This is a genomic window from Kitasatospora sp. NPDC001660 (assembly GCF_053596725.1).
In genome coordinates this window covers 1-112,881 of sequence record NZ_JBSFGU010000010.1, presented here as the reverse complement: position 1 = coordinate 112,881, position 112,881 = coordinate 1, and the positions used below count along the sequence as shown (strand labels likewise).

At 73.4% G+C, this 112,881-nt stretch carries 104 protein-coding genes and 1 riboswitch (1 of these 105 only partly in view); of the genes, 60 read left to right on the top strand and 44 right to left on the bottom strand.

The features are described 5' to 3' along the window. Nucleotides 1–273, top strand: partial view of a serine/threonine-protein kinase gene (locus ACWCXH_RS13955; RefSeq protein ID WP_449801660.1) — the end only. Its footprint begins 558 nt before the window's first position; the window shows 273 of its 831 coding nt (coding positions 559–831); its start codon lies off the left edge, out of view; the stop codon is at nt 271–273. A gap of 107 nt (nt 274–380) precedes the next feature. Here ACWCXH_RS13955 and ACWCXH_RS13950 read toward each other — a convergent pair whose 3' ends face one another. Genes ACWCXH_RS13950 through ACWCXH_RS13925 form a run of 6 tightly spaced genes read right to left on the bottom strand, consistent with a single transcriptional unit; the run spans nt 381 to nt 5,509 of the window. After that, the gene (locus ACWCXH_RS13950) at nt 381–701 is read right to left on the bottom strand and encodes a DMT family transporter (protein WP_449801659.1); all 321 of its coding nucleotides are present in this window, start codon (nt 699–701) and stop codon (nt 381–383) included. A 7-nt stretch (nt 702–708) separates the two neighbouring features. Beyond that, nucleotides 709–1,383, bottom strand: a complete 675-nt coding sequence (locus tag ACWCXH_RS13945; protein ID WP_449801658.1) for an HAD family hydrolase — start codon at nt 1,381–1,383, stop codon at nt 709–711. A gap of 49 nt (nt 1,384–1,432) precedes the next feature. Further along, nucleotides 1,433–2,521 carry an ABC transporter ATP-binding protein gene (locus ACWCXH_RS13940; protein WP_449801657.1) on the bottom strand — a complete coding sequence of 363 codons (1,089 nt, stop codon included), beginning with the start codon at nt 2,519–2,521 and terminating at the stop codon, nt 1,433–1,435. Nucleotides 2,522–2,551: 30 nt separating this feature from the next. Next, entirely contained in the window at nt 2,552–3,361 is an 810-nt protein-coding gene (locus tag ACWCXH_RS13935) for an ABC transporter permease (protein ID WP_449801762.1), read from the bottom strand. Continuing rightward, a complete protein-coding gene (locus ACWCXH_RS13930; protein WP_449801656.1) occupies nt 3,361–4,335 on the bottom strand; it encodes an ABC transporter permease in 975 nt (324 codons plus the stop codon). Before ACWCXH_RS13930 ends, ACWCXH_RS13935 begins: the two co-directional genes overlap by 1 nt. A gap of 7 nt (nt 4,336–4,342) precedes the next feature. After that, the gene (locus ACWCXH_RS13925; RefSeq protein ID WP_449801655.1) at nt 4,343–5,509 is read right to left on the bottom strand and encodes an ABC transporter substrate-binding protein; all 1,167 of its coding nucleotides are present in this window, start codon (nt 5,507–5,509) and stop codon (nt 4,343–4,345) included. Nucleotides 5,510–5,855: 346 nt separating this feature from the next. On the opposite strand from ACWCXH_RS13925, the gene ACWCXH_RS13920 reads away from it, so the two are divergent. After that, nucleotides 5,856–6,644: a GntR family transcriptional regulator gene (locus ACWCXH_RS13920; RefSeq protein WP_449801654.1), complete on the top strand. Its 789-nt coding sequence runs from the start codon at nt 5,856–5,858 to the stop codon at nt 6,642–6,644. A gap of 43 nt (nt 6,645–6,687) precedes the next feature. Here the strand turns inward: ACWCXH_RS13920 and tmpA are convergent, their stop codons facing one another. Then, nucleotides 6,688–8,283, bottom strand: a complete 1,596-nt coding sequence (gene tmpA, locus ACWCXH_RS13915; protein ID WP_449801653.1) for a 2-trimethylaminoethylphosphonate dioxygenase — start codon at nt 8,281–8,283, stop codon at nt 6,688–6,690. A 175-nt stretch (nt 8,284–8,458) separates the two neighbouring features. On the opposite strand from tmpA, the gene ACWCXH_RS13910 reads away from it, so the two are divergent. After that, a complete protein-coding gene (locus tag ACWCXH_RS13910) occupies nt 8,459–8,641 on the top strand; it encodes a hypothetical protein (RefSeq protein ID WP_449801652.1) in 183 nt (60 codons plus the stop codon). A gap of 10 nt (nt 8,642–8,651) precedes the next feature. On the opposite strand, the gene ACWCXH_RS13905 is transcribed toward ACWCXH_RS13910, so the two are convergent. Then, a complete protein-coding gene (locus tag ACWCXH_RS13905; protein ID WP_449801651.1) occupies nt 8,652–9,188 on the bottom strand; it encodes a GNAT family N-acetyltransferase in 537 nt (178 codons plus the stop codon). 312 nt (nt 9,189–9,500) lie between these two features. On the opposite strand from ACWCXH_RS13905, the gene ACWCXH_RS13900 reads away from it, so the two are divergent. Next, nucleotides 9,501–11,141 carry an APC family permease gene (locus ACWCXH_RS13900; protein WP_449801650.1) on the top strand — a complete coding sequence of 547 codons (1,641 nt, stop codon included), beginning with the start codon at nt 9,501–9,503 and terminating at the stop codon, nt 11,139–11,141. Between the two features lie 54 nt (nt 11,142–11,195). On the opposite strand, the gene ACWCXH_RS13895 is transcribed toward ACWCXH_RS13900, so the two are convergent. Beyond that, complete coding sequence (locus tag ACWCXH_RS13895; RefSeq protein ID WP_449801649.1) at nt 11,196–12,281, bottom strand: pyridoxal-phosphate-dependent aminotransferase family protein; 1,086 nt, start codon at nt 12,279–12,281, stop codon at nt 11,196–11,198. 97 nt (nt 12,282–12,378) lie between these two features. Between ACWCXH_RS13895 and ACWCXH_RS13890 the strand changes: the two genes are divergently transcribed. The 4 genes from ACWCXH_RS13890 (at nt 12,379) to glnII (ending at nt 16,538) form a co-directional block, all read left to right on the top strand. Further along, on the top strand, nt 12,379–13,470 hold the full coding sequence (locus ACWCXH_RS13890; RefSeq protein ID WP_449801648.1) for an amidohydrolase family protein: 1,092 nt from the start codon (nt 12,379–12,381) through the stop codon (nt 13,468–13,470). A 46-nt stretch (nt 13,471–13,516) separates the two neighbouring features. Beyond that, on the top strand, nt 13,517–14,194 hold the full coding sequence (locus ACWCXH_RS13885) for a uracil-DNA glycosylase (protein WP_449801647.1): 678 nt from the start codon (nt 13,517–13,519) through the stop codon (nt 14,192–14,194). 123 nt (nt 14,195–14,317) lie between these two features. Beyond that, entirely contained in the window at nt 14,318–15,346 is a 1,029-nt protein-coding gene (locus tag ACWCXH_RS13880; RefSeq protein WP_449801646.1) for an SCO1860 family LAETG-anchored protein, read from the top strand. A gap of 169 nt (nt 15,347–15,515) precedes the next feature. Further along, nucleotides 15,516–16,538, top strand: a complete 1,023-nt coding sequence (glnII, locus tag ACWCXH_RS13875; protein ID WP_449801645.1) for a glutamine synthetase GlnII — start codon at nt 15,516–15,518, stop codon at nt 16,536–16,538. An 88-nt stretch (nt 16,539–16,626) separates the two neighbouring features. Here glnII and ACWCXH_RS13870 read toward each other — a convergent pair whose 3' ends face one another. Continuing rightward, on the bottom strand, nt 16,627–19,512 hold the full coding sequence (locus ACWCXH_RS13870; protein ID WP_449801644.1) for a ricin-type beta-trefoil lectin domain protein: 2,886 nt from the start codon (nt 19,510–19,512) through the stop codon (nt 16,627–16,629). 130 nt (nt 19,513–19,642) lie between these two features. On the opposite strand from ACWCXH_RS13870, the gene ACWCXH_RS13865 reads away from it, so the two are divergent. Next, complete coding sequence (locus ACWCXH_RS13865; RefSeq protein WP_449801643.1) at nt 19,643–20,173, top strand: hypothetical protein; 531 nt, start codon at nt 19,643–19,645, stop codon at nt 20,171–20,173. Beyond that, nucleotides 20,170–21,000: an MOSC domain-containing protein gene (locus ACWCXH_RS13860; RefSeq protein WP_449801642.1), complete on the top strand. Its 831-nt coding sequence runs from the start codon at nt 20,170–20,172 to the stop codon at nt 20,998–21,000. Before ACWCXH_RS13865 ends, ACWCXH_RS13860 begins: the two co-directional genes overlap by 4 nt. Nucleotides 21,001–21,006: 6 nt before the next feature. On the opposite strand, the gene cobC is transcribed toward ACWCXH_RS13860, so the two are convergent. Together cobC and ACWCXH_RS13850 are read right to left on the bottom strand one after the other, a co-directional pair. After that, on the bottom strand, nt 21,007–22,059 hold the full coding sequence (gene cobC, locus ACWCXH_RS13855; RefSeq protein WP_449801641.1) for an Rv2231c family pyridoxal phosphate-dependent protein CobC: 1,053 nt from the start codon (nt 22,057–22,059) through the stop codon (nt 21,007–21,009). Continuing rightward, nucleotides 22,056–23,219 (bottom strand): cobalamin biosynthesis protein, encoded by a 1,164-nt coding sequence (locus ACWCXH_RS13850; RefSeq protein WP_449801640.1) that lies wholly within the window; start codon nt 23,217–23,219, stop codon nt 22,056–22,058. Before ACWCXH_RS13850 ends, cobC begins: the two co-directional genes overlap by 4 nt. A 230-nt stretch (nt 23,220–23,449) precedes the next feature. Between ACWCXH_RS13850 and ACWCXH_RS13845 the strand changes: the two genes are divergently transcribed. From ACWCXH_RS13845 to ACWCXH_RS13830, 4 genes are all read left to right on the top strand, one after another. Next, nucleotides 23,450–24,355: an alkaline phosphatase family protein gene (locus ACWCXH_RS13845; RefSeq protein ID WP_449801639.1), complete on the top strand. Its 906-nt coding sequence runs from the start codon at nt 23,450–23,452 to the stop codon at nt 24,353–24,355. 5 nt (nt 24,356–24,360) lie between these two features. After that, entirely contained in the window at nt 24,361–25,731 is a 1,371-nt protein-coding gene (locus ACWCXH_RS13840) for an MFS transporter (RefSeq protein WP_449801638.1), read from the top strand. Beyond that, a complete protein-coding gene (locus tag ACWCXH_RS13835; RefSeq protein WP_449801637.1) occupies nt 25,728–26,762 on the top strand; it encodes a TolB-like translocation protein in 1,035 nt (344 codons plus the stop codon). The genes ACWCXH_RS13840 and ACWCXH_RS13835 overlap by 4 nt, the downstream gene beginning before the upstream one ends. A 64-nt stretch (nt 26,763–26,826) precedes the next feature. After that, nucleotides 26,827–27,558: a hypothetical protein gene (locus ACWCXH_RS13830; RefSeq protein ID WP_449801636.1), complete on the top strand. Its 732-nt coding sequence runs from the start codon at nt 26,827–26,829 to the stop codon at nt 27,556–27,558. 142 nt (nt 27,559–27,700) lie between these two features. On the opposite strand, the gene ACWCXH_RS13825 is transcribed toward ACWCXH_RS13830, so the two are convergent. Beyond that, nucleotides 27,701–28,618, bottom strand: a complete 918-nt coding sequence (locus tag ACWCXH_RS13825) for an EamA family transporter (RefSeq protein WP_449801635.1) — start codon at nt 28,616–28,618, stop codon at nt 27,701–27,703. Between the two features lie 123 nt (nt 28,619–28,741). Here ACWCXH_RS13825 and ACWCXH_RS13820 point away from each other — a divergent pair, with 123 nt between their 5' ends. Further along, nucleotides 28,742–29,260, top strand: coding sequence for a MarR family winged helix-turn-helix transcriptional regulator (locus ACWCXH_RS13820; protein ID WP_449801634.1), 519 nt, complete (start codon nt 28,742–28,744; stop codon nt 29,258–29,260). A gap of 226 nt (nt 29,261–29,486) precedes the next feature. On the opposite strand, the gene ACWCXH_RS13815 is transcribed toward ACWCXH_RS13820, so the two are convergent. The 7 genes from ACWCXH_RS13815 to ACWCXH_RS13785 are packed head-to-tail and all read right to left on the bottom strand — an operon-like array spanning nt 29,487 to nt 37,168. Next, nucleotides 29,487–29,957, bottom strand: coding sequence for an OsmC family protein (locus ACWCXH_RS13815; protein WP_449801633.1), 471 nt, complete (start codon nt 29,955–29,957; stop codon nt 29,487–29,489). 33 nt (nt 29,958–29,990) lie between these two features. Beyond that, on the bottom strand, nt 29,991–30,539 hold the full coding sequence (gene cpt / locus ACWCXH_RS13810) for a chloramphenicol phosphotransferase CPT (RefSeq protein ID WP_449801632.1): 549 nt from the start codon (nt 30,537–30,539) through the stop codon (nt 29,991–29,993). Then, complete coding sequence (locus ACWCXH_RS13805; protein WP_449801631.1) at nt 30,536–31,903, bottom strand: cobyrinate a,c-diamide synthase; 1,368 nt, start codon at nt 31,901–31,903, stop codon at nt 30,536–30,538. Before ACWCXH_RS13805 ends, cpt begins: the two co-directional genes overlap by 4 nt. A 10-nt stretch (nt 31,904–31,913) precedes the next feature. Then, entirely contained in the window at nt 31,914–32,519 is a 606-nt protein-coding gene (gene cobO / locus ACWCXH_RS13800; RefSeq protein ID WP_449801630.1) for a cob(I)yrinic acid a,c-diamide adenosyltransferase, read from the bottom strand. 5 nt (nt 32,520–32,524) lie between these two features. Next, nucleotides 32,525–34,612: a putative cobaltochelatase gene (locus tag ACWCXH_RS13795; protein ID WP_449801629.1), complete on the bottom strand. Its 2,088-nt coding sequence runs from the start codon at nt 34,610–34,612 to the stop codon at nt 32,525–32,527. Next, nucleotides 34,609–36,153 carry a cobyric acid synthase gene (locus ACWCXH_RS13790; RefSeq protein ID WP_449801628.1) on the bottom strand — a complete coding sequence of 515 codons (1,545 nt, stop codon included), beginning with the start codon at nt 36,151–36,153 and terminating at the stop codon, nt 34,609–34,611. The genes ACWCXH_RS13795 and ACWCXH_RS13790 overlap by 4 nt, the downstream gene beginning before the upstream one ends. A 49-nt stretch (nt 36,154–36,202) precedes the next feature. After that, nucleotides 36,203–37,168: a cobalamin biosynthesis protein gene (locus tag ACWCXH_RS13785; protein ID WP_449801627.1), complete on the bottom strand. Its 966-nt coding sequence runs from the start codon at nt 37,166–37,168 to the stop codon at nt 36,203–36,205. Nucleotides 37,169–37,270: 102 nt separating this feature from the next. Continuing rightward, a riboswitch (cobalamin riboswitch) is annotated at nt 37,271–37,442 on the bottom strand. A gap of 388 nt (nt 37,443–37,830) precedes the next feature. On the opposite strand from ACWCXH_RS13785, the gene ACWCXH_RS13780 reads away from it, so the two are divergent. Together ACWCXH_RS13780 and ACWCXH_RS13775 are read left to right on the top strand one after the other, a co-directional pair. Beyond that, on the top strand, nt 37,831–38,919 hold the full coding sequence (locus ACWCXH_RS13780) for an alpha/beta hydrolase (protein ID WP_449801626.1): 1,089 nt from the start codon (nt 37,831–37,833) through the stop codon (nt 38,917–38,919). 637 nt (nt 38,920–39,556) lie between these two features. After that, complete coding sequence (locus tag ACWCXH_RS13775; protein ID WP_449801625.1) at nt 39,557–40,879, top strand: hypothetical protein; 1,323 nt, start codon at nt 39,557–39,559, stop codon at nt 40,877–40,879. A 66-nt stretch (nt 40,880–40,945) separates the two neighbouring features. On the opposite strand, the gene ACWCXH_RS13770 is transcribed toward ACWCXH_RS13775, so the two are convergent. From ACWCXH_RS13770 to ACWCXH_RS13730, 9 genes are all read right to left on the bottom strand, one after another. After that, nucleotides 40,946–41,824 carry a CDP-alcohol phosphatidyltransferase family protein gene (locus ACWCXH_RS13770; RefSeq protein WP_449801624.1) on the bottom strand — a complete coding sequence of 293 codons (879 nt, stop codon included), beginning with the start codon at nt 41,822–41,824 and terminating at the stop codon, nt 40,946–40,948. After that, nucleotides 41,811–42,503, bottom strand: coding sequence for a phosphatidylserine decarboxylase (locus ACWCXH_RS13765; protein WP_449801623.1), 693 nt, complete (start codon nt 42,501–42,503; stop codon nt 41,811–41,813). Before ACWCXH_RS13765 ends, ACWCXH_RS13770 begins: the two co-directional genes overlap by 14 nt. Nucleotides 42,504–42,984: 481 nt before the next feature. Continuing rightward, nucleotides 42,985–44,187: an acyl-CoA dehydrogenase family protein gene (locus tag ACWCXH_RS13760; RefSeq protein ID WP_449801622.1), complete on the bottom strand. Its 1,203-nt coding sequence runs from the start codon at nt 44,185–44,187 to the stop codon at nt 42,985–42,987. Nucleotides 44,188–44,328: 141 nt separating this feature from the next. Next, a complete protein-coding gene (locus tag ACWCXH_RS13755; RefSeq protein ID WP_449801621.1) occupies nt 44,329–44,832 on the bottom strand; it encodes a MaoC family dehydratase in 504 nt (167 codons plus the stop codon). An 11-nt stretch (nt 44,833–44,843) separates the two neighbouring features. Beyond that, nucleotides 44,844–45,821 (bottom strand): HpcH/HpaI aldolase/citrate lyase family protein, encoded by a 978-nt coding sequence (locus ACWCXH_RS13750; protein ID WP_449801620.1) that lies wholly within the window; start codon nt 45,819–45,821, stop codon nt 44,844–44,846. A 43-nt stretch (nt 45,822–45,864) separates the two neighbouring features. Then, nucleotides 45,865–47,895, bottom strand: a complete 2,031-nt coding sequence (locus ACWCXH_RS13745) for a protein meaA (protein ID WP_449801619.1) — start codon at nt 47,893–47,895, stop codon at nt 45,865–45,867. A gap of 10 nt (nt 47,896–47,905) precedes the next feature. Continuing rightward, nucleotides 47,906–49,243: a crotonyl-CoA carboxylase/reductase gene (ccrA, locus tag ACWCXH_RS13740; protein ID WP_449801618.1), complete on the bottom strand. Its 1,338-nt coding sequence runs from the start codon at nt 49,241–49,243 to the stop codon at nt 47,906–47,908. A gap of 386 nt (nt 49,244–49,629) precedes the next feature. Beyond that, nucleotides 49,630–50,550 (bottom strand): TetR family transcriptional regulator, encoded by a 921-nt coding sequence (locus ACWCXH_RS13735; protein ID WP_449801617.1) that lies wholly within the window; start codon nt 50,548–50,550, stop codon nt 49,630–49,632. 206 nt (nt 50,551–50,756) lie between these two features. Then, a complete protein-coding gene (locus tag ACWCXH_RS13730; RefSeq protein WP_449801616.1) occupies nt 50,757–52,532 on the bottom strand; it encodes a 3-hydroxyacyl-CoA dehydrogenase family protein in 1,776 nt (591 codons plus the stop codon). 470 nt (nt 52,533–53,002) lie between these two features. On the opposite strand from ACWCXH_RS13730, the gene ACWCXH_RS13725 reads away from it, so the two are divergent. The 4 genes from ACWCXH_RS13725 to ACWCXH_RS13710 all read left to right on the top strand — a co-directional run bounded on the left by ACWCXH_RS13725 (nt 53,003) and on the right by ACWCXH_RS13710 (nt 57,804). Beyond that, nucleotides 53,003–54,415, top strand: coding sequence for a glutamine synthetase (locus ACWCXH_RS13725; RefSeq protein ID WP_449801615.1), 1,413 nt, complete (start codon nt 53,003–53,005; stop codon nt 54,413–54,415). Nucleotides 54,416–54,418: 3 nt separating this feature from the next. After that, nucleotides 54,419–55,537 (top strand): amidohydrolase family protein, encoded by a 1,119-nt coding sequence (locus ACWCXH_RS13720; protein ID WP_449801614.1) that lies wholly within the window; start codon nt 54,419–54,421, stop codon nt 55,535–55,537. A gap of 220 nt (nt 55,538–55,757) precedes the next feature. Further along, complete coding sequence (locus tag ACWCXH_RS13715) at nt 55,758–57,245, top strand: S8 family peptidase (protein ID WP_449801613.1); 1,488 nt, start codon at nt 55,758–55,760, stop codon at nt 57,243–57,245. 181 nt (nt 57,246–57,426) lie between these two features. Beyond that, on the top strand, nt 57,427–57,804 hold the full coding sequence (locus tag ACWCXH_RS13710; protein ID WP_449801612.1) for a hypothetical protein: 378 nt from the start codon (nt 57,427–57,429) through the stop codon (nt 57,802–57,804). Here the strand turns inward: ACWCXH_RS13710 and ACWCXH_RS13705 are convergent. Next, entirely contained in the window at nt 57,801–58,697 is an 897-nt protein-coding gene (locus ACWCXH_RS13705) for a HipA family kinase (protein ID WP_449801761.1), read from the bottom strand. The genes ACWCXH_RS13710 and ACWCXH_RS13705 overlap by 4 nt on opposite strands. 113 nt (nt 58,698–58,810) lie before the next feature. On the opposite strand from ACWCXH_RS13705, the gene ACWCXH_RS13700 reads away from it, so the two are divergent. The 10 genes from ACWCXH_RS13700 (at nt 58,811) to ACWCXH_RS13655 (ending at nt 69,486) form a co-directional block, all read left to right on the top strand. Beyond that, nucleotides 58,811–59,251, top strand: a complete 441-nt coding sequence (locus tag ACWCXH_RS13700) for an SRPBCC family protein (protein WP_449801611.1) — start codon at nt 58,811–58,813, stop codon at nt 59,249–59,251. A 151-nt stretch (nt 59,252–59,402) separates the two neighbouring features. Continuing rightward, complete coding sequence (locus tag ACWCXH_RS13695) at nt 59,403–60,557, top strand: glycosyltransferase (protein WP_449801760.1); 1,155 nt, start codon at nt 59,403–59,405, stop codon at nt 60,555–60,557. Between the two features lie 18 nt (nt 60,558–60,575). Next, a complete protein-coding gene (locus ACWCXH_RS13690) occupies nt 60,576–60,719 on the top strand; it encodes a hypothetical protein (RefSeq protein WP_449801610.1) in 144 nt (47 codons plus the stop codon). Nucleotides 60,720–60,889: 170 nt separating this feature from the next. Beyond that, nucleotides 60,890–62,413 (top strand): sugar transferase, encoded by a 1,524-nt coding sequence (locus ACWCXH_RS13685; RefSeq protein ID WP_449801609.1) that lies wholly within the window; start codon nt 60,890–60,892, stop codon nt 62,411–62,413. A gap of 81 nt (nt 62,414–62,494) precedes the next feature. Beyond that, on the top strand, nt 62,495–63,787 hold the full coding sequence (locus ACWCXH_RS13680) for an O-antigen ligase family protein (protein ID WP_449801608.1): 1,293 nt from the start codon (nt 62,495–62,497) through the stop codon (nt 63,785–63,787). Between the two features lies 1 nt (nt 63,788). Continuing rightward, the gene (locus ACWCXH_RS13675) at nt 63,789–65,510 is read left to right on the top strand and encodes a lipid II flippase MurJ (protein WP_449801607.1); all 1,722 of its coding nucleotides are present in this window, start codon (nt 63,789–63,791) and stop codon (nt 65,508–65,510) included. Then, nucleotides 65,500–66,363, top strand: coding sequence for a polysaccharide deacetylase family protein (locus ACWCXH_RS13670; RefSeq protein WP_449801606.1), 864 nt, complete (start codon nt 65,500–65,502; stop codon nt 66,361–66,363). The genes ACWCXH_RS13675 and ACWCXH_RS13670 overlap by 11 nt, the downstream gene beginning before the upstream one ends. Continuing rightward, nucleotides 66,360–67,475 carry a glycosyltransferase gene (locus ACWCXH_RS13665; RefSeq protein WP_449801605.1) on the top strand — a complete coding sequence of 372 codons (1,116 nt, stop codon included), beginning with the start codon at nt 66,360–66,362 and terminating at the stop codon, nt 67,473–67,475. Before ACWCXH_RS13670 ends, ACWCXH_RS13665 begins: the two co-directional genes overlap by 4 nt. A 62-nt stretch (nt 67,476–67,537) precedes the next feature. Next, nucleotides 67,538–68,296 carry a Wzz/FepE/Etk N-terminal domain-containing protein gene (locus ACWCXH_RS13660; protein WP_449801604.1) on the top strand — a complete coding sequence of 253 codons (759 nt, stop codon included), beginning with the start codon at nt 67,538–67,540 and terminating at the stop codon, nt 68,294–68,296. Next, entirely contained in the window at nt 68,293–69,486 is a 1,194-nt protein-coding gene (locus ACWCXH_RS13655) for a GNAT family N-acetyltransferase (RefSeq protein ID WP_449801603.1), read from the top strand. Before ACWCXH_RS13660 ends, ACWCXH_RS13655 begins: the two co-directional genes overlap by 4 nt. A 7-nt stretch (nt 69,487–69,493) precedes the next feature. Here the strand turns inward: ACWCXH_RS13655 and ACWCXH_RS13650 are convergent, their stop codons facing one another. Continuing rightward, a complete protein-coding gene (locus ACWCXH_RS13650; RefSeq protein WP_449801602.1) occupies nt 69,494–70,723 on the bottom strand; it encodes a glycoside hydrolase family 26 protein in 1,230 nt (409 codons plus the stop codon). Nucleotides 70,724–71,100: 377 nt separating this feature from the next. On the opposite strand from ACWCXH_RS13650, the gene ACWCXH_RS13645 reads away from it, so the two are divergent. From ACWCXH_RS13645 to ACWCXH_RS13605, 9 genes are all read left to right on the top strand, one after another. Then, nucleotides 71,101–72,120, top strand: a complete 1,020-nt coding sequence (locus ACWCXH_RS13645) for a hypothetical protein (protein WP_449801601.1) — start codon at nt 71,101–71,103, stop codon at nt 72,118–72,120. Nucleotides 72,121–72,348: 228 nt separating this feature from the next. After that, nucleotides 72,349–73,947 carry a ribosomal protection-like ABC-F family protein gene (abc-f, locus tag ACWCXH_RS13640; RefSeq protein WP_449801600.1) on the top strand — a complete coding sequence of 533 codons (1,599 nt, stop codon included), beginning with the start codon at nt 72,349–72,351 and terminating at the stop codon, nt 73,945–73,947. Nucleotides 73,948–74,274: 327 nt separating this feature from the next. Then, complete coding sequence (locus ACWCXH_RS13635) at nt 74,275–74,508, top strand: helix-turn-helix domain-containing protein (protein ID WP_449801599.1); 234 nt, start codon at nt 74,275–74,277, stop codon at nt 74,506–74,508. 277 nt (nt 74,509–74,785) lie between these two features. Then, entirely contained in the window at nt 74,786–75,592 is an 807-nt protein-coding gene (locus ACWCXH_RS13630) for an enoyl-CoA hydratase/isomerase family protein (RefSeq protein ID WP_449801598.1), read from the top strand. A 170-nt stretch (nt 75,593–75,762) separates the two neighbouring features. Beyond that, nucleotides 75,763–76,305, top strand: coding sequence for an Asp23/Gls24 family envelope stress response protein (locus tag ACWCXH_RS13625; protein ID WP_449801597.1), 543 nt, complete (start codon nt 75,763–75,765; stop codon nt 76,303–76,305). 46 nt (nt 76,306–76,351) lie between these two features. Further along, nucleotides 76,352–76,543 carry a hypothetical protein gene (locus ACWCXH_RS13620; RefSeq protein WP_449801596.1) on the top strand — a complete coding sequence of 64 codons (192 nt, stop codon included), beginning with the start codon at nt 76,352–76,354 and terminating at the stop codon, nt 76,541–76,543. Next, nucleotides 76,543–76,878, top strand: coding sequence for a hypothetical protein (locus ACWCXH_RS13615; RefSeq protein ID WP_449801595.1), 336 nt, complete (start codon nt 76,543–76,545; stop codon nt 76,876–76,878). Before ACWCXH_RS13620 ends, ACWCXH_RS13615 begins: the two co-directional genes overlap by 1 nt. Next, complete coding sequence (locus ACWCXH_RS13610) at nt 76,875–77,480, top strand: DUF6286 domain-containing protein (RefSeq protein WP_449801594.1); 606 nt, start codon at nt 76,875–76,877, stop codon at nt 77,478–77,480. The genes ACWCXH_RS13615 and ACWCXH_RS13610 overlap by 4 nt, the downstream gene beginning before the upstream one ends. Then, on the top strand, nt 77,477–78,124 hold the full coding sequence (locus ACWCXH_RS13605) for an alkaline shock response membrane anchor protein AmaP (RefSeq protein WP_449801593.1): 648 nt from the start codon (nt 77,477–77,479) through the stop codon (nt 78,122–78,124). The genes ACWCXH_RS13610 and ACWCXH_RS13605 overlap by 4 nt, the downstream gene beginning before the upstream one ends. A gap of 16 nt (nt 78,125–78,140) precedes the next feature. Here the strand turns inward: ACWCXH_RS13605 and ACWCXH_RS13600 are convergent, their stop codons facing one another. The 3 genes from ACWCXH_RS13600 to ACWCXH_RS13590 form a co-directional block, all read right to left on the bottom strand. Further along, nucleotides 78,141–78,905: an SDR family oxidoreductase gene (locus ACWCXH_RS13600; RefSeq protein ID WP_449801592.1), complete on the bottom strand. Its 765-nt coding sequence runs from the start codon at nt 78,903–78,905 to the stop codon at nt 78,141–78,143. A gap of 65 nt (nt 78,906–78,970) precedes the next feature. After that, nucleotides 78,971–79,768 (bottom strand): SURF1 family cytochrome oxidase biogenesis protein, encoded by a 798-nt coding sequence (locus ACWCXH_RS13595; protein WP_449801591.1) that lies wholly within the window; start codon nt 79,766–79,768, stop codon nt 78,971–78,973. Nucleotides 79,769–79,799: 31 nt separating this feature from the next. Continuing rightward, complete coding sequence (locus ACWCXH_RS13590) at nt 79,800–80,783, bottom strand: DEDDh family exonuclease (protein WP_449801590.1); 984 nt, start codon at nt 80,781–80,783, stop codon at nt 79,800–79,802. Nucleotides 80,784–80,908: 125 nt separating this feature from the next. Here ACWCXH_RS13590 and ACWCXH_RS13585 point away from each other — a divergent pair, with 125 nt between their 5' ends. From ACWCXH_RS13585 to moaA, 4 genes are all read left to right on the top strand, one after another. Beyond that, on the top strand, nt 80,909–81,952 hold the full coding sequence (locus ACWCXH_RS13585; protein WP_449801589.1) for a zinc-dependent alcohol dehydrogenase family protein: 1,044 nt from the start codon (nt 80,909–80,911) through the stop codon (nt 81,950–81,952). A 289-nt stretch (nt 81,953–82,241) separates the two neighbouring features. Beyond that, a complete protein-coding gene (locus tag ACWCXH_RS13580) occupies nt 82,242–82,598 on the top strand; it encodes a DUF485 domain-containing protein (RefSeq protein ID WP_449801588.1) in 357 nt (118 codons plus the stop codon). Beyond that, nucleotides 82,595–84,205, top strand: a complete 1,611-nt coding sequence (locus tag ACWCXH_RS13575) for a solute symporter family protein (RefSeq protein ID WP_449801587.1) — start codon at nt 82,595–82,597, stop codon at nt 84,203–84,205. The genes ACWCXH_RS13580 and ACWCXH_RS13575 overlap by 4 nt, the downstream gene beginning before the upstream one ends. Nucleotides 84,206–84,285: 80 nt before the next feature. Further along, entirely contained in the window at nt 84,286–85,275 is a 990-nt protein-coding gene (moaA, locus tag ACWCXH_RS13570) for a GTP 3',8-cyclase MoaA (RefSeq protein WP_449801586.1), read from the top strand. Nucleotides 85,276–85,280: 5 nt separating this feature from the next. Here moaA and ACWCXH_RS13565 read toward each other — a convergent pair whose 3' ends face one another. The 6 genes from ACWCXH_RS13565 to ACWCXH_RS13540 form a co-directional block, all read right to left on the bottom strand. After that, on the bottom strand, nt 85,281–85,514 hold the full coding sequence (locus tag ACWCXH_RS13565) for a hypothetical protein (RefSeq protein WP_449801585.1): 234 nt from the start codon (nt 85,512–85,514) through the stop codon (nt 85,281–85,283). 262 nt (nt 85,515–85,776) lie between these two features. Further along, entirely contained in the window at nt 85,777–86,160 is a 384-nt protein-coding gene (locus ACWCXH_RS13560; RefSeq protein ID WP_449801584.1) for a DUF3099 domain-containing protein, read from the bottom strand. Nucleotides 86,161–86,273: 113 nt separating this feature from the next. Beyond that, on the bottom strand, nt 86,274–86,822 hold the full coding sequence (locus tag ACWCXH_RS13555) for an RNA 2'-phosphotransferase (protein WP_449801759.1): 549 nt from the start codon (nt 86,820–86,822) through the stop codon (nt 86,274–86,276). 32 nt (nt 86,823–86,854) lie between these two features. Further along, a complete protein-coding gene (locus tag ACWCXH_RS13550; RefSeq protein WP_449801583.1) occupies nt 86,855–88,252 on the bottom strand; it encodes a metallopeptidase TldD-related protein in 1,398 nt (465 codons plus the stop codon). After that, nucleotides 88,252–89,844 (bottom strand): TldD/PmbA family protein, encoded by a 1,593-nt coding sequence (locus ACWCXH_RS13545; RefSeq protein ID WP_449801758.1) that lies wholly within the window; start codon nt 89,842–89,844, stop codon nt 88,252–88,254. Before ACWCXH_RS13545 ends, ACWCXH_RS13550 begins: the two co-directional genes overlap by 1 nt. Nucleotides 89,845–89,970: 126 nt before the next feature. Beyond that, nucleotides 89,971–91,116, bottom strand: a complete 1,146-nt coding sequence (locus ACWCXH_RS13540) for an MBL fold metallo-hydrolase (RefSeq protein WP_449801582.1) — start codon at nt 91,114–91,116, stop codon at nt 89,971–89,973. A 322-nt stretch (nt 91,117–91,438) separates the two neighbouring features. Between ACWCXH_RS13540 and fabG the strand changes: the two genes are divergently transcribed. Both fabG and fabI read left to right on the top strand, forming a co-directional pair. Next, nucleotides 91,439–92,158, top strand: a complete 720-nt coding sequence (gene fabG, locus ACWCXH_RS13535) for a 3-oxoacyl-[acyl-carrier-protein] reductase (protein ID WP_449801581.1) — start codon at nt 91,439–91,441, stop codon at nt 92,156–92,158. A gap of 2 nt (nt 92,159–92,160) precedes the next feature. Then, on the top strand, nt 92,161–92,928 hold the full coding sequence (fabI, locus tag ACWCXH_RS13530; RefSeq protein ID WP_449801580.1) for an enoyl-ACP reductase FabI: 768 nt from the start codon (nt 92,161–92,163) through the stop codon (nt 92,926–92,928). Between the two features lie 72 nt (nt 92,929–93,000). Here fabI and ACWCXH_RS13525 read toward each other — a convergent pair whose 3' ends face one another. Beyond that, nucleotides 93,001–93,675: a FadR/GntR family transcriptional regulator gene (locus tag ACWCXH_RS13525; protein ID WP_449801579.1), complete on the bottom strand. Its 675-nt coding sequence runs from the start codon at nt 93,673–93,675 to the stop codon at nt 93,001–93,003. Nucleotides 93,676–93,805: 130 nt separating this feature from the next. Here ACWCXH_RS13525 and ACWCXH_RS13520 point away from each other — a divergent pair, with 130 nt between their 5' ends. From ACWCXH_RS13520 to ACWCXH_RS13510, 3 genes are all read left to right on the top strand, one after another. Next, nucleotides 93,806–95,095, top strand: a complete 1,290-nt coding sequence (locus tag ACWCXH_RS13520; protein WP_449801578.1) for an MFS transporter — start codon at nt 93,806–93,808, stop codon at nt 95,093–95,095. Between the two features lie 79 nt (nt 95,096–95,174). Beyond that, complete coding sequence (locus ACWCXH_RS13515) at nt 95,175–95,297, top strand: SGM_5486 family transporter-associated protein (RefSeq protein ID WP_449801577.1); 123 nt, start codon at nt 95,175–95,177, stop codon at nt 95,295–95,297. Between the two features lie 130 nt (nt 95,298–95,427). Further along, nucleotides 95,428–95,955, top strand: a complete 528-nt coding sequence (locus ACWCXH_RS13510) for a SixA phosphatase family protein (protein WP_449801576.1) — start codon at nt 95,428–95,430, stop codon at nt 95,953–95,955. Nucleotides 95,956–96,037: 82 nt separating this feature from the next. Here ACWCXH_RS13510 and serB read toward each other — a convergent pair whose 3' ends face one another. Then, nucleotides 96,038–97,294 carry a phosphoserine phosphatase SerB gene (serB, locus tag ACWCXH_RS13505; RefSeq protein ID WP_449801575.1) on the bottom strand — a complete coding sequence of 419 codons (1,257 nt, stop codon included), beginning with the start codon at nt 97,292–97,294 and terminating at the stop codon, nt 96,038–96,040. 311 nt (nt 97,295–97,605) lie between these two features. On the opposite strand from serB, the gene ACWCXH_RS13500 reads away from it, so the two are divergent. The 4 genes from ACWCXH_RS13500 (at nt 97,606) to ACWCXH_RS13485 (ending at nt 103,272) form a co-directional block, all read left to right on the top strand. Then, on the top strand, nt 97,606–100,161 hold the full coding sequence (locus ACWCXH_RS13500; protein ID WP_449801574.1) for an FHA domain-containing protein: 2,556 nt from the start codon (nt 97,606–97,608) through the stop codon (nt 100,159–100,161). Nucleotides 100,162–100,515: 354 nt separating this feature from the next. Beyond that, entirely contained in the window at nt 100,516–101,613 is a 1,098-nt protein-coding gene (locus ACWCXH_RS13495; protein WP_449801757.1) for a GAF domain-containing sensor histidine kinase, read from the top strand. Continuing rightward, a complete protein-coding gene (locus tag ACWCXH_RS13490; protein WP_449801573.1) occupies nt 101,606–102,262 on the top strand; it encodes a response regulator in 657 nt (218 codons plus the stop codon). The genes ACWCXH_RS13495 and ACWCXH_RS13490 overlap by 8 nt, the downstream gene beginning before the upstream one ends. Before the next feature lie 173 nt (nt 102,263–102,435). Next, nucleotides 102,436–103,272 carry a hypothetical protein gene (locus tag ACWCXH_RS13485; RefSeq protein WP_449801572.1) on the top strand — a complete coding sequence of 279 codons (837 nt, stop codon included), beginning with the start codon at nt 102,436–102,438 and terminating at the stop codon, nt 103,270–103,272. Between the two features lie 179 nt (nt 103,273–103,451). Here ACWCXH_RS13485 and ACWCXH_RS13480 read toward each other — a convergent pair whose 3' ends face one another. Then, nucleotides 103,452–104,255, bottom strand: coding sequence for a hypothetical protein (locus tag ACWCXH_RS13480; RefSeq protein ID WP_449801571.1), 804 nt, complete (start codon nt 104,253–104,255; stop codon nt 103,452–103,454). Nucleotides 104,256–104,403: 148 nt separating this feature from the next. On the opposite strand from ACWCXH_RS13480, the gene ACWCXH_RS13475 reads away from it, so the two are divergent. The 6 genes from ACWCXH_RS13475 (at nt 104,404) to ACWCXH_RS13450 (ending at nt 110,303) form a co-directional block, all read left to right on the top strand. Further along, nucleotides 104,404–105,195, top strand: a complete 792-nt coding sequence (locus tag ACWCXH_RS13475) for an ABC transporter ATP-binding protein (RefSeq protein WP_449801570.1) — start codon at nt 104,404–104,406, stop codon at nt 105,193–105,195. A 132-nt stretch (nt 105,196–105,327) separates the two neighbouring features. After that, nucleotides 105,328–105,738 (top strand): NfeD family protein, encoded by a 411-nt coding sequence (locus tag ACWCXH_RS13470; RefSeq protein WP_449801756.1) that lies wholly within the window; start codon nt 105,328–105,330, stop codon nt 105,736–105,738. Nucleotides 105,739–105,748: 10 nt separating this feature from the next. Further along, nucleotides 105,749–106,807, top strand: coding sequence for an SPFH domain-containing protein (locus ACWCXH_RS13465; RefSeq protein ID WP_449801569.1), 1,059 nt, complete (start codon nt 105,749–105,751; stop codon nt 106,805–106,807). A 243-nt stretch (nt 106,808–107,050) separates the two neighbouring features. After that, complete coding sequence (locus ACWCXH_RS13460) at nt 107,051–107,809, top strand: sulfite exporter TauE/SafE family protein (protein ID WP_449801568.1); 759 nt, start codon at nt 107,051–107,053, stop codon at nt 107,807–107,809. Nucleotides 107,810–107,914: 105 nt separating this feature from the next. Beyond that, nucleotides 107,915–108,220, top strand: a complete 306-nt coding sequence (locus ACWCXH_RS13455; protein ID WP_449801567.1) for a 4a-hydroxytetrahydrobiopterin dehydratase — start codon at nt 107,915–107,917, stop codon at nt 108,218–108,220. A gap of 79 nt (nt 108,221–108,299) precedes the next feature. Further along, nucleotides 108,300–110,303 carry an outer membrane protein assembly factor BamB family protein gene (locus ACWCXH_RS13450; RefSeq protein ID WP_449801566.1) on the top strand — a complete coding sequence of 668 codons (2,004 nt, stop codon included), beginning with the start codon at nt 108,300–108,302 and terminating at the stop codon, nt 110,301–110,303. Nucleotides 110,304–110,345: 42 nt separating this feature from the next. On the opposite strand, the gene ACWCXH_RS13445 is transcribed toward ACWCXH_RS13450, so the two are convergent. After that, nucleotides 110,346–110,861 carry an HNH endonuclease gene (locus ACWCXH_RS13445; RefSeq protein ID WP_449801565.1) on the bottom strand — a complete coding sequence of 172 codons (516 nt, stop codon included), beginning with the start codon at nt 110,859–110,861 and terminating at the stop codon, nt 110,346–110,348. A gap of 313 nt (nt 110,862–111,174) precedes the next feature. Here ACWCXH_RS13445 and tyrS point away from each other — a divergent pair, with 313 nt between their 5' ends. Further along, nucleotides 111,175–112,449 carry a tyrosine--tRNA ligase gene (tyrS, locus tag ACWCXH_RS13440; protein ID WP_449801755.1) on the top strand — a complete coding sequence of 425 codons (1,275 nt, stop codon included), beginning with the start codon at nt 111,175–111,177 and terminating at the stop codon, nt 112,447–112,449. Nucleotides 112,450–112,881: the final 432 nt, after the last annotated feature.

Sequence of the window (112,881 nt, the reverse complement as noted above, 5' to 3'; positions counted from 1 at the left end):
TTCGCCGACGCCAGGACGGACCTCTACTCGCTGGGTTGCGTGCTGTACGAGCTCTGCACCGGTGAACCCCCGTTCCCCGGCGACACCGTGGCCGTCATGCACCAGCACCTCACCAGGCCCGGCCCGCTTCCCGGTAGCCGGCGACCGGGCGTTCCCCGAGAGCTGGACCGCCTGGTCGCCGCCCTCCTGGCGAAGGATCCGCGGGACCGCCCCGCGAGCGCTTCCGACGTCCGGCGCTGGCTGGGTGAGATCGCGCGCACCCACACGGGCTGAGCGTCAGGGGCCGTGCATCGTCATCGCCTGGTCGGACCTTGAAGGGGCTGTCGGCGAAGTCGGCGCGGAAAGCCGGGCCCGTCGACCTTCCGCGCCGGCGGTGAACCTCAGTGACCGCCCTTGAGGTTGAGCACGACGACCCCGACGATGATCAGCGCGATGCCCAGCAGCTGCAGCTTCCCCAGCGACTCGCCGAAGGCGACCACGCCGATCCCGGCGACCGCCGCCGTGCCGGCGCCCGACCAGACGGCGTACGCGACCGAGACCGGGATGTGCTTGAGCGCGCGGCCGAGCAGCCAGAAGGAGAGCACGTAGCCGACGGCGACGCCGGCGCTGGGCCAGAACTTGGAGAAGCCCTCGGTGAGCTTGAGGCAGCTGGTGGCGCAGACCTCGCTGAGGATCGCGAAGGTGAGGAGGAGGTAGGGCATGCCGGTCTCAAACAGCCCGGTGCGCGCCCAGCTTCCCGAGCAGGGCTAGATCCGCGTTCTCCAGGCTGTCGAGCAGGGTGATCCGGGAGCCGTCGGGCATCGGCGTCGCCGTGGAGGGGACGGCGAGGACCGCGCAGCCGGCCGCGCTGGCGGAGGCGACGCCGGTCGGGGTGTCCTCGACGGCGACGCAGGCGGCCGGGTCCAGGCCGAGCCGCTCGGCGGCGGCCAGGTACGGGTCGGGTGCGGGCTTGGTGCGCTCGGTGTCCTCGGCGGCGAGGGTCACGGTGAACCAGTGCCGGCCGATGGTGCCGAGGACGAGGTCGACGACCCGGCGCGGGGAGGCGGAGACCAGCGCGGTGGGCACCTGCGCGTCCCGCAGCGAGGCGAGCAGCGCGAGTGCGCCGGGGCGGGGCACGGTCTCGGCGGCGACCTTGCCGGCGAAGGACTCGCCGAGCCGCTCGGCGAGTTCGGCTTCGGTGCGGTCGGTGCCGGTGACCCGGTGCAGGTGGGCGGCGGTGTGCTCGACGGCGCGGCCGAGCACCTCGGGGGCGTCCTGGTCGGTGAGCGAGTGGTGCAGCTCGTCGGCGAGCTCGGCGGCGGCCTCCCACCAGAGGTGCTCGGTGTCGACCAGGGTGCCGTCCATGTCGAAGAGGACGGCGGCGGGCAGTGCGGACTCAGGCATGGCGGTACCTTCGGTGGATCATTCAGATGCTGAAAGACAGGACAGACTCTCAGGCCGCCGCGCGGCGGTCCACCAGGACCGGGCGCTCGGGCAGGGTGAGCTCGGCGCGCGAACCGGCGGGCAGGGCGGCGGCGGCCTCGGTCGGCAGGTCGGCCTTGACCTCGGTGCCGTCCTGGAGGCGGACGGTCAGCCGGGTGACGGCGCCCAGGAAGGACGCGGTGACGACGAGGGCCGGGCCGTTCGCGGACGGCGTCAGCGTGACGTTCTCCGGGCGGACCAGCACCTGGAGCTCGCCGTCGGCCGGCACGGTGCCGTCCACGGCGTGCCGGCGGCCGAGCACCTCGACGCCCTCGGCGGTGCGGGTGCACGGGATCCGGCTCATGGTGCCGACGAACTCGGCGACGAACGCGGTGGCCGGGCGCGAGTACAGCTCGTTCGGGGTGGCGCACTGCTCCAGCCGGCCCGCGCGCAGGACGGCGACGCGGTCGGCCATCGACAGCGCCTCCTCCTGGTCGTGGGTGACGAACAGGGTGGTGATCCCGAGCTCCTGCTGGAGCCGGCGGATCTCCTCGCGCAGCTGGAGGCGGACCTTGGCGTCCAGCGCGGACAGCGGCTCGTCGAGCAGCAGGACGCGCGGCTGCAGGGCGAGCGCACGGGCGAGCGCGATGCGCTGCTGCTGGCCGCCGGACATCTGGTGCGGGTAGTGCCCGGCGCGGTGCGGCAGGCCGACCAGCTCCAGCAGCTCCTGGGCCCGCCCCCGGCGCTCGGCCTTGCCTGCGCCGCGCATCCGCAGCCCGAAGGCGACGTTGTCGAGCGCGGTCAGGTGCGGGAAGAGGCTGTAGGACTGGAACACCATGCCAGCGTCGCGCTTGTGCGCGGGGATCGCCGTGATGTCCCGGCCGTCGACGAGGACCTCGCCGGAGTCGTGCTGCTCGAAGCCGGCCAGGATGCGCAGCGCGGTGGTCTTGCCGCAGCCGGACGGGCCGAGCAGGGCGAGCAGTTCGCCGGGCTGGACGGTCAGGTCCAGGCCGTCGAGGGCGGTGGTGGCGCCGAACGAGCGCCGCAGGGAGCGGAACTCGACGGTCGCGCCGCCGGTGGCCGCGGACTTGCCGGTCGCGGAGGCGGTGGCGGTGGTCATGGGGGTAACTCCTGGAAGCGGAAGGGTGGTTCAGGACCGCGCGGTCTTGCGGCCGCGGCCGACGGCGGACATCAGCAGCAGCACGAGCCAGACGATCAGCAGGCTGAGCATCGACACGGCGACGGACATCTGGCCGTCGCTCTTGCCGTTGGAGTTGATCCACACCGAGAAGGGGGTGAAGCCGAGGATCGAGGCGGTGGTGAACTCGCCGAGCACCAGGGCGACGGTGAGCACGGCCGCGTTCAGCAGCCCGCTGCGCAGGTTCGGCAGGACGACGGTGAACACCGCGCGCAGCCAGCCGGCGCCGCAGTTGCGGGCGGCCTCGACGAGGGTGACGACGTCGACGCCGCGCAGCCCCGCGTCCAGCGCCCGGTAGGCGAACGGGAGCGCCATCAGCACGTACGCGATGACCAGGACGATCGGGAAGTTCGGGTCCTGGATGGCCACGATGGTCTGGAAGAACGGCGTGTCCTGCAGGTAGTCCGGGCCCCAGCGCAACACGCCGATGATGCCGGTGGTCAGCGCGACCACGGGGACGACCAGCGGCATCGAGCAGATGATCTCGATCACCGGGCGCAGCTTCGGCGCGCCGAGCCGGGCGGCGAGCATCGCGGGCACCAGCAGGAGCAGCAGCGCCGCCACGGTGACGCCGGCGAGTTCGAGGCTCAGCACGAGGCTGTCGGTGAAGCCGGGTGCGTTCAGCAGCTCGGTGTAGGCGCGGAAGGTGGTGCCGCCCTTGTTGTCGTCGATGCTGAACCACAGCGACGCGGCCATCGGGACGGCGAAGTAGATCCCGCAGATCAGCAGGACGAGGCCGCGGCCGAAACGGATGCGGTTGATCAGGCGAGCCACTTGGCACTCCGGCGCTGAAGGGGCAGGTACACGGCCATCACCAGGCAGGCGACCACGATCATGTCGAGGCCGAGGGCGAGGGCGAGGTTGCCCTGGCCGACCAGGACGTTGCCGGACAGCGCGTCGCCGATCTGCATCGAGATCAGCGGCACCGAACTGCCCACCATGGCCTCGGCGGTGGCGTACGCGGCGAAGGAGGCGCCGAAGAGCAGCACGAAACCGCCGAGCAGCGAGGGCGCGAGCACGGGCAGGGCCACGTGGCGCCAGTACTGCACGCTGGTGGCGCCGTTGTTGGCCGCGGCCTCGCGCCACTGTTTGCGCAGGCCCTCCAGGGCCGGGGTGATGGTGATGACCATCAGCGGCACCAGGAAGTACAGGTAGACGACGGAGAGGCCGGAGAAGGTGTAGAGGTTCCAGCCGTGCTTGGTGAGGCCGAACTGCTTGGTGACCTCGCCGGAGTTGCCGAGGGTGGCGACGAACATGAACGCGAGCGGCACGCCGCCGAAGTTGGCGAGCACGCCGGAGGCGGACATCACGGCCTCGCGGAACATCCGCAGCCGGGAGGTGGCCACCGCCTGCGCCAGCGGCAGGCCGACGACGGTGGCGATCAGCGCGGTCAGCAGGGAGAGCTTCACGCTGCCCCACAGGGCGGTGAAGTAGGCGCCCTGGAGCGAGCTCGTGAGGTTGTCGGTGGTGAAGGTGCCGCCGCCGTCGGGGGCGTCGGAGGAGGTCGTGAACGCGCCGACGGCGATCGCGACGGCGGGCAGCCCGAAGCCGATCACGAAGAACAGCAGCAGGGGGAGGGCGGCCAGCCAGGCCCGGCCGCGGGGGCCGCCGCGCCTGCCGGGGCGGGGGGCCTTGGCGGTCGTGGCGGTGGTGTCGGGGGAGACGGAGCCGGGGGCGCCCCCGCCGCGCTGGGCGGCGGAGGCGGAGGCCGGCACCGGGGTGGGAGCCGTGGTCATCGTCAGGTCAGCCCGCGATCGCCTTGGCCCAGTTCTCGGTCACGACCTTCTTGGCCGCGTCCGTCTGGTCCGGGGTCGGGAAGGTGGTGAACGGCTTCTCGACCGGCGGCAGCTTCGAGGCGGCGTCGGCGTCCAGGGTGCCGGCGGCCTTCATGGCGTCGAACAGGGCCGGGGTGGCGAAGCCGCCCATGAAGCCGTTCTGGCCGGCGGCGCTGTAGAGGTACTCCTCCCACAGGCGGGCGGCGGCCGGGTGCGGCGCGTCCTTGTTGACGGCCTGGTTGTAGTACTGCGCGTAGGAGCCGTCCGACGGGATGGCGACCTGCCAGTCGATGCCCTTGTCCTTGAACTTCACCGAGTAGCCGGCGTTCAGGTACGACCAGTCGATGCTGATCGGGGTCTCGCCCTTCTCGATGGTCGCCGGGGTGACCTCGACCGGGTTGAAGTTGCCGGCCTGCTTGACCTTGCCGAAGAAGTCGATGCCGGGCTGGATGTTGTCCAGCGAGCCGCCGTTGGCGAGGGCCGCGGCGTAGACGGCGCCGAAGGCGGCACCGGCCTTGGTCGGGTTGCCGTTCAGGGCGACCATGCCCTTGTAGTCGGGCTTGAGCAGGTCGGCGAAGGTCTTCGGGCAGACGGACACCTTCTTGGCGTCGCAGCCGATCGACATGTAGCCGCCGTAGTCGTTGTAGCTCAGGCCGCCCGCGTCCTTCATGGTGGCCGGGATCTTGTCGAAGTCGGTGACCTTGTAGGGGGCCAGCAGGCCCTGCTTGCCGGCGCTGATCGCGAAGGCGGAGCCGAGGTCGACGACGTCGGGGGCGCGGTCCTGGCCCTTGCGGGAGGTGATCGCGTTGATCTCGTCCTGGCTGGAGCCGTCCGGGTTCTCGTCCTCGATCTCGATGCCGTACTTGGCCTTGAAGTCGTCCATCAGCTTGCCGTAGTTCGCCCAGTCCCGGGGCAGCGTGATGACGTGCAGCTTGCCCTCCTTCTTGGCGGCGGCGACCAGGCCGTCCATGCCGCCGAAGTCGGCGAGGGAGGCGGCGGTCTTCGCGTCCTTGCCGCCCGCGGCGCTGTTGGACTTCGCGGCGGACGAGCCGGCGGAGCCGCAGGCGGTGAGGGAGAGTGCGGCGGCGGTCAGGACGGCCGCGAAGGCGGCGGAGCGGGCGCGGTGCACGGACACTGGTCAGTCTCCTGATCGGGGGTGTACTGCGAAGGTGAGTGCGGAGCAGGGTGTCTGATCGGGGGATCGTGCGAGTGGCGGCCGCTGCGCGGGTCTGTCCGATAGCCGGGCGAGACCGTCCGAGTTGACTAGCCAACTTCGCTGACGGGGGTAAGTAACCCGGAGTCCGGTGACGGGAAGGTGAACGGACGGCCCAGAACCGGGGTCGGCTGTGGGAACGGTGGAATCCGGCCACCGGTGCGTGATCCGTTCGGTGCGATGCTTCGAAGGCGCAGCGGGATAAGGTCGGGCTGTCCGCGCCGGTACGGCTGCGCAGGACACCGCCCCAGGAGGGACATTGACTGACGTGGCAACAGAGCCCGGGCTTGAGTCGGGGCGCCCCGCCGAGCGCGCCGGTGCCCTCTACCGCAAGGTGGCCGCCGACCTGCGCGAGGCGATCACCACGGGTGCCTACGGCGAGGCGGGCCGGTTGCCCGCAGAGGGCGCGCTGGCCGAGCAGTACGGGGTCTCCCGCGGGACCGTCCGGCAGGCGCTGGCCGTGCTCCGCTCGGACGGGCTGGTCACCTCCCGGCGCGGCACCCGGCGCGTGGTGCTCGGGGGCGCGCGGGTGCAGAGCTTCTCCGAGCTCCTCAGCTTCACGCACTGGGCGTACTCGATGGGCGAGGAGCCCGGCGGCATCCTCGACTCCCTGGTGCGCCGCCCGGCCGACGCCGCCGAGCGCGAGCAGCTGCGGCTGGAGCCGGGCGCCGAGGTGTACGTGACGGTCCGCCTGCGGACGCTGTCCGGCACGCCGGTGATGGTGGAGCGCACCATCTACCCGCCGCGGGTCGGCGAGATCGTCGCCGAGCTGCCGCCGGACGTCGTCTCGCACACCGAGGTGCTGCGCGAGCACGGCATCCTCTTCTGCGACGCCGACCACACCATCGACATCGTCGCGGCCAACGCGGAGGACGCCCGCCTGCTCGGCTGCCGCCGCGGCGGCCCGCTGCTGCGCGAGCGGCGGCGCACGACCGACCCGACCGGCACGCCGGTGGAGTGGTCCCAGGACCGCTACCTGCCGGGGACGGTGGCGTTCAGCGTGCACAACTCCCTCGCGACGTCGGCGCTTTCGCGGCACGCGCGGGAGATGGACTGAGTGCGGGGAGGCCCACGGGCTTGGGCCTCCCCTCGTGTCGTCCCTACTTCATCAGCGAGGCGAGCAGCGGGCGGTAGTGCTCGAAGTCCGGTGTCGGGGCGTCGGCCACCTTCGCCCGCTCGTCCCAGCGGCGGACGGCCACCGCGTCGGCGGCGCCCGGGAGTTCGGCGAACGCGGCGGCCCGGGCGTCGTCCATCGGGCCGCCCTGGACCTTGAGCGTGTACTCGGACGCCTCGGACAGCCGCTCCCGGTAGCCCGGCTCGACCGCGCACAGGTAGCGCTTCGCGGCCACGTGCAGCCGGACGGGCTCGGTGACCTCCGGGCCGAACCACTGCGCCAGCCAGTCGGCGCCGGTGTCGCTGTGGCGAGTGTCCTGGCCCTGCATCAGGTCCCGTCCGTGCAGGGAGCTGTGGCCGTGCTCGTCGAAGAAGTGTCCGATGTCGTGCAGCAGTGCGGCGGCGACGAGGTGGTCGGGGGCGTCGGACGCCTCGGCCGCCGCAGCGGCCTGGAGCATGTGCTCGGCCATCGTGACCTCCTCGCCCAGGTACTCCCCGGCGCCCTCGCCCGCGAACAGCTCGGCGATCGCGTCCAGGGCGGCGGCGCGGCGGTACAGCACGGCGAGGGTCGAGGCGAGCGAGTCGAGGTCGGCGTAGCAGCCCTGGAGGTGGCGGTGGCCGTCCTGCTGGAAGGCCGTCCGGGCGTGCAGGAGGCGGGTGTTGTCGAAGACCAGGCAGTCGCCGGGCGCCAGGCGGAAGGTGAGCTGGAGCTCGGGGCGCAGGGTGATCGCGGCGAAGCGGCGGTAGGCGGTGTAGAAGGCGGTGAGCTCCTCGGGGGTGCCGCGCAGGGTGCTGATCGAGCGGTTGTTGAACCGGACCTCGCGGATCCGGCCGAGGGCGTCCACGTCGATCAGTGGACGGTCGGCGCGCAGCTCGGTGCGGCGGTCGCGGAAGACGAACGGGACGAGGGTGCGGGTGAGGACGGCGAAGTCCGCCGGAGCCTCCTCGCGGAGGAGTGCGGCGGCCTTGAAGCCGTCGACGAGGCCGGAGTCCCCGCCCGTCGCGGAGTTCTCCAGGCAGTGCAGGAGCTGGAGGGTCGGCACCGGGTCCCGGTACGGGTTGTCGGTGTGGGGCGTGATGGCGGCGCTGGTGAACGCGAGGTTGTTCGGGTCCGGCTCGACGCGGACGTCGAACAGCTCCCCGTAGTTGGTGGTGCGCACGTACCCGAAGCTCCGGGCGACGTCGAGCACCCGCCCCGCCACGGCCGGCACCCCGCGCAGCACCGCGAACCCGCTGCGCCGTACCGCTGCGAGGACGGCCCCCTGCTCGGCGGGGTCGGCCAGGTACGCCTCCCATTCGGCCTCCGGCAGTCCGCGCGCGAAGTCCGCGGCGACCCAGAGCCGCTTGTCGTCCTCCGTCCGCCCGTCCCCATCGCCCTCCTCGCTCAGCCAGCCAAGCGGATACCGCGACCGGTGCCCGTCCGACCACAGCAATTCGAGGTTCCCGTCCAGCTCGCACTGCGCCGCGACCGCGAGGTCTTCCGGCAGGTCGGCGATCTGGAACAACTTCTGCCCGGTGCGCGGATCGCGGCACTCGGCACACGGGCAGTTGTCGCGCAGCCAGTACGTCGGCAGCTCGGGCATGGCGAAGTTCTCCTCTGTGGCGGCATTTCGGTGGAGTTGTATAGCCAACTTCACCCCGTTCGCCGGAGCCTGCCGCTCCCCGATGAGTTCCGGGTGCCCTGCGGATGAACGTCCCGGGAACTGTCCCGGGAGATCCCGGCCGAAATCTGTTGCAATCAGGGCCCACGGCGGCGTCATGAAGTGCGGTCACGCCGGGCGCCTACTCGCCGATGGTCAGCAGCCGATCGGCGTCTGCGTCTGGGTGGACGGCAGCATGTGGGGCGTCTACCTGGAGGACATTCACAGCATCGCCCTTTCCCCCGACACCTTGGCCGACCATGCCCGCGAATTCCGCCGGACCGCCGAAGTCCCGTCTTGACCAGCGCTCCTCACAGCTCCAGCACCAACGGGTCGTGTTTCGCTGCGCCGTCCCACGGGAGCGCCGTGCCGATCCGTCGATAGCCCCATGCCCGGTACGCCGCCTGCGCTGCGATGGCCTCCGGCCGGCTGTTCAGCATCACGCGCTCGTTGGCCAGCCCGCCCACCAGGGCGCGATGCATCTCGGTGGCGACGCCCCGCCTGCGCCAGGCGGGGCGTACCGCGAGCTCGAACAATCCGAATGTCCGCTTCCCGTCCTCGCGGCGCAGGTCCTCGGGTACGGCTCCGACGAGTGTGTCCCACCAGCCGGTGTTCGCGGACAGTGGGTAGCCGTAGGCCATCCCCACCACCGTCTCGCCGTCGAACGCGACCGCCGCACGGAACTCTCGCCGTCGCACCTGCGACCGGAACCGGCGGAACGCCCGTTCCACGTCGGGCGGGCCGTCTCCGTACGGTGACTCCGCGAAGGCTTCGGCGAACACGGCCTTCAACTGCTCTTCCAGGAGCGCCGTTCGATCTCCGTCCAGAACCCTGACCACCACCGTCACGCCGCCTTTCCTCTCTTCGCCGTCACTCCGAGTTCCCGCATTCGTTCTACGAAATCCCGTGTCGCTGTCGAAGCGCAGGACGATACGCCGGTGGCGCTGCTGCGGAAGGGGGCCGGGCGGCATCGTCGGCCCATTCCTCCGAACGGCTGATGGTCGTCGGCCCCGAGAAGCCTCTCGGGGCCGACCCGGATCACGTGCGGGCCGACCGTTTGGGTGAGGGGGGCAGGCGCGGCGCGTTTCGGCGCGGGGGAGGGGGTGGGGCTGCGGCACTGTCGGGGTGGTCTTCCCCCGACGGCGAGAGGCGACCGGCCCATGGCTAACCCCACGACTGAGGCTCCGGCAGGTTCGGGGAACACCGGACTCAAGCGTGAAGTCGGCGTGATCGGGCTGCTCTGGGCCTCGGTCGGGGCGATCATCGGGTCCGGCTGGCTGTTCGGGGCGCAGAAGGCGGCGGTGGCGGCGGGGCCGGCGGCGCTGCTGTCGTGGGGGATCGGGGCGGTCGCGATCATCCTGCTGGCGATGGTGCACGCCGAGCTGGGTGGGCTGTTCCCGGTCGCGGGTGGGACGGCGCGGTATCCGCACTACGCCTTCGGCGGGTTCGCGGGGATGTCGTTCGGCTGGTTCACCTGGCTGCAGGCGGCGACGATCGCGCCGATCGAGGTGCAGGCGATGATCAACTACGCGCGGCACTGGTCATGGGCGCGTGGTCTGTTGAACAACGACCTGACGCTGTCCGGGAGCGGGTTCGTCGTCGCCGCCGTGCTGCTCGGCGTGTTCGTCGCGATCAACTTCCTCGGCGTGCGGCTGCTCGCACACACCAACAGCGCGGCCACCGTGTGGAAGGTTGCCGTTCCGGTCCTGACGATCTTCGCCCTCGCGATCACCGAGTTCCACGGCTCCAACTTCACCGTGCACGGCTTCGCGCCGGAGGGGGCCAAGGGCGTGCTCGCGGCGATCAGCACCAGCGGGGTGATCTTCGCGCTGCTCGGCTTCGAGCAGGCCATCCAGTGGGCGGGCGAGAGCCGCAACCCGCGTCGGGACATCCCCCGGGCCGTCCTCGGGTCGGTCGTGATCGGCACGATCGTCTACGTCATGCTCCAGGTGGTGTTCATCGGGGCGCTGCCGCCGTCGGCCTTCGCCGAGGGCTGGGGCAAGCTCGACTACCCGGGCATCAGCGGGCCGTTCGCGGGGCTCGCGACGCTGATCGGCCTCGGCTGGCTGGCCACCGTCCTGTTCATCGACGCGGTGATCTCGCCCGCCGGCACCGGACTGGTCTACATCACGTCCAGCTCGCGGGTCACCTACGGGCTGAGCCGCAACGGCTACGCGCCGCAGACCCTGCAGCTCACCGACCGGCGCTCGGTGCCGTGGCTCGGCCTGGTCATCGCGTGGGTCGCGGGGGTGCTCTGCTTCCTGCCGTTCCCGAGCTGGCAGCGGCTGGTCGGCTTCATCACCTCGGCGGTCGTGCTGATGTACGCGGGCGCGCCGCTGGCCTTCGGGGTGCTGCGCAAGCGGCTGCCGGGGCTGGAGCGGCCGTACCACCTGCCCGGCGGCACGATCGTCTCGCCACTGGCCTTCGCGGTCTCGAGCCTGATCATCTACTGGTCCGGCTGGGACACCCTGTGGCGGCTGGGCATGGCGATCATCATCGGGTACGTCCTGCTCGGCTCCTACTCCGCGTACGCCGCGTCGAAGGGGGTGCCGAACGCGCCCCGGATGGACTTCAGGGCCGGGCAGTGGCTGCCGGTCTACCTGGTCGGGATGGGGATCATCTCCTGGCAGGGGACCTTCGGCGAGGGCGCCCGGGGGAACCTGCCGCTCTGGTGGGACATTCTCGTCGTGGTGGTGTTCTCTCTGGTGATCTACTACTGGGCCCTGGCGATCGCCCTGCCGGCGGAGGAGATCGAGCGGAACATCCGGGGCGTCGAGGTGGTGGACGCGGGCGGGCACTGAGCGGTGACGTCATGGAGCGGCCCCCGAGGATTTCTCGGGGGCCGCTTTGCGTGTTCAGCCCTTGACGGTCGCGGTCCAGGCGGCGTCGGCGGCCAGCAGGGCCGGCTCGGCGCCGGCGCCGGTCGCGGCGGCCAGCGCGGTCAGGCAGGACCGGACCGTGTCGAGCGAAGCCGCCGGGCCGTAGTGGTTGACCCGGAGCATCTCCGCGGCCAGGGCGCCTGCGCCGGGCTGGACGGGCAGGGCCGGGTCGAGGACGGCGGCCAGTTCGGCGGCGTTCAGGCCGTCGAGCGTGCGGAGGGTGGTCGCGACGGGCGCGGCGTGGGCGTCCTCCGTGACGAACGGGGTGAGCGTGCCGAGGGCGCGGACGCCGGCCCGGGTCGCGGCGGAGGCGGCGCGGTGGCGGGCGATGACCGCCGGCAGGCCGTCGGCGGTGATGCGGTCGAGGCACGCACCGAGGGCGAGCATCTCCAACTGGGCCGGGGCGTGCGGCAGTACGGTGCGCCCGGCGTCCGTCCAGCGCTCCTTCCAGTCGAGCAGGGACAGGTAGGAGCGGCGCGGGGCGGCCGGGTTGGCGGCGATGCGCTTCCACGCGCGCTCGGAGACCGAGACGGCGGAGACGCCGGCGGGGCCGCCCATCGCCTTCTGGCCGCCGATGACGCACAGGTCGACGCCCCACTCGTCGGTGAGCAGCGGCTCGGCGGCCACCGACGCGACCGCGTCGAGCATGAGCAGGGCGCCGTGCTCGCGGACCACGGCGGCGATCTCGGCGACCGGGTTGGTGTTGCCGGTGGCGGCCTCGGCGTGGACGAGGGAGACGAAGTCGATCGCGGGGTTCGCGGCCAGGGCGTCGGCCACCTGCCGCGCGCTCACCGCGCTGTGGAAGGGGACGGCCAGGTCGACGACCCCGGCGCCGCACGAGCGCAGCCAGTTGCCGAAGGTCTGACCGTACGGGCCGGTGACGATGTTGAGCGCGGTCGAGCCCGGGTGCGCGGCGCCTCGGATCGCGGCCTCCAGGGGCAGCAGCGCCTCACCCTGGGTGACGATCACGTCTGCGGAGGTGTGCAGCAGCGCGGCCACCTGGTCCTCGATCGCCGCGAACTCGGCGGCGCTGAGCGGGGGGAGGTCGAGGAAGGGGCTCACGTCTAGGGGCCTTTCGCGCACGGGTGGTTGGGACGGGAACGAGTCTGCCGCATTCTCGCTGCTTACACGGAACCCGCCCGTCGGTAGAGTGCGGGCCATGAGCGATGGCGCGGTGCTGCACGTCCGGGGTCGGGTGCTGGTCGGTCCGGAGGACGTCCGGGACGAACTCTGGGTGGTGGACGGCCGGGTGAGCTTCACCCGCCCGCCGGGCGCCGGGGACGTCCGGACGGTGACCGGCTGGGTGCTGCCCGGCCTGGTGGACGCGCACTGCCACGTCGGCCTGGACGCGCACGGCGCCGTGGACGCCGAGACCAGCGAGAAGCAGGCGCTCACCGACCGCGACGCCGGCACCCTGCTGATCCGGGACGCTGGCTCGGCCGCCGACACCCGCTGGGTCGACGAGCGCGAGGACCTGCCGCGGATCATCCGGGCCGGGCGGCACATCGCCCGCACCCGTCGCTACATCCGCAACTACGCGCACGAGATCGAGCCGGGCGACCTCGCCGCGTACGTCCGGGCCGAGGCGCGGCGCGGGGACGGCTGGGTGAAGCTGGTCGGCGACTGGATCGACCGCGAGCGCGGCGACCTCGCCGCGTGCTGGCCCGGCGACGCGCTGGCCGAGGCGATCGCGGCGGCGCACGAGGAGGGCGCGCGGGTGACGGCGCACTGCTTCGCCGCCGAGTCGCTCCCGGACCTCCTCGCGGCCGGCATCGACTGCGTCGAGCACGCCACCGGGCTGACCGAGGAGCTGATCCCGGTCTTCGCCGAGCGCGGGGTGGCGATCGTCCCGACGCTGGTCAACATCGCGACCTTCCCGGGGCTGGCGGCGGGCGGCGAGGGCAGGTTCCCGGCCTGGGCCGCGCACATGCGCCGCCTGCACGAGCGCCGCTACGACACCGTCGGCGCCGCGCACGACGCCGGGATCCCGATCTTCGTCGGGACGGACGCGGGCGGCTCGCTCGCGCACGGGCTGGTCGCGGACGAGGTGGCCGAGCTCGTCAAGGCCGGGCTGAGCCCCGACGAGGCCCTGTCGGCGGCGAGTTGGGGCGCACGCGAGTGGCTCGGGCGCCCCGGGCTGGAGGAGGGCGCGTCGGCGGACCTCGTGGTGTACGACGAGGACCCGCGGGCGGACGTCCGGGTGCTGGCCGCGCCCGAGCTGGTGGTGCTGCGCGGCCGTCCCGTCGGCTGATCATCCGCTGAACGCGCTGTCGGTGTAGGCCGATAGGGTGGCGACCATGGCACCGCGTCCACTTCACGAGATCGTCGAGCCCGGCTGGGCGACCGCCCTGGCACCCGTCGCCGACCGGGTCGCCGCCATGGGCGACTTCCTGCGCGCCGAACTGGCCGCAGGCCGCACCTACCTGCCCTCCGGGCCGAACGTGCTGCGCGCCTTCCAGCAGCCCTTCGCCGACGTGCGGGTGCTGATCGTCGGGCAGGACCCGTACCCGACCCCCGGGCACGCCGTCGGGCTGAGCTTCTCGGTGGGGCCCGAGGTGCGGCCGATCCCGGCCAGCCTGATCAACATCTTCCAGGAGTACGGGACGGACCTCGGCCTCCCGCAGCCGTCCAACGGCGACCTCACCCCGTGGACGCAGCAGGGCGTGCTGCTGCTCAACCGCGCGCTGACCACCGCGCCGCGCAAGCCCGCCGCGCACCGCGGCAAGGGCTGGGAGGAGGTCACCGAGCAGGCGATCCGGGCACTGGTGGCGCGCGGCGGCCCGCTGGTGGCGATCCTGTGGGGCCGGGACGCCCGGAACCTGCGGCCGCTGCTCGGGGACGTCCCGGCGATCGAGTCGGCGCACCCGAGCCCGTACTCGGCGAACGGCGGCTTCTTCGGCTCGCGGCCGTTCAGCCGGGCCAACGAGCTGCTGGTGCGGCAGGGGGCGCAGCCGGTGGACTGGCGGCTGCCGTAGCAGAGGCGTCATACCGCGGGGCGCCAAACTCACTCCAACGGGTGAAATGACGCTCCGTGTGGCGCATGTGACGGATTGTTTGAGAAGACTGGCGGCTCATCGTTTCATCTGTGGGGTGCCGCCATGTCTTCTCGTTCTTCTGTCAGTCGAATCGTTCCCGCAGCCGCCGTGGTGGCGGTGTGCACGCTGCTCACCGTCCCGCCGGCCCAGGCTGCCGAGCCGACGCCGACGCCATCGCCGGCGCCCGGCTCCCCGGGCAAGGCGCGGGCCGTCACGGCCGAACTCGCCCTGGACGTCAGCCTGTTGAACAAGGCGGTGGACGTCCCCGTGGACATCGCGCTGAACAAGGTCGAGACGCCCGCCCAGCGATGGGGGTCCCCCCAGCCGGAGGTTGGGGGAGGGTCGGTGCTCACCGCCAAGGTCGACGGCGTCGACCAGCAGGGCCCGGTCACGCTCGTCAAGGCCGACGTGGGCAAGTCCGTGACGCGCTCCGACGCCAAGGGCACCGCCGCCTCCGTCCAGCTGGTCAACGCCGACGTGCACGCCCCGGGCCTGCCGGCCACCGCGCTGCTCGGTCTGGAGGCGATGAGCGCCGAGGCGACGTGCCCGGTCGACGGGCAGCCGACCGCGAACGTCGTCGCGCCCGCGAGGCTCACCGTCCTCGGCAAGCCGGTCACCGTCGGCCTGTACGCGCCGACCAAGGTGGACGTGCCGATGGTCGGCAGCGTCTCGGTGGAGTTCTCCAAGCGCACCACGACCTCGACCACGGCCGCCGCCTCGGCACTGGAGGTGCAGGTCGAGGTGAACCCGCTGAACCTGAACGTCGCCAAGGTCACCGGGAAGATCACCGTCGCCTCGGTGAGCTGCGAGAAGCCGACCGCGCCGACCGGCCCGGCGACGGCCACGCCGACCCCGGCGCCCACCGCGGACGCGCCCACCAGCGGGCCTGCCGTCCAGCCGGCGGCCGACACCACCGCGCACGCCGCCACCGCGCACGCCGCCGCCGCGCGGCCGGCCGGGGGCCTGGCCGAGACCGGCGGCAGCAGCGCCACCGGCCCGATCGCCGCCGGCGCCGCCGCCCTCGTCACGGGCGGGGCCGCCGCCCTGTGGGCCACCCGGCGCCGCCGGGCCGCGCCCGCCCGCCGCCACTGACCCGAGGCACGGGAGGGAGTGGGAGTGCCATCCCCGGCACTCCCGCACCGTGACGGTGTCAGCGCGGACGGTTGGTTCACATGCGCGTTACATGAGAGGAACAACCGGGAAACGGCGGCTTGCGACGCTACGCGGGCACCCACCACCCAGCAATGCGAGGGACACCGCCGTGGCAATCAAGGCCGAGTACATCTGGATCGACGGCACGAAGCCGACCGCGAAGCTCCGTTCCAAGACTCGCGTCCTGCCCAACGCGGACAAGATCCCGACCTGGGGCTTCGACGGCTCCTCCACCAACCAGGCCGAGGGCCACGCGTCGGACCGCGTGCTGGAGCCGGTGAAGGTCGTCAAGGACCCGATCCGCGGCGGCGACAACATCCTGGTCCTGTGCGAGGTCCTGGAGACGAACGGCACCCCGCACGAGTCCAACACCCGCGCCCTGCTGCGCGAGGTCGCCGAGAAGTACGCCGCGCAGGAGTCGATCTTCGGCATCGAGCAGGAGTACACCTTCTTCAAGGGCTCCCGCCCGCTCGGCTTCCCGGAGGGCGGCTACCCGGCCCCGCAGGGCGGCTACTACTGCGGCGTCGGCGCCGAGGAGGTCTTCGGCCGCGAGATCGTCGAGCTGCACCTGGACCGCTGCATCGACGCCGGCCTGGCCATCTGCGGCATCAACGCCGAGGTCATGCCCGGCCAGTGGGAGTTCCAGATCGGCCCGGTCGACGCCATGACCGTCTCCGACGACCTGTGGATCGCCCGCTACCTGCTGTACCGCACCGCCGAGGAGTTCGGCATCGACGCCACCCTGGACGCCAAGCCGGCCCGTGGCGACTGGAACGGCGCGGGTGCGCACACCAACTTCTCCACCAAGGCGATGCGTGAGGGCTACGACGCCATCATCACCGCCTGCGAGTCGCTCGGCGCCTCCCAGGAGAAGGTGCTGGAGCACGTCAACCAGTACGGTGACGACATCCAGTCCCGCCTGACCGGCAAGCACGAGACCGCCCCGTGGAACGTCTACAGCTACGGCGTCTCCAACCGCGGTGCCTCCGTGCGCATCCCGTGGCAGGTCGAGGTGGAGCAGAAGGGCTACATCGAGGACCGCCGCCCGAACGCGAACGTCGACCCCTACGTCGTCACCCGCCTGCTGATCAACACCTGCTGCGAGGCCCTGGAGAAGGCCGGCCAGGTCTGATCCGGCCGGCAGCGCGCGTACGGCAGCAGGCCCTTCCCCGTGGTGGGGAAGGGCCTGCTGCCGTTTCCGTGCTGCTGCCGGTCGGGCGTCAGATCAGGTTCCACCGCTGGTTGGCGGCGCCGGAGCAGGTCCACAGCGAGACCCCGGAGCCGTTGGCGGTGGCGGCCTGCGTGACGTCGATGCACAGGCCGGACTGGACACCGACGACCGTGCCGTCGGCGTTGAGCCGCCACAGCTGGTTCGCGCCGCCGTTGCAGTCGTAGATGTCGACCTTGGTGCCGGGAGCGGTCTGGTTGTTGTATGCGTCCAGGCACTTGGTGCCGCCGTAGATGGTCAGCCGGCCGGTGGGCGTGTACGTCCACTGCTGGTTCGCGCCGCCGTTGCAGTCCCAGATGTCCGGCTGCGTGCCGTTGGCCTGGCTGGAGAACGGGAGGTCCAGGCAGCGGCCGGAGCCGACCCCGCGCAGTGCGCCGGTGCGGGGCCACTGCTGGTTGGCGGCGCCGGAGCAGGTCCACAGGGCGGTGCCGGAGCCGTTGGCGGTGGCGGCCTGCGTGACGTCGATGCACAGGCCGGACTGGAGGCCGGTGACGGTGCCGTCGGCGTTGAGCCGCCACTGCTGGTTGGCGCCGCCGTTGCAGTCCCAGATGTCGATCGCCGTGCCGGGAGCGGTCTGGTTGTTGTAGGCGTCCAGGCACTTGGTGCCGCCGTAGATGGTCAGCTGGCCCCCGGGCGTGTACGTCCACTGCTGGTTGCCGCCGCCGTTGCAGTCCCAGACGTCCGGCCGGGTGCCGTTCGTCTGGCTCGCGAACGGCATGTCCAGGCAGCGGCCGGAGCCCGCCCCGCGCAGCACGCCCGCGCTCGGCGTGGGCGGCTGGGTGCACGGCCCCGCGACCTGGCCGCCCGCCACGTCGGAGGCCTTCAGGAAGGCCAGCCGGTGGTTGTAGCGGATCGGGTAGTAGGTGTCACAACCGACCACCAGCGTACGGTCGTTGGGTGCGCTGCCGTCGATGTTCTGCCCGTAGTAGAAGTCGGACTGCACCGGGGTCGCGCTCGCCGCGACGTAGGACTGCCCGGCCGGGACGGTGGCGTTCAGCGGGGCCACGGTCTGCGCGGTGATCGCGGGGTACGGCAGGTAGGCGGACGCCTCGGGGTAGCTGCGCCCGTACACCGGGATGGAGGCGGCGCCGGGCTTCGGGGTCAGCAGGGTCTGGCCGGGCCGGTTGTCGGCGGTCGCGCTCTGCCCGCCGGGGTTGTAGAACCAGGCCTTCTGGCCGTCGTACCAGATGGCCGTCCAGTCGCCGCTCAGGTCGGCGACGACGTAGGAGGCGCCGGTGACGGCCTTGTCGCTCCAGTCGGCGGCCTGGGTGGAGCCGCTGTTGAGCAGCGGGGCGCTCGGGTCCGGGCCGGTGCGCAGGTAGACGAAGTTCTCCGGGCGGTCGGCGGTGCCGCTCACCGGGGGCTGGTTGGTGGTGTCGAAGGCCGGGGTGACGGTGACCTTGCCGCCGACCGCGAGCTGGCCGCCGATGCCGGTCTTGAGCGGGGCGCCGAGCAGGTCCATGTAGTGCGACCAGTCCCAGAACGTGCCCGGGTCCCAGTGCATGCCGGCGACGTTCGCCTGGAGCGGGCCGGGGACGTCGTCGTGGCCGATGATGTGCTGGCGGTCGAGCGGGATGCCGAACCGGTTCGCCAGGTAGCCGACCAGTGCGGCCGAGGACTGGTAGAGCTGCTCCGAGTACCAGGTGGGGCGGTCGGTCGGGAACGCGTAGCCCTCGTGCTCGACGCCGATGCTGTGCATGTTGACGGTCTTGTTGCCGGCGTGCCAGGCCACGTTGTTGGTGTTGACCAGCTGGGTGACGTGGCCGTCCGAGGAGCGCACGATGTAGTGGGCGCTGGCCTGGTTGCTCGGGTTCTGGAACGCCGAGATCGAGCCGGCGAAGCCGCCTTCGGTGTCGTGGATGACGATGTACTGGATCCGGTCGCCGTCGTCCGGGCGGTTGGCCTTGGCGTAGTTGCCGAAGGACGTCGGGTCGCTCGGGTTGGTGAGCGCGTACGCGGCCGGCTGGAAGTCGCAGCCGAGCGAGGCCGGGCACTCGACCGTGCCGTCGGCGACCGTCGCCGCCGCGGTCGCCGCCGTGGTGCCGGTCGCGCCGTCGGTCGCACTGCCGGCGGCGGTCGTGACGAACGCGGCGCGGGTCGCCGTCCGCGGGGCCGCCGCGGACCGTGCCGCCGTGGACGGCACGCTCAGACCCGCGACGGGCGCGAGGGTGACGGTCTGGCCCTCGGCGGTCTGCCGGGAGACGCCCTTGCGCAGCGTGTCGAAGACCCGGTCGGCGAAGGGGTTCGCCGCGCCCGCGTCACCGGCACGGCTGAACCGGGCCACCGCCTGGTACCAGGCGCTCGGGTCCGCGGAGGCGGCCCGCCCGCTCTGCTGCAGGGACTCCTTCTGGTACTCGGCCAGCAGGGCCGCGCCGCCGCGGACGCTCTGCGCGGTGTCCCGCTTGAGGTCGTCCGCCGGGCGGCGGATCAGCGCCGCCGCCGCGTCGAGCGTGTGCAGCTCGGGGCCGTCCTGGACGGCGGGCGCGGTGGGCGTGCCGAGGACCGGCCGCGGCGGGGCGTCGTCGCCGCGCCCGTCGGCCGTGTCGGGCCCCGGCCCGGCGGCCAGCGCCGCGCCGACCGCGGCGACGTCGACCTGGGTCAGGCCCATGACGTTGTAGTTGCCGGTGGTGCTCGGCGCGCCCCGGTGGGAGTCCCAGCGGGTCTCCTGGTAGGAGAGGGCGAGCAGCACACCCTCCGGCACGTGGAACTCGGCCGCCGCCGCCCGGAACTGGTCCTGCAGCGAGCCCGACGGGGGCGTGGCCGCCGCCGGGACGATCCCGAAGGCCGTGCCGGCCAGCACGGTGGCCACGGCCGCGCCGAGGGCCCGCCGGCCGTGCGGGGCGAGCGGGCGCTGTGCCGCTCTCGGTATGTCAATCAACGGAGTCTGCCGACCTTCTGCTGTGTCCGATGGAGGGTCCCCGGATGTTCTCCCGGGCCGCCGCGACGCTAGCACCCGAGGCCGGAAAGTCGGTGGTCAACCCGCCCGGCAGCGGTCAGGATGAACTGGTATGACGCCCCTTCTGCTCATCGACGTCGACGGACCCCTGAACCCCTACGCCGCCCCCGGCGAGCGGCGCCCGGACGGCTACGACACCCACCACGTCCTGCCCGACTCCTGGGTGGCCCGCAAGGCGCCGAAACCGGGCGAGCAGGTCGAGCCGCTGCGGGTGTGGCTCAACCCGCTGCACGGGCCCGAGCTGCTGTCCCTGCCGTACGAGCTGGTCTGGGCCACCACCTGGATGGACGAGGCGAACACCCACATCGGCCCCCGCATCGGCCTGCCCGAACTCCCGTACGTCCGCTGGACGGAGGTGTTCCGTGCGGATCCGGATGGCCTGCACTGGAAGACCCGCGACCTCGTCGCGTGGGCGGACGGCCGTCCGTTCGTCTGGCTCGACGACGAGCTCGGGCCGCAGGACATCGAGTGGATCGCCGCGCACCACCCGGCCCCGGCCCTGCCGCTCTGGGTCGACCCCCGGGCGGGCCTCGGGGAGCTGCACTTCGCGGCGCTCAGGGAGTGGGCGGAGGACGGGGAGTGACGGGCGGGGGAGCGGGCGCGAACGGCGGCGGGACGGTCGTCGGCACGGTGGAGCGCCTGCGCCGGTACCCGGTGAAGTCGCTGCTGGGGGAGGAGCTGCGGCGGGCGGAGGTCACCGCGCGCGGCCTCGCGGGCGACCGGATCCGCGCCCTGCGCGACGTCGGGACGGGCCGGGTCGCCAGCGCCAAGCAGCCGCGGCTCTGGGCCGGCCTGCTCGGCTTCACGGCGCAGACCGGCCCGGACGGCGCGGTGGCGATCACCGGCCCGGACGGGCGGGGCGTGGACGAGACCGGGCTGTCGGAGGCGCTGGGCCGGAAGGTGACGCTGATCGCCGAGCGCCCGCCCGGGGCGACGATCGAACGGGCCGTGCCCGAGGAGGTGCTGGCCCGCGGGACCGAGGAGGAGGTCTCCTTCACCGTCAACGAGTTGGGCCGGGCCGCGCCGGACGGGACGTTCTTCGACTTCGCGCCGCTGCACCTGCTGACGACCTCGACGCTCGCCGCCGCGGGCGCGGCGGCCGAGCGCTACCGGCCGAACGCGGTCATCCGGACGGACGGTACCGGCTACGTCGAGAACGGCTGGGTGGGGCGGGAGCTGGGCATCGGTCCGGGCCTGCGCCTGCGCGTCCTGGCGCCGACCCCGCGCTGCGCCGTGCCGACGCTGCGGCACGGCCCGCTGCCGCGCAGCGCGGACGCCCTGCGGGTGCTCGCCGCGGAGAACCGCCTGGTGCCGCTGGAGGGCATGCCGGAGCTGCCGTGCGCGGGCGTCTACGCGCAGGTGCTGGCGCCCGGGCGGATCGCGGTGGGGGACGTCGTCACGCTGTGGTGAGAGCCGTCAGGCACCGCTGAGCACGGCCGCCAGTGCGTCCAGGAAGCGGCCCGTCGTCGGCTCGTCGCGGACGGCGATCCGCAGCCACTCCTCGCCCAGCCCCGGGAACGTGTCCCCGCGGCGGACGGCGAAGCCGTGCGCGCGCAGCCGCTCCCGGACGGCGGCCGCGCCGGGCAGCTGGACCAGGACGAACGACGCGGCCGGCTCGCCGTGCACCCGGACGGACGGGAACCCGGCCAGGCCCTTCATCAGGTTCGCCCGCCACAGCGCCAGTTCGGCGGCCGCCTCCTCGGCCTCGGCCAGCGCCGCCGGCGTGCTGCACGCCTCGGCGGCGGCCAGCGCCGGGGTGGAGACCGGCCAGAGCGGCTGCGCCGCGCCGAGCTCGGCGATCAGCGGCGCGGGCCCGAGCACGTAGCCGATCCGCAGTCCGGCCAGGCCCCAGGTCTTGGTGAGACTGCGCAGCACGACCACCCGGCCGGGCAGGTCCCGCACGGCGGAGAGGGACTCGCGCTCGCCGGGCACGGTGTCCATGAACGCCTCGTCCACCACCAGGGTGCGTCCGGGGCGGGCCAGGGCGACGACGGCGTCGGCGGGGTGCAGGACGGAGGTCGGGTTGGTCGGATTGCCGAGGACGACCAGGTCGGCCTCCTCGGGGACGGCGCCGGCGGCCAGCCGGAAGCCGTCCGCCGGCGACAGCAGCGCCCGGTGCACCGTGTGCCCGGCGTCGCGCAGGGCCGCCTCGGGCTCGGTGAACTGCGGGTGGACGACGGTGATGTGACGTGGCGTCAGCACGCGCGCGAGGAGGACGAACGCCTCGGCCGCGCCCGAGGTGAGCAGCACCTCGTCCACTGGCCGTCCGTGCCGTGCGGCGACGGCTGCGCGCGCGGTCGTCTGGTCCGGGTAGGCGGCCAGCTCGCCGAGCGTGGCGGCGAGGCGCTCGCGCAGCCAGTGCGGGGGAGTGCCGGTGCGGACGTTGACGGCGAGGTCGACCAGGCCGAGCCCGTCGGCGCGCACCTCGGCGTCGCCGTGGTGGCGGAGGTCGGGTCCGGCGGCGGTCATGCGGGGTCTCCTTGGAGCGGGAGGGGCGGCCCCGGAATGCGCAGGACGTCGTACGGGCCTGGCGGCACGCTCGACTCGGTGTCGTCGTCGGGGGCGATCAGTACGACGGCGTGTCCGTGCCCGGCCAGCGTGACGGCGGCCTCGACGCACTCGCCGGTGGCGATCCGGCGGGTGCCCGGCCGGAGCAGCGGGGAGACCGCCTCGATCGCGCCCGGCGTGCCCACCACCGCGGAGGCGTTCTGCAGTTCCCACCGCGCGCGGGGGGTGAGCGCGCTGTTCAGATCGGTCCCGTGGGCGAGCGCGGCGAGCCGTCCGCGCACCCCGGCGCGCGCCACGGCGACCGTCGCCGTCGCCGACTTCCGCTTGGCGACGACGAGTCGGCCGTTCGGTGCGCTCGCCAGTGCCGCCGCCTCGGCGACGCTCGCGGTGCCGACGGCCGTGCCGACCGCGGCCGACGGGTTGGGGACGGGCACGGCCGCCAGGACCTGCGCCGGGTGCTCGTCCACCGGCACCCAGCCGAGGCTCCACACGGCGTGGCGGACGGCCGGATGGCTCGCCTTGCCGGTCACGGTGGCCAGCCGGGCCACCGAGGACCGGGAGAGGCCGGCCGACCTCAGGGTGTCCGCCAGCAGCGTGGCCAGCTCGGTCGTCCCGGTGCCGCTGCCGACGCCGACCCCGACGACGAGGGTGCGCGGGTGGACCACGAGGTCGTCCTCGTAGGTGTCGTCCGGGCCGGCGATCCGCAGGACCGGCTCGTCCTCGCAGGGGTGCTCGGGCCGCGGGTGCGGGTCGCCGGAGGGCACGGGGCCGTCGGAGAGCACCGGTGTGACGCCGAGGGCCACCGCCACCTCCCGGGCCAGTTCCTCGGCCCCGGTGCTGCTGCCGCTCAACGGGATCACGTACCGCCGCTGCGGGTCCACCCAGACCACGCCGCGGCCCCGGGACTCGCGGTCCAGTTCGCAGAGCAGGCGGACGAACGCCGGGAGCGGGCCGAAACAGACCACCCGCTCGGACTCGTTGAGGGCGAAGCCGAGCACCTCCAGCGGGCCGAAACAGTTGCCGCGCGAGGCCTTGAAGACCTTGCTGCTGTCCGGCCAGGCGGCGTGCAGTTCGTCGGCGAGCGGACGGACCGACCCGTCGACGGCGACCAGCCCGATCACGTCCCGCTCCTTCACCCCGCGCCCAAAAGCCCAGCTGATCCCACCACGCCTGGCCGGAACGGGTCAATCGCGGGCCGCTGTGACGTCGGCGGGGCGGTCCGCGCGCGGGCAGCAGCTGTTCGTCTGTTCTTCACCTGTCTTGTGCGGTACACGACACTGCGGCGATCCTACTGTTTTCGGCGCCCAACCCCCATCGAGCCCGAAGCACATTCAACGCCCGGAGGACCCCCATGGCCTTCGCACGACTCCGCACCCCCGGCACGCCCCGTCGCCGCACCCTGACCGCCCTCGCCGCCGCCCTCGGCCTCTCGGCCGGCTCGCTCGGCCTGTGGGCCGCGACCGGCGACGCCGCGGCCGACACCGCCGCCGCCCTGCCGACGCCCGACCACATCGTGGTCGTCGTCATGGAGAACCACGAGTACGCGCAGGTGATCGGCAGCTCCGACGCCCCGTACGTCAACAACACCCTCGTGGCCGGCGGCGCGGCCCTGACCCAGTCGTACGCGCTCACCCACCCCAGCCAGCCCAACTACTACATGCTGTTCTCGGGCAGCAGCCAGGGCATCGTCGACGACAGCTGCGTCGACGTCGGAGCCCTCCAGGCGCCCAACCTGGCCTCCGAGCTGCTGGCCGCCGGCCAGACCTTCGCCAGCTACAACGAGGACATCCCCGGCGCCGGCGCCACCGACTGTCGCGTCGGCAACTACGCGCAGAAGCACAACCCGTGGTTCGGCTTCGGCAACGTCCCCACCTCCACCGCCTACGGCATGGACGCGTTCCCGGCCGACTACACCACCCTGCCCAAGGTGTCGTTCGTCGTCCCGAACCTCTGCAACGACATGCACGACTGCGACGTCCCCACCGGCGACACCTGGATCCAGAACAACCTCGGCGCGTACGCGGCCTGGGCCAAGGACCACAACAGCCTGCTGGTCATGACCTTCGACGAGGACAACCGCCTCGCCGGCAACCGCATCCCCACCGTGATCTACGGCGGGCACGTCGCCCCGGGCAGCAGTACCGCCACCGGCTACAACCACTACGACGTGCTGCGCACCCTGGAGGACCTGACCGGCGTCAACGCGCACGCCGGCAACGCGGCCAACGCCACCGACATCACCGGCATCTGGAACTGACGCCCGTGTACGTCGCGGAGTCCCGCAGCTCGAAGGCCCCCGCCGCCCCGGCCGACGCGCCGGGGCGGCGGGGCGCCGCCCTGCGCGCCGTGCCGGGGGCGGTCCTCGCCCTCGGCACCGTCAGCCTGGTCACCGACATCTCCTCCGAGATGGTCAGCGCCGTCCTCCCGCTCTACCTGCTCACCGGGCTCGGCCTCTCGCCGCTCGGCTTCGGGTTGCTGGACGGCATCCAGAACGGCTTCAGCGCGCTCGTCCGCCTCGCCGGCGGCCACCTCGCCGACCGGCGCGGCGCCGACGGTGCGGCCCGGCACAAGGCCGTCGCGGCCGTCGGCTACGGCCTGTCGGCGCTGTGCAGGCCGCTGCTGCTGTTCGCACACACGGTGCCGCTGATCGGCGCCGTCATCGCCGTCGACCGCACCGGCAAGGGCCTGCGCACCGCCCCGCGCGACGCGATGATCTCGCTCGCCACCGAACCCGCCCACCGCGGCCGGGCGTTCGGCGTGCACCGCGCGATGGACACGGCGGGCGCGCTGCTCGGGCCGCTCACCGCGTTCCTGGTGCTCCGGCTCGCGGGCGGGCCGCTGCTCGCGGACGGCGGCGAACGGCACGGCTACGACGCGGTGTTCACCGTCAGCGCGTGCATCGCGGTGCTGGGCGTGCTGGTGCTGCTGCTGTTCGTGCCGAACCGGATGGCGGGTGACGAGCCGGCAAGTACCGCTCCCTCGCTGCGCGACGGCCTCCGGCTGCTGCGGCTGCCCGGGCTCCGGCGGCTCACCGTGTGCGCCGCCTTGCTCGGACTGACCACCGTCAGCGACTCGTTCGTCTACCTGCTCGTCCAGCGCCGCCTCGGCCTCTCCGTCAACCTGTTCCCGCTGCTGCCGCTCGGCACGGCCGCCGCCTTCCTCCTGCTCGCCGTGCCCCTGGGCCTGCTCGCCGACCGGACCGGCCGCCGGAAGCTCTTCCTCGCCGGGCACGTGCTGCTGCTCCTCGCGTACGGGGTGCTGCTCTCGCCGCTGCGCGGGCTGCCCGCGGTGATCTGCGTCCTCGTCCTGCACGGCGCCTTCTACGCCGCCACCGACGGCGTGCTCGCCGCCGCCGCGGCCGACGCCGTGCCCGCCGACCAGCGCGGCGCCGGGCTCGCCCTCGTCGGCACCGGGCAGGCGCTCGCCCGGTTCGCCTGCTCGCTGCTGTTCGGCGCGCTGTGGAGCGCGGTCGGCGGCTCCACCGCGCTCGCGTGGTCGGCGGGCGCGCTCGCGCTGTGCGTCGTCGGCGCGGCCGGCGTGCTCCGCGAACCCGCCCGCGAACCCGCCCGCGAACCCGCCCGCGAACCCGCCCGCGAACCCGCCCGTGAACCCGCCCGTGAGGTGTCCCCGTGAACCGGCTCCGGAACCGGACCAGAGTGCTCATCCTGCTGGTCGCCGTCCTGCTGCTCGGTGCGGTCGGCACCGGCGCCGTCCTCTACGCCGCCGACCGCACCGCCCGCCGCGACCAGGCGCAGCCCGGCGGCCCGGCCGTCTCGTCCGGGCGCGTGTCCCTCCAGGCCTCCTCCGCCGGACGGCAGTTGGTGTTCCGCAACATGGCGTGGGGCCCGCACCGCGACGAGCTCACCGCCGTCCCGGCCGACCGCGCCGACGGCCCGCGCACCGCCTCCGGCGTCAAGTGCCTGCGCTTCTACGCCGCCGGCGGCACCGGCATCTGTCTCCAGGCCGAGCACGGCGCCCTTGAGGACACCTACCGCGCCGTCGTCCTCGACGACCGCCTCAAGGAGAAGCGCTCCTTCCCCGCGGCCGGCATCCCCACCCGCGCCCGCGTCTCGCCCTCCGGCCACCTCGCCGCCTGGACCGTCTTCGTCAGCGGCGACTCCTACGCGGGCACCGACTTCTCCACCCGCACCTCGGTCGTCGACGTCCGCGACTGGAACCTCCGCGAGAACCTGGAGACCTTCGGCGTCATCAAGGACGGGCAGCCGTTCCAGGCGCACGACATCAACATCTGGGGCGTCACCTTCGCCGACGACAACACCTTCTACGCGACGCTCGCCTCCGGCGGAACGACCCACCTCGTCCGCGGCGACCTCGCCGCCCGCACCCTCACCACCCTCCACGACAACGTCGAGTGTCCCTCGCTCTCCCCGGACGGCACCCGCATCGCCTACAAGAAGCGCGTGCCCGGCCTGCCCGCCGACTCGCCCTGGCGGCTCTACGTCCTCGACCTCGCCACCATGACCGAGACCGCCACCGCCGAGCGGCGCAACATCGACGACCAGGCCGTCTGGACCGACGCCGGCACCCTCCTGTACGCGCTCCCCGGCGACTACGGCGCCGACCTGTGGACCGTCCCGGCCGACGGCACCGGCGCCGCCCGGAGGGTCGCCCGGGCCGCGGTCGCCCCCGCCTCCGTGGGCTGAGGAACTCTGGGCCGCGGTCCCTCGTCGAGCAGGTGACGGCTGATCGAACGGGGGAACGAGAACGGTGGACGGCATCCCGCCCGAGCGCGTGGTCACCGACTCCTGGCCGGCCCTGCACGGCCGCCCGGTGCTGCGCCGCACCGTGGCCGTGAGCCTGGTGCTGGTCGTGTCCGTCGCGGCGGCCCTGCTCGTCCGGGGCATCAACACCCTCACCCTGGGCGGCGGCGGCCGCGAGACCGACCGCGACCGCGCCGAACGCCTCGCCGGCCTCCATCCCTCCCAGCACCCCGGCGCGGGCCGCACCTTCGTCCCCGTCGGCTCCGTCTACACCCACGCGCCCGACGGTTCCGCCGTCGCGTACCTGCACTACCGCGTCGCGGGCGGCAAGGACGTCGGCCTCGCGGACTTCCTCCACACCTACGACCTCCCCGACCCCGGCCCCGCCGCCCCGCTCCCACCCGACCTCTCAACGGCCCTGGGCGGCAACGAACCCCCGACGGCCCCCGAACTCCCGGAGCCGTCGCCCTCGGCCACGGCGGCCACGGACCCGCTCCCGTCGGCCACGGACCTCCTGCCGATGGACCTGCCGGCGAGGGACCTCCCGGCGACGGACCTGCCCCCGACGGACCTCCCGGCGACGGACCTGCCGGCCGTCGACCCGAAGGACGGCATCCCGACCGCGACCCCCACCCCTGTCGCCACCGCCACCCCCACCGCGAGCCGCCGCATCTACGTCTCCACCATCCCCGGAGGCCTCCCCGGCGCCGCCGACATCTACATCCGCGCCACCGGCTGACGGCGCCGGGCTCGGCGCCGCAGGGGCCTACCGGCTGCGGGCCTTGCCGACCTCGCCGCCGACCCCCCGAACCGGCACTTCTCTCCCGCCTCGACACCGTGCCCCGCCGGAGGCACGGCGGGGCACGGCGGGGCACGGGATCTCAGCGGGCAGCGGGTGCCGGTTCGGGGACCGGGGTTGTCGTGAGGGTCGAGGGCTTCGGGGTGCGGGTGGGGGCTTGGCCGGCGACCAGGGCGGCAAGGGCGATCAGGAGGCCCAGGACCTGCCACGGAGTGAGGGTCTGGTCGAGGACGATCAGGCCGCCGACCGTCGCGACGACCGGGTTGATCAGGCCGAGGAAGGACGCCGGGCCGGCGCCCAGGCGGTCGATGCCGCGGAACCAGAGGACGTAGCCGAGTGCCGTGCCGAAGAGCCCGAGGTAGGCGAACCCGGCCAGGTTGGTGGCGGTCAGGGCGGGCGGTGCGCCCTCGACGACGGCGGCGAGCGGGACGAGGAAGACCGAGCCGGCGAGGAGCTGCCACGCGGTGAGGTCGAGCATGGTGGCGCCCTCGGGGCGGCCCCACCGGCGGGTGAGGACCGTGCCCATCGCCATCAGCCCGATTCCGGTGACCATCGCGGCGATGCCGATGCCGTCCAGCCGCGCCCCGCTCTTGAGGACGAGGAGCGCGACGCCGCCGACCCCGGCCAGTCCCGCGACGACCGCCCGCCGCCCGGGCCGTATGCCGAGCACCCCGATCGAGAGCCCGGTGACGAGCAGCGGCTGGATCGCCCCGATCGTCGCCGCGACCCCGCCGGGCAGGCGGTACGCGCCGACGAACACGAGGGGGAAGAACAGCCCGATGTTGAGCATCCCGAGCACGGCCGCGCGCCCCCACCAGCGCCCCTTCGGCAGCCTGCGCCCCATGAGCAGCAGGAGCAGCCCCGCCGGGAGGGCGCGGAAGGCGGCGAGCAGCAGGGGGCGGCCTTCGGGCAGGAGCTGCGTCGTGACGAGGTACGTCGTGCCCCAGGCGGCCGGGGCGAGGGCTGCGGTGGCGGCGACTGCGAGGCGGTTCCGGTCCATGACATCCCCTCAACGTTGATTATCTGAACGTTGAGATAAATTGTGCGCCGAGATTCTATGAGCGTCAAGTATGTGAAGGTTAAGATAAGTGGTGTCCCGACCACGCCCAGGGAGACGGTGGCCATGCAAGAGCAGGTGCAGCAGCGCGACACCGTGGACGACATCGTCGACCAGTGGGCCCGGGCCCGTCCCGAGATCGACAGCGGGCCGATGGCCCTGATCGGCCGACTGCGCCGCCTCAACCTCCGCGTCGACTCCGCCCTGCGCGAGTACTTCGCCCAACATGGCCTGGACACCTCCGAGTTCGACGTCCTCGCGACGCTCCGCCGGTCCGGCGAGCCGTACGAGCTGAACGCCCGCGCGCTGCTCAAGGCCGCGATGGTGACGTCGGGCGCGATCACCAACCGCGTCGACCGGCTGTCCGCGAAGGGCCTCGTCGAGCGACGCCCCTGCCCGAACGACCGTCGGGCGGTCCTGGTCCGGCTCACCCCGGAGGGCAGGGAGACCGTCGACGCGTTGCTGCTCGGCCACGTCCAGAACGAGGAGCGTCTCCTCGCCGCCCTCGACCGGGGTGAGCGCGCCCAGTTGGACGGGCTGCTGAAGAAGCTGCTCGTCGCCCACGGGGACACCGAGCGGCTGTAGGCGGATCCTGACGGCACTGCTCGATCCGCAGTACTAGGAACGGCCGGGCCGCCCATGCTCCTGTGCCCGAACGGCCGGTGTGCAAGGGAAGGGGGCGCCGTGGGGTCGATCGGACTGTTCGTGATCGTCGTGGCATTGCTGCTGCCGCGGCCGGTGACACTCCCGGTGCTGCTACGGACCCAAAGGTCCACGCCGAAGGGCATGGGCGGCCAGGGGCGGACGGTCGTCAGCTCGCGACCGTCACCACCGGCTCGTGCCGGACCGGGAAGTTGACCGAGTTGGCGATGAAGCAGGCCCGGTGCGCCTCGCCGTGCAGGGCGAGCGCCTTCTCGACCATGCCCTCCGACGCGACCTCGATCCGCGGGTGCAGCACCGTCGAGGTGAAGTGCCCGCCCTCGGGCGTCTCGGCCATCGTGCCGACCGGGTTGTCGACGTACGAGGTCACGACGATGCCGTTGACGGCGCACAGGTGCAGGTACCAGAGCAGGTGGCACTGCGAGATCGACGCGAGGAGCAGCTGCTCGGGGTTCCAGCGGGCCGGGTCGCCGCGGAAGGCGGGGTCGGAGGAGCCGGGGACGGTCGGCCGGCCCTCGGCGGTGACGTCGTGGTCGCGGCTGTAGGAGCGGTAGTCGCTGGTGCCGGTGCCCTGGTTGCCGGTCCAGGTGATCTCGGTGGTGTACGTGTGCAGCTTGGCCATGTGCGAGCCTCTCGGGACGGTCCTGGCGGACAGTCAACCGCACCGCGCGAGGTGGTCGAGGACGATCCGGGCACAACTGACCGCATCGGTCCGGGACGTGTCCACTTCCACGTCGTACGCCACACCCACGTGCACCGCCTGCGCCTGCGCCGCGGCCATCCCGGTGGCGCGGTCGCCGCGCGCCGCCTCCCGGGCGCCCGCGACGGCCGGGTCGCAGCGCACGCCGACCCAGAGCACGTCCAGGCCGTCCAGCGCCGCCCGCCACCGCGACTGCGAGGCCGCGCCCCCGAGGAACACCTCGTCGACGACGATCCTGGCCCCGGCCCGCGCCATCGCCGCGACCCCGACCGTCCAGGCCGCGTCGAGCGCCGCGAACACCGGACCGACGCTCACCGTGCCGTCGCCGTCCCCGTCGGCCAGGCCGCCGATGCCGTCGCCGCCCTCGCGCAGCCGCGGCGGCAGCGCGTCGACGAGGGTGTCCGTGCCGAGGTGCAGCCACGGCTCGGGCAGCAGCTCCTGCAGGCGGTGCGCGATGCTCGACTTGCCGGAGCTGGAGCCCCCGTTGAGCACGATGACGTTCACCGCGGACCCCCGTACGCCGCCGCGGCAGCTGCGAAGGACGAGGCCAGCTCCGGCGTTCCCGCCCAGTGCAGGTGCAGGTACGACGCGTGGACGTTGCCGCCCGCGAAGCCCTCGGTGCGCGGGCCGGCGGGCAGCCGCCAGCCCCAGGCGGGCAGTTCACCCGCGCCGGGCTCGCAGACCGTCCGGTGGAACTCGTGCCCGCGCAGCCGGGTGCCGGCCGGGCCGAGCGGGGAGTCGTGCAGGGCGACGGCCTCCCGGTAGCCGAGGGTGAGCCGTTCGGTCATCCGGGCGGTGGTGTCGAGCACGCCGCACATCGGCTTGCCGTCCAACTCCCGACCCAGGTAGAGCAGTCCGGCGCACTCGGCCGCGATCGGCCCGCCGGAGGCGGCGAACTCGCGGACCGCCGAACGCAGTCGGGTGTTCCCGCTCAACTCCCGGACGTACAGCTCGGGGAAGCCGCCGCCGATGACGAGCCCGGCCGTGCCCTGCGGCAGGGCGCAGGCGTGCAGCGGGTCGAACGGGAGGACCTCCGCCCCTGCCGCGCCCAGGAGTTCGGCGTTCTCGGCGTACGAGAACGAGAACGCGGCGCCGCCCGCCACCGCGATCCGGGGCCGGCCCGCGACCGGCGCGACCTCGGCCGTCGGGTCCCACGGCTCGGCGTCCAGTTCCGGCGCCGTCCGGGCCAGCGCCAGCACCGCATCCAGGTCCACTGATGCCGCGACGAGTTCACCCATGTCCGCGACGGCCTTCAGGGCCTCCGCCGACCGCTCCACGGCGGGGATCAGCCCGAGGTGGCGCGAGGGCGTCGCGACCGCCGTCGAGCGGCGCAGCGCGCCCAGCACCGGGACGCCGGAGCCCTCCTCCAGCGCCTCGCGCAGGAGTTGCTCGTGCCGGTCGGACGCGACCCGGTTGAGGATCACCCCGGCGAGCCGCACCTGCGGGTCCCAGGAGGCGAAGCCGTGCACCAGCGCGGCCACCGACCGCGACTGCGAGCTGCCGTCCACCACGAGCACCACCGGCGCCCGCAGCAGCTTGGCGACGTGCGCCGTGGACGCGAGCTCCCCGCGCCCGGAGGCCCCGTCGAACAGCCCCATGACGCCCTCGACGACGGCGACGTCCGCCCCGGCCGAGCCGTGCAGGAACAGCGGCGCGATCCGCTCCGGACCGCACAGGAAGGCGTCCAGGTTGCGGCCCGGACGCCCGGCGGCCAGCGCGTGGTAGCCGGGGTCGATGTAGTCCGGGCCGACCTTGTGCGGGGAGACCGCCAGCCCGCGCGCGGCGAGCGCGGCGATCAGACCGGTGGCGACGGTGGTCTTGCCCGCGCCCGAGGAGGGCGCGGCGACGACGAGGCGCGGGATGTTCACGGGAGGAGGCTCACCACTCGATGCCGCGCTGGCCCTTGCGGCCGGCGTCCATGGGGTGCTTGACCTTGGTCATCTCGGTGACGAGGTCGGCGAACGCGGTCAGCGGCTCGGGCGCGTATCGGCCGGTGATGACGACGTGCTGGCTGCCCGGACGGTCCTTGAGCACCGACACCACCTCCTCCGGGTCGACCCAGCCCCAGTGCATCGGATAGGTGAACTCGTCCAGCACGTAGAAGCGGTAGGTCTCGGCCGCGAGGTCGCGCTTGACCTGCTCCCAGCCCTCCTTGGCGGCTGCCTCGCTGTCCATCTCCATCGCGGAGGAGCGCTGGATCCACGACCAGCCGGAGCCCATCTTGTGCCAGTCGACCGTGCCGCCCTCGCCGGAGGCGCCGAGGACGCGCAGCGCGTTCTCCTCGCCGACCTTCCACTTGGCGGACTTCACGAACTGGAACACCCCGACCGGCCAGCCCTGGTTCCAGGCCCGCAGCGCCATGCCGAACGCGGCCGTGGACTTGCCCTTGCCGGGGCCGGTGTGCACGGCGGTGATCGGCAACGTGCGGCGCTGGCGGGTCGTCAGGCCGTCGTCGGGAACGCTCTCGGGAACACCCTTGGGCATGCTGCTCAGGCCGCCTTTCGCAGATGGGTTGCACGGTTGGTCGCGGACCGGTTCTCACGGACGAGCGAGGCGACGCCCTCGGCGCGCAGCTCGTCCAGGGTGACGGCGGTGCCGCCGAGGTGCCCGGCCAGGGTACGGGCGAGGCCGAGCCGGACGGGTCCCGACTCGCAGTCCAGGACCACGCTCGCGACGCCCTGCGCGGCGAACAGCCCGGCCGCGCGGTGGGACTGCGCGAGCGCGTCGCGGCCGCCGGTGGCCCGTCCGTCGGTGACGACGACGACCAGCGGGCGGCGGTCGGGGTCGCGCAGCCGCTCGACCCGCAGCACCTCGTGGGCGCGCAGCAGTCCGGCGGCCAGCGGGGTCCTTCCGCCGGTGGGCAGCGACTCCAGCCGGGCCGCGCCGACCTCGACGGACGAGGTGGGCGGGAGCGCCAGCTCGGCGCCCGCGCCGCGGAAGGTGATCATGCCGATCTTGTCGCGCCGCTGGTAGGCGTCCATCAGCAGCGACAGCACGGCACCCTTCACGGCGGTCATCCGCTGCCGGGCCGCCATCGAGCCGGAGGCGTCGACGACGAACAGCACCAGGTTGGACTCCCGCCCCTTGCGGACCTGCTCGCGGAAGTCGTCCTTGCGCAGCACGAGCGCGGCGCCGGAGCGCCCGCGCGCCACCTGGTGCGGCGCGGCGGCCTGGAGGGTGGCGGTCAGGTGCAGCCGGCTGAGCGTGCCCTGCGGGCGCCGCGCGCGGACGGCGTGCCCGCTGTCGGTCTCGGCGGGGGAGCGGCGGCCCTGGGCGCCGTGGCCGGTGCCGCGCACGGCGAACAGCCGCGTGCGGTACGGATCGCCGGCCGTGACCGGCGCCGACTCCCGCGCGGGGGCGGGCCGCCCGGCCGGGACGGGCTGCTCGCCGGCGTCCGGGCCGGCGTCCGGGGCCGCGGCCTGCGGCGTCTGCGGGCCGCTGTCGGACGGCTCGGGAGCCCCACCACCGTCCGGGCCGGGGCCGCCGCCGTCGTCCGGGCCCGGACCGTCATCATCCGGTCCGTCGCCGTCGCCCCCGGGAGAGCCGCCGCCCTCGGGCTCCGGCTCCCCGTGTTCCTCCAGCGTCCGGTCCAGCTGCTCCTCGTCCAGCCCGGGCGCGTCGAACGGGTTGCGGCGGCGCCGGTGCGGCAGTGCCAGCTGGGCGGCCTTGCGGACGTCCTCCTCCAGCACCTCCGTCCGCCCGTCCCACGCCGCCAGCGCGACGGCCGTCCGCGCCATGACGATGTCCGCGCGCAGCCCGTCCACCTCGAACGCCGCGCACACGGCGGTGATCTGGCGGAGCGCCACATCGGTCAGCTCGACCTTCGGCAGCAACTCCCGTGCCGTGGTGATCCGTTCGGCGAGCGCCCGCTCCTCGTCCGCGAACCGCGCCGCGAAGGCGACCGGGTCCGCGTCGTACGCGAGCCGCCGCCGCACGACCTCGGCGCGCTCGGCCGGATCCCGCGTCGCGGCGATCTCCACGGTCAGCCCGAACCGGTCGAGCAGCTGCGGCCGCAGCTCGCCCTCCTCCGGGTTCATCGTGCCGACCAGCAGGAACCGGGCCGCGTGCCGCACCGAGACGCCCTCGCGCTCGACGTAGGAGCGGCCCATCGCGGCGGCGTCCAGCAGCAGGTCCACGACGTGGTCCTGGAGCAGGTTCACCTCGTCGATGTAGAGCACCCCGCGGTGCGCCCTGGCGAGCAGCCCGGGCTCGTACGCCTTGACGCCCTCGGCGAGCGCCCGCTCCAGGTCGAGCGAGCCGACGATCCGGTCCTCGGCCACACCGACCGGCAACTCGACCAGCTGGGAGGGGCGTTCGGAAGCGGACGGACCGACGTGCGGCCCGTCCGGGCACTGCGGGTCGGGCGTGGCCGGGGCGCAGGCGAAGCGGCAGCCGTCGACGGTGGCGATGGGCGGCAGCAGGCCGGCCAGCGCGCGGACCATCGTCGACTTCGCGGTGCCCTTCTCGCCGCGCACCAGCACGCCGCCCACGGCCGGGGAGACCGCGTTGAGCAGCAGCCCGAGCCGCAGGTCGGCCATCCCGACGACCGCGGTGAACGGGTAGCGGACGTCACTCATGCCTTGCCAGCCTCCTCAGGCGCCCCGGGCGGCAGGAACGGCAGCGATCCGGCCGCCGGCACCCCGCCCTCGATCAGCTTCCACAGCGCGTCGGTGTCCGCGTGCTCCTCGATCAGGTCCCCCAGCCGGTCCAGCCGGGCCTCGCGCGCCGCGGCGAACGAGGTGTCCGGCGCCGGTACGAACGCCCGGCCCGCCAACTCGGCCACCTCACGCAGGAACTCGCGGCGGAACCCGTCGTTCTCCAGCGCGCCGTGCCAGGTCGTGCCCCAGACCGCGCCCACCCGGCAGCCGTCCAGGCTCCGCCCGCGGTCATCGGAGACGAACGCCCGGCCGCCCTCGACCGTCACCACCCCGTGGTGGATCTCGTAGCCCTCGACCCGCTGCCCGTACGCCTCGCCGACCGGCCGCGCCAGCACCTTCTCCACGCCGAACCGCACGTGCGTCGGCAGCAGGCCGAGCCCGTCGACGGCACCCGCCTTCGACTCGACGTCGTCGACGATCGAGCCCGCCAGCATCTGGTAGCCGCCGCAGACCCCGAGGATCGGCAGCCCGGCCGCCGCCCTCGCCTTCAGCGCCGGCTCCAGCCCGCGCTCGCGCAGCCAGGCCAGGTCGGCCACGGTGGCCCGGGTGCCGGGCAGCACCACGAGGTCGGCGTCGGCCAGCTCCTCCGGCCGGGTCGCCCAGCGCACGAGCACGCCCGGCTCCTGCGCCAGCGCGTCCACGTCGGTGAAGTTCGACAGCCGGGGGAAGCGCACCACGGTCACCCGCAGCACGTCCGCCCCGAGCGGCCCGCGCCCGTCGACCCGGTCCACGACCGTCGACAGGTCCAGCGAGTCCTCGGCGTCCAGCCACAGCCCCGGCAGCATCGGCAGCGTGCCGAGCACCGGACGGCCGGTCAGGTCGTGCAGCATCTCCAGGCCGGGCGCCAGCAGCCGGGCGTCCCCGCGGAACTTGTTGACGAACCAGCCCGCCACGTGCCGCTGGTCCTGCGCGGACAGCAGCGCCAGCGTCCCGTACATCGCCGCGAACACGCCCCCGCGGTCGATGTCGCCGACCACCACGACGGGCAGCCCGGCGGCCGTCGCCAGGCCCATGTTGGCGATGTCCCGGTCCCGCAGGTTGATCTCGGCGGGCGAGCCCGCGCCCTCGCACACCACCACGTCGTACCGGCGGCGCAGGTCCGCCAGGCACTCCAGGGCGCGCTCCAGCAGGACGGGCTTGCGCTCGCGGTAGTCCAGCGCACCGACCTCGGCGACCGGCCTGCCCAGCAGCACCACCTGGCTGCGGCCGTCCGCGCCGGGCTTCAGCAGCACCGGGTTCATCGCCGCCTCCGGCTCGACCCGGGCCGCCTGCGCCTGCATCGCCTGGGCGCGGCCGATCTCGGCGCCGTCGGCCGTCACGAAGGAGTTCAGGGACATGTTCTGCGCCTTGAACGGCGCGACCCGGACGCCCTGGCGGGCCAGCCACCGGCAGATGCCCGCCGTGACGACGCTCTTGCCCGCGTCCGAGGTCGTCCCGGCGACCAGCAGCGCGTTGCTCATGCGCCCACCTCTCCCCCAGCCCCCGGCCGGGGGGACCCCCACCGCTCGCTCATGCCCTTCCCCTCCTGCCTAGGACGGCCCGGATCACGAGATGCCCCGCGACCGTCGTACCCAGCGCCAGCGCGCCCACCCGCCGCGACAGCGCGCAGGCCCGCTCGATGTCGTCCACCGCCACCGGCCGCAACTCCGCGCCCAGCACCGGCCGGTGCTCCACACGCTCCCCGTACCGCAGCGTGCCGCCGAGCCGCACGCCCACCGCGCCCGCGAACGCCGACTCCGCCTGCCCCGCGTTCGGGCTGGGGTGCGCCGAACCGTCCCGCCGCCACACCCGCCAGGCCGTCCGCGGCTCCGGCGCGGCGGCCACCGTCAGCAGCGCCGTCAACCGGGCGCCCGGCCAGCCCGCCACGTCGTCCAGCCGGGCCGAGGCCCAGCCGAACCGGGCGTGGCGCGGCGAACGGTGGCCCACCATCGCGTCCAGCGTGTTGACGGCGCGGAACGCCAGCAGCCCGGGCGTGCCGGCGAGGGCGCCCCAGGCCAGCGCGTTCACGACGGCGTCCGCGGTGTTCTCGGCCACCGACTCGACGACGGCGCGGGCGATCTGCTGCCCGTCCAGCGCGCTCGGGTCGCGCCCGCAGAGGTGCGGCAGCCGCTCCCGGGCGGCCGGGAGGTCGCCCGCGGCCAGCGACCGGCCGATCGTGCGGGCCTCCCGGGTCAGCGACGTGCCGCCGAGCACCGTCCACGTCGCGGCGGCGGCCAGCGCGGCCCGCCCCAGCGGCCGGCGGCCCACCGTCCGGTCCAGCACCACCGCGCCCGCCGCGACCGCGCCCGCGCAGAGCGCCGTGTACGCGGCCCCGGCCGCCCGGTCGTCCCGCCACATCCGCCGTTCCAGGCGCGTCGCCGCACCGCCGAAGACGGCCACCGGGTGGCCGCGGCGCGGATCGGCGTACCGGGCGTCCGCCAGGTAGCCCGCGACGGCGCCCAGCGCGAACGCGGCGGCGCGGGTCAGCGGGCGCACGACGGTGGGGGACAGGGGAGGGCTCGGCGGGTCGGGGCAGCCTGCATCGCGTGCGAGTCCTCACTCAGGGTCCGCGCCCTGGATCGACGTACCGGGGGCGAGAGTCTCCTGGCTTCCGGGTCGAACGCACCCCCGGAGCCGTCCAGCAGCCTGCCAGCAATGGCTGACGGTCCGCCTGTCGGCCCCTCCCGGCCGCTGACGGGCGAGGAGGGAAACTTCGAGCGTGCTCCCCGGTGACAGTGGCGGGACCGCGCCGGACTCGCACCGGCTTCCTCTGCATGCCTCCGTTTGGCCCTGGGATCCCATCACGCGGCCGAACCGGGAGTCAACCGAGGTCACGGAGGGGTTGATCACACCGGGGGAGCCCGCCGCGGAGCCGGATGCGGCCCCGTCAGCACCTCCGATCCGCGCCACCGCAGGGGCATGACACTCCGTGCGATCGTCCAGCGGTCCGCAGGCACCTCCGGCGGCGCTTCGTGCCGCTCGCCAGGCGTCGGGTCTGCCTGGCCCGGTCGCGGCCCCGCCCTTTCCCCGTACAGCGACTCCTCACACCCTCCCCCATACAGCCCATCCGACTGGCCGCAGGCCTTTCCCCCTAGTGAACTAGTGCCCAGGAGACTCACAGAGCGGGGAACGATATGCGTTGGGGAACCGCAGCAGTCGTGGCGGCAGCCGCCGTCGGCACCGGGGTCGCCGTCCTGGTGATCGGCCGCCGGGCGTCCGAGCGGCTCGTACGCCCGCAGACCGCCGTGCCGGAGTCCGGCCCCGTCCTGGTGCAGAGCCTCGCCGCCGACCGGATCACCTTCAACCGGACACCCGCGGTCCTGCAGCCCGGCTGCTGGGCGGTCGAGTGGGACGGTGACGGCCACGCCGTCGTCGACGACATCCTGCACAGCGACGAACAGGGCGTCACCCGCCGTCTCGTCCGCGCCGACCGGGGCACCCTCGCCCCCGGCACCGGAGTCCGCCTCACCCCGCGCGTGTACCTCGGCGACCCGACGACCGCCCTCGGCCTCCCGTTCACCGAGGCCGCCGTCACCGGCGAGCTGGGCGCCATGCCCGCCTGGCGCCTCGGCGGCAGGCGCGGCACCTGGGTGGTCCTGGTGCACGGCCCCGGCGCCGACCGCGGCCAGACCCTCCCCGTCCTGCCCCTCCTCCAGCGCCTCGCGCTGCCCGCCCTCGCCGTCACCTACCGCGGCGACCAGGGCGCGCCCGCCCCGCCGGACGGGCTCAGCCACTTCGGCGAGACCGAGTGGCGCGACGTCGAGTCGGCCGTGCGGTTCGCCCTCGACAGCGGCGCGGGCCGGGTGATCCTGTACGGCTGGTCGATCGGCGCCACGATATGCCTGCAGGCCGCGGCCCGCTCGGCCTGGTCGAGCGCCGTCGTCGGCATGGTCCTGGACTCGCCCGTCCTCGACCTCCCCGCGACCGCCCGCCGCGACGCGGTCAGGACCGGCTCCACCCGGACGGTCGCCGAGCTCGGCGCCCTCGCCGCCGAGGGCCGCACCGGGGTCGGCCTGGCCGACGTCGCCCGCCTCGCCGAGGGCGCCGGCCTGCACGTCCCGACCCTCGTCCTGCACAGCCCGGACGACCCGATCGCGCCGTTCCGCGCGGCTCAGCACCTCGCCGCGGCCCGCCCCGACGTCGTGAGCCTCCAGGCCTTCCCGGGCGCCGACCACACCGCCCTGTGGAACTCCGCCCCCGCGCACTACACGGAACTCCTCCGCCGCTGGCTCACCCCCCTCCTCTGACCACGATCATCGGGCCCTTTCCGGACATTCCAGGCGGTCATTCCTCCGCTTCACCTCTTCGCGCATTTCCCCCCACCCGCCACTCGACGCCGGCCGGGCGTCGGAAGTCGATTCCTCCGGCGCGAGAAGTCGGCCCGGTCGATTTCCCCCGCCGCCGACCTGGCCGATCCGCATCCACGCGGAGCTCGTCCGGCGATCCCGGAGGGTGAACGTTTCCCCGGCGCCGTCCGCCGGCCACCCCTCACAAGTCGGCCGGTCGCCCTTCGCCGCACCCCTTTCCGTATCCAGCCGGACACCCCCCGTGATCGCCGCAAACGGGCCTGGCATGGTCCCGCCACACGTTTCCGGCCAGGCGGTTTGCCGCTGTTGCCCGATCTTGCGGAGGTGCTGCCACAACCGGTCCGTCCGTACAACCAACCGGATGTGACAGAAGGCCGGTACAAGGGGAAGACTGCTCGACGTGACGTCTCGGAACCCGCGCGACCGTGATGCCCCGCTCCCACCGACGATCGGTACCGGTGCGACGGTGACCCGCCTCCCCGGTACGGCCCACCGGCCCGTCGGGGCCAGGCCGGGCGGGGGCGGCGTACCCCGCCGACGAGGCCCCGCACCCGCGCCCGGCCGTGGCCGGGTTCCCGTGCCGGACGGCTTCCCCGCTCCCGCCGAGCTGGCTCCGCTGGCCCGCCGGATGCTGGTGGACGCCGTCCGGATCGCCCGCTGGGCGGGGGAGCTCGACGAGGTCGACAAGCGGGGCGAGCTGCTTCCCGACGACGCCCGCACGGCGGGCCGCGCGCTGGCCATGACGGTCGGCGCCGCGGCCAAGGCCTGGGGCCAGGCGCTGCTGGTCGGCCTGGTCGAGGCCCGCGACGGCGGGGCGGGACCGGGCTGGCGGCTGCACGCCTGGGAACACGACGACGAGGCCGTGGTGCGCGGCTGGTCCGCGCTGTTCGACGCCTGGACGCTGCTCGCGCCCGTCCCGCCGGCCGCCCTGCGCGGCGTCTTCGCGGTGCTGGCCGGACAGGCCGTGGACCAGGCCCCGCAGCTGCTCTCCTTCCTCCACCTGGTGGACGGCCCGGTCGCCGACAGCGAGCTGCTGGAGCTGCTGCGCCGGGGCCTGGACGAGCGCCGGGTCGGCGGCACCGGGGGCGCGGGCCTGTCGCCCGTCCCGCACGCCGCCTCCGCCGTGTCGGCGGTCCGCGGCACCTGCCGCGAGCCGCAGATCGACACCCCGGCCGCGCCCTCGGACGTCGCCGCCGTCCTGGACTGGATGCTGGACGGCCTGGCGGCGGTCGGCGCCGTCGTGCGCAGGAACGATGCCGCCGAGCTCTCGCCGCTCGGGCACTGGGCGGTGCGGGCGAAGCTGGAGGAGATCTGCACGGTCGCCCAGACCGCGGCCGGCCACATCGAGCAGAGCGCCTACGAGCTGCTGAACGCCTGCGCCGACTACTCGCCGGGCCCGGCCCGCGCCGAGTACCGCGCCTGGGTCGCGGCCCGTCCGGCGGACCGGGCGGTGGCGGAGCTGCTGGACGCGGCGCAGGGCGACGACGCGCTCGTGCGGGGCCTCGCCTTCGAGGCCCTGCGGGTGGCCGGCAGCACGGCCGAGCAGGCGGTGCGCGCGGCCGTGGACGAGCCGGTGCTGCGCCCGTACGCGCTGCTGTGGCTCGCGGAGCAGTCGGACGAGGGCGTGTCGCCGGCCGACGTGCTGGGCGCGGAGGACGCGGCCTGGCTCTGGGTGGACACGGCGGCCGCGGTGCTGGACCACGGCGAGACCGAGCTGCTCGTCGGGCACGTGGAGGGCGCCTCGGCGGGCGATCCGGTGCGGCTGTTCGCCCGGGCCCGGCAGTCGGGGCACCCGCGCGCGGCCTCGGTGCTGACGGCGGTGTCGGGCGTGCACCCGGACCCGGGCGTGGCCCGTGCGGCCCGCCGCTCGGCCTTCAGCGTCCACACCGGCGGGGCGTGACCCGCACAGAACGGAAGAAGGGCCCGGATCCACAGCGGATCCGGGCCCTTCTTGTGCCGATCGGGCTCAGCCGAGCCGCGACTCCGCCCGCCGGGCGCGGACGTCGCCGACCTTCTGGCCGACCTTGCGCCGGATGACCAGCAGCGGCGCCATGGCCGCGAGCGTGATCTGGGCGAAGGCGCCGACGTGCAGGAGCGCGTCGCCGCCGGGCAGGCCGGTGGCCCACGCGGCCAGGCAGCCGATGGAGACCACGATCCAGCACAGCGTGGCGGTGGCCAGCAGGCCCTGCGGCTTCGGGTACTCGATCCGGCTGACCATCAGGTACGCGGCGCCGAAGATGGCGAGCAGGCCGGGCAGGTACGGCGGGTCGAGCAGCACGATGGCGATGACCGTCATGGCGCCCATCGGGCAGGGCATGCCCTGGAACACCCCGGGTCGCATCTTGACGGCGGAGAAGCGGGCCAGCCGCAGGACCACCGCGAGCAGCACGGTCAGCGCGGTCAGCGCCGAGAGCGTTCGGTTGGAGCCCTGCGAGACCATGCCCCAGACCGCGACGAAGTAGGCCGGCGCGATGCCGAAGCTGATCAGGTCGGCCAGGTTGTCGAGCTCGGCGCCGAGGGCGGAGGAGCGCAGCTTGCGCGCCACCAGGCCGTCGAACAGGTCGCACATCGAGCCGATCAGCAGCAGCGTGACGGCCGTAGCCGCGCTGTGCCGGTCCGGAGCGACGTCCGGGTTGGTGATGTGCGGGATCAGGACCCCGGTGGTGATCGAGTAGATCGCCAGGAAGCCGCAGACGGCGTTCCCCAGGGTCAGGAAGTCGGCGGTGGACAGGTGCTGCGGCGAGCGCGGCGCGCGGAGCTCGCGGTCGCGTGCCCAGCGGCGGCGGCGCAGTGCCGTCTCCTCGTCGTCCAGGCCGACGATCGTCTCAGGATCAGTCACGGTCAAGGCGTGTCACCCCGGCTGTGGTCTTCTGGCCGACCTCGACGCCGACCTCGACGCCGGCCGGCAGGTAGGTGTCGACCCGGGACCCGAACCGGATCAGACCGATCCGGTCGCCCTGGGCGACCTTGGTGCCGGCGTCCACGTAGGGCACGATGCGGCGGGCCACGGCCCCCGCGATCTGCACCATCTCGATGTCGCCGAGCTCGGTGTCGAAGTGCCAGACGACCCGCTCGTTCTGGTCGCTGTCCTTGTTGAACGCGGGCACGAACCCGCCCGCGACGTGCTCGACCGACGTCACCGTGCCGGGCAGCGGCGCCCGGTTGACGTGGACGTTGAGCGGGCTCATGAAGATGGCGACCCGGGTGCGGCCGTCCGGCCAGGCGTCGATGCTCTGCACCACGCCGTCGGCGGGGGAGATCACTCTGCCCGTGCCGATCTCACGCTCGGGGTCGCGGAAGAACCACAGCATGCCCGCGCCGAGTGCGCAGGCCGGTACCGCCGCCAGGGCCCACTTGCCGCTGCGCCGGGTGAGGGCGGTGGTCACGGCGGCCGTGGCGAGGGTGGGGACGAACCAGGGGGTGGCTCCGCGCGCGATGGTCACGCGGGGTCGCCGACCGGCCGTCGTGGGTGCGAGGGCATCGCGGTCCGTGACGGAGGTGTGAGGGGACGGGCTGATGGGCATCGAAGACCTTTGTCGCGGGGGATCATGGCCGCTGGACGGGGGCCACCGCGGGATCGGGTAAGAAAGGGACGGCTGCTGTCCCGGTGGATGCTATCGGGAGCACACGGTGGGTGGGCAACCCGCCTGCTCGTTGCCGTGGGGCGCGCGGTCGCGTCCACTGGTACGACCGTAGCTCGCCCCCGTCCGGTTCCCAAGGGCCCGAACGGGCCTGGTGACTCTTGTCTCAGCGGGTGTCGGTGCGCGGCGCCGCGTCCGCGTCGCCCGTGGGCGCACGTCCCGCAGGCCCTCACCAGAGCGCGCGGAAGCGGCCGCGGGGCGCGATTTCGCAGCTCTACGCCCTGCGGCCGCTTCCGGGGGCCGTGCCGGACCCCAGGCGGACCAGGCCGGGGCCGCGGTGGCACGGCGCGGTGCCGGGACGGGCCCGCACGCCCGTCGACCGGCCGTTCCGAGGGTCACCCGGCGAGCCGGGACGACCCGCCGTTCACTCGGCGATCCGGTACTCCTCCAGGAGCCGGCGGCCGACGATCATCTTCTGGATCTCCGCAGTTCCTTCACCGATGAGCAGCATCGGGGCCTCGCGGTAGAGGCGCTCGATCTCGTACTCCTTGGAGAAGCCGTAGCCGCCGTGGATGCGGAAGGCGTCCTCGACGACCTCCTTGCAGTACTCGGAGGCGAGGTACTTGGCCATGCCGGCCTCGAGGTCGTTGCGCTCGCCGCCGTCCTTCTTGCGGGCGGCCATGACCATCATCTGGTGCGCGGCCTCGACCTTGGTGGCCATCTCGGCGAGCTTGAACTGGATGGCCTGGTGCTCGGCGATCTTCTTGCCGAAGGTGGAGCGCTGCTGGGCGTAGGAGATGCCGAGTTCGAAGGCGCGGCGGGCGACGCCGCAGCCGCGGGCGGCGACGTTGACGCGGCCGACCTCGACGCCGTCCATCATCTGGTAGAAGCCGCGGCCGGGGACGCCGCCGAGGATCCGGTCCGCCGGGATCCGGACGTCCTGCAGGACCAGCTCGGTCGTGTCGACGCCCTTGTAGCCCATCTTCTCGATCTTCCCGGGCACGGTGAGGCCGGGGACGGTCGGGTTCGGGCCGAATCCGGCCGTCTTCTCGATCAGGAAGGTGGTCATGTTCTTGTACGGGGTGTTCCCGCCCTCGTCGGTCTTGCAGAGGACCGCGACGAGGGTGGAGGTGCCGCCGTTGGTGAGCCACATCTTCTGGCCGTTGAGGACGTAGAAGTCTCCGTCCTTGACGCCCTTGGTGGAGATGGCCGAAACGTCGGAGCCGAGGCCGGGCTCGGACATCGAGAACGCGCCGCGGATCTCGCCGGCCGCCATCTTCGGCAGGAAGTAGTCCTTCTGCTCCTGCGTGCCGTGGGCGTTGATCATGTGCGCCACGATGAAGTGCGTGTTGACGATGCCGGAGACGGACATCCAGCCGCGGGCGATCTCCTCCACCACGAGGGCGTAGGTGAGCAGCGACTCGCCGAGGCCGCCGTACTCCTCGGGGATGGTGAGGCCGAAGAGGCCGAGCTGCTTCATCCCCTCGACGATGGCGGTCGGGTACTCGTCCTTGTGCTCCAGCTCGGTCGCGACCGGAATGATCTCCTTGTCGACGAAATCCCGCACGGTGGCGAGGATGTCCCGCTGGATCTCGGTGAGGCCGTCGGTCTGTGCGAGGCGTCCCATCGTGCGGCTCCGATTTGTCGTGAAAGTCCGGGGGGGGGGATTGCCGGGGGCCCTGCCGGCGTGGCTGCGGCAGCAGGGCCCCCGTTCCGGGTGGGGGTCGGCCGATGACGGCGGCCTGCCCCTCCGGGGTATCGGGGGTGATCAGGCGGAAGGAGTGGGACGGCCGGGCTGCTCGCCGCCGCGCTCCTTGATGTACGTCTCGGTCGGCACCATCACCTTGCGGCGGAAGATGCAGACGACCGTGCCGTCCTGCTTGTACCCCTTGGTCTCGACGTAGACGATGCCGCGGTCGTCCTTCGACTTGGACGGCCACTTGTCGAGGACGGTGGTCTCGCCGTAGATCGTGTCGCCGTGGAAGGTCGGCGCGACGTGCCGCAGCGACTCGATCTCCAGGTTGGCGATCGCCTTGCCCGAGACGTCCGGGACGGACATGCCGAGCAGCAGCGAGTAGATGTAGTTGCCCACGACGACGTTCTTCCCGAAGTCCGTCGTCTTCTCCGCATAGTTGGTGTCCATGTGGAGCGGGTGGTGGTTCATGGTGAGCAGGCAGAAGAGGTGGTCGTCGTACTCGGTGACGGTCTTCCCGGGCCAGTGCTTGTAGACCGCGCCGACCTCGAACTCCTCGTAGGTGCGTCCGAACTGCATGGCTCAGGCCCTCAGCTTTCCGGGATCTCGAACTTGGTGGTGCGCTGCATGCCGGCGGCCCGGCCCTTGCCGGCGACGACCAGCGCCATCTTGCGGCTGGCCTCGTCGATCATCTCGTCGCCGAGCATCGCGGAGCCCTTGGCGCCGCCCGCCTCGGAGGTGCAGTAGTCGTAGGCGTCGAGGATCAGCTCGGCGTGGTCGTAGTCCTCCTGCGAGGGCGAGTAGATCTCGTTCGCGGCGGCGACCTGGTCGGGGTGCAGCACCCACTTGCCGTCGAAGCCGAGGGCGGCGGAGCGGCGGGCGACCTCGCGGTAGCCCTCCTGGTTGCGGATCTGCAGGTACGGGCCGTCGATCGCCTGGAGGTCGTTGGCGCGGGCGGCCATCAGGATGCGCATCAGGATGTAGTGGTAGGCGTCGGCCCCGTAGCCGGGCGGCTGCTCGCCGACGACCAGGGACTTCATGTTGATGGAGGCCATGAAGTCGGCGGGGCCGAAGATGATGGTCTCCAGCCGGGGCGAGGCCTCGGCGATGGCGTCGACGTTGATCAGGCCCTTGGCGTTCTCGATCTGCGCCTCGATGCCGATCTTGCCGACCTCGAAGCCCATGGTCTTCTCGATCTGGGTGAGCAGCAGGTCGAGCGCCTTGACCTGCTCGGCGTCCTGGACCTTGGGGAGCATGATGCAGTCCAGGTTCGGGCCGGCGCCCTCGACGACGGTGATCACGTCGCGGTAGGTCCAGTGGGTGGTCCAGTCGTTGACCCGGACCACGCGGGTCTTGTTGCCCCAGTCGCCGTTGTTGAGCGCGTCGACGATGTTGTGGCGGGCGCTCTCCTTGACCAGCGGGGCGCAGGCGTCCTCGAGGTCGAGGAAGACCTGGTCGGCGGGCAGGCCCTGGGCCTTCTCCAGGAAGCGCGGGTTGCTGCCCGGTACGGCGAGGCAGGAGCGGCGCGGGCGCAGACGGTTGGTCGAAGTGTCGCTGGCAGTGCTCATGAGGGTGGTTCTGTTCCTTCCCAGTGGTCAGCTGGTCAGCTGGTCAGTTCGTGGCCGCGGTCGGTGCGGGCGTCCACGGCTGGAGCTTGTTGGCCAGCCGGATCTCGTCCACGATCCGGCCGATGATGGTCGTGATGCCGAAGTCCTTCGGGGTGAACACGGCGGCGACGCCGGCGGCCTTGAGGGCCTCGCCGTCCGCTGCCGGGATGATGCCACCCACGATCACCGGGACATCCTCCACCCCGGCCCGGCGCAACCGCTGCAGCACGTCGGGCACCAGCTCGGAGTGCGCGCCGGAGAGGATGGACAGGCCCACGCAGTGCACGTCCTCCGCGACGGCGGCGGAGACGATCTGCTCGGGGGTGAGCCGGATGCCCTGGTAGACCACCTCGAACCCGGCGTCGCGGGCCCGGACGGCGATCTGCTCGGCGCCGTTGGAGTGCCCGTCCAGGCCGGGCTTGCCGACGAGCAGGCGCAGCTTGCCGGCGCCGAGCTCCTCGGCGGTGGCGGCCACGGCGGCGCGTACGGCGGCCAGTTCGCCGCCGGGCTCGGCCGCGACCGCGACCGGGGCGCCGCCGACGCCGGTGGGGGCGCGGTACTCGCCGAAGACCTCGCGCAGGGCGAAGGACCACTCCCCGGTGGTGACGCCGGCCCGGGCACAGGCGAGCGTGGCCGGCATCAGGTTGGCGTCGGTGGCGGCGACGGCCTTGAGCTCGGCCAGTGCCTCCTGGACCGCGGCCTCGTCGCGCTGCCCGCGCCAGGCCTCCAGGGCGGCGAGGACGGACTGCTCGGAGGCCGGGTCGACGACCATGATCGCGGTGTCGAGGTCGGCCGTGAGCGGGCTCTCCTCGGTGGTGTCGAAGCAGTTGACGCCGATGATCTTGTCCTCGCCAGACTCGATCCGGGCCCGGCGGGCGGCGTGCGAGGCGACCAGGTTGGACTTCAGGTAGCCGGACTCGACGGCCGGGATCACGCCTCCCATCTCCAGCACCTTGGCGATCTCCGCCTCGGCACCGGCGAGCAGTTCGGCGGTCTTGGCCTCGACGACCTCGGAGCCGTTGAAGATGTCCCCGTACTCCAGCAGGTCGGACTCGTAGGCGAGCACCTGCTGGATCCGCAGCGACCACTGCTGGTCCCACGGCCTGGGCAGCCCCAACGCCTCGTTCCAGGCCGGGAGTTGGACGGCCCGGGCGCGGGCGTCCTTGGAGAGCGTGACGGCCAGCATCTCCAGCACGATCCGCTGGACGTTGTTCTCCGGCTGCGCCTCGGTCAGGCCGAGGGAGTTGACCTGCACGCCGTAGCGGAACCGGCGCTGCTTCGGGTCCTCGACGCCGTAGCGCTCGCGCGTGACCTTCTCCCACAGCCGGGCGAAGGCGCGCATCTTGCACATCTCCTCGATGAAACGCACACCGGCGTTCACGAAGAAGGAGATCCGCGCGACCACGTCGCCCATGCGCTCGGCCGGCACCTGCCCGGAGTCGCGGACGGCGTCGAGCACCGAGATGGCGGTGCACATCGCGTAGGCGATCTCCTGGACGGGCGTGGCCCCGGCCTCCTGCAGGTGGTAGCTGCAGATGTTGATCGGGTTCCACTTGGGGATGTTGCCGACCGTGTAGGCGATCATGTCGGTGATCAGGCGCACCGACGGGCCGGGCGGGAAGACGTGCGTCCCGCGCGACAGGTACTCCTTGACGATGTCGTTCTGGGTGGTGCCGGTGAGCCCGGCGATGTCGGCGCCCTGCTCCTCGGCGACCACCTGGTAGAGCGCGAGCAGCCACATCGCGGTGGCGTTGATCGTCATGGAGGTGTTGGTCCGCTCGAGCGGGATGCCGTCGAACAGGGTGCGCATGTCGCCGACGTGGCCCACCGGCACGCCGACCCGGCCGACCTCGCCGCGGGCGAGGACGTGGTCGGAGTCGTAGCCGGTCTGGGTCGGCAGGTCGAAGGCGACGGAGAGGCCGGTCTGGCCCTTCGCCAGGTTCCGCCGGTAGAGCGCGTTGGAGTCGCTCGCGGTGGAGTGTCCGGCGTAGGTGCGCATCAGCCAGGGCCGGTCGCGCTTCTGAGGCTCAGTCATCGGACCCGTCTCACACGTTCCGGAAGCGGTTGATGGCGTCGATGTGCTTCGCGCGGAACTCCTCGTCGCGCACGCCGAGGCCCTCCTCGGGCGCCAGGCAGAGCACGCCGACCTTGCCCTGGTGCTTGTTGTGGTGCACGTCGAGGGCGGCCTGGCCGGTCTCCTCCAGGGAGTAGACCTTGGAGACGGTCGGGTGGATCTTGCCCTTGGCGATCAGGCGGTTGGCCTCGAAGGCCTCGCGGTAGTTGGCGAAGTGCGAGCCGACGATCCGCTTGAGCGACATCCACAGGTACCGGTTGTCGTACTGGTGCATGTAGCCGGAGGTGGAGGCGCAGGTGACGATGGTGCCGCCCTTGCGGGTGACGTACACCGAGGCGCCGAAGGTCTCCCGGCCCGGGTGCTCGAAGACGATGTCGACGTCCTCGCCGCCGGTGAACTCGCGGATCTTCGAGCCCAGGCGCTTCCACTCGCGCGGGTCCTGGGTGTTCTCGTCCTTCCAGAACCTGTAGCCCTCGGCCGAGCGGTCGATGATCGCCTCGGCGCCCATGGCGCGGCAGATCTCGGCCTTCTGCGGGCTGGAGACCACGCAGATCGGGGTGGCGCCGCCGGCCAGCGCGTACTGGGTGGCGTACGAGCCGAGGCCGCCGCTGGCGCCCCAGATCAGCACGTTGTCGCCCTGCTTCAGGCCGGCGCCGTTGCGCGACACCAGCTGGCGGTAGGCGGTGGAGTTGACCAGACCGGGGGAGGCGGCCTCCTCCCAGGTGAGGTGCTTCGGCTTGGGCAGCAGCTGGTTGGTCTTCACCAGCGCCAGCTGGGCCAGGCCGCCGAAGTTGGTCTCGAAGCCCCAGATGCGCTGCTCCGGGTCCATCATCGTGTCGTTGTGGCCGTCCGGGGACTCCAGCTCGACCGAGAGGCAGTGGGCGACGACCTCGTCGCCGGGCTTCCAGGCGTTGACGCCCGCGCCGGTGCGCAGGACGACACCGGCCAGGTCGGAGCCGACCACGTGGTACGGCAGGTCGTGGCGCTTGGTGAGCGGCGACAGGCGGCCGTAGCGCTCCAGGAAGCCGAAGGTGGAGACCGGCTCGAAGATCGAGCTCCACACGGTGTTGTAGTTCACCGCGCTCGCCATGACGGCGACCAGGGCCTCGCCCGGGCCCAGTTCGGGCAGGGCGACGTCGTCGAGGTGGAGGGACTTGCGGGGGTCCTTGTCGCGGCTGTCGAGGCCGGCGAACATCTGCTCTTCGTCCTTGTGGAGCGTGACCGCCCGGTAGGACTCGGGGAGCGGGATCGCCGCGTAGTCCTCCGACGTGGCGTCGTTGCTGAGGATCGCGTCGAGGATTTGCTGCATGGCTCTGCCTCCGGAGGCGTACCTGTGTGAGGGCGCACAGGGCGTCTGGGGAAGGCCGGGAGCGGACACCGGCTTCACTGAGGTGGGTGGTGGGCGGGTCAGGCTGGTCGGCCCGGCCGTGGGCCGGGTGGTACTGGCACTGCTCCCGGGGTGTGGGAACGCCGGACGACGGCGCGCCGAGGTGGGGAGCCGCGGCGCCGCGACTGGTGAGTAACAAGGTAGTGGCACCCTGTGCCAGCCGTAAAGACACCGGGTGTCAGGAATTTGGGCGACTTCGGGCCGATGTTTCGGGCGCTCGAACGGGGACGAAAAGGGCCCGCCGCCGATTCCTCGGCGCGGGCCCTTGGCGACCTTCGATTCCTGTGTGACCTGCGGAAACGCCCCCGTCAGGCGGGACTGGAGCCGCTCAGCGCGGCCCGGATGCTGTCCACCACGACGTCCAGCGGAGCATCCGTCCGGGCGACTGTGATGAGCACCTCACCTCCAGGGCTGGCACTCAGTGCGCTCTCGGCGAGCACCTCCCCAGGAGCCACACTGGCACCGGGTGCCACCAGGGAGCCGCGGCGCCGGACACCCGGCGCGTTGGACGCCCAGAAGGTCCGCCGGATCACCTCGAAGGAGTGGTCCAGCTGCGCCTCCACGTCCCCCCGGCCGCCGGCCCGCAGCCAGCGCCGCAGCACGTGGTTGTGCGCCGCGACGACGGCCGCCGCCGACACCTCGGCCAGCATCGAGTCGTCCTCGCCGCCGCGCTGCCAGCCCGACGGGATGTCCTCGCCGGTGTCGAAACGGCCCAGCAGGTACCGGGTGAACAGCCGCTCGTACCGGGCCACCACGGCGATCTCCCGCTCGCGCAGCGCCGGGACCTGACGGATCAGCTGGTACCGCGCGACCGACACCCCCGGGGTGGAGGCGTACATCCGCAGCACCTCCTTGATGCCCCGGCAGACCACGTCCAGCGGGTGCTCCTCGGGCTCGGCGCTGGCCAGCAGGTCGGCCACCCGGACGAGTGTGTCGTCGTGGTCCGGGAAGATCGCCTCCTCCTTCGACCGGAAGTACCGGAAGAAGGTGCGCCGGGCCACCCCGGCCGCCGCCGCGATCTGGTCGACGGTGGTCTCCTCGTAGCCCTGCGAGGCGAACAGGTCCATCGCGGCCGTGGCCAGGTCCTGGCGCATCTGCTGGCGCTGCGCGGCTGCCCGGCGGCTGCCCGGCCCGCCGTCCGGCCCGGTGCCCCCGGCCGACGTGGCCGGTCGGTCGGCGCCGCGCGGTGCGGCGGACTGCTGCGGGGTGGCTGACTGAACCCGATCCATGTCCGGAACGCTACACGGCCCCGGCGGCGCCCCGGCGGTCCTTCCCCGGCGGACCGGCGCGACCGGACCGGTCACGGCCGGCCTGGGCCAGCGGGCGGACACCGCCCCGGGGGTCCAGGCCGACCGCGGCTGCCCGGCCGTGGCCCCCGGCGCGATCCCGGCCGGCGCCGCCCCGCGCGGGGCGGCGCCGCCGGGCTGCGGCGTGGTCACCGGCGCGCGTGGTCGCGGAACCCGCGGCCGGTCTTGCGGCCCAGACAGCCCGCCGCCACCAGGTGCTCCAGCAGCGGCGCGGCGGCCAGGCCCGGCTCGCGGAACTCCTGGTGCAGCACCTGCTCGATGGTCAGCGAGACGTCCAGGCCGACCACGTCCAGCAGCTCGAACGGGCCCATCGGGTAGCCGCAGCCGAGCTTCATGGCGGTGTCGATGTCGTCCACCGTCGCGTAGTGCTCCTGGAGCATCCGCACCGCGTCGTTCAGGTAGGGGAAGAGCAGCGCGTTGACGATGAACCCGGCCCGGTCCCCGCACTCCACCGGGTGCTTGCGCACCTTCGCGCACAGCTCCAGGACGGTCGCGGTGACGTCCGGCGCGGTCAGCACGGTGGAGACCACCTCGACCAGCTTCATCGCCGGCGCCGGGTTGAAGAAGTGCATGCCGACGACGTCCTGCGGCCGCGAGGTGGCGGTCGCGCAGCTGATCACCGGCAGCGAGGAGGTGGTGGTGGCGAGCACCGCGCCCGGCTTGACGATCTTGTCCAGGGTCGCGAACAGCTCCCGCTTGACCACCAGGTCCTCGGCCACCGCCTCGACCACCAGGTCGGCCTCGGCCAGCTCCGCGTACTGCCCGACCGGCGTCACCAGGGCCAGCGCCGCGTCCCGCTGCTCGGCGCTCAGTCGCCCCTTGGCGACCGAGCGCTCCAGCGACTTCGCCAGCTGCGCCTTGGCCCGGTCCGCCTTCTCCTGGCTGCGCGCGGCCAGCAGCACGGCGTACCCGGACTTGGCGAACACCTCGGCGATGCCGGTCGCCATCGTGCCCGAGCCGCACACGCCGACCGTCCGCACCTCGCGGCCCGCGATCTTCGGCTGCGCCGGCCCGGTCGCCGCGTCGACGGCCCGGGACGAGCCCGGCGCCTCGTACGTGTAGAAGCCGCGGCCGGACTTGCGGCCCAGCAGCCCGGCCGACACCAGCTGGCCGAGGATCGGCGCGGGCGCGTGCAGCCGGTCCCGCGACTGCTCGTACATCGCCTCCAGGACGGTCCGCGCGGTGTCCACGCCGATCAGGTCGAGCAGTGCCAACGGGCCCATCGGCAGGCCGCAGCCGAGCCGCATCGCGGCGTCGATGTCCTCGCGCGAGGCGTACTTGGACTCGTACATCGCGGCGGCCTGGTTCAGGTACGCGAACAGCAGGCCGTTCACCACGAAGCCGGCCCGGTCGCCGGCCGCGACCGGCTCCTTGCCGAGGTCCCGGGCGAACGCCGCGGCGTCCTCGGCGACCTGCGGGGCGGTCAGCACCGTGCGGACCACCTCGACCAGCTTCATGGAGTGCACCGGGTTGAAGAAGTGCAGGCCGAGCACCCGGTCCGGACGGGCGGTGGCGGCGGCGATCCGGGTCACCGAGAGCGCGGTGGTGCCGGTGGCGAGCACCGTCCCGGGCGGGCAGATCCGGTCCAGTTCGGCGAAGACCTCCCGCTTCAGCTCCAGCTGCTCGGGCACCTCCTCGATCACGAGGTCGGCGCCGGCGGCGGCGGAGAGCTCGTGGCCGACCGTGATCTGCGCGAGCAGCGCCGCGCGCTCCTCGGCGGTGATCCGCGCCCGCTCGACGGCGTGCGCGGTGGCCTCCTCGATCCGGGCCAGCGCCCGGGCGGCCGAGTCCTCGGTGGCCTCGATGCCGATCACCCGGCGGCCGCTCTTGGCGACCGCCACCGCGACACCGGCACCCATCGTGCCGAGGCCGACCACGGCGACCGTGGGAAAGGGACGCTGCATGGTCCTGACTCCTAGTCATGAAGGGCCCGCGCGCGCTCCGGCGGGCGGGCCGCCGCGCCCGTGCGTGCGCAGGGGGCGGCCGCCGCCGGAGGAGGGTCCGCGCGCGGGGGCTGGAGGGTTGACGGATGCGGCCCACCCGTGCAGCGGCCGGTCCGCTCCGGCCGAACTGCGGGTGTGCCGTGGTGCTCAGGCGCTCGGGGATGAACGGAGCGGCGCTGGTGCGAGGAGAGAATCCGGCCCGCCGCGGTTCGCGGCACCGGCCGGTGAAGGACGCACGGCACCCGTCGGTGCGGCTCCCGAAGCCCGACGGCGGTGCGTGCGGCCACTGTAGCGAAGCTACTGCCCAGTAGGAAGGGGGCGGGTGGCGGCGGAGCGCCCCAACCCGAACGAGTGAACGGGAGGACGTGCTTGCGTTCCGACCACTCGATCGAGGAGTTACGCGGGCGCACCGGGAGGGGCAGCATGAAGGCATGACTGCTGACACCGTCGCCGTCGGCGTCGACGCCCCCGCCGCCGTCGAACTGCCCCCGCGCGCCGAACGGGCCGCGCGGGCCGAGGCCGTCGCCGACCGGCTGCGCACGGCCGCCGTCGAGGCGGTCGCCGTCACCTGGGTGGACAACGCCGGCATCACCCGGGTCAAGGCCGTCCCGCTCGGCGCCCTGGTGCACGCCGCCCAGTGGGGCGTCGGCGCCGCGCCCTGCTTCGACGTGTTCCTCGCCGACGACACGATCACCACCAGCCCGATCATCGGCGGCCCCACCGGGGATCTGCGCCTCTACCCCGACCTCGACCGGCTCGTCCCGCTCTGCGCCCAGCCCGGCTGGGCCTGGGCTCCCGCGGACCGGTACACCCAGGCCGGCACCCCGCACCCCGGCTGCCAGCGGCTGTTCGCCCGCCGGATGGAGGCCGCGGCCGCCGCGCGCGGGCTGAGCCTCAAGGCCGGCATCGAGGTCGAGTGGGTGGTCGCCCTCGCCGGCGCGCCCGAGGACGAGCCGCAGTACCCCACCCACGGCCCCGCGTACGGGATGCACCGCCTCACCGACCTCTCCGACTACCTGCGGGACGTCCTGCGCGCCCTCGGCGAGCAGGGGCTGGGCGTCCTGCAGATCCACCCCGAGTACGCGCCGGGCCAGTTCGAGGTCTCGGTCGCCCCAGAGGGCCCGGTCGGCGCCGCCGACACCTCCGTCCTGGTCCGGCAGACCATCCGCGCCGTCTCCGCCCGGCATGGCCTGCGGGTCTCCTTCGCGCCCGTGGTCGAGCCCGGCGCGGTCGGCAACGGCGGCCACCTCCACCTGAGCCTCTGGCGGGACGGGCGCAACCTCGGCCGCGGCGGCTCCGGCCCGCACGGCCTGACCACCGAGGCCGAGGGCTTCCTCGCCGGCGTGCTCGCCGCGCTGCCCGAGCTGCTCGTGCTCGGCTGCTCCAGCCCCGCCGGGTACCTGCGGCTCGTGCCCTCGCAATGGGCCGGCGCCTACCAGTGCTGGGGCCTGGAGAACCGCGAGGCCGCACTGCGCCTGGTCACCGGCTCGGCCGGGGAGCGCTCCACCGCGGCCAACGCCGAGGTCAAGTGCTTCGACGCCAGCGCCAACCCCTACCTCGCGGTCGGCGCGGTGCTCGCCGCCGGCCTCGCCGGGCTGGACCGATGCCTCGCCCTGCCGGCGGAGTTCACCGAGGATCCGGCCGCCGCCGCGCCCGGCACGGTGCCCCGGCTGCCGGCGAGCCCGGCCGAGTCGATCGCCGCCTACGAGCGTTCGGCGGTGCTCCGCGAGGCGCTCGGCGAGCCGCTGTACCAGGCGGTGCTGGCGGTCCGCCGGGCCGAGGCCGAGCAGTACGCCGAAGCCGCCCCCGAACAGGTGGTGGCCGCCACCCGCTGGCGGTACTGACCGGTGCCCCTCCTGGACGTCCACGCGCTGGTCGACCACCACTGCCACAGTGTGGTGGCGGCCGACCTCGCGGACGACGCCCTGGCCGGGCTGCTCACCGAGTCGGACCGCCCGCCCGCGCCCGGCACCTCGCCGTTCGACAGCGCCCTCGGCCTCGCCGTCCGGCGCTGGTGCCCGCCCGCGCTCGGCCTGCCCGTCCACGCCCCGGCCGTCGAATACCTGTCCCGCAGGCGGGAGTTGGGCGCCGCCGAGGCCACCGGCCGGCTGCTGGCCGCAGCCGCGTTGGACACCTGCCTGATCGACACCGGGCTCACCGCCGCCGCCGGTCGCCCGCTGCTCCCGCTCACCGAATTCGCCGAGGCCGCCCGCGCCCGGGTGCGCGAGGTGGTCCGGCTGGAGACGGTCGCCGAGGCGGTGCCCGCGACGGCCGGGGCCTGGCCGCGGGCCGTCCGCGACGCCCTGGCCGGGGCCGCCGCCGGGGCCGTCGCCGTCAAGTCGGTCATCGCCTACCGGCACGGCCTCGCCGTCCCGCCCGAACGGCCCGTGCCGGCCGCCGTGGTGGCTGCGGCGGGGGCCTGGCAGCGCTCCGGGCGCGGCCGGCTGACGGACCCGGTGCTCCTGCACCACCTGCTCTGGACGGCCGTGGACGTGTGCGCCGAGCTCGGCCTGCCGCTCCAGCTCCACACCGGCTTCGGCGATCCCGACCTCACCCTGCACCTGGCCGACCCGTCGCTGCTGACCGGCTTCGTCCGTGCCGCCGAGCCGAGCGGCGTCCCGCTCGTGCTGCTGCACGGCTACCCGTACCACCGGCAGGCCGCCTTCCTCGCGCATGCCTTCCCCACCGTGTACGCCGACCTCGGGCTGACGGCCTCCTACACCGGCCCCCGGGTGGCGGCGGTGCTCGGCGAGATGCTGGAGCTGGCGCCGTTCGGCAAGCTCCTGTTCTCCACCGACGCGTACGGCCTGCCCGAGCTGTACCTGGTCGGCGCCGCCCAGTTCCGGTACGGGCTGGGCGAGTTGCTCGGGCGGTGGCGGGCGGACGGCGCCTGCTCGGCGGCGGACGCGGAGCGGCTGGCCCGCATGGTCGCCGCGGACAACGCGCGGCGGTTGTACGCCCTTTAGGTGGTAGGCGGTTCAACCCGTCGATGCACCATCACTTTTTAACACTATGACTCACTGTTTGCCCGTTGACCTGCGGACTCCCGGGCTCCGGTGTTGGTCGAGATGTGACGATCAGATGACTACCTCTTGCGTTTTTAAGTGAAAACTCATTAGCGTCCCGATCATTCCATCGCACCTGCCTACCGCAGCTGCTGCATGACGACTCGGGAGGGCCACCCCTATGCGTAATTCTCGGACCAGCCGGACCCGGTACGCGGCGGTGGGCCTCGTGCTCGCCACCGCGGGCGCCCTCGCGCTCCCGGCAGGCACCGCCGTCGCGGCGCCCGCGGCCGGCTCGACGACCGGTCCGCTGCTCAGCTACGTGGTCAACACCAAGGCCAACCACGGCCAGGTGCAGAACGTCGAGAAGGCGATCACCACCCTGGGCGGCACGGTGGTGTACTCCTACGAGCAGATCGGCGTCGTGATCGCCCGCTCGAACGACACCGCGTTCGCCGAGAAGCTGCGCCAGGCCAAGGGCGTCGACTCGGTCGGCGCGAGCCGCACCAAGGGCATCACCGCCGCCGACCAGGCCAGGGCCGACGTCGCCGCCGACCCGACCACCCCGCCCGCCCCCGGCCAGGAGCCGCGCGAGGCCAACCAGTGGGACATGCGCCAGATCGGCGTCGACAAGGCGCACAAGATCTCGCTCGGCAGCCGCAACGTCACCGTCGGCGTGCTGGACTCCGGCGTCGACGCGACGCACCCGAACCTCGCGCCCAACGTGGACGCCTCGCAGTCGGTCTCCTGCATCGACGGCGGCAAGCCGAACACCGACTGGAAGGCCTGGCAGCCGACCACCAGCGACCACGGCACCCACGTGGCCGGCACCATCGCCGCCGCCAAGAACGGCACCGGCATCGTCGGCATCGCGCCGAACGTCAAGCTGGCCTCGGTCAAGGTCGTCGACGACGGCGGGTTCATCTACCCGGAGTACGCGATCTGCGGCTTCGTCTGGGCCGGTGAGCACGGCTTCAAGGTGACCAACAACAGCTACTACGTCGACCCGTGGATGTTCAACTGCCCGAACGACAAGGACCAGGCGGCCATCACCGCCGCCGTCCGCAAGGCGGTCGCGTTCTCGCAGCGCAAGGGTGTCCTCAACGTGGCCGCGGCCGGCAACGAGAACATCGACCTGGCCCACAAGACCACCGACGTCAGCAGCCCGGACGACACCACCCCCGGCACCCGCCCGGTCACCAACGACTGCCTGTCGCTGCCGACCGAGCTGCCGGGCGTCATCGCCGTCTCCTCCGTGGGCGTCAAGGGCGAGAAGGCGTACTACTCCAGCTACGGCAAGGGCGTCGTGACCGTCGCCGCCCCCGGTGGCGACCGCCGCTACCAGATCCCGGACACCCCGGACAAGGACGGCCGGATCCTGTCCACCATCCCGGGCGGCAAGTACGGCTACATGCAGGGCACCTCGATGGCCACCCCGCACACCACCGGCGTGGTCGCCCTGCTCGCCAGCACCTTCCCGTGGGCCAGCCCCGACGAGCTGACCGAGCTGCTGACCAACCAGGCCGAGTCGCACGCCTGCCCGACCGGGGACTTCAACCCGGGCGGCGCCGGCCAGTGGAAGGCCACCTGCGAGGGCGACGAGAACGACAACGGCTTCTACGGCGCGGGCATCATCAACGCCGAGAAGGCGGTCCAGTGGTGGCGCTGACGCGCCGGCCGCGTGGAACCACTGAGCACGTGAGCACGTGAGCACGTGACACCGAGCCGGGGAGCGGGCCCACCGGGTCCCGCTCCCCGGTCGTTTTTGAGTACCCGTACTCAGGCCCGCCCGCGGCCCGCTCGCCAGGATGGATCCGTACCGAACGGAACCATCAAGGGAGTTGAGCACCATGGCGCACACCGACAGCGGCTGGCAGGTGGCCCCGGCCCGGTCGGCCGGCGGCGGGTGCAGCTGGCCCTGGCTCGTCCTGGGCGTGGCCGAACTCCTCGTCGCGGGAACGATGCTGGCGCAGTTCGCGCTCATCGGCCTGGTGGCCGGTGTGATGGGGCTCGCGGCCGGCTCCTCCGTCGGCGCGGTGGTGGGGCTGGTCGCGATGCTCGCCGCCGGCCCGCTCGCGGGCCTGCTCGTGGCGGGCCTCGGCGCGGCCCTGATCCCCCGGCAGGTCCGCCGGACGAACGGCTCCGCGGTCTTCACCCTGCTCATGGGCGGCGTGCTGGCCGGCACCGCGATCGAGTACGTCGGCTGGATCCACCCGGCACTCCACTAACTCTCGACGTGGTGCTCCCACACCGTCTCGACGGACGGCTTGCCGTGCAGGTCCGGCACCTCCTGGAGCCAGGCCGGCCGTCCGGCCCTCGTGCGGGCGGCGCGCCGCCGCTCGGCCTCGCGCAGCTGCTCGGGCGTGGCGAAGCCCTCCGGCAGCCACTCGCCGGAGAGCACCGCGCGGGCGGCCAGGTGCGTGACGTACGCGTGCCGTACCGCCTCCACCGAGTCGAACCCGGGCTCGTCGGCCAGCCACTCGTCCGGGACGAGCGCCAGCACCTCCTCCAGCAGCCCGACGGTGACCAGCGGTCCGAGCTCCTCGTCGGCCAGCCGGACGTCCGGGGCGCAGCCGCCGAGCGCGTGCGCGCTGAGGTCGTAGCGCCTGCCGACGGCCGCCTCGGCGGTGGCCCAGCGGTGGTGGAAGATCAGCGCGGCGCCGTTGTCGATCAGCCAGAGCCGCCCGTGCCAGACCACCAGGTTGGGGTTGTGCACGGTGCGGTCGACGTTGCCGGTGAGGGCGTCCAGCCAGACCACCCGGCCGGCCTCGGTGGCGTCGACGGCGACGAGGCCGGGCCGGTAGTCCCGCGCACCGGGCAGCAGGTCCATCCCGAGGTTGAGCCCGCCGCTGGCCTTGAGCATGTCCTGGATCTCGGCGTCCGGCTCGTCCGCGGCGACCGCCGGGTCGAAGTCCACCAGCCGCAGTTCCGGCACGCGCAGGCCGAGCCGCCGGGCGAGCTCGCCGACGATGACCTCGGCGACCAGCGCCTTGCGCCCCTGCGCGGCGCCGGTGAACTTGACGACGTAGGTGCCGAGGTCGTCGGTCTCCACGACGCCGGGCACGGAGCCGCCGGCCCGCAGCGGGTCCACGTAGCGCACTGCTGTCACCAGTTCGAGCACATCCGCCACCCTACGGCCTCCGCGCCCGGGCGCGGGCCCCGGAAGGCCCGGTCCGCGGCCCTGTGGTTGGCTTGCCGCTGAGAACGGAACCACCACACGAGGAGTACAAGGTCATGGGACAGGTGCTGGCCACCACCGAGCGGGTCTACGACGCCGCCCCGGAGCGGGTGTACGAGGCGCTGGCCGACTACCAGGTGACCCGCCCGAAGCTGCTGCCCGCGCAGTACAGCGAGTACGAGGTCCGGGTCGGCGGCACCGGGGCCGGTACCCAGGTGCACTGGAAGCTCCAGGCCACCGAGAAGCGCGTGCGGGACTGCCTGTTCACCGTCTCGGCCCCGAAGCCGGACCAGCTGGTGGAGAAGGACGCCAACTCCAGCATGGTGATCACCTGGACCGTCGCGGCGGCCGGCGAGGGCCGGTCGAAGGTGACGGTCTCGGCCACCTGGCAGGGCGCGGGCGGCATCGGCGGCTTCTTCGAGCGCACCTTCGCCCCGAAGGGCCTGAACCGGATCCACGACCAGGTGCTCGCCAACCTGGCCGCCGAGGTCCGCTGAACCACCCCCGGAGCCCCGGGGAATCGCCCGGGATTTCGACGGCTCCGACCACCCGTGCGAGCCGCGCACCGTACGGGTGGACGATCCGCCACCTGCGGGTGACGAGGGCCGCCCGGCGCGGGGGAGCCACCCTAGGCTCGCCGCCGTGCATATGACGATCCTTCACATTTCGCAGCCGGTGGACGGCGGGGTGGCCCGCGTCGTCGTCGATCTGGTCCGGGGCCAGCGGGAGGCCGGCCACCGGGTGCTGGTGGCCTGTCCGCGCGGCGGCCGGCTGGCCGAGGAGGCCGCCGCGGTGGGCGCGCTGGTCCAGAACTGGCCCGCCGAGCGCTCGCCCGGGCCGGGGACCGCCGCGGAGGCCTGGCGGCTGCGCCGGATCGTCCGGGCCGCCGCGCCCGACGTGGTCCACCTGCACAGCGCCAAGGCCGGACTGGCGGGCCGGCTGGCCGTCCGGGGCGCGGTGCCGACCGTCTTCCAACCGCACGCCTGGTCCTTCGCCGCCGTGGACGGCGCGCTGGCGGCCGCCACCCTGCGCTGGGAGCGGTTCGCGGCCCGCTGGGCGCACCGGCTGCTCTGCGTCAGCGTCCAGGAGCGGGCCGACGGCGTCGCCGCCGGGGTGCACGCCGACTGGGCGGTGGTGCCCAACGGCGTGGACGTCCGCCGCTACGCGCCCGCCGACCGCCGGGCCGCCCGGATCGCGCTCGGCCTGGACCTGGACGCCCCGTTGGTCGTCTGCGTGGGGCGGCTGTGCCGGCAGAAGGGCCAGGACGTGCTGCTGGCGGCCTGGCCGCAGGTGCTGGGCCGGGTGCCGCGGGCCCGGCTGGCGCTGGTCGGCGGCGGGCCGCAGGAGCAGCACCTCGCGGAGGCGGTGCGGGCGTCGGCCGAGCCGTCCCGGGTGCGGATGGCGGGGGACGTGCCGGATCCGCGGCCGTGGCTGGCGGCGGCCGACCTGGTGGTGCTGCCCTCGCGCTGGGAGGGGATGGCACTGGCTCCGCTGGAGGCGATGGCGGCGGGCCGTCCGGTGCTGCTGACCGACGTGCCCGGGGCGCGCGAGTGCCTGCCGCCCGCGGAGCGCGAGCAGGCCGTCGTCCCGCCGCAGGACGCGCAGGCGCTGGCCACCCGAATGGCGCAGGCGCTGTCGGATCCGATCGAGTGCGAGCGCCGTGGTGCCCGACTGCGTGATCACGTGGTCGCCCGTCATGACGTCCGCACGGTGGTCGAACAGGTGGACGACCTGTACCGCCACCTGTTGGGCGCCGGTCCGGCGGCCGGGCGCCGCCGCGCCCGTGTCCCGGAGCGGATCTGATCGTTTCACATGCCGTGAATGCCCGCCGCTCAGGCGCTGTCGTATTCGCGCCCTCAGCCGGACAAGGATGAGGCGGCAAATCCGAAATACCTATCAATGGGTGGCTGGAATGAAATGGCACGTCACCTTCCGGCCGGTGAGTCCAAGTTCGGCATTGTCTGATTTTGCCTGCATTGTTTCGATTTCGCGCCGGGAATTCGCGAGAGAGCAGAGAGCCGCCGGCGGCAGCAGGAGCTGTCAGGACCGCGCCCACCGGGCCGGGACGGCCGCCCCGCGCCATCCGGCGCGGGGCGCCGTCACCCCGGGCACACAGCAGGGGAGTTCGTGCGCTGATGACCATTGATCACGACAGCGTGCCGCGCTCCGGCCGGCCCCTGCCCGGCCCGCGGCGGCCCGGCACCGGGCTGCTCGACCGGCCGGCCCGAGCGGTGCAGGCCCGGGCGGTGGCGCCGCAGCGCCCGTACCGCAGGGCGGTCCGCTCCCGGTTCGCCCTGCCGCTCGCGCTGCTCCAGGTCGACGTGATCGCGCTGTGCGCCGCCGCCGGCATCGCCAACCGGCTCCTCGCCCCGGCCGTGCGGGTCGCTCCGCTGCTCGGCGTCGCCGCCGTCCTGCCCCTCCTGCTCACCCTCAACCTGGCCGGCGGCCTCTACCGCACCCGGCTCACCCTGTCCGTCCTGGACGAACTCCCCGCGCTGGCCGTCCGCGCGGTGGTCGCCACCGCCTTCGCCGTCACCCTCACCGGCTGTCTGGACGGCCGCTGGCCCGACTGCGGCCCGGCCACCCCGGCCCGGCTCACCGCCCTGCTCGGCGCCCAGCTGCTGATCACCCTCGCCGGCCGCACCGTCCTCTACCACCTCGTCCGACGGATCCGCCGCAGCCGCCCCAGCCCCGTCCTGGTGCTCGGCGCCGGCCTGCTCGGCCGCCGGGTCGCCGCCGCCCTCACCGAACGCGGCGAGTACGGGATGCGCCCGGTCGGCTTCCTCGACGCCGACCCGCCGCTGCTGGCCGGCGACACCGACCTGCCCGTCCTCGGCGGCCGCGAGGTCCTGGAGCGCGAGATCCGCCGCCACCGCGTCCAGCACGTCGTGGCCACCGCCGGCGCCGCCGACGAGGCCGAGACCGCCGCCACCCTGCGCGCCGCCGCCCGGCTCGGCTGCCAGGTCTGGCTGGTGCCCGCCCTGCGCGAGTTCGGCTCGCTGCCCACCGCGCCGCTGGCCGCCCGCGACCACCTCTGGGGCTTCCCCTGCCTCCGGGTCGGCCGCCCCGCGATGCGCCGCCCCGGCTGGGCCGCCAAGCGCACCCTGGACGTCACCGCCGCCGGCTTCGGCCTGCTGCTGCTCGCCCCGGTCCTCGCGCTGTGCGCGCTCGCCGTCCGCTTCGACACCGGCCGCGGCGTGCTCTTCCGCCAGCAGCGCACCGGCCTGGACGGCCGGGTCTTCACCGTCCTCAAGTTCCGCACCCTGCGCCCCAGCAACGAACACGAGTCGGCCACCCGCTGGAACATCTCCCAGGACCACCGGATGGGCGCCGTCGGCCGGCTGCTGCGCAAGAGCTCGCTGGACGAGCTGCCGCAGCTGTGGAACGTCCTGCGCGGCGACATGAGCCTCGTCGGGCCGCGCCCCGAACGCCCTTATTTCGTCATGCGGTTCAGCCAGGCCCACCCCGAGTACGCGGACCGCCATCGCGTCCCGGTCGGCCTCACCGGCCTCGCCCAGGTCAACGGCCTGCGCGGGGACACCTCGATCGAGGACCGGGCCCGCTTCGACAACCGCTACATCGAGAGCTGGAGCCTCTGGCAGGACGTCAAGATCCTGTGCCGCACCGCGGCCCTGATGCTCCACCCGGACGGGAGCTGACCTTTCGTGGCCCTCACCCTCCCCGCCGCGGCCCCTGACGCCTGTCGTCACACTCCCGCCCGCCCGGCGGGCGACGGGGGTGTGACGACAGGCCTCAGGTCAGCCTTTCGGAAGGCGCTGCCCGCGCTCGCCGACCGGCCGAACCTGCTCGCCGCGGCGACCGTGCTGCTGGTGTGCGTGCCCACCGGCGAGAAGGACGTCACCGCGGCCGTCCACATCACCGCCGCCGACCTCGCCTCGCTCGCGCTCGTCGCCCTCACGGCCCGCAACCTGCTCCGCGGGCGGCTGCCCGCCGTCGGCCGCGCCACCTGCGTGCAGTTCGCCGGGATCGTGGTCGCCGCCGCCGTCGCCACCGTCGGCTCGATCGACCCGGCCGGCAGCGTCACTGGCTTCGTCCGGCTCGTCCAGGTCTTCGTCCTGGTGCCGGCCGCGGTGCTCTGCTCGCTGCGCGACCGCACCGACCAGCGCCTCATCCTCGGCTCCTTCGTGGCCGCCGCGCTGATCGAGGGCGCCGTCGGTGCGAACCAGTACCTGACCCGCACCGGCGCCTCGTACACCGGCCGGCCGATCCGGGCCGTCGGCACGTTCGGTGCGCTCGACATCATGGCGATGTCCACCGTCGTCAGTTACGGCCTGCTCGCCGCCCTCGCCCTCGCCCTCGGCGAGCGCGGATCCGGCGGCAACGCCCGGCTGCGCCGCGCGATGTCCGCCGCCGCCGCCTTCCTCGCCTTCCCGCTCGCCGTCTCCTTCAGCCGCGGCAGCTGGATCGCCACCGGCGCCGCCGCCACCGTGCTGCTGCTGCGCGCCGACGCCAGGCTGTTCGTCCGCGGCGTCGTGCTCGGCGCGGCCGCCGCCGTCGTCCTGGTCGGCGGACTCGGCCCCGGTGCCTCCGGCGTCACCGAGCGGCTCCGTTCGATCGGCTCCGTCGAGGCCGCCCCCGACCAGTCCGTCTCCGACCGCTACGACCTGTGGGCCACCGCCACCCGGATCTGGCAGGACCACCCCGTCCACGGCGCCGGCCCCAAGGCCTTCCAGCAGCTGCGCGACAGCCGCGCCCCGCTGCGGCTGTCCTCCGGCAGCGACACCGCCGACTCCACCATCGGGTTCCAGCGCGAGCCGCTGCTCTCCCCGCACAACATGTACTTCCTGGTGCTCAGCGAACAGGGCCTGATCGGCATCGTCGCCTACGCCGCGCTCTTCCTCGGCCTGCTGCTCGGCTGCCTGCGCCGCTCCCGGGGCCCCGGCCCCGCCGCGCCGGCCCTGCTGACCTGGGTGCTCGTCGACTTCCTCTACGCCGACATCGGCGGCACCACCACCGTGCTGACCTCCGTCGTCCTCGGCCTCGCCGCCCGCGCCGCGACCTCGGAGGCGTGACATGACGACGAACCGGCCCGCGCTCACCCCGATCCTGCCCGCGCCCCGCACCGCCCCGCCCGCCGAGACCGGGCCCGGCGGCCCCGCCCCGGCCCCCCGGCGCGGTTTCCTCGCCAAGGCGTTCGGCATCACCGCCGTCCTCAGCGCCGCCGGCTCCGCCCTCGGGCTCCTGCGCGACCTCCTGCTGGCCCGCTACTTCGGCGCCAACCAGGGCACCGACGCCTTCCTGGTCGCCTGGACGGTGCCCGAGACGGCCGCGCCGCTGCTGATCGAGGACGCCATGTCCTTCCTCATGGTGCCCGCCTTCGCCCTCGCCCTGGTACTGCGCGAGGAGCGCCCGGACGGCCCGGACCCGGTCCGCCAGCTCGTCCGGGCCACCCTGCCGTGGCTGCTGCTCGCCCTGAGCACCCTCGCCCTCGGTGTCGTGCTCGGCGCGCCCCAGCTCGTCGAACTGCTCGCCCCCGGCCTCGGCGACCCCGGGCTCGCCGTCTCCTGCACCCGGATCACCGCGATCACCGTGCTGCCGTTCGGCACGGCCGGCTACCTCGCCGCCGCGCTGCGCGCCCACCACTGCTTCACCGCCCCGGCCGGCATCTACGTCGCCTACAACGTCGGCATCCTGGCCGTGATGCTGAGCTGCCAGGCCTTCCTCGGCGTCCGCTCGGCCGCCCTCGGCGTCGCGGTCGGCGGCCTCCTGATGGCCGCCCTGCTCGTCGGCCCGTTCGTGCGCCGGCTGCGGACGGGCCGCGCGGCCCGCTCCCGCCGCTCGCGCCACGCCCTGGCCCTGATGCCGCTCGCCCTGCTGCCGGTCGCGGCCTTCACCCTGATCCGCCAGTCCCAGGTGTTCGTGGAGCGCTACCTCGGCTCCGCGCTGCCGCCCGGCACCATCTCGCACCTCAACTACGCCGCCAAGGTCTCCCAACTCGCCATGACGGCGGGCATCCTGATCTGCACCGTCACCTTCCCGCTGGTCGCCCGCGCGCTCGCCGCCGGCGACCTCACCGCCGCCCGCGACCGGGTGGAGAAGGACCTCGGCCAGGCCGCCGTCGTCGTCCTGCTCGGCACCGCCTTCGTGATGGCCTGCGCACCCGCGGTCGTCTCGCTGCTCTTCCAGCGCGGCGCCTTCGGCCCGCAGGACACCGCCGCCACCGCCGCCGTCATCCGCGTCTACAGCTTCGGCCTGCCCGCCCAGGCGCTGACCGGCGTGATGATCCGCCCGTACTTCTCGCTGCGCCCCGTCGTGCGCCGGGCCGACGAGCCGGGCACCGACGACGGCGGGCGGCGCCTGCTCGACTGGTACCCGGTCGCCGCGATGGTGCTCGGCCTCGCCGTCACCGTGGCCGTCGGCCTGCTCGCCACGCCCCGCTTCGGCGCCCTCGGCCTCGCCGCCGGGAACGCGGCCGGCATCACCACCACCGCGGCGCTGCTGCCGTACGGCCTCGTCCTGCGGGGCATCCCGCTGCGGCTGCGCCTGGTGCTCGGTGGCCACGGCCGGTTGCTGGCCGCCGCCGCCGGAGCCGCCGCGCTCGGCACCGGCGCGGCCGGCCTCACCGCCGACCCCCTGCTCTCGACTCTGCTCGGGGGCCTGACCGTGGCACTGGCCTTCGCCGCCCTCGGCACCGGTCTCGGTGCCCGGGAGGTCCGCGGCCCGGTCCTCGCCGCCGTCCGGGCCCTGAACCCGCCAACCGTCGCCGATGAAGGGAAGCTTCCCCATGGACACTGAACGGGGAGCCGTTCGTTCGGCCGCCCAGGCCGGAGTCACCGACGCCTCACCGCACCGGGCGCGACTGCCCCGCAGCCGCAGCCCGATCGGCGAACCGCCCGGCCCCGGGCCCACCTCGCCCTGGATCCTGATGTACCACTCGGTGGCGGTCGAGAAGGAGGACCCGTACCGGCTCACCGTCAGCCCCGAGCGCTTCGCCGAGCAGATCGCCTGGCTGCACCGGCGCGGCCGGCGCGGCGTCTCGGTCCGCGAGCTGATGCGGGCCCGCGCCGCCGGGCGGGACGACAAGCTCGTCGGCCTCACCTTCGACGACGGCTACGCCGACTTCGCACGGCACGCCGTCCCGATCCTGCAGGCCTACGGCTTCACCGCCAGCGCCTACGTCGTCGCCGACCTGCTCGGCCGGGCCAACGACTGGGACACCGAGGGCCCGCGCAAGAAGCTGCTCACCGTCCAGGAGGTCACCGAACTCGCCGCCGCCGGCTGGGAGATCGGCTCGCACGGCCTCGGCCACCAGTCGCTGCCCGGCCTGCCCGCCGACGTCCTCGCGACCCAGACCCGGGAGAGCCGCAGGGTGCTGGAGGAGGTCGTCGGCGGCCCGGTCACCGGCTTCTGCTACCCGTACGGCCACGTCGACCTGCCCGCCACCCTGGCCGTCCGGGACGCCGGCTACGACTACGCCGTCGCGATCGCCCACTCCCCGCTCACCGGCCGCTTCGCCCTGCCCCGCTGCTACGTCGGCGACCGTGACGGTGCCTGGCGGCTGCGCGCCAAGCGCGGCCGGCTCCGACTGCGCGACACCCTCACCGAGCTGCGCCGCGCCCGGCTCGAACGCCGGAGGACGGCGCGGTGAGGGTCCTGCACATCGTCACCGGCCTCGCCTCCGGCGGCGCCGAGCGCCAACTCCATCTGCTGCTCAGGCACTTGCCGCCGCACCAGCAGTGCGAGGTGCTCGCCCTCACCAACCCCGGCACGGTCGCCGCGGCCCTGCGCGCCGACGGCTTCACCGTCCACCACCTGGGCATGCGCGGCAACCGCGACCTCGGCGCGCTGCCCCGGCTGGTCCGGCTGGTCCGCACCGGCCGCTACGACCTCGTGCACACCCACCTCTACCGGGCGCAGCTGTACGGCCGGCTCGCGGCGCGCCTGGCCGGGGTCCGCGCGGTGGTGTCCACCGAGCACTCGCTGCACGGCGGGGTGATCGAGGGGCGCCCGGTCACCCGGGGCGTCAAGGGCCTCTACCTGGCGGCCGAGCGGCTCGGGACGACCACCGTCGCGGTCTCCCGCCAGGTCGCCCAGACGCTGCACGCGTGGGGCGTCCCGCCGGCCCGGGTGGAGCTGATCCCGAACGGCATCGACGCCGCCCGGTTCCGCCGCCCGGACGCCGAGCGGGCCGCCGCCCGGCGCCGGATGCGCGCCGGACTCGGTCTGCCGCAGGGGTGTTGGGCGGTCGGCGGGATCGGCCGCCTGGTGCCCGGCAAGCGCTTCGGCGTCCTGCTGGAAGCGCTCGTCGAACTCGACCCGGGCGCGCGGCTGGTGCTGATCGGCGAGGGCCCGGAGCGCGCCGCCCTGGAGCGGCGGGCCACCGAACTGGGCGTCCGGGAACGGCTGGTGCTCACCGGCGAGCGCGATGACGTGCCGGATCTCCTCACCGCGCTGGACGTGCTCGCCTCCCCTTCGACCGAGGAGACCTTCGGCCTCGGCGTCCTGGAGGGCCTCGCGGCGGGCCTGCCGGTGCGGCACAGTGCCTGCCCCGCCCTCGACGAACTGCCGCCCAGCGCCGCTCCGCAGGCCCGCCGCATCCCGTCCGAGCCCGCCGCGTACGCCACCGCGCTGCGCGAGCTGCGGCACCTGAACGACCACACCGCCGACCCGCTGCCGCACCCCCCGGCGGTCGGCCACTACGACATCGTCCGGGTCGCCGCCGATCTGGGCGCCCTCTACGACCGCCTGGCACGCGCTTGACCGGCCACCGGTCCGCTCACCCCCGGGCCGCCCGCGCGGCCCACATCCAAGGAGTCCCACCCATGACCACACCGCGCCGAAGCGCCCGCCGCCTGGTCCGCCGCTGGTGGCCGGTGGCGCTCGCGGTGCCGCTGGGCGCCGCGGCCGGCGCCGGGTACGCCGTCGTCTCGCACCCCTCGTACTCCGCCAGCGCCTACGTGCTCGTGGTGCCGCAGAACCCGGGGGAGGCCGCCACCGCCACCAACTTCGCCCAGGCGTACGGGCGGCTGGCCGGCCAGCCGCAGGTGCTCGCGGTGGCCGCCGCCGAGACCGGCCACACCCGCGCCGAGCTGGAGACCCTGGTGCACGGGACGACCTCGCCGGACGCCCCGATGATCGAGATCACCGGCACCGGCACGAAGCCCCAGGAGGCCGCCCGGACCGCCGACGCGGTGGCCCGCTCGCTGGTCGCCTTCGCCAACACGAGCAGCAAGGACACCGGCGTGCGGCTGGTCTCGCTGGCTCCGGCCGCCGCGCCGGACAAGCCGACCACGCCGTCCGGCACCCTGGACGTCGCGGTCGGCGGCGCGGCCGGGCTGCTGCTGGGCGCGCTGGTGATGATGACCCGCCGCCCGGCCGCCGCCCCCGAGGCCGCCGCCCCCGAGGGCCCGGAGGCGCCCGCCGCCCCGAGCACCCCGCGCCCGCGGACCGCGGAGCGGCCGGCCGCCAAGCCCGCGGACAAGGCCCTCGGGAAGGCGACCGAGAAGCCCGCCGGCAAGGAGGCCCGGGCCGAGGAGGATCCCCCCGCCCTGGAGAAGGCCGCGACGGGGAGCGGGCGATGAGCACCGAGGCACGGACCACCGGCGTACCCGCCCAGGCCGCCCCGCCGTCCGGTCCGGCGCCCGGCCGTTCGCCGGGCCCGGCCTGGACCGCCGAGCTGCGCCGCGAGGACGACGCCCTCGACACCCTCGCCGAGGAGTGGGACGACCTGGCCGCCCGCTGCCGGACCACCACCTTCTTCCAGGCCGCCGACTGGCAGCGCTCGTGGTGGCGCCACTACGGGACCCCGGGCGGCCTGCTGGTGGTGCTCGTCCGCCGGGACGGCCTGCTGGTCGGCGCGGGAGCCTTCCGGCGGCGCGCCGGCCCGCTCGGCGGGCTGACCGGTCTCGGCGGCGAGCTGGCCGACTTCACCGACGTCCTGCTCGACGACGACTGCGCCGACCGGGCCGCCGCCGAGTTCGCCGCCGCGCTCCCGCTCACCCGCCCGTGGCACACCCTGGAACTGCGCGAGGTCCACCCCGAGGCGGCTGTGCAAAGGGTGTTCGAGCACTGGCGCGGCCGGCGCCGCAGGTTCGCCGACTCGCTCTGCCAGCACCTGCCGGCCGTCTCGATGGAGCAGTTGCTCAAGCGGATGCCCGGCAGGACCGCGCAGCGCAGCCGGGTGAAGCTGCGCAAGATCGCGGAGGCGGGCGTGGAGGTCCGCTCGACGCCGGTGGCGCAGGTGCCGGCGGCGCTGGAGGACCTGCTGCGGCTGCACTTCCTGCAGTGGCAGGAGCGCGGCGTGACGCCGGAGCACCGCTCCGAGCGCTTCGCCCGGCACCTGATCGAGTCCACGACCGGGATGGTCGCTTCCGGCCGGGCCGCCGTCCACCAGTTCCGGCTGGACGGCGAGTTGATGGCGGTGAACCTGCTGCTGCTCTGCCCGTCCTTCGGCGGCCTGTACATGTACGGCGCGCACCCGGAGCTGCGCGAGCGGCTGGACATCGCCGGGCTGCTGTTCGCCGCGGCGCTGGACGAGACGGTCGGCGCCGGGATCCCGGTGCTGAGCCTGCTGCGCGGCCAGGAGCCCTACAAGCAGCGCTGGCGGCCGGACCGACTGCCCAACCAGCGGCTGCTGTTCGGCCCGGTCGGCGCGGCCCCGGCGGCCACCGCCCGGGTCGGCGCGATCCTGGCCCGGCAGGCGGCGGTGCGCCTCCTGCGGACCCGCTTCCCCCGGCTCAGGGAGGCGGTGCCGGCCCGCCGCCGCAGCTGACCAGGTGCTACCGCCGGGCCGGCGTCCCGCTCGCCGACGGGATGGGGGAGCCGGTGGGCGAGGCGCCGGCCGACCGGCTCGGGGCGACCGGGGCGGCCGGTGGCGTCGGCACGGCGGGCATGCCGGGAAGGACGGACACGGCCGGGACGCTCGGCATGGCCGGCACGGTCGGGGCCGGAGGCGCCGTCGGGACGGCCGCCGGCGCCCCCTTCGAGCCCGACATCAGCTGCTTGAACCGCGAGCTGGAGCGCGGGTTGCGGTCGCACTGGAAGAACCCGTGCGGGCAGTAGTCGGTGACGGTCTGGTAGGCGGTGTCGTGGGTGCGGATCCACTCGACCATGCGCTGCACGAAGTCCGGGTTGTCCCCGTTGCGGAACAGACCCCACTCCGGGTAGGAGACCTGCTTGCCGCGCCTGGCGGCGAACTCCACCTGGTCCTGGAGCCCGTACGGCTCGCGCACGTAGTCGTCGAAGGTGGCCCCGGCGGGCTGGTCGTAGCTGTCCATGCCGATGATGTCGACCACGTCGTCGCCGGGGTAGCACCTGGTCCACGGGATCGCGTCCAGCCCGCGGTTCGGCGCGAAGTCGAAGCGGAAGTGCTGCCCGGGCACCGAGCGCATCACCTCGACGATCCGCCGCCAGTACGCCTTCCACGCGGTCGGGTCCGGCTTGCAGCGGTGGGTGTAGGTGACGCCGTTCATCTCCCAGCCGAGGGTCAGCACGGTGTCCGCGCCGCCGAGCGTGACCAGCCGGTGCGCGAGCTTGAGGAAGTGCTGGTCGAAGTCGCCCTGCGCGCCCTGGCCGAGGAGACTCGCCACCTCGCCGTCCGGCACGTTCGCCTCGTTGGGCACCAGCATCGGCACACCGAGCACGAGCAGCCGGTGCGGGTCGGCGAGCCGCCACTGCGACCACATGTCGAGCACGACCGGTTCGCCCTCGATGTCCGCCCAGTTGTTGCCCGCCAGGTAGGTGTGCCCGACCTGGAGGTTGGCGTCGCCGAGCCAGTGCGCGTACCGGCCGATCTGCGGGATGTCGGTGTCCCAGGAGCCGACGAAGGCGCCGAAGGGAGGTTCGTGCTCGGGCCGCTGGACGGGCGGCCGGGGTGCGGCGCCGCGCGGGTCGAAGGCGTCCGACGAGAGGGTGTGCCGTTCGGCCCGGCTGAGCGGCGTCCCGGCCGGGACGCTGGCGGTGGCCGTCAGCAGCAGGACGGCGGCCAGCGTCAGGCGGCCGATGCGCATGGTCTCTCCCGGGCGTCGCTGGGCGGGGCAGGTGTGGGAGCGCGGACGGACCGTGGCGCCCCGCTCGCCGACAGTAGGCCCGGCGGGCATCGGAAAAGCCGAATGTCACCCTAAAGTGGGCGAAATTGGAAGCTGTCTGCCGCAGCGGCCTCCCGGGGACGCCCGCCGTGTATCACCTCTGTAACAGTCCGGAGCGGCCCCGGAGCCCGCCCCCGACGGGCCGCGCACAGTGGCGCCGCACCCGGGCGGCGCCGACGGCGCAGGTCGGCGGTGGGGTCCGCGCGACGGCCGCATCCGCCGGGGTGCGGGGTCCGCACTGCGGATCCCCGACGATTCCCGGCTGACTCGCGTGCCCGGCGAAAGGTACCCTCCGCAACGTGTCCTGGAAGCCGCTGCGTGTACTGACCCCCCGCTCGATCCTGCCCGCCGTCGCGGTGATGCTGGTCCTTGCGGCCGGAGCGGCGGCGCACGCCAACAAGCCGGTGCCGTTCGGCGACCGGGTGGCGGGACCGGGCGACGCGGAGGCCACGCCGGTGAACTCCCAGCCGCTGAGCGCCGCCGACCTGGAGCTGAAGGTCGTCGGCCAGGGCCTGGAGGCCTTCCACCGGGGGACCGGCGAGCAGGCCTGGTCCTACCGCCGCGAGGGCGCGACCGCGCTGTACCTGGCGATGGCCGGCGACAACGCCGTCGTGGTCTGGGACGACGGTCTGATCACCTCGGTGCGTCCGGGCGACCACGAGGTGCGCTGGCACCGCGCCGTGCCCGGCCTGGCCGACTGGCTGCGCGGCGACGGCGAGCCGGGCGCCGACAAGCGGACCGACGAGCAGCGCAGGCAGCTCGCCCAGGACCGCGCCGCGGCGGCGCTGCACACCGTCCAGAAGGCGTCCCCGTGGGTGGCGATCGTCACCCCCAACCTGACCATGGGCCTGCGCGACGCCGACGGCGACCTGCGGTACAACGGCAAGCCCCCGGGCAACTGCCTCTACGACCCGCTGCGCACGGTCGACACCGACTACGCGGTGCTCGTCCCGCGCAGCTGCCTGGGCGGCAACGGGCAGCCCGTCTCCGGCGGCATCACCGGCTACCGGCTGGACAGCACCGGGTGGGAGCTGAACGCCGGCCCGGCCGCGCAGGTCAAGGTGCTGGACCGCACCCGGGTGCAGATCACGGACGGCCCGATCGTCCCGTCCAGGGTGTTCGACACCAAGGCCGCGGCGCCCGTCGTCCCGTGCGAGAGCTCGGCCGCGCCGTTCGCCGCCGTCCGCGCGCAGAACGCCTGCGGCGACCCGGCGGCCCCACCGGCGGCGGACGCGACGCCCACCCAGGCACCCGACGCGGTGACCGGCCAGCCGACCGCCGCCGCCACCGACCAGGCCTCCGCGACGCCGCAGCCGTAGCTCCGGAGCCTCGCTCCAGCGGGCCGCAGGTACCCCTGGGCGGTAATCCCCCGGGGGTTCCCGCGCGGCCCGGTAGACTTGCCGTCATGGCTGTTCTCTCCGGGCAATAGCGGGCGAGCGGCACCGCCTCAGCGCGCCGTGCCGTCCGCCGACGAGCCCCCCTTCCCGCCCGCCCGGCCCTGTGCACCGCCCAGGCGCCCGCCCACGTCCCAGGAGTAGTACCCGGCCATGATTTCCGCGAACGCCCTTGAGCTGCGCGCCGGCGCCCGCATCCTGATCGAGTCCGCGAGCTTCAAGGTCGCCGCCGGCGACCGGATCGGCCTGGTCGGGCGCAACGGCGCCGGCAAGACCACGCTCACCAAGGTGCTGGCCGGCGAGGGCCTGCCCGCCGCCGGCACGGTGACCCGCTCGGGCGAGGTCGGCTACCTCCCGCAGGACCCGCGCACCGGTGACCTCGACGTCCTCGCCAAGGACCGCATCCTCTCCGCGCGCGGCCTCGACACCGTGCTGAAGAAGATGCGCGAGAACGAGGACCGGATGGCCAACGGCAAGGGCGCCACCCGGGACAACGCGATGAAGAAGTACGCCCGGCTGGAGACCGAGTTCCTCACCAAGGGCGGGTACGCCGCCGAGGCCGAGGCCGCCACGATCGCCGCCGCGCTGGGCCTGCCGGACCGCATCCTCGGCCAGCCGCTGCACACCCTCTCCGGTGGTCAGCGCCGCCGCGTCGAGCTCGCCCGGATCCTCTTCTCCGACTCCGACGTGCTGCTCCTCGACGAGCCCACCAACCACCTCGACGCGGACTCGATCGCCTGGCTGCGGGACTTCCTGAAGACCTACAAGGGTGGCTTCATCGTCATCTCGCACGACGTCGACCTCGTCGAGACGGTCGTCAACAAGGTCTTCTACCTGGACGCCAACCGCTCCTGCATCGACGTCTACAACATGGGCTGGAAGCAGTACCAGCAGCAGCGCGAGGACGACGAGAAGCGCCGCAAGCGCGAGCGGGTCAACGCCGAGAAGAAGGCCGCGACGCTCAACGCCCAGGCCGACAAGATGCGCGCCAAGGCGACCAAGACGGTGGCCGCGCAGAACATGGCCCGCCGCGCCGAGAAGCTGCTCTCCGGGCTGGAGCAGGTGCGCCAGAGCGACAAGGTCGCCAAGCTGCGCTTCCCGGAGCCGGCCCCCTGCGGAAAGACCCCGCTGACCGCGAACGACCTGTCCAAGTCCTACGGCTCGCTGGAGATCTTCACCGGCGTCGACCTGGCCATCGACCGCGGCTCGCGGGTCGTCGTCCTCGGCCTCAACGGCGCCGGCAAGACCACCTTGCTGCGGATGCTGGCCGGGGTGGAGCAGTCGGACACCGGCGAGGTCGTGCCGGGCCACGGCCTGAAGATCGGCTACTACGCCCAGGAGCACGAGACGCTCGACCCGGACCGCTCGGTCCTGGAGAACATGCGCTCGGCCGCGCCGGACACCGACCTGGTCCAGATCCGCAAGATCCTCGGCTCGTTCCTGTTCTCCGGCGACGACGTCGACAAGCCTGCCGGGGTGCTCTCCGGCGGTGAGAAGACCCGTCTCGCGCTCGCGACCCTGGTGGTCTCCAGTGCCAACGTGCTGCTGCTCGACGAGCCCACCAACAACCTCGACCCGGCCAGCCGCGAGGAGATCCTCGGCGCGCTGCGCGAGTTCGCGGGCGCGGTCGTGCTGGTCACCCACGACGAGGGCGCGGTCGACGCGCTCCAGCCGGAGCGGATCATCCTGCTGCCGGACGGCGTGGAGGACCTGTGGAGCCCGGCCTACGCCGATCTGGTCTCCCTCGCCTGACCGGAAGTAGACGCCACATCCTCTTTTCGGACCAGAAAATCTAGTCCTTACGGCGTGTCCGGGAATGAAGCAGTCCCGGATTCCGTTTAAGGAGCTTCCGTCGGCCCGCCACTCGATCGTGGTCGGGCCGACGCTGCTGATCAGCTCTTTTCCGGCCGCCGGCCCAATTCGGCCGGGGGCGTGCACTCTGCGTGAGCGCCCTGATGCGCTCGGATCACCACCGAAGGGCGGCGCATTCCCGACATCGACCTTGTCGAATGGGTGGCCAGGACGCGGTGGATGGGTGATCATGGGAATCTGACCGAGCAACGCTACGAGGAGGCACGGGTGGCCGAGACTCTGAAAAAGGGCAGCCGGGTGACCGGTGCCGCGCGTGAGAAGCTCGCGGCCGATCTCAAGAAGAAGTACGACTCCGGGGCGAGCATTCGCGCTCTCGCGGAGGAGACCGGTCGCTCGTACGGCTTCGTGCACCGGATGCTGAGCGAGTCCGGAGTGATCCTCCGGGGCCGCGGTGGTGCCACGCGGGGCAAGAACAAGGCGGCTGTCGGGGCCGGTTCCTGACGGTCCGTCGGTCCATGGCCGGATGACGCGGCGGCAGGGCGCCGACCGGGGAGACGAGTGGCGATCGTCGCTGAGTGTCCGACGATCGTGAGCTGATCGCGAGTCGATCGCCGGCTGATTCGTCCACCCTCGGGTCGAGTGGACCGGCCGCCGATCGTCATGCCCGCATTTCCTTCTCGTCGAATCCTCGAATCCTTCCGGGCCGGTGGGTCTGCCGTTGCGTGCCCGGGTTTGTTACTCTCCGGTAGCCAAGTCCCTCGCCACCGGAGGTCTCCGCATGACCGCCCCCGCCACCGACCCGCAGTCCCCGAGCGGGGAGCAGGACGGCGTCCGCCTGGAAATCGACGGCGAACTCGCCGTCGTCACCCTGTGTCAGCCCAAGCGGCGCAACGCCCAGTCACCCGCCATGTGGCGCGCCCTCGCCGGCGTCGGCCGCGACCTGCCCGGCACCGTCCGCGTCGTGCTGCTCCGCGCGGAGGGCGTCTCCTTCTCCGCCGGCCTGGACCGGGCCATGTTCACCCCCGAGGGCATCCCCGGCGAGCCCAGCTTCCTCCAGCTCGCGGCGGCCGGGGACGAGGAGCTCGACGACACCATCGCCACCTACCAGGAGGCCTTCACCTGGTGGCGCCGGCCCGACCTGATCTCGATCGCGGCCGTCCAGGGGCACGCCGTCGGCGCCGGGTTCCAGCTCGCGCTCGGCTGCGACCTGCGGGTCGTCGCGCTGGACGTCCAGTTCTCCATGAAGGAGACGTCGCTCGGGCTCGTCCCCGACCTCGCCGGCACCAAGCCGCTCACCGAACTCGTCGGCTACGCACGGGCGCTGGAGATCTGCGTGACCGGCCGTTGGGTCGGCGCGGAGGAGTCCGTCGCCATCGGCCTGGCCAACATCGCCGTCCCGGGTGCGGAGCTCGACGGCGCCGCGCGCGACCTGGCCGCCGCGCTGCTGGCCGCGCCGCGCAATGCCGCGATCGAGACGAAGGCCCTGCTGCAGGGGGCCTCGGGCCGGTCGTTCGACGAGCAGCGTTCCGCCGAACGGGCGGCGCAGGCCCGTCGGCTGCGGGACCTCGCGGGCATCGGGGACTGACGCTCGTTCCCGGCAGGAAGGCCCGGCCCCGGGGTTGCTCCCCGGAGCCGGGCCTCCCTCGTTCCCGGACGGTTGCCGGAAGGGCGCTCGGCGGGCGCGAAACGTGGCGAAATGCCAGAGTTGTGGGGATCTGCGATATAGCTGGAGCCGTACGACGGGAGACCCGCCCCATGCCTGACACTCCGACGCCCGCGAGCCTGCACAAGCACCCCGCCACCGCCCCGGCCTCCGCTCCCTCCAACGCGTCGGGCCACGTCGGCCCGTCCGGCCCCTCCGCCCCCGGTGGTGCCAAGCCGGTCGACGAGCGCGGCCGGACGGCGCTGGCCGTCGGCGTGATCGAGAAGATCGCCGGCATGGCGGCCCGCGAGGTCTCCGGCATCCACGCCCTCGGCTCCGGGCTCGCCCGGACCTTCGGAGCCATGCGGGACCGGGTGCCCGGCGGCAGGCCCGGCATCGGTCGCGGCATCAAGGCCGAGGTCGGCGAGAAGCAGACCGCGATCGACATCGCGCTGGTCGTCGAGTACGGCGTCGTCATCCCCGAACTCGCCCGCCAGGTACGGGAGAACATCATCAACGCGGTCGAGCGGATGACCGGCCTGGAGGTCGTCGAGGTCAACATCGCGGTCAACGACGTGCACCTCCCGGACGAGCCGGAGGCCGAGGAGGAAGAGGAGCAGGTGGTGCCGCCCGGGCAGCGGCCCAAGCTCAAGTGACGGCCAGGGCGCGCGGGGTTCCCGGCGCAGGATGAGGGAGTAGCGGATGAACCTGGCCGTGGTCGGCCTCGTGGCGGGCATGGCCCTCGGCTTCGCCGGATACTTCGGCGGGTTCGCGGCCTTCCTGCTGGTGGCGGTGCTGGGGTTGGTCGGCTTCGTGATCGGGCGGCTGCTGGAGGGCGACATCGAACTCGGGGACCTGGGCGACCTGCTCCGCGGCCGCGACCGGCGCCGCTGATGGCGGGCCCGACCGCCCCGGCCGCGACACGCGGCCGGATCCGGATCGCCGACCGCGCGTACGCCCGCATCGCGGCCCGCGCGGCCGGGGAGGCCCTGGCGGGGGTGTGGACCGGACGGTCGGTCAAGGGCGCGCCGCCCACGGTGTCGGTGTCGGTCCCCGGCAGCACGGTCCGGGTCCGGGTCGAGGTCGAGCTGCCGTTCCCCTCCGATCTGGCCGCGCTCGCCCGGGCCGTGCGGGACCGCGTCGGGGCGCAGGTCAACGGGCTGACGGGGACACGGGTTTCGGAGGTGGTCGTGGTCGTGGAGCGGCTGGTGACTGGACGGCGGCCGTGACGGCGCAGGATGAGGGGGACGCGGGGGCGGACGCGAAGACGGTGCGGCGGCCCCGGGCGTCGCGGACGCCCGAAGCGGCGTCGGTCGCGGCGGTGGTGCTGGTGATCGCGGGTGCGCTGCTGTACGACGTGGTCTCGGTGCGGACCGGGCACTCCGTCCGGCGGTGGCGGGCGGACATCGCGGACGAGCTCGCCACCCGCCACCTGGACGACCTCCGGGTGCTGGTCGGGGCGGGGGTGGCCACCGCGCTGGGGGGCCTGCTGCTCTGGCTGGCGTTCGCGCCGGGGCTGCGCAGGTGGCTGGTGCTGCGTCCGCACGGCGGCACCGGCGCGGTCATCAACCGGTCCGGGATCGGGCACCTGCTGGCCGACCGGGCGGCCGGGCTCCCCGGTGTCGAGGGCGTCAGGATCCGGATCGGCCGGCGGAGGGTGCGGGTCCATCTGGTCGGGGCGACCGATCCGGCGGCGGTGCAGCGGCAGTTGCGGGACGAGCTGGCGCGGGTGACGTTGGCGCGGCCGTTGCAACTGGACGTCCGGACGGTGCCGAGGGCGGGAGAGACGGCGGCGGGAAACGTCGGAGGTGCGGGAGGGGCGGCCGGATGAGGCGGGGGACGGTCAACCGGGCGCTGATCGGGGTGGTGGGGGCGGTGCTCGTGGTGGCCGGGGTGCTGGTGCTGGCCGGCGGGCTCGACCTGTACGGCCGGCTCGGGGCGCGTCCCCCCGGGTGGTGGCCGCTGACCTCGCCCAACCAGCCCGTGCTGAGCGCGAGTTCGCGCACCCGGTGGGTGTCGGGGGCCTGGTGGTGGCCGACCGTCATCGGCGGGCTGTCGGTGGTGGTCGTCGCGATGGTGTGGTGGATCGTGGCGCAGCTGCGGCGCACCGGGATGTCGAGCATCGCCGTGCGGACGCCCGGGGTGGCCGGGCTCCGGGTGCGGGTGAGCGCGCGTGCGCTGGAGGAGGCGCTGGAGTCGCGGACCGTCGTGCTGCCCGAGGTCGAGCGTGCGGGCGTACGCCTGGTGCGGGCGCCCGGGCACCCGCGTCTGCGGGGGGCCGTCCGGCTCACTCCCGGCGGGGACCCGGCCGCGCTGGTGGAGCACTTCGAGACGGGACCGCGGACCGACGCGCTCGGGAGCCTGGGGGTGCCGGAGCTGCCCGCGGACCTGCGGATCCGGGTGCTCCAGGAGGCCCCCGCCGAGCCGCGGCGCTGGCTGCCGCGGCGACGGCGGAGGCACCGGCGGGTGGAGTGACCGGGTGCGGGGACGCTCAGAGCGTGCGGAGCGCTCCGCCGTCCACCGGGATCATCACGCCGGTCAGGTAGGAGGCGGCGGGGGAGAGCAGGAAGGCGGCGACCCTGCCGAACTCCTCCGGGGTGCCGTAGCGGCCGAGCGGGATGCCGGCGCTGTGGCGGGCGCGGGCGCCGTCCGGGTCGCCGCTGAGGGTGTCGAGCTCGCGGACCCGGTCGGTGTCGATCCGGGCCGGGAGCAGGCCGACCACCCGGATGCCGCGCGGGCCGAGCTCGTCGGCGAGCGACTTGGCGGCCATCGCGAGGCCGGGGCGCAGGCCGTTGGAGATGCCGAGGCCCGCGATCGGCTGGCGGACGGAGGCGGAGAGGACGAAACCGATCACGCCGCCCTCGCCGAGGGCCGCGGCGGCGGTGCGGGCGATGCGCAGGGCGCCGAGGAAGACCGACTCGAACGCGCTGCGCCAGGCGTCCTCCGGGGTGGTTTCGACGGGGCCGGCCTGGGGGCCGCCGACGCTGATGAGGACGCCGTCCAGGCGGCCGAAGCGGGCGGTCGCCTCGGCGACGAGCCGTTCGGCGGTCCGCGGGTCGGCGTTGTCGGCGGTCACGCCGTGGACGGTGCCGGGGAGGGTGCCGAGTTCGGCGACGGCGGCGTCCACGGACTCCTTGGTCCGGCCGGTCACCAGTACGCGGGCGCCGTCGGCGGCGAGTTCGCGGGCGGTGGCGAGGCCGAGGCCGCGGGTGGCGCCGGTGACGATGTACGCCCTGTCCTTCAGTCCGAGATCCATGGAGGACATCCTGCCGGGTGGAGGATGCCGCGCGGCCGCGCGGGGGCGGGCCGGCGCGGCCGTTCTCAGGCCGGGACCGCTTCCGGGGCGACCTCGGGTTCGGCCTGCTGCTTGGCGCGGTCCTTGGCCTCGCGGCGGATCAGGATCCACACACCGACCGGGATCATCGAGGCGAACAGCCACCACTGGATCGCGTAGGCCATGTGCGGGCCGATGTCGGAGTGGTCGGGCTCGGGGATCAGCTGGGGCTGGTCGGCCGGGGCCGGGGTGGTGCCGGTGAGCTCCAGGTAGCCGCCGAGCAGCGTGGCGCCGGTCTCCTTGGCCTGCTGCTCGGTGTTGATCAGGTTGAACTGGCGGGCGGGGAGGCCGGCACGGTCCTTGATGCCGCTGGCGCCCGTGGTCTCGTCGGCGCGCATCCGGCCGGTGAGGGTGACCTCGCCGGTGGGGGCGGCCGGGACGGGCGGGTAGTCGGTCGCGCCGTCGCCGGAGTCGACCCAGCCGCGGTTGACCAGGACGGTGCCCCGATCGTCGGACAGCTTCAGCGGGGTCACGACGAAGTAGCCGATGGTTCCGTTGGAGTCGGTCCGCTTGCGGACCACGAACTCGTGCGCCGGGTCGTACTGGCCGGTGGCCGTCACCGCGTGCCAGACGAGGTCCGTCGGGACGGCGAAACCGGGGGCCGGCGACAGGCTGTCGAAGGGCTCCGGCTTGGCGGTGAGGGCCTTGGCGATCAGCTCGTTGCGGGCCACCCGCGCCTCGTGGCGGTGCAGCTGCCAGAAACCCAGCTTGATCGTGGTGGGGATCAGCAGCAGTGCGATCAGCATGGTGATCAGCCATTGCCGGGTCAGCAGAAAACGGTACACATGGGAACCGTACGCCGACCTCACAAGCGCCTCACGCACCGGGGTGCGGGGCGACCTCGCGCAGCAGTTGGAGGAAGGCGTCCTCGCCGACGACCGGGGTGCCGACCTCGCGGGCCTTGCGGGCCTTCCCGCTCCAGCTGTTCGGCTCGTTGGTGACGAGGAGGCTGGTGAGCCGGCTCACCGAGGTCGCGATGTGCAGGCCGGCCTCGACGGCCCGGTCCTCCAGGAGCTCACGGTCGGTGGCGGTGTCGCCGGTGAAGGCCACCCGCATGCCCTGGACCAGCGGCTTGCCGTCCTGCCAGCGGCCCGGGTTGGGGTACGGGCACGGCGGGCGCTTCCTGGCCTGGCGGTAGGCGGCGCCGGTCCAGGTGCTGCGGCCGGGGGCGGCGGGCTCGTCCTCGCCGAGGTCGGTGACCGCGACGCAGGCCTGCAGCGGCAGCGGGACGCCGCCCAGCCGGGCCAGGTGCAGGCTGGGGCGGAACGCCTCGGCGAGCACGCGGGCGTCGTCCAGGGCGTTGTGGGCGTGGCGCTGCCGGACGCCGAAGTGGGCGGCGAGCGAGGAGAGCTTGCCGTTGGGCAGCGGCAGGCGCAGGTCGCGGGAGAGGACCATGGTGCAGAGCCGCTGCTCGACCGGGGCGCGGCGGCCGGCCCGGGAGAACTCGCGGGAGATCATGTTCCAGTCGAAGAGCGCGTTGTGGGCGACCAGGACGCGGTCCGTCAGGCGCGAGGCGAACTCGTCGGCGATCTGCGGGAACGTCGGGGCGCCGGAGAGCAGATCGGCGGTGAGGCCGTGGATCCAGACCGGGCCCGGGTCCCGCTCGGGGTTGACCAGGGTGTACCAGTGGTCGGTGATCTCGCCGTCCCCGTCCAGCTGGTAGACGCCCGCGGAGATGACGCGGTCCGAGCGGCCGAGGCCGGTGGTCTCGACGTCGACCACGGCGAAGCCCCCGTCGGGGGTGGCGGTGCGCTGGGCGGGGAGATGCGCGCCGTGCGTCTCGGGCTGGATCGGTTGCATGGTCCAACAGGATAAGCGCCGATCGGGTGGTGCCCGGTCGAAATGTTCGGGCGAGGATGCCGGAATAGAGTGTTCCGCATCAGCGTCGTACATGTGGCCGACTCTGTAGATAAGGACGAAATTCCATGCGCGCCACCGTCATTCACGGCCCCAGCGACATCCGGATCGAAGAGGTGCCGGACCCGGTGATCCAGCGGCCGACGGACGTCGTGGTCCGGGTGGTGAACGCCTGCATCTGCGGCAGTGACCTGTGGGCGTACCGCGGCGTCGCGCAGCGCGTGGCCGGGCAGCGGATCGGCCACGAGTTCCTGGGCGTGGTCGAGGAGGCCGGCGCCGAGGTGAAGGGCTTCGCGAAGGGCGATCTCGTCGTGGCGCCGTTCGTCTGGTCGGACGGCACCTGCGAGTTCTGTCTCGAAGGGCTCCAGACGTCCTGCCCGCACGGCGGCTTCTGGGGCCAGGTGGGCTCGGACGGCGGCCAGGGCGAGGCGGTCCGGGTGCCGTTCGCGGACGGGACGCTGGTGAAGCTGCCGAAGGAGGCGGCCGGTGACGAGAAGCTGCTGCCCGGTCTGCTGGCACTGTCGGACGTGATGTCCACCGGGCACCACGCGGCGGTCTCGGCGCGCGTGCGTCCGGGGTCGACGGTCGCCGTGGTCGGCGACGGCGCGGTGGGCCTGTGCGGCGTGCTGGCGGCGCACCGGCTGGGCGCGGGCCGGATCATCGCGCTCGGCCGGCACACCGCCCGGACGGACCTGGCCCGGCGCTTCGGCGCGACGGACGTGGTGGCCGAGCGCGGCGAGGCGGCGATCGAGGCCGTGAAGGAGCTGACCGGCGGGCTGGGCGCGCACGCGGTGCTGGAGGCGGTCGGCACCGAGGAGTCGATGCGCACGGCCGTCTCGATCGCCCGGGACGGCGGCGCGGTGGGCTACGTCGGGGTGCCGCACGGCGGAAGCGCCGGGGTCGACATCGGCCAGATGTTCGGCCGCAACGTTTCGCTGAACGGCGGGGTGGCGCCGGCGCGCGCGTACATCCCCGAGCTGCTGCCGGACGTTCTCTCGGGCGCCATCGAGCCGGGCCTGGTGTTCGACCGGACGGTTGGCCTGGAGGACGTTCCGGACGGCTACCGCGCGATGGACGACCGCTCGGCACTGAAGGTCCGGATCGCTTTCTGACCGGCCTGAATCGCTCTGATCACATCTGATAGTCCGCCAAGAGGGGCGTCACCGTCGGCCGGTGGCGCCCCTTGCGCATGGGATGAGGCAATTCCGGTGTGACGCCAGGGATGGTTTTCGGTCAATTGGATAGTACGAGGGGGTGAACAGCAGGCTGATCGTCGCCAACCCCTTCCGGGGTGGGCGCGGCGCTCCTAGCATTGCGCGGCGCGCATGCGGACTGTGACGCCCCTCACGTCCGATCGTCCCCCTTGTGCGACCGCTACGCCGAAGGAGTGAGGAGTACAGCGTGGAATCGCCGCCGATCACCACTGCCCCTACGGATGTCCAACTCGTCGACGAGAGTCCGGAGTTCCGGACGCTGCGGCGCTCGTTCCGGAGCTTCGCCTTCCCGGTCACCATCGGCTTCGTGCTCTGGTACCTGCTCTACGTCCTGCTCTCCAGCTACGCGCCCGGTCTGATGGGCACCAAGGTCGTCGGGCACGTCAACGTCGCGCTGGTGCTGGGGCTGCTGCAGTTCGTCACCACCTTCGCCATCGCGGCGTGGTACGCCCGGTACGCGGACCGGCGGATCGACCCGCCCGCCGCCGCGATCCGCGAGGCCCACGGCGCCGTCGTCCACGCTCCCCGGGAGTCCGCCGAATGATCCTGCTCGCCAGCTCCGCCACCGAGCACCGCGGCCTCACGATGACCCTGTTCGGGTTCTTCGTGCTGCTCACGCTCGGCATCACCGTCTGGGCCGGGCGGCAGACCAAGGACGCGGCCGACTTCTACGCCGGCGGCCGCGGGTTCACCGGCTTCCAGAACGGCCTGGCCATCTCCGGCGACTACATGTCCGCCGCGTCCTTCCTCGGCATCGCCGGCGCCATCGCCCTCTCCGGGTACGACGGCTTCCTGTACTCGATCGGCTTCCTGGTCGCCTGGCTGGTCGCCCTGCTCCTGATAGCCGAGCCGCTGCGCAACTCCGGCCGCTACACCATGGCGGACGTGCTCGCGTTCCGGATGAAGCAGCGCCCGGTGCGCACCGCCGCTGGCGTCTCCACGATCGTCGTGTCGATCTTCTACCTGCTCGCCCAGATGGTCGGCGCCGGGACGCTGGTCGCCCTGCTGCTGGGCGTCAGCGGGGAGGGCGCCAAGCGCTGGACCATCGTCGCGGTCGGCGCGCTGATGGTCGTCTACGTGGTGATAGGCGGCATGAAGGGCACCACGTGGGTGCAGATCATCAAGGCGGTGCTGCTGATCGCAGGCGCCGCCCTGATGACGGTGCTCGTGCTGGCCAAGTACCACTTCAACCCGTCCGAGCTGCTGGGCGCCGCGGCGAACGCGAGCGGGAAGGGCGCGGCCTTCCTGGAGCCGGGACTGAAGTACGGGGCGAACAACACCAGCAAGCTCGACTTCATCAGCCTCGGGATCGCGCTGGTGCTCGGCACCGCGGGCCTGCCGCACATCCTGGTCCGCTTCTACACCGTCCCCACCGCCAAGGCGGCGCGGAAGTCGGTGCTCTGGGCGATCGGCATCATCGGCGTCTTCTACCTGATGACGCTGGCGCTCGGCTTCGGTGCGGCGGCGCTGGTCGGGCCCAAGGCGATCAAGGCGGCCAACGCGGCGGGCAACACCGCGGCGCCGCAGCTGGCCGAGTCGCTCGGCGGCGGCGCGGGCTCCACCGGGGGCGCGATCCTGCTCGCGGTGATCTCCGCGGTCGCCTTCGCCACCATCCTCGCCGTGGTCGCCGGCCTCACCCTGGCCTCGTCGGCCTCCTTCGCGCACGACCTCTACGCCAACGTGATCCGGCGCGGCCGGGCCACCGAGAAGGAGGAGGTGCTCTCGGCGAAGTGGGCCGCCGTCGCGATCGGCGCGGTCGCCATCGTGCTCAGCCTCTTCGCCGGCAAGCTCAACACCGCGGCCCTGGTCGCCCTGGCGTTCGCGGTGGCCGCCTCGGCCAACCTGCCGACGCTGCTCTACTCGCTGTTCTGGAAGCGGTTCACCACCGCCGGCGCGGTCGCCTCCGTCTACGCGGGCCTGATCAGCTCGGTGGTGCTGGTGGTCTTCTCGCCGGTGGTCTCCGGCGCCAAGACCTCGCTCTTCCCGGACTCCGACTTCCACTGGTTCCCGCTGGAGAACCCCGGCCTGGTCTCCATCCCGATCGGCTTCCTCGCCGGCTGGATCGGCACCCTGCTGTTCAGGGAACGCCCCGACCCGGCGAAGTACGCTGAACTCGAGGTCCGCTCGCTGACCGGACTGGGTGCCCACTGATCACCACGCGATGACTATGCTGGCCCGGCCCCGCCGCGACGGCGGGCCGGGCCGGCCGCATTTCTGGTGAAGGGACCGCCGTGCTGCTCGACACCTTCGGACGACACGCCGTCGACCTGCGCGTCTCCCTCACCGACCGGTGCAACCTGCGCTGCACGTACTGCATGCCCGAGGAGGGGCTGCAGTGGCTCGGCAAGCCCGACCTGCTCACCGACGAGGAGATCGTCCGGCTGGTCACCATCGCGGTGCGCGACCTCGGCGTGCGGGAAGTGCGCTTCACCGGCGGCGAGCCGCTGCTGCGCCCCGGGCTGGTCGCGATCGTCGCCGCGTGCAGCGAGCTGGAGCCGCGCCCGGAGCTCTCGCTCACCACCAACGGGATAGGGCTGGCCCGCACCGCGACGGCGCTGCGCGAGGCGGGGCTCGACCGGGTCAACGTCTCGCTGGACACCCTCGATCCCGAGGTGTTCTTCGCGCTCACCCGCCGCCGGCGCCACCAGGACGTCCGGGACGGGCTGGCCGCCGCCGAGGCCGCCGGGCTGACGCCGGTGAAGCTGAACGCGGTGCTGATGCGCGGTGTCAACGACCACGAGGCGCCCGACTTGCTCGCCTGGTGCCTGGAACACGGCTACGAGCTGCGGTTCATCGAGCAGATGCCGTTGGACGCCCAGCACGGCTGGGACCGCACGTCGATGATCACCGCCGAGGAGATCCTGGACCGGCTCGCGGCACGCTTCACGCTCACCCCGGAGCCCTCCGCGCGCCGGGGCGCGGCACCGGCCGAGCGCTGGCTGGTGGACGGCGGCCCGGCCCGGGTCGGCGTGATCGCCTCCGTGACGCGCCCCTTCTGCCGCGCCTGCGACCGCACCCGGCTGACCGCCGACGGACAGGTGCGCAACTGCCTCTTCGCAACCGGGGAGACGGACCTGCGCACCGCCCTGCGCGCGGGCGCGGACGACGCCGAACTCGGCGCGCTGTGGCGGGCGGCGATGTGGGGCAAGAAGGCCGGCGCCGGGATCGACGACCCGGAGTTCCACCAGCCCGACCGGCCGATGTCGGCGATCGGCGGCTGAGCCGGTCAGGCCGACGCGGGCCCCTCGGGAGTCTTGGGGTGGTCGGCGAAGGCGACGACCTCCTTGAGGAAGCCGCGCACGCCCAGGAACTGGGACAGGTGCTCGCGGTGCTCGTCGCACGCGAGCCAGGTCTTGCGGCGGTCCGGGGTGTGCAGCTTGGGGTTGTTCCACACCAGCACCCAGCGGGCGTCCGCCCGGCAGCCCTTGGCGGAGCAGATCGGGGTCTGCGGGGTGTCCATCGGGCCGTCCTCGGAAATCGGCGGGTGGTCTGCACCGCCAGTCTTTCACGCCCGGCTCCCCGGACGGATCCGGGCATGGCGACGCCGGGCAGCCACGGGGGGAGCCGCCCGGCGTCGGTCCGTCGCTCCGACGGGGGATGCGGAGCGCGTACGCAGTATGTCATGCCGGGACCCCCGCATGGGGAGGTCTTGCATGATTAATCTGAGCTTCTTTTGAGCTTTCTCCGAGTCAAACCACCGCTTATGCGGATGACCCGGACAGTCAGCCCTGGCTCTGTGAAGAATCAGTGGGAGACTTCTTTGCCTCTCCTGTACCAGCCGCCGCACCCGCCCCACCCGTACCGCCGGGGCCGAGCATCAGCGGGGTGTCGAGCGGGATGTCGAAGGTGCTCGGCAGACCCGGTGCCCGCTCCCGGCCGGCGTTGGCGATCAGCACGGCGAAGTACGGCAGCAGTACGGCGCCCGCGAGCGCGACGAACGCCAGCCAGCGCTGCACGTCCCACAGCACCACCGCCAGCAGCACGCAGACCGTCCGCAACAGCATCGAGGCCACGTAGCGGCGCTGCCGCCCGCGGACGTCCTCGGTGAGGCTGCTGCGCGCCCCCGTGATCCGGTGAACCTGCCCACCGTCGGCGCTCTTGCCCATGTCCTACCGCCCTCGTCCATGCACCCGCGCGTCTTTGCCGTGCGGCCGATTCACCGTACGCCGCGCCCCGGAGGAGGGCGAGACCGGGGCGGGGGGACACGCACGGCCGGCCGCTACGGCCGCCGGGAGAGGTACTGCGGGGGAACGGCGTCGGTGAGCCAGACTCCGTTCTCGCTGATCCGGAACTCGCGGCCGGCCGCCACCATCGCGGCGGCGTTCACGGTGAGCACGACCGGGCGGCCGTGCCGGGCACCGACCCGGGTGGCCGTCTCGGTGTCCGCCGAGAGGTGGACGTCCTGGCGGGCCATCGGGCGCAGGCCCTCGCGGAAGATCGCCGCCAGGTGGCGGTCGGCGGTGCCGTGGTAGAGCACCGGGGGCGGCACGGTGGCGGCCAGGCCGAGGTCGACCGCCACCGTGTGGCCCTGGTTGGCGCGGATCGAGAGACCGTCCGCCGAGTAGGCGAAGCGGCGCTTGTTGTTCGTCGCCACGACGTGGTCCAGATCGGCCCTGGTCAGCCGCCTGCCCGTGGCCCCGAGCGCGGCGAGGAGCGCGTCGACCCGGACCCAGCCGGACCCGTCCAGCGTGATCCCGACCAGCTCCGGCTCGTGCCGCAGGATGCGCGACAGCAACTTGCTCGTCTTGACCAGCTGCTTCTCGTTCATCATGTCTCTCGTATCCCCCCGTCGGCCGTCGGCTATGAGGCCTGGCTGACCGAACTCATGTTGAAGTCCGCGACACGCACGGGTGGCATCGCGGTGCGGGTGAACCAGTCGCTCCACTCGCGCGGCAGGCAGCGCTCGGTGCGGCCCGCCTCGGTGATCCGGCCGAGCAGGTCGACCGGGGACTCGTTGAACCGGAAGTTGTTGACCGCGCCGACCACCTCGCCGTTCTCGACCAGGTAGACGCCGTCCCGGGTGAGGCCGGTGAGCAGCAGCGTCGCCGGGTCCACCTCGCGGATGTACCAGAGGCAGGTGAGCAGCAGGCCGCGCTCGGTGCGGGCGATCATCTCGTCCAGCGTCGGTGCGGTGTCCTGGTCGGCCGTCTCCAGCACCAGGTTGTCGACGGACGGGCGCAGCGGCAGGCCGGTGAGGCCGGCCGCGTGGCGGGTGGTGACCAGGTCGGTCAGCACGCCGTCGCGGATCCACTCGGTGGCGGTGACCGGCAGGCCGTTGTCGAACACGGAGACGTCGCCGCCGGTGGCGTGCGCGAGCACGAACGGTGCGGCCTCCAGGCCGGGTTCGCGCGGGTCGGCGCGCAGCGTCAGCGGCAGCGCGGCGAGCTTGTCGCCGACGCGGGTGCCCCCGCCCGGCTTGGAGAAGACCGTGCGCCCCTCGTGGGCGTCCCGGCCGCCGGAGGACCAGTGCAGGTAGACCATGAGGTCGGCGACGGCCGAGGGCGGCAGCAGCGTCTCGTAGCGGCCGGCCGGGAGGTCCACCTTGCGGGCGCCCCAGCCGAGGCGCCTGGTCAGCTCCGTGTGCAGGGCGGCGACGTCGACGTCGGTGAAGTCCTGGGTGGCGGCGCCGACCCAGGCCGAGCCGGACAGGTCGGCGGTCTTGGCGTTGATCTCGACCATGCCGGTCGCCTGGTCGTGGCGCAGCCGCAGGCCCGTGGAGGTGCCCAGGTAGCTGGTGGTCATTTCGTGCCGGGCGAAGCCGTAGAGCAGCTCGCCCTGGGCGGCGGCGCGGGCGAAGGCCTCGCCGAGGGCCGGGCCGAAGGCGTCGAAGACCTCGATCGAGGTCTCGGCGGGCGGCTGGGCGAAGTGCGGCGAGGGCGCCTGGTCGGTGGCCAGGGGCTGGGCGTCCTCGGCCGGTCCGGCAGCGCGGGCGGCCTCCTCGGCGGCCCGGACCAGGCCCTCGACCTCGTCCGCGGTGACGGCCTCGCGGGAGACCACGCCGGAGGCGGTGCCCTCGGTGCCGGCCACGGTGGCGATCACGGTGAGCCGGCGGCCGCGGGTGACGCCGTTGGTGGTCAGGGCGTTGCCGGCCCAGCGCAGGTTGGCGGTGGACTCCTCGTCGGCGATCACCACGCAGCCGTCGGCGCGGGAGAGGCCGAGCGCGAGCTCGACGAGTTCGTGGGGCTGCGTCGCGGTCATCAGTGACCCGCCTCCTGCTGGGTGTTGAGCACGTTGACGTTGCGGAACAGCGCGGACGGGCAGCCGTGGCTGACCGCCGCGACCTGGCCGGGCTGCGCCTTGCCGCAGTTGAAGGCGCCGCCGAGGACGTAGGTCTGCGGGCCGCCGACGGCCGCCATCGAGCCCCAGAAGTCGGTGGTGGTCGCCTGGTAGGCGAAGTCCTTGACCTGGCCGGCGAGTTCGCCGTTCTTGATGGCGTAGGCGCGCTGGCCGGTGAACTGGAAGTTGTAGCGCTGCATGTCGATCGACCAGGAGCGGTCGCCGACGATGTACAGGCCGTTCTCCACGCCCGCGAACAGGCCCTCGGTGTCGGGGCCGTCGGCGGCGGGCCGGAGCGAGACGTTGGCCATCCGCTGCACCGGGACGTGCGCGGGGGAGTCCGCGAAGGCGCACCCGTTGGAACGCTCGAAGCCCTTCAACCTGGCCATGCCGCGGTCGAGTTGGTAGCCGACCAGGATGCCGTCCCGGACCAGGTCCCAGGACTGGGTGGCGACGCCCTCGTCGTCGTAGCCGATGGTGGACAGGCCGTGCTCGGCGGTGCGGTCGCCGGTGACGTGCATCAGCTCGGAGCCGTACCTGAGCGAGCCGAGCTTGTCGAAGGTGGCGAAGGAGGTGCCGGCGTAGGCGGCCTCGTAGCCGAGCGCGCGGTCCAGCTCGGTGGCGTGGCCGATCGACTCGTGGATGGTCAGCCAGAGGTTGGACGGGTCGATGACGAGGTCGTAGCGGCCGGCCTCGACGCTCGGCGCCTTCATCTTCTCGGCCAGCAGGACGGGCAGTTCGGCGAGTTCGGCGTCCCAGTCCCAGCCGGTGCCGGGCAGGCCCTGTCCAGCGGGGGACGACCCCCGAACCCCCGTGAGATATTCGAACCCGCGGCCGACCGGCGGGGCCAGGGTGCGCATCGAGTCGAAGGCGCCCGTGCGCTCGTCCACCGAGGTGGCCTCCAGCGTCGGGTGCAGGCGGATGCGCTGCTGGGTGGTGACGGTGCCGGCGGTGTCCGCGTAGAACTTGTTCTCCTGGACGGTCAGCAGGCTCGCCTGGACGTGCGAGACGCCCTCGGCGGCCAGCAGCCGCGAGCTCCACTCGGCGAGCAGGGCGGTCTTCTCGGCGTCCGGCACCTCGAAGGGGTTGACCTCGTAGGAGGACACCCAGGTGACGTCCCGGTGGACCGGTTCCGGCGCCAGCTCGACCCGCTCGGTGGAGCCGGCCGCGCGGCTGATCCCGCCGGACAGGCGGGCCACCGCGACGGCCTGCTCGGCGACCCGCGCCGCCGCGCCGGTGGTGAGGTCCACCCCGGCGGCGAAGCCCCAGGCGCCGTCCAGCAGCACGCGGACGGCGAAGCCGAGCTGCACGCTGTCGGAGGTGCCGGCCGGGCGGGCGTCGCGCAGCCGCCAGGAGGCGCTGCGGACCCGCTCCAGGCGGAAGTCGGCGTGCTCGGCGCCGAGTTCACGGGCCCGGGTGAGCGCCGCGTCGGCGAGGGCGCGCAGCGGGAAGGCGAGGAAGAGCGGGTCGACGGCGCGGACGGGCTTGGCGCCGGCGCTGTCGGCCGGAGGGATCGGAGGCAAGCGAGCTCCCTGGTCGCGGAGGGTGGCGGTGCGGGCGCCGCACAGGGGCGCCCGCACCGCATCATTGCCCGTCCACGCACTTTCGGCCAGCGCATTTGGCCCGCGTCCGGGGGAGCGTCAGGCGACGGTCTCCCACCAGCCGTCCAGCTCGGGCGGGTTGTCGACGTCGACGCGCTCACCGGGGCGCGGCACCGCGAGCGGGACGGCCTGGGCCTTGGCCTCCTTCAGGAGCCGCTCGACCGGTTCGGCCCACGGGTGCAGACCGAGGTTGAAGGTGCACCAGTGGACGGGCACCAGCAGGCCGGCGTTCAGGTCCTGGTGGGCGAGGACGGCGTCCTCGGGCGTCATGTGGATGTCCGCCCAGGCCGCGTCGTAGGCGCCGATCTGGACGAGGGCCGCGTCGAAGGGCCCGTGCTGCTCGCCGATCCGGGCGTAGCCCTCGAAGTAGCCGGAGTCGCCGGTGTAGAAGACCTTGCGGGTGGGGCCGGCGATCACCCAGGAGCCCCACAGGGTGGTGTTGCGGGTCAGGCCGCGGCCGGAGAAGTGGTGGGCGGAGGTGAGGGTGAGCACGAGCTCGCCGAGGGTGCAGGTCTCGTCCCAGTCCAGCTCGATGATCCGGTGCTCGGGGACGCCCCAGCGGCGCAGGTGGCCGCCGATGCCGAGCGGCACCGCGAACGGCGCGGACTGGGTGCGCACCAGGCGCTTGACCGTCGCCATGTCGAGGTGGTCGTAGTGGTCGTGCGAGATCAGCACGGCGTCGACCCGGGGCAGTTCCTCCAGCTCGACCGGCACGGGGTGCAGCCGCTTGGGGCCGACGTGCGCGGAGGGGGAGCAGCGCTCGCTCCAGATCGGGTCGAGCAGGACGCGCGAGCCCTCGATCTCGACGAGCGCGGAGGCGTGCCCGTACCAGGTGATCTCGACGCCCTCGGCGGCCGGGCGCGGCCCGTGGGCCGGGCGGACGACCGGCACCGGGTGCGCGGGGACGCGGGCCTCGCGCTGGAAGATCATCCGGCGGACCGTGTCGCCGTCGAGGTCGGGGGTGGACGTCGAGCGGGCGAGGGTGGAGGGCGCGTTGTGGAAGACGCCGTCGCGGTACTGGGGCGAGTCGCGCACGCGCTCCTCGCGGTCGCCGTCCGGCCGGCGCCCGAACGCGGCCGGGAGGTCGCGCAGCGACCAGGCGGCGGCGCCCGCGGCCGCGGCCAGGGCGGTCAGGGCCAGCAGCCGTCCGCGTCGGTGGGTGCTCCCGGGCTGTGCCTTGGTCATGCGCCCTGCCTCTTCGTTCCTCGCCGGGACTGTATCGGGGAGAGGGTACGGCCGGCCCCGGGTCTTCCCGTACCAGGGGTGGCAACGAGCACCACCGGCGCGAGCGTTCCCGGCCGTGTTCCCGCCCGCCCGCCGGGCCGCCGTGCCGGGGAGGCTCCGGGGCAGGTCCGGCACAGGTCCGGCACGGATTGTCGGATTGCGACAGTTCCTCCGGTGAGGCGCTGTGGGAGACCGATTCGCCGACGACGCCGAGCGCCGGATACGGTCACACTGCGTGCGCATCCCGCCGTACGCGCACCCCCTTACGGAGAGAGGTGGATCGTTGAGCCGCTCGGTTCTCGTCACCGGAGGAAACCGGGGCATCGGCCTCGCGATCGCCCTGGCCTTCGCCGAGGCGGGCGACAAGGTCGCCATCACCAGCCGCTCGGGCGAGGTGCCCGAGGCCCTGGAGAAGTACGACGTCCTCGCGGTGCGCTGCGACATCACCGACGCCGCGCAGGTGGACGCCGCCTTCACCGAGATCGAGCAGAAGCACGGCGGGGTCGAGGTGCTGGTCGCCAACGCGGGCATCACCAACGACACCCTGCTGCTGCGCATGTCCGAGGAGGACTTCACGTCCGTCCTCGACACCAACCTCACCGGCACGTTCCGGGTGGTCAAGCGCGCCTCCAAGCTGATGATGCGCGCGCGCAAGGGCCGCGTGATCCTGATCTCGTCCGTGGTCGGCCTCTCCGGCTCGCCGGGCCAGGCCAACTACGCCGCCTCCAAGGCCGGCCTGGTCGGCTTCGCCCGGTCGCTGGCGCGCGAGCTCGGCCCGCGCAACATCACCGTCAACGTGGTCGCCCCCGGCTTCGTCGACACCGACATGACCGCCGTGCTCAGCGACGAGCGCCGCGCGGAGATCGTCTCGGGCGTGCCGCTGGGCCGCTACGCGGCGCCCGCCGAGGTCGCGTCCACCGTGCGGTTCCTCGGTTCGGACGAGGCCGCGTACATCACCGGAGCCGTCATTCCCGTCGACGGCGGATTGGGCATGGGTCACTGATCATGAGTGGAATCCTCGAGGGCAAGCGGATCCTGATCACCGGTGTGCTGATGGAGTCCTCCATCGCCTTCCACACCGCCAAGCTCGCCCAGGAGCAGGGCGCGGAGATCATCCTCACCGCCTTCCCGCGCCCGAGCCTGACCGAGCGCATCGCCAAGAAGCTGCCGAAGCCGGTCAAGGTCCTGGAGCTGGACGTCTCCAGCCCGGAGCAGCTGGCCGGCATCGCCGACCAGGTCCGCGAGCACCTGCCGACCCTGGACGGCATCGTCCACTCGATCGGTTTCGCCCCGCAGGACGCCCTGGGCGGCAACTTCCTGGACACCCCGTGGGAGTCCGTGGCCACCGCGATGCACGTCTCGGCGTACTCGCTGAAGTCGCTCACCATGGCGCTGCTGCCGCTGATGCAGGACGGCGGCTCGGTCGTCGGCCTGACCTTCGACGCGCAGTTCGCCTGGCCGCAGTACGACTGGATGGGCCCGGCCAAGGCCGCCCTGGAGTCGACCAACCGCTACCTGGCCCGCTACCTGGGCGAGCGGGACATCCGTTGCAACCTGATCTCGGCGGGCCCGATCGGCTCGATGGCCGCCAAGTCCATCCCGGGCTTCGGCGAGCTGGCCGACACCTGGAACCAGCGCTCCCCGCTGAAGTGGGACCTGAGCGACCCGGAGCCGGCCGGCCGCGGTGTCGTCGCCCTGCTGTCGGACTGGTTCCCGAAGACCACCGGCGAGATCGTCCACGTCGACGGCGGTCTGCACGCCATCGGCGCCTGACCGGCTGAAACCGCCGCTGCCCGGCACCCCGTTTCGGGGGTGCCGGGCAGCGGCGTTTCGCGAGTCCGCCGGTCAGGCGTCGGCGCTGCCGCAGGCCCCGATCGCGCGGCCGGCCTCGACGGAGGCGCGCTGGGCGTCGCCGGCCCGGATCGCGTCGAGGATCGTGGCGTGGCCGATGTAGCGCTCGGCGATCAGCTCGGGGCCGACGTCGTGCCGCAGGTGGGCGCGGGTCACCTCGCCGAGGTCGGCGTAGACGGCGGCCAGCACGTCGTTGTGGGCGGTGGCGACGACGGCCTGGTGGAAGGCGGCGTCGGCCTGGACGAAGTCCTCGGCGTCGCCGGAGCGCCAGGCGGCCTCGCGGCGGGCCAGCGCGGCGTCCAGCAGGTCGAGGTCGCGCGGGGTGCGGCGGACGGCGGCGAGGCCCGCGGCGGAGGTCTCCAGGGCCGAGCGCAGCTCGGCGACCTGGGCCTGGTCGGCGTCGGCGAAGCGGCGGTGCATGACGCCGGCCAGCTCGCTGGTGGCGAGGACGTAGGTGCCGGAGCCCTGGCGGATGTCGAGCAGCCCGTTGTGGGCGAGGGCGCGGACGGCCTCGCGGACGGTGTTGCGCGCGACGCCGAGCTGTTCGACCAGTGCGGCCTCGGTCGGGATGCGCGAGCCGACCGGCCACTCGCCGGAGGTGATCTGGGCGCGCAGCTGCGCGATCACCTGGTCGGACAGCGGGGTGCGCCTCGGCGAGGACAGCGCCACGGGGACTCCTAGCGGCTTCGGGGCGGTGGACGGGGCCCGGTGGACTCCGGCGGGCCGGTGAATGAACGGTCGGCACATCATGCCAATTCCGAGGTGCGTCAATTCATCCCATCATTCTATGATGGTGCCCATGCCTTCCGCAGCAGACACCACCGCCTCCCCGCGAACCGGGGCCCGGCCGCAGACCGAGCGGTCCTCCGGCTCCCGCAAGTACCCCGTCTGGCTGTTCGCCGTCGCGATCGCCGCCGCCGCCTTCAACCTGCGCCCCGTGGTCACCAGCCTCGGACCGCTGCTCGACCCCGTCCGCGCCGACCTCGGGATGAACCCGACCCTCGCCGGGCTGCTCACCGCCGTCCCCTCGCTGTGCTTCGCGCTGTTCGGCTTCGCCGCCCCGGCGGCGGCCCGCCGGATCGGCCCGATCGCGGTGATCACGGCCGGCATGGGCGCGATCACGGCGGGCGTGCTGGCCCGCTCCTTCGCCGGCGGCACCGTGGTGTTCCTGCTGCTCACCGCGCTCGCGCTCGCCGGGGTGGCGGTCGCCAACGTGCTGCTGCCCGTGGTGATCAAGCGGTACTTCCCGGAGAAGGTCGGTCCGATGATCGGCCTCTACTCCATGGCGCTGTCCGCCGGCACCGCACTGGCCGCGTTGGTCAGCGTGCCGCTGACCGACGAGCTCGGCGGTGACTGGCGTCACGGCCTGGGCGCCTGGGCCGCCCTGGGCGCGCTCGCTCTGGTGCTCTGGCTGCCGGTGCTGATCGCCAAGCGGGAGCGCGGCGAACGCGCCGACGGCGCCGCCGCCCCCGCCAGGCTGCCGATCGTCCGCAGCCGTACGGCCTGGGCGCTGGCCTGCTTCTTCGGCCTCCAGGCCACCGGCGCATACGTGGTGATGGGCTGGCTGCCGAAGATCTTCCAGGACTCCGGCGTCGACAAGGGCACCTCCGGGGCGCTCCTCGCGGTCACCATGGTGGTCGGCGTGCCGGTCTCCTTCGTGCTGCCCAACCTGGCCGCCCGGCGCGGCGACCAGCGGCTCTTCGTGGTGGTGCTGGCTTCCTGCGGCATCGCCGGGTACGCCGGTCTGGCGCTCGCCCCGGCCGGGGCGCCGTGGGTCTGGGCCGTCCTGGTGGGTCTGTCCAACTGCGCCTTCCCGCTGGTGCTGACCATGATCGGGCTGCGCGCCCGGACCGCGGGCGGGGTGGCCCAGCTGTCCGTCTTCGCCCAGGGCGTCGGCTACCTGATCTCCGTCCTGGGCGTGATCCTGATCGGCCCGATCTACCAGGTCACCGGCGAGTGGTACTGGCCACTGGGCTTCCTCGCGCTGCTGCTGGTGCCGCAGATGCTGTTCGGCCTGCGGGCCGCGATGGCCCGGCACATCGAGGACGAGGCGGTGGCCCCGAAGGTGCCGGCCCGGGTCGACGGGTAGCCCCGGAGAAGGTCAAGGGCCGGCCAAGGGCGAGGGGTCGGCGGCGGACGGGCGTGTTCGGGGTGGGAGAATTCCGGACATGCCCGTTCTCGAACCGAACCCGACCGACGGCCGCAAGCAGCTCGGCCGCATCGCCCTGGCGATTGCCGGCATCGTGGCGCTCGTGGCGATCATCGCCTCGGTCGCCGCGGTGATGGGCTGACCCCCGCCGAACGGCCGTCCCGCCGGAGAGCGCCCGGTGAGCGGCGCATGATGGCACCCGCCACCCCTGCGGGTGGCGGCGTCAGGGAGCGCCGCGCCCCCGGACGGCTTTTCTGCCAAGCTTGCTGGGTATGAGCGCCGACACGCCCCGCAGGATCATCGTTCTCCGCCACGCCAAGGCCGACTGGCCGAACGGCGTCGACGACCACGAGCGGCCGCTGGCCGACCGGGGCCGCAACCAGGCCCCGGACGCCGGCCGCTGGCTCGCCGATTCCGGGATCAACCCCGACTTCGTGCTCTGCTCCACCGCCTTGCGCACCCGCGAGACCTGGAAGCTGGCGGCGCACGAGCTGCCCAAGCGGACCCGCAAGACCGTGTACGAGGAGCGGATCTACGAGGCCAGTCCGGGCGAGATCATCGCCGTCCTCCACGAGACCCCGGAGGAGTACGCGGACGTGGTACTGGTCGGGCACAACCCGGGTGTGCTGGGCCTGACCCAGGTGCTGGCCGGCGACGCGGGCGACGCGGACGCGCTGGACCGGCTGCGGCTCGGCGGCTTCCCCACGGCGGCGATCGCGGTGCTCAGCTTCACCGGCTCCTGGAAGAGCGTCGAGCCGGGCGTGGCCAAGCTGGTCTCGTACCACACGCCGCAGGACTGACATCCCGAACGTGAGGGACGCGCGGACCAGGTCTGCGCGCCCCCCACGTGTGTTCGTGGCTCCTGCCGGGTCGTCCGGGACCCTATTCGGTCGGGCTGCCGTCGACGGCGTCCGCCGCCTCGACCTCCTCGCGGGTGATGCCGAGCAGGTACAGCACGGTGTCCAGGAACGGCACGTTCACCGCGGTGTCGGCGGCCTCGCGCACCACCGGCTTGGCGTTGAACGCCACCCCGAGGCCGGCCGCGTTCAGCATGTCCAGGTCGTTGGCACCGTCGCCGATCGCGACCGTCTGCTCCAGCGGCACCTTGGCCTGCTCGGCGAACCGGGCCAGCCAGCGGGCCTTGCCCGCCCGGTCCACGATCTCGCCGACCACCCGGCCGGTGAACTTCCCGTCCACCACCTCCAGGGTGTTGGCCGCCGCGAAGTCCAGCCCCAGCTGCTCCACCAGGTGGTCGGTGACCTGGGTGAACCCGCCGGACACCACCGCCACCTGGAAGCCGAGGCGCTGCAGCGTGCGGATCAGGGTGCGCGCCCCCGGCGTGAAGCGGACCTCCGCGCGCACCTTCTCCGTCACCGAGGCGTCCAGCCCGGCCAGCAGCGCCACGCGGGCGCGCAGCGACTCGGCGAAGTCCAGCTCGCCGCGCATCGCCGCCGCCGTCACCTCGGCGACCTTCTCCTCGCAGCCCGCGTGGGCCGCGAACAGCTCGATGACCTCGTCCTGGATGAGCGTGGAGTCGACGTCCATCACCACCAGGCGCTTGGCACGGCGCTCCAGGCCGGCCGCGACCACGGCGACGTCGACCCGCTGGGTCGCCGCCTCCTGGGCCAGCTCGCCGCGCAGCTCGTCGGTGGCGACGCCGGACACGGCCAGCTCGACCGCCGTCACCGGGTACTTGGCGAGACGGAAGACGCGGTCGATGTTGCCGCCGGCGGCGGTGATCCGCGAGGTGAGCGCGGAGACCGCGGCGGCGGTCAGCGGGTGGCCCAGCACGGTCACGTGCGAACGGCCCTCGCGGCGCGGCCGGTTGTCTCCGATGCCGGAGATGATCTCGGCCTGGAGCTTCTGCTCCTCCGCCCAGCGGTGCACGGTGGCCCGCAGGCCGCCTTCGGCACCGGGCGCGGTGGGCGGGGTGACCAGGGCGCAGAGCGTGATCCGGCCACGCGTCACGACCTGCTCGATGTCGATCACGTCGACGCCGAAACCGGCCAGCGTGGCGAAGAGCCCGGCCGTGATGCCGGGGCGGTCCTTGCCGAACACCTTGACGAGCAGGGTGCGCTCGTCCTCGGTCCGGGGCTGCGAGGCGGGGGAAGGCTCAGCGGCCAAGGGCGATGCGTTCATGGTGAGTCCCACGCTACCCGCCGGGCGGTGGCCGCAGGGCACCCGTCCACCCCGCGGACGCCCGGGTCCCGGGTGCACGACCGTGTGCGCGGGAACCGGCCGACGTGCAGGTGACGGGGAGGTGGCGTGGCGGTGCGGCGAACCCCGGGCCACCAGGCAGTCCGCGAATCGTTGCCGCCTGGTCACAGTCCCCAGGGGCGACTTTCGTCAGCGGTCCGTCGGCTGGAATGATTCCCCCCGTCAGTTCAGCAAGTACGCACCCCCGGCCGGGGGACACAATCGGGGGACCGAGAGAGCGGGGCAGGCGAGCAGTGCCGCAACTCGTCATTGAGATCAACGGACAGCAGCGGACTCTGGAGCCGGGGCGGTCCTACACCATCGGGCGCAATCCGCAGTCGGACTTCCCGTTCGACGACGCGCGGGTCTCCTGGCACCACGGGACCATCTCCTTCAACGGAGCCGGCTGGCAGCTGGACGACCACGGCAGCACCAACGGCACGTACGTCGCCGGTGCCCGCACCCAGCAGGCCCAGCTGTTCCCGGGCGCCGTCGTCAACCTCGGCAACCCGGAGAACGGCCCGCGGCTCACCTTCTCCGCGCCCGTCCAGGCCGCCGCCCCGCAGGCGCCCGAGTGGCACGAGGCCGCCACCAGCCGCAGCCACGCCCCGGCGCCGCAGCCCGCGCAGCAGGGGTGGGGGCAGCAGGCCCAGGCTCCGGTCCAGCAGCAGCCGAACGCCTTCCCGCAGCAGCAGGCCGTGCAGCCGCCGTTCCCGCAGCAGCAGAGCTTCCCTCCGCAGCAGCAGGGCTTCACCCCGCCGCCGCAGCAGGGCGGTGGCGGCAGCCCGCAGCCGACGATGATCCGCAGCCTGGCGGAGATGACCCGCACACTGCGGATCGGCCGTGCGCTCGACAACGACATCGTCGTGTCGGACCTCCAGGTCTCCCGCCACCACGCCGAACTGCGCCAGCTGCCCGACGGCCGCTGGGAGATCGTCGACCTCGGCAGCCACAACGGCATCTTCCTCAACGGCCAGCAGGTCCAGCGCCAGCTGATGGGCCCGCAGGACCGACTGACCGTCGGCCACTCCACCTTCGTCCTGGTCGGCGACCAGCTGCAGGAGTTCGTCGACACCGGCGCGGTCTCCTTCTCGGCCCGCCACCTGACCGTCGAGGTCGAGCACAAGGGCGCCAAGAAGGTCCTGCTCAACGACGTCAGCTTCGGCGTCCCGGAGAAGTCCCTGGTCGCGGTCATCGGCCCGTCCGGCTCCGGCAAGTCGACCCTGCTGCGCGCCCTCACCGGCTACCGCCCGGCCGACCGCGGCGAGGTGCTGTACGACGGTCGCAACCTCTACAAGCAGTTCGCCGAACTCCGCTCCCGCATCGGCCTGGTGCCGCAGTCGGAGATCCTGCACCGCGAGCTCACCGTCCGAAAGGGCCTCAAGTACGCGGCCCGGCTGCGCTTCCCCGGCGACACCGAGGCCAAGGAGCGCGACGCCCGGATCGACGAGGTGCTGTACGAGCTGCGCCTGGACAAGCGCGCCGACAACAAGATCACCGCGCTCTCCGGCGGCCAGCAGAAGCGCGTCTCGGTCGCCCTGGAGCTGCTCACCAAGCCTTCGCTGATCTTCCTGGACGAGCCCACCTCGGGCCTCGACCCGGGCATGGACCGCGAGGTCATGCAGATGCTGCGCGGCCTGGCCGACGACGGCCGCACGATCCTGGTCGTCACCCACTCGGTGGCCGAACTGGCGCTCTGCGACCGACTGTTGGTGATGGCGCCGGGAGGCTCGGTGGCCTACTTCGGTCCGCCGGACGAGGCGCTGCACTTCTTCGGGTACGAGACCTGGGCGGACGTCTTCCAGGCCTTCGAGAACTACCCGGACCACGACTGGGCCGGCCGCTACCGCGGTTCCGTGCACTACCAGCAGTACTCCGCCCCGACCGTCGAGGCGGGCGAGGTGCAGCACGTGCAGGTGGCCCAGGAGGCCATCAAGCCGCCGAAGCCGCAGAGCTGGGGCTCGCAGCTGTGGACGCTGATGCGCCGCTACATGTCGGTGCTCGCCTCGGACCGCGGCTTCCTGGCGCTGTCGGTGCTGCTGCCCGCGGTCATCGGCGCGGTCAGCGTACTGATCCCCAACGCACCGGGGCTCGCACCCAACCCGAATACGCAGCTCCACCTCAACAACGGGGCTGCGACGATCATGCTGATCCTGGCGATCGGCGCCTGCTTCTCCGGTGCGGCCAACTCGGTCCGCGAGCTGATCAAGGAGCGGGCGATCTACGAGCGAGAACGGGCCACCGGCCTGTCCCGCTCGGCGTACATGATGTCCAAGATCATCGTGCTGGGCATCTTCAGCGTGATCCAGGGCGCGATCATCTCCGCCGTCGGCTTCCTGCCGCGCAAGCTCCCCGAGCACGGCCTGATCGTCAAGAACCTGCCGATGATCGAGATGACCATCGGCATGATCCTGCTGAGCTTCGCCGCGATGATGTTCGGCCTGATGATCTCGGCCCTGGTGAAGACCTCCGAGAAGACCATGCCGCTGCTGGTCATGTTCGCCATCGTCCAGGTCGTCTTCACCGGCTGCCTCTTCCAGATCTTCGGCAAGCCCGGTCTGGAGCAGGTCGCCTGGCTGATGCCGGCCCGCTGGGGCACCGGCATCGTCTCCACCACGCTCGACCTGTCCCACCTCATGGGCCCGTGGAACAAGGACTTCCAGCACCCGAACTACGACCCGCTGTGGGACCACAGCATCGCCCAGTGGTCGATCGACGCGGGCGTGCTGGTCGCCATCTCGGTCGTGATCGGCGTGATCGTGACCCGGCTCCAGCGCCGGCACGAGCCCGAGGTCATGCAGAAGGGCTGACGCAGAAGGGCTGACGATGCGGAAGGGCTGACGGCCCTCGCCTCAAGGGCGGCTCTCCCGGCTGGGGAGGGCCGCCCTTCGGCGTTGCGGTGGGTCCATCGGCCTAGGTCCCCGGACCTGGGCCCGGGGCGGCTGCGGACGGACGCGGGGGCCGGGGCGCGGCGGTAGGTTGGCGGTATGCCCAGCGCGCCCAGCGACCACCGCCCGGCGGTCGGTCCCTTCCCCGGCGGTCCCCTCCCCGGGGGTCCTCTCCTCGACGGTCGGATACCGGTCGGCCACCCGCACCCCGACCGGCTCCCGGCCTGCGACCCCTGCCTGGCCGGCATCGAGGCGGTGAGCCAGGCGCTGCTCGCGATGAGCCGGCACCTGGAGGTCCGCGAGGTGCTGCGCCGCATCACCGCCTCCGCCCGGGAGCTGCTCGGTGCCGAGTACGCGGCCCTCGGTGTGCCCGACGACCACGGCGGCTTCGCCCAGTTCGTCGTCGACGGCGTCACCGACGAACAGTGGCACGCCATCGGACCGCTGCCCCGGCAGCACGGGGTGCTCGCCAAGATGCTCCACGAGACCGGCCCCACCCGGCTCGCCGACGTGCGCAAGGCCCCCGCGTTCGGCGGCTGGCCCGCCGCGCACCCCGAGATGGACGCCTTCCTCGGCATGCCCATCCTCGACACCGACGCGACCGAGGACGAGCCGCAGGTCATGGGCGTCATCTTCCTCGCCAACAAGCGCGGCGGCGGCCTGTTCACCGACCACGACGAGGAACTGCTGCGGATACTCGCCGCCCACGCCGCCCTCGCCCTCTCCAACGCCCGCCTCTACGAGCGCAGTCGGGAACTCACCCTGGCCGGCGAGCGCGCCCGCATCGCCCACGACCTGCACGACGCCGTCTCGCAGAAGCTCTTCTCGCTGCGGCTCACCGCCAAGGCGGCCGCCAAGCTCGTCGACCGCGACCCGGCCCGGGCCCGCGCCGAACTCGCCGAGGTCGCCCGGCTCGCCGCCGAGGCCGCCGACGAACTCCGCGCCGTCGTCGTCGAACTGCGGCCCGCCGCGCTGGAGGAGGACGGGCTCAGCGCCACCCTCGCCTCGCAGGTCCAGGTGCTGGACCGCGCCCACACCGCCGACGTCGCCTTCGCCGCCGACGGCGTCCGCGCCCTGCCGCCCGCCCAGGAGGCCGCGCTGCTGCGGGTCGCCCAGGAGGCGCTGCACAACGCGCTGCGCCACTCCGGCGCCCGCCGCGTCACCGTCACGCTGCTCGGGACGCCGACGCGCGGGGCCGTCCTGCGGGTGCGGGACGACGGGCGCGGGTTCGACCCGGAGTCCGTCCGCCGGGCCGGCAAGCACCTCGGGCTGGCGTCGATGCGTGACCGCGCGGCCGCCGTCGGCGGCCGGCTCGCCCTGGAATCCGCCCCCGGCCGGGGCACGCTCGTCGAGATGGAGGTCCCCGGTGCCTGACAGCACGCCGCCGATCCGCGTCCTGCTCGTCGACGACCACCAGGTCGTGCGGCGCGGCCTGCGCACCTTCCTGGAGGTGCAGGACGACATCGAGGTGGTCGGCGAGGCCGCCGACGGCGCGGAGGGCGTCGAGCGCGCCCGGGAGCTCGACCCGGACGTCGTCCTGATGGACCTCAAGATGCCGGGCGTCGACGGGATCGAGGCGCTGCGGACGCTGAAGGGAGAGGGCAGCAGGGCCCGGATCCTGATCGTCACCAGCTTCACCGAGCACCGCACGATGGTTCCCGCGCTGCGGGCGGGCGCCGCCGGGTACGTGTACAAGGACGTCGACCCGGAGGCGCTGGCCGGGGCCATCCGCTCGGTACACGCCGGCCACGTCCTGCTCCAGCCCGAGCTCGCCGAGGCGCTCCTCTCCGACGACGGCGCCCGCGCCCCGCAGGGCCGCGGCGGGACGCTCACCGAGCGCGAGCGGGAGGTGCTGGGGCACATCGCGGACGGGCGTTCCAACCGGGAGATCGCGCGCAGCCTGCACCTGTCGGAGAAGACGGTGAAGACGCACGTGTCGAACATCCTGATGAAGCTGGACCTCGCCGACCGCACCCAGGCCGCGCTCTGGGCCGTCCGGCACGGGGAGAGCCGCGAGGCGTAGGGCGTGCGGCGGGTGCGGGGGCGCTGTGCCGGATGGGGGGTATTCCGGGGGAACCGGTGTCAGGTACGCCTTTGACGTGTGCCGTTCGGCAGGGAACGGGCGGTGTTGGGGTGACGTTACGTCAGATGGGTGTGCCAGGCTGAGCGCCGACATCGATCTCGGGGGAGGACCTGATGAACACGCCACGCAGTGAGTACGGGCCGGTCGTGCTCGCCAACGAACTGGAGTTGACGTACCGCCAGTTCGAGCGGGCCAGGCACCTCGGCCTGGTGCCGCCGCCGGACATCGAGGACCGGCGCTGGTCCCGGGCGGTGGTGGAACCCCTGCTGGAGCGCCGCGGTGACATCGCCGCCGCGCTGGCGGCGGACGCGGCGGAGCGGGCCGCGAAGCTGGCCCAGGAGACGGCCCGGGAGCGCGAGGCCTACGGCCCGGAGGTCCTGCGCCGCCGGCTCGGGCTGGTGCGCTGGCAGTTCGACGAGGCGCGGGAGCGCGGGCTGATCCCCGAACCGGACGTCGACGGCCGGGCCTGGTCGGCCGCGGTGGAGGCCGAGCTGCGGGCCCGCGCCGCCGAGACCACGGCCGCGCTGGGCGCCGTCCCCCGGGTGGGCGCGGGCAAGGCCGCCGTCGCCCTGGGCCACACCACCGGACTGCCGGTGACGGCCGATGACATCCGCCGGCTCGCCGAGGCGGGGGCGCTCCGGGCCTCCGGCGAGTTCCGGGGCCATCCCACCTACAGCCGCGAGGCGTTGGCGGCGGTGCCCGAGGCCGCCGTCGAGGAGGTCGTCACCAGCCGCCTCCGCCGCGCCGAGGCCGAGGCGGAGGCTGCCGCGGAGCTGGTGCGGCACCGGCTGGCGGAGAGCCTCTCGGCGGCGGAGGCGGCCGAGGAGCTCGGCTGGTCGGCCGCCCGCCTGGAGGCCGTCGTGGCGAAGGGCGGCCTGACGCGGGCGCAGGACGGTCGGTACGACCGGGCGGAGGTGATGGCGCTGGCGGCGGCTGATCCCTGGCGGTAGCTCGGGCGGGCGCCGGCCCGCCGGGTGGTGGTCGGTGCTCGGGTCCCGCCCGGCGGCGGCTGGGCCGGGCGGCGGTGCGGGGCTTGGGCGGCGGCGTCCCGTCGGTGCCGGGCCAGGTGCGGTGCATGGGAGGTCGGCCCAGCCGGCTTCCTGGGCGACACGCCACCGCCGCCGCGGCGTCAGCTGTCCTGGGGCTCGTCGACGAGGGCGTTGTAGGCGGCCACCTGGGCGCGGCGGGCGGTGCGGCGCAGCGGGGCGAGGACGGACCGGCGGGCGGCCATCTCCGAGGCGCTGACGGCGGCGCCGTGGCCTTCGGCGGCGATCGTCAGGAGGGCGGACACCTGGCGGGCGGACTCCAGGACGCGCACGGCGCGGGCCGGGTAGCCGGGCGCGAGCAGCTCCGTGTGGCCGCGGCGGCGGTAGGCGTCCAGGGCCCGCAGGGCCTCCGGGCCGGCGCCGGCCACGTCGAGGCGGGTGAGCAGGACCGTCGCCTCGCGCAGGCCGTCGGCGAGCTCGCGCTCGGCCTCGTGCAGCGACGGCACGTCGGCCGGCGGCCCGTCGCTGACCGTCGAGCAGTGCCACAGCACCATCGCCGAGCGGTCCCCGGCCGGGCCGAAGACCTCGACCTCGGGCACCAGCCCGAGCGGCGCGCCCACGGCGAGGACGGCCTCGCCCGCGCCCATGGCCTGCTCGTTGAACGCTGCCGGGCCGGTCAGTCCGAGGGGGTGCCCGGCGGAGGGGAGCGCCAGTCGAAGGCCCCGCACGCCGAGCACCCTCAGTCGGCCCAGCGCCCACGTGAGCCCGTGCTGCTCGCCGGGGGCGTCGCCGGGCAGGCCGGTCACCCGGTGGCTCTCGTCCTCGCCGAGGACGGCCGCGGCGGCGTTGTCGGGCGGGACCAGCCCGGCGAGCAGGGCGTTGCCCCAGGCGGTCAGCCGCCCCGAACGGGGCTCTTCGTACGGATTGTCGGCAGGAGTCGCGAGCATCGGGCCAGCCTACGGAATCGGCGGTCATCCGCGTGGCGTAGGTTTGCCCATGCGCGTGCGGCGCACCCACCCCGTGCCCACCGGCCGCCGGAGTAGGCTCGCCGCCCGCACCGACGGCCGAAAATCTTGTATTGGGGAAGGCGTAGGCATGAGCGACGTGCTGGAGCTGGTGGACGTATCCGTGGTCCGGGAGGGGCGCGCGCTGGTCGATCAGGTCTCGTGGTCCATCTCCGAGGGTGAGCGCTGGGTCATCCTGGGCCCGAACGGTGCCGGCAAGACCACGCTGCTGCAGATCGCCTCGTCGTACCTGTTCCCGACCTCGGGCAAGGTCTCGGTCCTCGGCGAGAAGCTCGGCGAGATCGACGTCTTCGAGCTGCGCTCCCGGATCGGCCTGGCCGGCGCCGCGATGTTCGACAAGCTTCCGGCCGAGCAGACGGTGCTGCAGACCGTGCTCACCGCCGCCTACGGCATGACGGTCAGCTGGCAGGAGACCTACGAGCAGTCGGACGAGTCCCGCGCGCTCGCGCTGCTGGACCGCCTCGGCATGTCCAGCCTCACCGACCGCAAGTTCGGCACCCTGTCGGAGGGCGAGCGCAAGCGCACCCTCATCGCCCGCGCGCTGATGACCGACCCCGAGCTGCTGCTGCTCGACGAGCCGGCCGCCGGCCTGGACCTCGGGGGGCGCGAGGACCTCATCCGCCGCCTCGGCGCGCTGGCCCAGGACGAGTTCGCGCCGGCGATGGCGATGGTGACCCACCACGTCGAGGAGATCGCCCCGGGGTTCACCCACGTCCTGATGATCCGTCAGGGCAAGGTGCTCGCCGCAGGGCCGATCGACACCGAGCTGACCGCCCGCAACCTGTCGAAGTGCTTCGGCCTGCCGCTGACCCTGGAGCGCCACGGCGACCGCTGGTCGGCGCAGGGCCTGCCGCTGGGCTGAGCCCCCGTCCGACAACCGCTCGGCACGCCACGGGAACCGGTCGCACGCGCGACCGGTTTCCGCCCCTCGACCTGCGGGAACTGTCCGCCACGAAGGCCCTTCGCTCCCTAGGATGGATTCGTGGACAGCTGGATGTGGTGGCTCCTGGCCGCCGTCGGGCTCGGCATACCGCTGGTGCTCACCGCGATGCCGGAGTTCGCCATGTTCGCGGTCGGCGGGCTGGCCGCGGCCGGGGTGGCCGGACTGGGCGCGGGGGTGGTCTGGCAGACCCTGACCTTCGTCGTGGTCTCGGTCGCCCTGCTGGTGGTGGTCCGTCCGATCGCCTACCGGGAGCTCAGGAAGGGCCCGAACATCAAGATGGGCATCGAGGCGCTCCAGGGCGCCACCGCGGTCGTCGCGGAAACCGTCGACGGGGAGGGCGGACGGATCAAGTTGAACGGCGAGATCTGGTCGGCCCGCGCGCTCCACCCGGACTCGGTGTACCAGCCGGGGCAGCAGGTCGACGTCGTCGAAATCCAGGGCGCGACCGCCCTGGTCGTCTAGGGGAGAGTCCGTGGAACCCGTCCTTATCGTTTTGGTCGTCCTGGTCGTGGTGGCCTTCATCGCGCTGATCAAGACGATCCAGGTCATCCCGCAGGCCAGCGCCGCGATCGTGGAGCGCTTCGGCCGCTACACCCGGACCCTCAACGCAGGCCTGAACATCGTCGTCCCGTTCATCGACCGGGTCCGCAACCGCATCGACCTGCGCGAGCAGGTCGTGCCGTTCCCGCCGCAGCCGGTGATCACCCAGGACAACCTGGTCGTCAACATCGACACGGTGATCTACTACCAGGTCACCGACCCCCGCGCGGCCACCTACGAGGTCGCCAGCTACATCCAGGCGATCGAGCAGCTGACCGTCACCACGCTGCGCAACATCATCGGCTCGATGGACCTGGAGTCCACCCTGACCTCCCGCGAGGTCATCAACGCCGGCCTGCGCGGCGTCCTGGACGAGGCCACCGGCAAGTGGGGCATCCGGGTCAACCGCGTCGAGCTGAAGGCGATCGAGCCGCCGACCTCCATCCAGGACTCGATGGAGAAGCAGATGCGCGCCGACCGTGACAAGCGCGCCGCGATCCTCACCGCCGAGGGCCAGCGCCAGGCGCAGATCCTCAAGGCCGAGGGTGAGAAGCAGGCCGAGGTGCTCAAGGCCGAGGGTGAGGCGCAGGCCGCGGTCCTTCGCGCCGACGGTGAGGCGGCCGCGATCCGGACGGTCTTCGAGGCGATCCACGACGGCGACGCCGACCAGAAGCTGCTCGCCTACCAGTACCTGCAGACCCTGCCCGAACTGGCCAAGGGCGACTCCAACAAGCTGTGGATCATCCCGAGCGAGGTCGGCGACGCGCTCAAGGGCCTCGGCGGCGCGTTCAACGGCCTGGCAGGCAACGGCGGCGTGAACGGCGGCGCGGTCGCGGCCGCGAGCGCCCCGGCGGCCGCGCCGGCGGCCCCGGCCGCCACCCAGGTCCCGATCGACCCGGCGGCGGGCCCGCGGCCGGTGGACATCGACAAGGGCTCGGCCCGCCCGCGGGTGGACCCGGCGCGCGAGTACCGCAAGATCGACCCGGAGTGACCGGGCGAGTCGTGTGGACGAGTCGCGCGGTCGTGCGGCCGCGCGGCTTTGACGCCGTGACGCCGTGACATTGTGACGTTGTGACGCGGGAGGGCCCGCCGTCGTACCGACGAGGTGCGGGGTGGGCCCTCGGCGTCGTCCGGCGGGTGTTGCGCGGTGTTCCGCATCGTGGTCGGGGCTGGTCGGTTCGGCGGACCGTCCGGCATGATCCCTTCGGACCCGGACGAGAGGATGGGGTGGGCCGTGACGCTCTGGGAGGCGATAGCCGTCCTGGTGGCGGGCGTCGGTGCCGGGATGATCAACGTGATCGTCGGCTCCGGCACCCTGATCACCTTCCCCGTCCTGCTCGCCGTCGGCATCCCGCCGGTCACCGCCAACGTGTCCAACACCTTCGGCCTGGTGCCCGGCTCGCTCAGCGGCGTGATCGGCTACCGCCGCGAGCTGGCCGACCAGGGCCGCCGCCTGGTGCGCCTCGGCACCGCCTCCCTGCTCGGCGGGTTGCTCGGCGCGGCGCTGCTGATCACCCTGCCGAGCGGCGCCTTCGACGCGATCGTCCCGGTGCTCATCCTGCTGGCCCTCGTCCTGGTGGTGGTCCAGCCCCGGGTGGCCAAGGCCGTCGCCGCCCGCCGCCGCTCCGACGGGGATCCGGACGGCAGCCTCGTCCTGCTCGGCGGCGTCTTCCTCACCGGCATCTACGGCGGCTACTTCGGCGCCGCGCAGGGCGTCCTGTTGATGGCGCTGATGGGCATGCTCCTCCAGGAGGACCTCCAGCGCATCAACGCGGTGAAGAACGCGCTCGCCATGATCGTCAACGGTGTGGCCGCGCTGTTCTTCCTCTTCACCTCGACGGTCGACTGGACGGCCGCCGGGCTCATCGCGGTCGGATCGCTGCTCGGCGGCCTGCTCGGCGCCAAGGTCGGCCGTCGTCTCCCGCCGACGGCGCTGCGTGCGGTCATCGTGGTCGTCGGCCTGGCAGCCGTCACCAAGCTGCTGGTGAGCTGAACCCGGCTTCGTGGCAGCGGGCCGGCTACCCGGCGCGGGCGTATGTTCGTCGGAGTGCACGCCGATCCGCCCAGGCGCGGATCCGACCAGGCTTGGAGCGCTTCGATGAGCAGCAGAGCACGGCTGACCGAGGACGAGATCACGGCGGCCCTGGCCGACGTGCCGCACTGGTCCCGCGAGGGCGACGGCATCGTCCGCACCGCCGACGCCCCGGACTTCCCGGCGGCGATCCGCGTCGTCGACGCCGTCGCCGAACAGGCCGAGGCCCTGGACCACCACCCCGACATCGACATCCGCTGGCGCACCCTGCGCTTCGTCCTCTCCACCCACAGCGCGGGCGGTCTCACCGGCCTGGACTTCGCCCTCGCCGCCCGGATCGACGAGGCCCTGCGCGCCGAGTCCGCCGCCTGACGGAGGCCGGAGCGGGGCGCTCCGGTAGGCGTGAGATGCTGACTGCCGCAGTGCAGGCGGCTCGGGAGGGACGGAACGGATGGCGCAGGAGCCCTTCGGAGACGCCCGGCAGCAGGCGTGGTACCCCCAGCAGCACGAGTGGCAGGGTGGCGGCCACCCCGATCAGCAGCACGTCCAGCAGGTGCAGCAGGGGCACTGGCAGACGACCACCGGCTATGGGCAGGCCGAGTACGAGCAGGGCGCCGGATACGGCCAGTTCGGCCAGTTCGGCCAGGACGGTCACCAGGGTCAGCAGGGTTATCCCGACCAGCAGGGCTACTCCGGCCAGCACGGCCAGCACGGCCAGCACGGCCATCCCGACCAGCACGGCCAGACGGCGTACGGGCAGGGCGGCTACGTCCAGGAGCCGTACCAGCCCTACCAGCCCTACCAGCCCTCCTACCAGTACACCGACTACGAGCAGCAGTACGCCGCGTACACCGTCCCGCAGCAGCCCGCCGGGGACGGCCTGTACGTGCCGGCGGGCGCGGAGTACTCGGCCGACGGCTATGGGCACATCGAGCCCGAGCCCGAGCCCGAGTCCGAGCCCGAGCCCGAGTCCGAGCCCGAGTCCGAGCCCGAGTCCGAGCCCGTCGCGCCGGGGGAGCCGCAGTCACCGGCCGCCCCCGAGCCCGCAGCGTCGTCCCGCTCGGCCGCGCGCCGGGGCGGCGACGGTGGCGGCGGCTCCGAGCTCGCGGACAAGGCCCGGGCCGCCGCCGACGCGGTGTTGACCGGCGAACACGTGCCCAGCCGCAAGGCGCTCCTGATCCGCACCGGCGCCGGAGTCGCCGCGCTGGGCGTCCTGATAGCGGCCGGTCTGACGGTGGGCGCCGAGGACAGCGGCAGCGCGTCCACGTCGGGCGGCGAGCCCGGCTTCACCGTCGCCCACACCAAGGCGTGGTCCGCGCAGCCGGCCGCGGCCGCGCAGCCCGGGACGGACGACACGCTGGTCGGGAGCTGGTTGCTGGCCGACACGGTGGTCCGGGCCGACGCCGCCGGCGTACGCGCGTACGACCTGGCGGCGGGCAAGCCCGTCTGGTCGGTCGAGCCCCCGGCCGCCGGGGCCGTCCCGTGCGGGCTGTCGCCGAGCGTCAACCCGTCCGGCGTGGGCGCCGTGCTGTTCCGGCCACAGGCGGATCCGAACAGCCCGTGCACGCTGCTCGCGGCCGTGGACACCAAGACCGGCAAGACCGCGTGGACGAAGACCGTTTCGGACGCCAAGGGTGCCTACACCGCGCACGTCGGCGTCACCGAGGACAAGGTCGTGGCGGTCGGCGACGACCGGGCGATCGCCTGGGACGCGGCCGACGGCAAGGACGTCTGGCAGTACACCGGGCAGGGCAAGTTCTGCACGCTCTCCGGCGGCGTCACCGGCAAGACCGTGCTGGTCGCCTCCTCGTGCGCCGACTCGACCCCGGCCGGCCAGGCCGTCGAGCTCAACACGGCAGACGGCAAGGTCAGTTGGTGGCGCGGACTGAACAACAACCCGAAGACGGTGACGGTCCTCTCCGCCGAGCCCGCCGTCGTCCTCACCACCGGTGAGAAGCCGACCGACGACCGGGTGTTCGCGTGGGGCGCGAGCGGCGACCCGGCGGCCGAGATCCCGGTGAGCAGCGACGCCGGTCGGCTGGACGTCGCCCACGGCACGTTCTCGGCCACGCCCGGGGTCTTCTTCCAGGACCGGACGATGGTCACCACGCTGGTGCCGGCGAACGGCAACGGCGCCGTCGTCGCGGTCGGCTACGACCTCGACAGCGGCAAGCAGAGCTGGAAGGCCCCGACCGCCGAGAAGGGCGTGCTGCGGGCGGTCGCCCTCGACGGCGGCTCCCTGGTGCTCGCCGCCGACGAGCGCCGCGACCAGCCCGCCCACCTCAGCCGCTTCGCGGTGACCGGCGGCCACGAGTCGACCGGCGGCAACTTCCCGCCGGGCACCGGCTCGCTGCTGATCTCGGGCCGGGTGCTGATCGGCGGCGGCAAGGTCGTCGTGGTGCCCGAGCACTCGGCCAACTTCGGGACGGCGGCCGGCTACCAGGCGAAGGGCTAGCCGGCAGCCGACGCCCGTGCACCGGGTGTCGGGCCGGTGGGGCTACGCCGCGGGCACGGCCGGCAGCCAGTCGGCGAGCTCCCGGGCGTCCGAGTCGCGCAGGCCGAGCGCCATCATCAGGGTCGCCTGCGGGGTGGGCACGAACGGGCGGCGCAGCAGCCTCATCCCCGCCTGCTCCGGCGTCCGGTCGGCCTTGCGCTGGTTGTCCTCGGCACACGCGGCCACGGTGTTCAGCCAGCTGTCCTCACCACCGCGCGACCGCGGCTGGAGGTGGTCCACCGTGGTGGCCCGCCGCCCGCAGTACGCGCACAGGTGCTGGTCCCGGACCAGGACACCCCGCCGCGACCACGGCGCCTGTTGTCGGAACGGCACCCGTACGTACCGTTGCAGTCTGATCACCCGGGGCACCGGTACGGTGACGCCCGTGCCCCGGACCGTGCGCAGCGGATGCGCCTGCTCCACCACCGCCTTGTCCTGGAGCACCAGGACGACGGCGCGCTGGAGCGACACCGTCGTCAGGGGCTCGTAGCTCGCGTTCAGAACCAGCGTGTTGCGCACCTCGGCACACCCTTCCCGCGGGCGTGCCACGGCGGCACGACCGTCTCCACACACGTCACTGCCGCCGCACGGCGGTGGGACCACTCTGAATGGGCCCGCGGCCGACGAACAACGGAATTTCCGGTGTCGGAGAGGCACCCGGGAACGCGTGACCGGGCCTCGGCAGGCAAGGAGAGGTGCTGGGCGCGGGTCCTCGGGAAAACTCGCTGGCCGGGACCGCGTAGGCTCTATCAGGCTGGAGTCGTACCGACCCGGGGCCCGACCGAACCGGGCCGGCACCGGGCGGACGCCCGATCGAAGGAGAAGCGTGACCGTGACGGACATCGTCGACGAGCTGCAGTGGCGTGGGCTGATCGCCCTGTCTACTGACGAGGACGCACTGCGCAAGGCGTTCGCGGACGGCCCGGTCACGTTCTATTGCGGCTTCGACCCGACGGCCCCCAGCCTGCACCTCGGCAACCTGGTGCAGATCCTCACCATGCGCCGCATCCAGCAGGCGGGGAACCTCCCGCTCGGCCTGGTCGGCGGCGCGACGGGCCTGATCGGCGACCCCAAGCCCACCGCCGAGCGCGTCCTCAACGACCCCGAGACGGTGGCCGGCTGGGTCGAGCGTCTGCGTGGCCAGATCGCGCGCTTCCTCGACTTCGACGGCCCGTACGCGGCGCGCATGGTCAACAACCTGGACTGGACGTCCGGGATGTCGGCCATCAGCCTGCTGCGCGACGTGGGCAAGTACTTCCGCGTCAACAACATGATCGCCAAGGAGGCCGTCGCCCGGCGGCTCAACTCCGACGCGGGCATCAGCTACACCGAGTTCAGCTACCAGATCCTCCAGGGCATGGACTACCTGGAGCTGAACCGCCGCTACGGCTGCACGCTGCAGACCGGCGGCAGCGACCAGTGGGGCAACCTGACCGCCGGCACGGACCTGATCCGCAAGGCCGACAGCAAGTCCGTGCACGCGCTGGCCACGCCGCTGATCGTCAAGGCCGACGGCACCAAGTTCGGCAAGACCGAGTCCGGCACGGTCTGGCTCGACCCCGAGCTGACCACCCCGTACGCCTTCTACCAGTTCTGGCTCAACGCGGACGACCGGGACGTCTCCAACTTCCTGCGGATCTTCAGCTTCCGCTCGAAGGAGGAGATCGAGGAGCTGGAGCGCGAGACCGCCGAGCGCCCCGCCGCCCGTCTGGCCCAGCGCGCCCTGGCCGAGGAGCTCACCACCCTCGTCCACGGCGCCGACCAGTACGAGCGTGCGGTCGCCGCGTCCAAGGCGCTGTTCGGCCAGGGCGACCTCGCCGACCTGGAGGCCCCGACCCTGGCCGCGGCCCTGGCCGAGGTCCCGAAGGCCGAGGTCGCCGAACTCCAGCCGGTGGTCGACCTGTTGGTCGCCGTCGGCCTGGCGCCGAGCCGCTCGGCCGCCCGCCGGACGATCAAGGAGGGCGGTGCCTACCTCAACAACGTCAAGGTGACGGACGAGGAGGCCGTGCCGACCGAGGCCGACCTGCTGCACGGCCGCTGGCTCGTGCTGCGCCGCGGAAAGCGCAACCTGGCGGCGGCCGAGCTGACCGCGCCGGCGACGGCGTGACGCGGGCGGCGTGACCGAAACCCGACGCCGCTGAGCTGCGGCTTCGACGACCGAGGGCGGGATCCAGCCGGATCCCGCCCTCGACGTTTGACGATGCCCTCCAGGTGGCCTAGTGTTGAACGAGTCGCTGAAGCGGCCACCCCACTCAGCAGTCCCACTCTCTCCTCGAAGCCCATTTGGTTGGGTCGTTCGGCGTCTCCGCCGACAGGGTGAGCGTGAATTTCGGGTAACACCCGGAATACGCTAATGTGGAGGCCGCCGCGGAAAGCGGCCCCGGCCAGTTCGGGAAATCGGATGAATGAAACTCCGGAAAACGGAGCGGAAAACATCTGATAAACTGGAAACACGAAAGAACGAAGCGCCCGGAGGGCCCGCTGGAAGGCGGTCCGAAGGAAGTGTCCGTTCCTTGAGAACTCAACAGCGTGCCAAAAG

What these genes read in the sequence shown, in the direction of transcription:
- ACWCXH_RS13950 (WP_449801659.1), bottom strand. Translation starts at nt 701, where the DNA reads ATGCCCTACCTCCTCCTCACCTTCGCGATCCTCAGCGAGGTCTGCGCC.
- ACWCXH_RS13945 (WP_449801658.1), bottom strand. Translation starts at nt 1,383, where the DNA reads ATGCCTGAGTCCGCACTGCCCGCCGCCGTCCTCTTCGACATGGACGGC.
- ACWCXH_RS13940 (WP_449801657.1), bottom strand. Translation starts at nt 2,521, where the DNA reads ATGACCACCGCCACCGCCTCCGCGACCGGCAAGTCCGCGGCCACCGGC.
- ACWCXH_RS13930 (WP_449801656.1), bottom strand. Translation starts at nt 4,335, where the DNA reads ATGACCACGGCTCCCACCCCGGTGCCGGCCTCCGCCTCCGCCGCCCAG.
- tmpA (WP_449801653.1), bottom strand. Translation starts at nt 8,283, where the DNA reads ATGCCCGAGCTGCCGACGTACTGGCTGCGCGACAACTGCCCGTGTGCC.
- ACWCXH_RS13910 (WP_449801652.1), top strand. Translation starts at nt 8,459, where the DNA reads ATGAAGTGCGGTCACGCCGGGCGCCTACTCGCCGATGGTCAGCAGCCG.
- ACWCXH_RS13900 (WP_449801650.1), top strand. Translation starts at nt 9,501, where the DNA reads ATGGCTAACCCCACGACTGAGGCTCCGGCAGGTTCGGGGAACACCGGA.
- ACWCXH_RS13890 (WP_449801648.1), top strand. Translation starts at nt 12,379, where the DNA reads ATGAGCGATGGCGCGGTGCTGCACGTCCGGGGTCGGGTGCTGGTCGGT.
- ACWCXH_RS13885 (WP_449801647.1), top strand. Translation starts at nt 13,517, where the DNA reads ATGGCACCGCGTCCACTTCACGAGATCGTCGAGCCCGGCTGGGCGACC.
- ACWCXH_RS13880 (WP_449801646.1), top strand. Translation starts at nt 14,318, where the DNA reads ATGTCTTCTCGTTCTTCTGTCAGTCGAATCGTTCCCGCAGCCGCCGTG.
- ACWCXH_RS13865 (WP_449801643.1), top strand. Translation starts at nt 19,643, where the DNA reads ATGACGCCCCTTCTGCTCATCGACGTCGACGGACCCCTGAACCCCTAC.
- cobC (WP_449801641.1), bottom strand. Translation starts at nt 22,059, where the DNA reads ATGACCGCCGCCGGACCCGACCTCCGCCACCACGGCGACGCCGAGGTG.
- ACWCXH_RS13845 (WP_449801639.1), top strand. Translation starts at nt 23,450, where the DNA reads ATGGCCTTCGCACGACTCCGCACCCCCGGCACGCCCCGTCGCCGCACC.
- ACWCXH_RS13825 (WP_449801635.1), bottom strand. Translation starts at nt 28,618, where the DNA reads ATGGACCGGAACCGCCTCGCAGTCGCCGCCACCGCAGCCCTCGCCCCG.
- ACWCXH_RS13820 (WP_449801634.1), top strand. Translation starts at nt 28,742, where the DNA reads ATGCAAGAGCAGGTGCAGCAGCGCGACACCGTGGACGACATCGTCGAC.
- ACWCXH_RS13815 (WP_449801633.1), bottom strand. Translation starts at nt 29,957, where the DNA reads ATGGCCAAGCTGCACACGTACACCACCGAGATCACCTGGACCGGCAAC.
- cobO (WP_449801630.1), bottom strand. Translation starts at nt 32,519, where the DNA reads ATGCCCAAGGGTGTTCCCGAGAGCGTTCCCGACGACGGCCTGACGACC.
- ACWCXH_RS13795 (WP_449801629.1), bottom strand. Translation starts at nt 34,612, where the DNA reads ATGAGTGACGTCCGCTACCCGTTCACCGCGGTCGTCGGGATGGCCGAC.
- ACWCXH_RS13790 (WP_449801628.1), bottom strand. Translation starts at nt 36,153, where the DNA reads ATGAGCAACGCGCTGCTGGTCGCCGGGACGACCTCGGACGCGGGCAAG.
- ACWCXH_RS13765 (WP_449801623.1), bottom strand. Translation starts at nt 42,503, where the DNA reads ATGCCCATCAGCCCGTCCCCTCACACCTCCGTCACGGACCGCGATGCC.
- ACWCXH_RS13760 (WP_449801622.1), bottom strand. Translation starts at nt 44,187, where the DNA reads ATGGGACGCCTCGCACAGACCGACGGCCTCACCGAGATCCAGCGGGAC.
- ACWCXH_RS13755 (WP_449801621.1), bottom strand. Translation starts at nt 44,832, where the DNA reads ATGCAGTTCGGACGCACCTACGAGGAGTTCGAGGTCGGCGCGGTCTAC.
- ACWCXH_RS13750 (WP_449801620.1), bottom strand. Translation starts at nt 45,821, where the DNA reads ATGAGCACTGCCAGCGACACTTCGACCAACCGTCTGCGCCCGCGCCGC.
- ACWCXH_RS13745 (WP_449801619.1), bottom strand. Translation starts at nt 47,895, where the DNA reads ATGACTGAGCCTCAGAAGCGCGACCGGCCCTGGCTGATGCGCACCTAC.
- ccrA (WP_449801618.1), bottom strand. Translation starts at nt 49,243, where the DNA reads ATGCAGCAAATCCTCGACGCGATCCTCAGCAACGACGCCACGTCGGAG.
- ACWCXH_RS13735 (WP_449801617.1), bottom strand. Translation starts at nt 50,550, where the DNA reads ATGGATCGGGTTCAGTCAGCCACCCCGCAGCAGTCCGCCGCACCGCGC.
- ACWCXH_RS13730 (WP_449801616.1), bottom strand. Translation starts at nt 52,532, where the DNA reads ATGCAGCGTCCCTTTCCCACGGTCGCCGTGGTCGGCCTCGGCACGATG.
- ACWCXH_RS13725 (WP_449801615.1), top strand. Translation starts at nt 53,003, where the DNA reads ATGACTGCTGACACCGTCGCCGTCGGCGTCGACGCCCCCGCCGCCGTC.
- ACWCXH_RS13715 (WP_449801613.1), top strand. Translation starts at nt 55,758, where the DNA reads ATGCGTAATTCTCGGACCAGCCGGACCCGGTACGCGGCGGTGGGCCTC.
- ACWCXH_RS13710 (WP_449801612.1), top strand. Translation starts at nt 57,427, where the DNA reads ATGGCGCACACCGACAGCGGCTGGCAGGTGGCCCCGGCCCGGTCGGCC.
- ACWCXH_RS13700 (WP_449801611.1), top strand. Translation starts at nt 58,811, where the DNA reads ATGGGACAGGTGCTGGCCACCACCGAGCGGGTCTACGACGCCGCCCCG.
- ACWCXH_RS13695 (WP_449801760.1), top strand. Translation starts at nt 59,403, where the DNA reads ATGACGATCCTTCACATTTCGCAGCCGGTGGACGGCGGGGTGGCCCGC.
- ACWCXH_RS13690 (WP_449801610.1), top strand. Translation starts at nt 60,576, where the DNA reads ATGCCCGCCGCTCAGGCGCTGTCGTATTCGCGCCCTCAGCCGGACAAG.
- ACWCXH_RS13685 (WP_449801609.1), top strand. Translation starts at nt 60,890, where the DNA reads ATGACCATTGATCACGACAGCGTGCCGCGCTCCGGCCGGCCCCTGCCC.
- ACWCXH_RS13675 (WP_449801607.1), top strand. Translation starts at nt 63,789, where the DNA reads ATGACGACGAACCGGCCCGCGCTCACCCCGATCCTGCCCGCGCCCCGC.
- ACWCXH_RS13670 (WP_449801606.1), top strand. Translation starts at nt 65,500, where the DNA reads ATGGACACTGAACGGGGAGCCGTTCGTTCGGCCGCCCAGGCCGGAGTC.
- ACWCXH_RS13660 (WP_449801604.1), top strand. Translation starts at nt 67,538, where the DNA reads ATGACCACACCGCGCCGAAGCGCCCGCCGCCTGGTCCGCCGCTGGTGG.
- ACWCXH_RS13655 (WP_449801603.1), top strand. Translation starts at nt 68,293, where the DNA reads ATGAGCACCGAGGCACGGACCACCGGCGTACCCGCCCAGGCCGCCCCG.
- ACWCXH_RS13650 (WP_449801602.1), bottom strand. Translation starts at nt 70,723, where the DNA reads ATGCGCATCGGCCGCCTGACGCTGGCCGCCGTCCTGCTGCTGACGGCC.
- abc-f (WP_449801600.1), top strand. Translation starts at nt 72,349, where the DNA reads ATGATTTCCGCGAACGCCCTTGAGCTGCGCGCCGGCGCCCGCATCCTG.
- ACWCXH_RS13630 (WP_449801598.1), top strand. Translation starts at nt 74,786, where the DNA reads ATGACCGCCCCCGCCACCGACCCGCAGTCCCCGAGCGGGGAGCAGGAC.
- ACWCXH_RS13625 (WP_449801597.1), top strand. Translation starts at nt 75,763, where the DNA reads ATGCCTGACACTCCGACGCCCGCGAGCCTGCACAAGCACCCCGCCACC.
- ACWCXH_RS13620 (WP_449801596.1), top strand. Translation starts at nt 76,352, where the DNA reads ATGAACCTGGCCGTGGTCGGCCTCGTGGCGGGCATGGCCCTCGGCTTC.
- ACWCXH_RS13615 (WP_449801595.1), top strand. Translation starts at nt 76,543, where the DNA reads ATGGCGGGCCCGACCGCCCCGGCCGCGACACGCGGCCGGATCCGGATC.
- ACWCXH_RS13605 (WP_449801593.1), top strand. Translation starts at nt 77,477, where the DNA reads ATGAGGCGGGGGACGGTCAACCGGGCGCTGATCGGGGTGGTGGGGGCG.
- ACWCXH_RS13600 (WP_449801592.1), bottom strand. Translation starts at nt 78,905, where the DNA reads ATGGATCTCGGACTGAAGGACAGGGCGTACATCGTCACCGGCGCCACC.
- ACWCXH_RS13590 (WP_449801590.1), bottom strand. Translation starts at nt 80,783, where the DNA reads ATGCAACCGATCCAGCCCGAGACGCACGGCGCGCATCTCCCCGCCCAG.
- ACWCXH_RS13585 (WP_449801589.1), top strand. Translation starts at nt 80,909, where the DNA reads ATGCGCGCCACCGTCATTCACGGCCCCAGCGACATCCGGATCGAAGAG.
- ACWCXH_RS13575 (WP_449801587.1), top strand. Translation starts at nt 82,595, where the DNA reads ATGATCCTGCTCGCCAGCTCCGCCACCGAGCACCGCGGCCTCACGATG.
- ACWCXH_RS13565 (WP_449801585.1), bottom strand. Translation starts at nt 85,514, where the DNA reads ATGGACACCCCGCAGACCCCGATCTGCTCCGCCAAGGGCTGCCGGGCG.
- ACWCXH_RS13560 (WP_449801584.1), bottom strand. Translation starts at nt 86,160, where the DNA reads ATGGGCAAGAGCGCCGACGGTGGGCAGGTTCACCGGATCACGGGGGCG.
- ACWCXH_RS13555 (WP_449801759.1), bottom strand. Translation starts at nt 86,822, where the DNA reads ATGAACGAGAAGCAGCTGGTCAAGACGAGCAAGTTGCTGTCGCGCATC.
- ACWCXH_RS13550 (WP_449801583.1), bottom strand. Translation starts at nt 88,252, where the DNA reads ATGACCGCGACGCAGCCCCACGAACTCGTCGAGCTCGCGCTCGGCCTC.
- ACWCXH_RS13540 (WP_449801582.1), bottom strand. Translation starts at nt 91,116, where the DNA reads ATGACCAAGGCACAGCCCGGGAGCACCCACCGACGCGGACGGCTGCTG.
- fabI (WP_449801580.1), top strand. Translation starts at nt 92,161, where the DNA reads ATGAGTGGAATCCTCGAGGGCAAGCGGATCCTGATCACCGGTGTGCTG.
- ACWCXH_RS13520 (WP_449801578.1), top strand. Translation starts at nt 93,806, where the DNA reads ATGCCTTCCGCAGCAGACACCACCGCCTCCCCGCGAACCGGGGCCCGG.
- ACWCXH_RS13515 (WP_449801577.1), top strand. Translation starts at nt 95,175, where the DNA reads ATGCCCGTTCTCGAACCGAACCCGACCGACGGCCGCAAGCAGCTCGGC.
- ACWCXH_RS13510 (WP_449801576.1), top strand. Translation starts at nt 95,428, where the DNA reads ATGAGCGCCGACACGCCCCGCAGGATCATCGTTCTCCGCCACGCCAAG.
- serB (WP_449801575.1), bottom strand. Translation starts at nt 97,294, where the DNA reads ATGAACGCATCGCCCTTGGCCGCTGAGCCTTCCCCCGCCTCGCAGCCC.
- ACWCXH_RS13495 (WP_449801757.1), top strand. Translation starts at nt 100,516, where the DNA reads ATGAGCCGGCACCTGGAGGTCCGCGAGGTGCTGCGCCGCATCACCGCC.
- ACWCXH_RS13485 (WP_449801572.1), top strand. Translation starts at nt 102,436, where the DNA reads ATGAACACGCCACGCAGTGAGTACGGGCCGGTCGTGCTCGCCAACGAA.
- ACWCXH_RS13480 (WP_449801571.1), bottom strand. Translation starts at nt 104,255, where the DNA reads ATGCTCGCGACTCCTGCCGACAATCCGTACGAAGAGCCCCGTTCGGGG.
- ACWCXH_RS13475 (WP_449801570.1), top strand. Translation starts at nt 104,404, where the DNA reads ATGAGCGACGTGCTGGAGCTGGTGGACGTATCCGTGGTCCGGGAGGGG.
- ACWCXH_RS13470 (WP_449801756.1), top strand. Translation starts at nt 105,328, where the DNA reads ATGTGGTGGCTCCTGGCCGCCGTCGGGCTCGGCATACCGCTGGTGCTC.
- ACWCXH_RS13455 (WP_449801567.1), top strand. Translation starts at nt 107,915, where the DNA reads ATGAGCAGCAGAGCACGGCTGACCGAGGACGAGATCACGGCGGCCCTG.
- ACWCXH_RS13450 (WP_449801566.1), top strand. Translation starts at nt 108,300, where the DNA reads ATGGCGCAGGAGCCCTTCGGAGACGCCCGGCAGCAGGCGTGGTACCCC.